At 65.5% G+C, this 110785-nt stretch carries 105 protein-coding genes and 2 pseudogenes (1 of these 107 cut by a window edge); 46 read left to right on the top strand and 61 right to left on the bottom strand.

Features of this window, described 5'->3' with window-relative positions; translation table 11 throughout:
- A pseudogene (locus Y88_RS13495) lies at positions 1-1869 on the top strand (chromosome segregation protein); the annotation flags it as partial.
- Between the two features lie 12 nt (positions 1870-1881).
- On the opposite strand, the gene ubiA reads toward Y88_RS13495, so the two are convergent.
- Positions 1882-2811 carry a 4-hydroxybenzoate octaprenyltransferase gene (gene ubiA / locus Y88_RS13490; RefSeq protein WP_026166848.1) on the bottom strand — a complete coding sequence of 310 codons (930 nt, stop codon included), beginning with the start codon at positions 2809-2811 and terminating at the stop codon, positions 1882-1884.
- 77 nt (positions 2812-2888) lie between these two features.
- Here ubiA and Y88_RS13485 point away from each other — a divergent pair, with 77 nt between their 5' ends.
- From Y88_RS13485 to Y88_RS13475, 3 genes are read left to right on the top strand one after another with little or no spacing between them, the layout of a single operon-like run.
- Positions 2889-3656 carry a 16S rRNA (uracil(1498)-N(3))-methyltransferase gene (locus tag Y88_RS13485; protein ID WP_008070185.1) on the top strand — a complete coding sequence of 256 codons (768 nt, stop codon included), beginning with the start codon at positions 2889-2891 and terminating at the stop codon, positions 3654-3656.
- Positions 3657-3712: 56 nt separating this feature from the next.
- Positions 3713-5086: a glutamate--cysteine ligase gene (locus tag Y88_RS13480; protein WP_008070184.1), complete on the top strand. Its 1374-nt coding sequence runs from the start codon at positions 3713-3715 to the stop codon at positions 5084-5086.
- Positions 5087-5116: 30 nt separating this feature from the next.
- Entirely contained in the window at positions 5117-5416 is a 300-nt protein-coding gene (locus tag Y88_RS13475) for a putative quinol monooxygenase (RefSeq protein WP_008070183.1), read from the top strand.
- Positions 5417-5419: 3 nt separating this feature from the next.
- On the opposite strand, the gene Y88_RS13470 is transcribed toward Y88_RS13475, so the two are convergent.
- From Y88_RS13470 to Y88_RS13450, 5 genes are all read right to left on the bottom strand, one after another.
- On the bottom strand, positions 5420-6787 hold the full coding sequence (locus tag Y88_RS13470; RefSeq protein ID WP_018075462.1) for a methyltransferase family protein: 1368 nt from the start codon (positions 6785-6787) through the stop codon (positions 5420-5422).
- Between the two features lie 107 nt (positions 6788-6894).
- Positions 6895-8343, bottom strand: coding sequence for an outer membrane protein assembly factor BamB family protein (locus Y88_RS13465; protein WP_008070170.1), 1449 nt, complete (start codon positions 8341-8343; stop codon positions 6895-6897).
- Positions 8340-9089, bottom strand: a complete 750-nt coding sequence (locus tag Y88_RS13460; protein WP_036500150.1) for a tetratricopeptide repeat protein — start codon at positions 9087-9089, stop codon at positions 8340-8342. The genes Y88_RS13465 and Y88_RS13460 overlap by 4 nt, the downstream gene beginning before the upstream one ends.
- A gap of 137 nt (positions 9090-9226) precedes the next feature.
- Positions 9227-10435 (bottom strand): glycosyltransferase, encoded by a 1209-nt coding sequence (locus Y88_RS13455; RefSeq protein WP_008070168.1) that lies wholly within the window; start codon positions 10433-10435, stop codon positions 9227-9229.
- Positions 10432-11292 (bottom strand): alpha/beta fold hydrolase, encoded by an 861-nt coding sequence (locus Y88_RS13450; protein WP_018075465.1) that lies wholly within the window; start codon positions 11290-11292, stop codon positions 10432-10434. The genes Y88_RS13455 and Y88_RS13450 overlap by 4 nt, the downstream gene beginning before the upstream one ends.
- A 93-nt stretch (positions 11293-11385) precedes the next feature.
- Here Y88_RS13450 and Y88_RS13445 point away from each other — a divergent pair, with 93 nt between their 5' ends.
- Positions 11386-12849, top strand: a complete 1464-nt coding sequence (locus tag Y88_RS13445) for a protein adenylyltransferase SelO (protein WP_008070166.1) — start codon at positions 11386-11388, stop codon at positions 12847-12849.
- A 50-nt stretch (positions 12850-12899) separates the two neighbouring features.
- Positions 12900-14330 (top strand): succinylglutamate-semialdehyde dehydrogenase, encoded by a 1431-nt coding sequence (locus tag Y88_RS13440; RefSeq protein ID WP_008070165.1) that lies wholly within the window; start codon positions 12900-12902, stop codon positions 14328-14330.
- On the opposite strand, the gene Y88_RS13435 is transcribed toward Y88_RS13440, so the two are convergent.
- On the bottom strand, positions 14317-14622 hold the full coding sequence (locus tag Y88_RS13435; RefSeq protein WP_008070164.1) for a hypothetical protein: 306 nt from the start codon (positions 14620-14622) through the stop codon (positions 14317-14319). The two genes, Y88_RS13440 and Y88_RS13435, sit on opposite strands and share 14 nt — an antisense overlap.
- 97 nt (positions 14623-14719) lie before the next feature.
- A complete protein-coding gene (locus Y88_RS13430; RefSeq protein ID WP_008070163.1) occupies positions 14720-15277 on the bottom strand; it encodes a glycine zipper 2TM domain-containing protein in 558 nt (185 codons plus the stop codon).
- Positions 15278-15433: 156 nt separating this feature from the next.
- On the opposite strand from Y88_RS13430, the gene rarD reads away from it, so the two are divergent.
- Entirely contained in the window at positions 15434-16354 is a 921-nt protein-coding gene (gene rarD, locus Y88_RS13425) for an EamA family transporter RarD (protein WP_008070162.1), read from the top strand.
- 30 nt (positions 16355-16384) lie between these two features.
- On the opposite strand, the gene pyrC is transcribed toward rarD, so the two are convergent.
- Positions 16385-17431 (bottom strand): dihydroorotase, encoded by a 1047-nt coding sequence (gene pyrC / locus Y88_RS13420; RefSeq protein WP_008070161.1) that lies wholly within the window; start codon positions 17429-17431, stop codon positions 16385-16387.
- 39 nt (positions 17432-17470) lie between these two features.
- Here pyrC and ygfZ point away from each other — a divergent pair, with 39 nt between their 5' ends.
- Entirely contained in the window at positions 17471-18220 is a 750-nt protein-coding gene (gene ygfZ / locus Y88_RS13415) for a CAF17-like 4Fe-4S cluster assembly/insertion protein YgfZ (RefSeq protein ID WP_008070160.1), read from the top strand.
- A gap of 9 nt (positions 18221-18229) precedes the next feature.
- Here ygfZ and Y88_RS13410 read toward each other — a convergent pair whose 3' ends face one another.
- The 4 genes from Y88_RS13410 to rplU form a co-directional block, all read right to left on the bottom strand.
- Positions 18230-18802 (bottom strand): TetR family transcriptional regulator, encoded by a 573-nt coding sequence (locus Y88_RS13410; RefSeq protein ID WP_008070159.1) that lies wholly within the window; start codon positions 18800-18802, stop codon positions 18230-18232.
- Between the two features lie 140 nt (positions 18803-18942).
- Positions 18943-19509: a GNAT family N-acetyltransferase gene (locus tag Y88_RS13405; protein ID WP_008070157.1), complete on the bottom strand. Its 567-nt coding sequence runs from the start codon at positions 19507-19509 to the stop codon at positions 18943-18945.
- A gap of 332 nt (positions 19510-19841) precedes the next feature.
- Entirely contained in the window at positions 19842-20111 is a 270-nt protein-coding gene (gene rpmA, locus Y88_RS13400; RefSeq protein WP_008070156.1) for a 50S ribosomal protein L27, read from the bottom strand.
- A 27-nt stretch (positions 20112-20138) separates the two neighbouring features.
- Complete coding sequence (gene rplU, locus Y88_RS13395) at positions 20139-20435, bottom strand: 50S ribosomal protein L21 (RefSeq protein ID WP_008070155.1); 297 nt, start codon at positions 20433-20435, stop codon at positions 20139-20141.
- Positions 20436-20694: 259 nt separating this feature from the next.
- Between rplU and Y88_RS13390 the strand changes: the two genes are divergently transcribed.
- A complete protein-coding gene (locus Y88_RS13390) occupies positions 20695-21276 on the top strand; it encodes a hypothetical protein (protein ID WP_018075468.1) in 582 nt (193 codons plus the stop codon).
- A 49-nt stretch (positions 21277-21325) separates the two neighbouring features.
- On the opposite strand, the gene Y88_RS13385 is transcribed toward Y88_RS13390, so the two are convergent.
- The 10 genes from Y88_RS13385 to Y88_RS13340 form a co-directional block, all read right to left on the bottom strand.
- Positions 21326-22093 carry an SDR family oxidoreductase gene (locus tag Y88_RS13385; RefSeq protein WP_008070153.1) on the bottom strand — a complete coding sequence of 256 codons (768 nt, stop codon included), beginning with the start codon at positions 22091-22093 and terminating at the stop codon, positions 21326-21328.
- Entirely contained in the window at positions 22090-22464 is a 375-nt protein-coding gene (locus Y88_RS13380; RefSeq protein ID WP_008070152.1) for a dihydroneopterin aldolase, read from the bottom strand. The genes Y88_RS13385 and Y88_RS13380 overlap by 4 nt, the downstream gene beginning before the upstream one ends.
- A 64-nt stretch (positions 22465-22528) precedes the next feature.
- Positions 22529-23434, bottom strand: a complete 906-nt coding sequence (locus Y88_RS13375; protein WP_008070151.1) for a class I SAM-dependent methyltransferase — start codon at positions 23432-23434, stop codon at positions 22529-22531.
- Between the two features lie 14 nt (positions 23435-23448).
- A complete protein-coding gene (gene thrC, locus Y88_RS13370) occupies positions 23449-24855 on the bottom strand; it encodes a threonine synthase (RefSeq protein ID WP_008070150.1) in 1407 nt (468 codons plus the stop codon).
- A 58-nt stretch (positions 24856-24913) separates the two neighbouring features.
- Positions 24914-25522 (bottom strand): SURF1 family protein, encoded by a 609-nt coding sequence (locus tag Y88_RS13365; protein ID WP_018075472.1) that lies wholly within the window; start codon positions 25520-25522, stop codon positions 24914-24916.
- Entirely contained in the window at positions 25522-25893 is a 372-nt protein-coding gene (locus Y88_RS13360; protein ID WP_232281071.1) for a DUF983 domain-containing protein, read from the bottom strand. The genes Y88_RS13365 and Y88_RS13360 overlap by 1 nt, the downstream gene beginning before the upstream one ends.
- 13 nt (positions 25894-25906) lie before the next feature.
- A complete protein-coding gene (locus Y88_RS13355; RefSeq protein ID WP_008070147.1) occupies positions 25907-26731 on the bottom strand; it encodes a cytochrome c oxidase subunit 3 in 825 nt (274 codons plus the stop codon).
- A gap of 128 nt (positions 26732-26859) precedes the next feature.
- Positions 26860-27423 (bottom strand): cytochrome c oxidase assembly protein, encoded by a 564-nt coding sequence (locus tag Y88_RS13350; protein WP_008070146.1) that lies wholly within the window; start codon positions 27421-27423, stop codon positions 26860-26862.
- A gap of 3 nt (positions 27424-27426) precedes the next feature.
- Positions 27427-27615 (bottom strand): hypothetical protein, encoded by a 189-nt coding sequence (locus Y88_RS13345; RefSeq protein ID WP_008070144.1) that lies wholly within the window; start codon positions 27613-27615, stop codon positions 27427-27429.
- Positions 27616-27619: 4 nt separating this feature from the next.
- Complete coding sequence (locus Y88_RS13340) at positions 27620-28558, bottom strand: heme o synthase (RefSeq protein ID WP_018075473.1); 939 nt, start codon at positions 28556-28558, stop codon at positions 27620-27622.
- A gap of 123 nt (positions 28559-28681) precedes the next feature.
- Here Y88_RS13340 and Y88_RS13335 point away from each other — a divergent pair, with 123 nt between their 5' ends.
- Positions 28682-29209 (top strand): thioredoxin family protein, encoded by a 528-nt coding sequence (locus Y88_RS13335; RefSeq protein WP_018075474.1) that lies wholly within the window; start codon positions 28682-28684, stop codon positions 29207-29209.
- A 3-nt stretch (positions 29210-29212) separates the two neighbouring features.
- Here the strand turns inward: Y88_RS13335 and Y88_RS13330 are convergent, their stop codons facing one another.
- From Y88_RS13330 to coxB, 3 genes are all read right to left on the bottom strand, one after another.
- Positions 29213-30178, bottom strand: a complete 966-nt coding sequence (locus Y88_RS13330; RefSeq protein WP_018075475.1) for an alpha/beta fold hydrolase — start codon at positions 30176-30178, stop codon at positions 29213-29215.
- A 146-nt stretch (positions 30179-30324) separates the two neighbouring features.
- Positions 30325-32007: a cytochrome c oxidase subunit I gene (ctaD, locus tag Y88_RS13325; RefSeq protein WP_008070136.1), complete on the bottom strand. Its 1683-nt coding sequence runs from the start codon at positions 32005-32007 to the stop codon at positions 30325-30327.
- Positions 32008-32034: 27 nt separating this feature from the next.
- Positions 32035-33045: a cytochrome c oxidase subunit II gene (coxB, locus tag Y88_RS13320; RefSeq protein ID WP_008070134.1), complete on the bottom strand. Its 1011-nt coding sequence runs from the start codon at positions 33043-33045 to the stop codon at positions 32035-32037.
- Between the two features lie 206 nt (positions 33046-33251).
- Between coxB and pyrE the strand changes: the two genes are divergently transcribed.
- The 9 genes from pyrE to Y88_RS13275 are packed head-to-tail and all read left to right on the top strand — an operon-like array spanning position 33252 to position 39590.
- Positions 33252-33848 (top strand): orotate phosphoribosyltransferase, encoded by a 597-nt coding sequence (gene pyrE, locus Y88_RS13315; RefSeq protein WP_008070132.1) that lies wholly within the window; start codon positions 33252-33254, stop codon positions 33846-33848.
- 7 nt (positions 33849-33855) lie between these two features.
- Positions 33856-34599, top strand: a complete 744-nt coding sequence (locus tag Y88_RS13310) for a pyridoxine 5'-phosphate synthase (protein ID WP_008070130.1) — start codon at positions 33856-33858, stop codon at positions 34597-34599.
- Complete coding sequence (gene acpS / locus Y88_RS13305; protein ID WP_008070129.1) at positions 34596-35009, top strand: holo-ACP synthase; 414 nt, start codon at positions 34596-34598, stop codon at positions 35007-35009. Before Y88_RS13310 ends, acpS begins: the two co-directional genes overlap by 4 nt.
- A gap of 38 nt (positions 35010-35047) precedes the next feature.
- Positions 35048-35902, top strand: coding sequence for a signal peptidase I (lepB, locus tag Y88_RS13300; RefSeq protein ID WP_232281087.1), 855 nt, complete (start codon positions 35048-35050; stop codon positions 35900-35902).
- Between the two features lie 27 nt (positions 35903-35929).
- Positions 35930-37060: an AI-2E family transporter gene (locus tag Y88_RS13295; protein WP_232281070.1), complete on the top strand. Its 1131-nt coding sequence runs from the start codon at positions 35930-35932 to the stop codon at positions 37058-37060.
- 2 nt (positions 37061-37062) lie between these two features.
- Positions 37063-38193: a DUF3089 domain-containing protein gene (locus Y88_RS13290; RefSeq protein WP_008070125.1), complete on the top strand. Its 1131-nt coding sequence runs from the start codon at positions 37063-37065 to the stop codon at positions 38191-38193.
- Complete coding sequence (gene ruvX, locus Y88_RS13285) at positions 38190-38657, top strand: Holliday junction resolvase RuvX (RefSeq protein WP_008070124.1); 468 nt, start codon at positions 38190-38192, stop codon at positions 38655-38657. Before Y88_RS13290 ends, ruvX begins: the two co-directional genes overlap by 4 nt.
- A 40-nt stretch (positions 38658-38697) precedes the next feature.
- The gene (locus Y88_RS13280) at positions 38698-39183 is read left to right on the top strand and encodes a PaaI family thioesterase (protein ID WP_008070123.1); all 486 of its coding nucleotides are present in this window, start codon (positions 38698-38700) and stop codon (positions 39181-39183) included.
- The gene (locus tag Y88_RS13275; protein WP_232281069.1) at positions 39180-39590 is read left to right on the top strand and encodes a PaaI family thioesterase; all 411 of its coding nucleotides are present in this window, start codon (positions 39180-39182) and stop codon (positions 39588-39590) included. Before Y88_RS13280 ends, Y88_RS13275 begins: the two co-directional genes overlap by 4 nt.
- On the opposite strand, the gene Y88_RS13270 is transcribed toward Y88_RS13275, so the two are convergent.
- From Y88_RS13270 to argH, 4 genes are read right to left on the bottom strand one after another with little or no spacing between them, the layout of a single operon-like run.
- A complete protein-coding gene (locus tag Y88_RS13270; RefSeq protein ID WP_008070121.1) occupies positions 39580-40362 on the bottom strand; it encodes a precorrin-2 dehydrogenase/sirohydrochlorin ferrochelatase family protein in 783 nt (260 codons plus the stop codon). The two genes, Y88_RS13275 and Y88_RS13270, sit on opposite strands and share 11 nt — an antisense overlap.
- On the bottom strand, positions 40359-41618 hold the full coding sequence (lysA, locus tag Y88_RS13265) for a diaminopimelate decarboxylase (RefSeq protein ID WP_008070120.1): 1260 nt from the start codon (positions 41616-41618) through the stop codon (positions 40359-40361). Before lysA ends, Y88_RS13270 begins: the two co-directional genes overlap by 4 nt.
- 24 nt (positions 41619-41642) lie before the next feature.
- Positions 41643-41912: a hypothetical protein gene (locus Y88_RS13260; RefSeq protein WP_008070119.1), complete on the bottom strand. Its 270-nt coding sequence runs from the start codon at positions 41910-41912 to the stop codon at positions 41643-41645.
- A gap of 4 nt (positions 41913-41916) precedes the next feature.
- The gene (gene argH, locus Y88_RS13255; RefSeq protein ID WP_008070118.1) at positions 41917-43320 is read right to left on the bottom strand and encodes an argininosuccinate lyase; all 1404 of its coding nucleotides are present in this window, start codon (positions 43318-43320) and stop codon (positions 41917-41919) included.
- On the opposite strand from argH, the gene Y88_RS13250 reads away from it, so the two are divergent.
- The 6 genes and pseudogenes from Y88_RS13250 (at position 43310) to Y88_RS13225 (ending at position 50316) form a co-directional block, all read left to right on the top strand.
- Positions 43310-43909: a TlpA family protein disulfide reductase gene (locus Y88_RS13250; RefSeq protein WP_232281068.1), complete on the top strand. Its 600-nt coding sequence runs from the start codon at positions 43310-43312 to the stop codon at positions 43907-43909. The genes argH and Y88_RS13250 overlap by 11 nt on opposite strands.
- 192 nt (positions 43910-44101) lie before the next feature.
- On the top strand, positions 44102-44917 hold the full coding sequence (locus Y88_RS13245; RefSeq protein ID WP_018075478.1) for a thioesterase family protein: 816 nt from the start codon (positions 44102-44104) through the stop codon (positions 44915-44917).
- Positions 44918-44969: 52 nt separating this feature from the next.
- The gene (locus tag Y88_RS13240) at positions 44970-46217 is read left to right on the top strand and encodes a serine hydrolase domain-containing protein (protein WP_008070113.1); all 1248 of its coding nucleotides are present in this window, start codon (positions 44970-44972) and stop codon (positions 46215-46217) included.
- Between the two features lie 47 nt (positions 46218-46264).
- A pseudogene (locus tag Y88_RS13235) lies at positions 46265-47500 on the top strand (3-hydroxyacyl-CoA dehydrogenase NAD-binding domain-containing protein); the annotation flags it as partial.
- Positions 47501-47513: 13 nt separating this feature from the next.
- Positions 47514-49094 carry a class I adenylate-forming enzyme family protein gene (locus Y88_RS13230; RefSeq protein WP_008070109.1) on the top strand — a complete coding sequence of 527 codons (1581 nt, stop codon included), beginning with the start codon at positions 47514-47516 and terminating at the stop codon, positions 49092-49094.
- A 46-nt stretch (positions 49095-49140) separates the two neighbouring features.
- Positions 49141-50316, top strand: coding sequence for an acetyl-CoA C-acyltransferase (locus Y88_RS13225; RefSeq protein ID WP_008070107.1), 1176 nt, complete (start codon positions 49141-49143; stop codon positions 50314-50316).
- A 51-nt stretch (positions 50317-50367) separates the two neighbouring features.
- Here Y88_RS13225 and Y88_RS13220 read toward each other — a convergent pair whose 3' ends face one another.
- From Y88_RS13220 to Y88_RS13200, 5 genes are all read right to left on the bottom strand, one after another.
- Positions 50368-51588: an NAD(P)/FAD-dependent oxidoreductase gene (locus Y88_RS13220; protein ID WP_008070105.1), complete on the bottom strand. Its 1221-nt coding sequence runs from the start codon at positions 51586-51588 to the stop codon at positions 50368-50370.
- A gap of 185 nt (positions 51589-51773) precedes the next feature.
- Entirely contained in the window at positions 51774-56513 is a 4740-nt protein-coding gene (locus tag Y88_RS13215; protein ID WP_008070102.1) for an NAD-glutamate dehydrogenase, read from the bottom strand.
- 225 nt (positions 56514-56738) lie between these two features.
- Positions 56739-57728 carry an LLM class flavin-dependent oxidoreductase gene (locus tag Y88_RS13210; RefSeq protein WP_008070100.1) on the bottom strand — a complete coding sequence of 330 codons (990 nt, stop codon included), beginning with the start codon at positions 57726-57728 and terminating at the stop codon, positions 56739-56741.
- A 6-nt stretch (positions 57729-57734) separates the two neighbouring features.
- Positions 57735-58661 (bottom strand): tetratricopeptide repeat protein, encoded by a 927-nt coding sequence (locus Y88_RS13205; protein WP_008070098.1) that lies wholly within the window; start codon positions 58659-58661, stop codon positions 57735-57737.
- A complete protein-coding gene (locus tag Y88_RS13200; protein ID WP_008070088.1) occupies positions 58658-59428 on the bottom strand; it encodes an alpha/beta fold hydrolase in 771 nt (256 codons plus the stop codon). Before Y88_RS13200 ends, Y88_RS13205 begins: the two co-directional genes overlap by 4 nt.
- Positions 59429-59530: 102 nt before the next feature.
- On the opposite strand from Y88_RS13200, the gene Y88_RS13195 reads away from it, so the two are divergent.
- The 4 genes from Y88_RS13195 (at position 59531) to Y88_RS13180 (ending at position 64462) form a co-directional block, all read left to right on the top strand.
- Positions 59531-60826 (top strand): ArnT family glycosyltransferase, encoded by a 1296-nt coding sequence (locus Y88_RS13195; protein ID WP_232281067.1) that lies wholly within the window; start codon positions 59531-59533, stop codon positions 60824-60826.
- A 136-nt stretch (positions 60827-60962) separates the two neighbouring features.
- Entirely contained in the window at positions 60963-62954 is a 1992-nt protein-coding gene (gene thrS, locus Y88_RS13190; protein ID WP_008070085.1) for a threonine--tRNA ligase, read from the top strand.
- 105 nt (positions 62955-63059) lie between these two features.
- Entirely contained in the window at positions 63060-64046 is a 987-nt protein-coding gene (locus Y88_RS13185; RefSeq protein WP_008070083.1) for a hypothetical protein, read from the top strand.
- Between the two features lie 14 nt (positions 64047-64060).
- On the top strand, positions 64061-64462 hold the full coding sequence (locus Y88_RS13180) for a PilZ domain-containing protein (protein ID WP_232281066.1): 402 nt from the start codon (positions 64061-64063) through the stop codon (positions 64460-64462).
- A gap of 56 nt (positions 64463-64518) precedes the next feature.
- On the opposite strand, the gene Y88_RS13175 is transcribed toward Y88_RS13180, so the two are convergent.
- The 9 genes from Y88_RS13175 to Y88_RS13135 form a co-directional block, all read right to left on the bottom strand.
- On the bottom strand, positions 64519-64887 hold the full coding sequence (locus Y88_RS13175) for a HesB/IscA family protein (RefSeq protein WP_008070079.1): 369 nt from the start codon (positions 64885-64887) through the stop codon (positions 64519-64521).
- A gap of 28 nt (positions 64888-64915) precedes the next feature.
- Positions 64916-65404, bottom strand: a complete 489-nt coding sequence (locus tag Y88_RS13170) for an SUF system Fe-S cluster assembly protein (protein WP_008070077.1) — start codon at positions 65402-65404, stop codon at positions 64916-64918.
- A complete protein-coding gene (locus Y88_RS13165) occupies positions 65401-66618 on the bottom strand; it encodes a cysteine desulfurase (RefSeq protein WP_008070076.1) in 1218 nt (405 codons plus the stop codon). The genes Y88_RS13170 and Y88_RS13165 overlap by 4 nt, the downstream gene beginning before the upstream one ends.
- Complete coding sequence (locus Y88_RS13160; protein ID WP_008070074.1) at positions 66615-67352, bottom strand: SufD family Fe-S cluster assembly protein; 738 nt, start codon at positions 67350-67352, stop codon at positions 66615-66617. Before Y88_RS13160 ends, Y88_RS13165 begins: the two co-directional genes overlap by 4 nt.
- Positions 67349-68098 carry a Fe-S cluster assembly ATPase SufC gene (gene sufC, locus Y88_RS13155; protein ID WP_008070072.1) on the bottom strand — a complete coding sequence of 250 codons (750 nt, stop codon included), beginning with the start codon at positions 68096-68098 and terminating at the stop codon, positions 67349-67351. The genes Y88_RS13160 and sufC overlap by 4 nt, the downstream gene beginning before the upstream one ends.
- Before the next feature lie 54 nt (positions 68099-68152).
- Positions 68153-68530, bottom strand: coding sequence for a hypothetical protein (locus Y88_RS13150; RefSeq protein WP_008070070.1), 378 nt, complete (start codon positions 68528-68530; stop codon positions 68153-68155).
- Complete coding sequence (sufB, locus tag Y88_RS13145; protein WP_008070069.1) at positions 68527-70065, bottom strand: Fe-S cluster assembly protein SufB; 1539 nt, start codon at positions 70063-70065, stop codon at positions 68527-68529. The genes Y88_RS13150 and sufB overlap by 4 nt, the downstream gene beginning before the upstream one ends.
- Positions 70062-70556, bottom strand: coding sequence for an SUF system Fe-S cluster assembly regulator (locus Y88_RS13140; protein ID WP_008070066.1), 495 nt, complete (start codon positions 70554-70556; stop codon positions 70062-70064). Before Y88_RS13140 ends, sufB begins: the two co-directional genes overlap by 4 nt.
- Positions 70557-70699: 143 nt before the next feature.
- Positions 70700-71656 (bottom strand): helix-turn-helix domain-containing protein, encoded by a 957-nt coding sequence (locus tag Y88_RS13135; protein ID WP_008070064.1) that lies wholly within the window; start codon positions 71654-71656, stop codon positions 70700-70702.
- A 566-nt stretch (positions 71657-72222) separates the two neighbouring features.
- On the opposite strand from Y88_RS13135, the gene Y88_RS13130 reads away from it, so the two are divergent.
- The 3 genes from Y88_RS13130 (at position 72223) to Y88_RS13120 (ending at position 76905) form a co-directional block, all read left to right on the top strand.
- The gene (locus Y88_RS13130; RefSeq protein WP_008070062.1) at positions 72223-73254 is read left to right on the top strand and encodes a quinone-dependent dihydroorotate dehydrogenase; all 1032 of its coding nucleotides are present in this window, start codon (positions 72223-72225) and stop codon (positions 73252-73254) included.
- Positions 73255-73264: 10 nt separating this feature from the next.
- The gene (gene ggt / locus Y88_RS13125; protein WP_008070060.1) at positions 73265-74992 is read left to right on the top strand and encodes a gamma-glutamyltransferase; all 1728 of its coding nucleotides are present in this window, start codon (positions 73265-73267) and stop codon (positions 74990-74992) included.
- A gap of 110 nt (positions 74993-75102) precedes the next feature.
- Positions 75103-76905, top strand: coding sequence for an AMP-dependent synthetase/ligase (locus Y88_RS13120; protein WP_008070058.1), 1803 nt, complete (start codon positions 75103-75105; stop codon positions 76903-76905).
- Between the two features lie 12 nt (positions 76906-76917).
- Here the strand turns inward: Y88_RS13120 and Y88_RS13115 are convergent, their stop codons facing one another.
- The 3 genes from Y88_RS13115 to Y88_RS13105 all read right to left on the bottom strand — a co-directional run bounded on the left by Y88_RS13115 (position 76918) and on the right by Y88_RS13105 (position 78963).
- Complete coding sequence (locus Y88_RS13115; protein WP_018075480.1) at positions 76918-77445, bottom strand: hypothetical protein; 528 nt, start codon at positions 77443-77445, stop codon at positions 76918-76920.
- 109 nt (positions 77446-77554) lie between these two features.
- Positions 77555-78274 (bottom strand): tRNA (guanine(46)-N(7))-methyltransferase TrmB, encoded by a 720-nt coding sequence (gene trmB, locus Y88_RS13110; protein WP_008070056.1) that lies wholly within the window; start codon positions 78272-78274, stop codon positions 77555-77557.
- A gap of 59 nt (positions 78275-78333) precedes the next feature.
- Complete coding sequence (locus Y88_RS13105; protein WP_008070055.1) at positions 78334-78963, bottom strand: TetR/AcrR family transcriptional regulator; 630 nt, start codon at positions 78961-78963, stop codon at positions 78334-78336.
- Between the two features lie 178 nt (positions 78964-79141).
- Here Y88_RS13105 and Y88_RS13100 point away from each other — a divergent pair, with 178 nt between their 5' ends.
- From Y88_RS13100 to Y88_RS13090, 3 genes are all read left to right on the top strand, one after another.
- On the top strand, positions 79142-80554 hold the full coding sequence (locus Y88_RS13100; RefSeq protein WP_232281065.1) for an efflux transporter outer membrane subunit: 1413 nt from the start codon (positions 79142-79144) through the stop codon (positions 80552-80554).
- Positions 80555-80626: 72 nt separating this feature from the next.
- Positions 80627-81745: an HlyD family secretion protein gene (locus Y88_RS13095; protein ID WP_008070053.1), complete on the top strand. Its 1119-nt coding sequence runs from the start codon at positions 80627-80629 to the stop codon at positions 81743-81745.
- 13 nt (positions 81746-81758) lie between these two features.
- Complete coding sequence (locus Y88_RS13090; RefSeq protein ID WP_008070051.1) at positions 81759-83321, top strand: DHA2 family efflux MFS transporter permease subunit; 1563 nt, start codon at positions 81759-81761, stop codon at positions 83319-83321.
- Between the two features lie 160 nt (positions 83322-83481).
- On the opposite strand, the gene Y88_RS13085 is transcribed toward Y88_RS13090, so the two are convergent.
- The 5 genes from Y88_RS13085 to lptB form a co-directional block, all read right to left on the bottom strand.
- Positions 83482-85080, bottom strand: a complete 1599-nt coding sequence (locus tag Y88_RS13085; RefSeq protein ID WP_018075481.1) for an FAD-binding oxidoreductase — start codon at positions 85078-85080, stop codon at positions 83482-83484.
- A 217-nt stretch (positions 85081-85297) separates the two neighbouring features.
- Positions 85298-85999: a response regulator transcription factor CtrA gene (gene ctrA / locus Y88_RS13080; RefSeq protein ID WP_008070048.1), complete on the bottom strand. Its 702-nt coding sequence runs from the start codon at positions 85997-85999 to the stop codon at positions 85298-85300.
- 287 nt (positions 86000-86286) lie between these two features.
- The gene (locus Y88_RS13075) at positions 86287-87159 is read right to left on the bottom strand and encodes a tetratricopeptide repeat protein (RefSeq protein WP_008070046.1); all 873 of its coding nucleotides are present in this window, start codon (positions 87157-87159) and stop codon (positions 86287-86289) included.
- A gap of 146 nt (positions 87160-87305) precedes the next feature.
- Positions 87306-88859, bottom strand: a complete 1554-nt coding sequence (rpoN, locus tag Y88_RS13070; protein WP_008070043.1) for an RNA polymerase factor sigma-54 — start codon at positions 88857-88859, stop codon at positions 87306-87308.
- Between the two features lie 64 nt (positions 88860-88923).
- Positions 88924-89715, bottom strand: a complete 792-nt coding sequence (gene lptB / locus Y88_RS13065) for an LPS export ABC transporter ATP-binding protein (protein ID WP_008070041.1) — start codon at positions 89713-89715, stop codon at positions 88924-88926.
- A 248-nt stretch (positions 89716-89963) separates the two neighbouring features.
- Here lptB and Y88_RS13060 point away from each other — a divergent pair, with 248 nt between their 5' ends.
- Entirely contained in the window at positions 89964-90362 is a 399-nt protein-coding gene (locus tag Y88_RS13060) for a hypothetical protein (RefSeq protein WP_018075482.1), read from the top strand.
- Between the two features lie 101 nt (positions 90363-90463).
- A complete protein-coding gene (locus tag Y88_RS13055) occupies positions 90464-91810 on the top strand; it encodes a TldD/PmbA family protein (protein ID WP_008070037.1) in 1347 nt (448 codons plus the stop codon).
- Positions 91811-91913: 103 nt separating this feature from the next.
- On the opposite strand, the gene ppa is transcribed toward Y88_RS13055, so the two are convergent.
- The 3 genes from ppa to Y88_RS13040 form a co-directional block, all read right to left on the bottom strand.
- On the bottom strand, positions 91914-92453 hold the full coding sequence (gene ppa, locus Y88_RS13050; protein ID WP_008070035.1) for an inorganic diphosphatase: 540 nt from the start codon (positions 92451-92453) through the stop codon (positions 91914-91916).
- Positions 92454-92619: 166 nt separating this feature from the next.
- Positions 92620-93297: a DUF1345 domain-containing protein gene (locus tag Y88_RS13045; RefSeq protein ID WP_008070033.1), complete on the bottom strand. Its 678-nt coding sequence runs from the start codon at positions 93295-93297 to the stop codon at positions 92620-92622.
- An 11-nt stretch (positions 93298-93308) separates the two neighbouring features.
- Entirely contained in the window at positions 93309-95285 is a 1977-nt protein-coding gene (locus tag Y88_RS13040; RefSeq protein WP_332306353.1) for a M61 family metallopeptidase, read from the bottom strand.
- 111 nt (positions 95286-95396) lie between these two features.
- Here Y88_RS13040 and hisS point away from each other — a divergent pair, with 111 nt between their 5' ends.
- The 7 genes from hisS to Y88_RS13005 all read left to right on the top strand — a co-directional run bounded on the left by hisS (position 95397) and on the right by Y88_RS13005 (position 103975).
- Positions 95397-96656: a histidine--tRNA ligase gene (gene hisS / locus Y88_RS13035; protein ID WP_008070029.1), complete on the top strand. Its 1260-nt coding sequence runs from the start codon at positions 95397-95399 to the stop codon at positions 96654-96656.
- Positions 96657-96663: 7 nt separating this feature from the next.
- The gene (prfA, locus tag Y88_RS13030) at positions 96664-97734 is read left to right on the top strand and encodes a peptide chain release factor 1 (protein WP_008070027.1); all 1071 of its coding nucleotides are present in this window, start codon (positions 96664-96666) and stop codon (positions 97732-97734) included.
- A gap of 8 nt (positions 97735-97742) precedes the next feature.
- Entirely contained in the window at positions 97743-98591 is an 849-nt protein-coding gene (gene prmC / locus Y88_RS13025) for a peptide chain release factor N(5)-glutamine methyltransferase (protein WP_008070026.1), read from the top strand.
- 284 nt (positions 98592-98875) lie between these two features.
- Positions 98876-99805, top strand: a complete 930-nt coding sequence (locus Y88_RS13020; protein WP_008070025.1) for a DUF4167 domain-containing protein — start codon at positions 98876-98878, stop codon at positions 99803-99805.
- Positions 99806-99868: 63 nt separating this feature from the next.
- Positions 99869-101422 carry an apolipoprotein N-acyltransferase gene (gene lnt / locus Y88_RS13015; RefSeq protein WP_008070024.1) on the top strand — a complete coding sequence of 518 codons (1554 nt, stop codon included), beginning with the start codon at positions 99869-99871 and terminating at the stop codon, positions 101420-101422.
- A 39-nt stretch (positions 101423-101461) separates the two neighbouring features.
- Positions 101462-102682, top strand: coding sequence for a methionine adenosyltransferase (metK, locus tag Y88_RS13010; protein WP_008070022.1), 1221 nt, complete (start codon positions 101462-101464; stop codon positions 102680-102682).
- A gap of 315 nt (positions 102683-102997) precedes the next feature.
- Positions 102998-103975 carry a serine hydrolase gene (locus tag Y88_RS13005; protein WP_008070020.1) on the top strand — a complete coding sequence of 326 codons (978 nt, stop codon included), beginning with the start codon at positions 102998-103000 and terminating at the stop codon, positions 103973-103975.
- 207 nt (positions 103976-104182) lie between these two features.
- Here the strand turns inward: Y88_RS13005 and Y88_RS13000 are convergent, their stop codons facing one another.
- Positions 104183-104368, bottom strand: coding sequence for a hypothetical protein (locus tag Y88_RS13000; protein WP_008070018.1), 186 nt, complete (start codon positions 104366-104368; stop codon positions 104183-104185).
- 293 nt (positions 104369-104661) lie between these two features.
- Here Y88_RS13000 and polA point away from each other — a divergent pair, with 293 nt between their 5' ends.
- On the top strand, positions 104662-107505 hold the full coding sequence (polA, locus tag Y88_RS12995; RefSeq protein WP_026166853.1) for a DNA polymerase I: 2844 nt from the start codon (positions 104662-104664) through the stop codon (positions 107503-107505).
- 29 nt (positions 107506-107534) lie between these two features.
- On the opposite strand, the gene Y88_RS12990 is transcribed toward polA, so the two are convergent.
- Entirely contained in the window at positions 107535-107882 is a 348-nt protein-coding gene (locus Y88_RS12990; protein ID WP_008070014.1) for a DMT family protein, read from the bottom strand.
- Positions 107883-107981: 99 nt separating this feature from the next.
- Between Y88_RS12990 and Y88_RS12985 the strand changes: the two genes are divergently transcribed.
- Positions 107982-108308: a YnfA family protein gene (locus tag Y88_RS12985; RefSeq protein WP_008070011.1), complete on the top strand. Its 327-nt coding sequence runs from the start codon at positions 107982-107984 to the stop codon at positions 108306-108308.
- Positions 108309-108468: 160 nt separating this feature from the next.
- Here Y88_RS12985 and Y88_RS12980 read toward each other — a convergent pair whose 3' ends face one another.
- The 4 genes from Y88_RS12980 to gluQRS form a co-directional block, all read right to left on the bottom strand.
- Positions 108469-109338: a 3-hydroxybutyryl-CoA dehydrogenase gene (locus tag Y88_RS12980; RefSeq protein ID WP_018075483.1), complete on the bottom strand. Its 870-nt coding sequence runs from the start codon at positions 109336-109338 to the stop codon at positions 108469-108471.
- 116 nt (positions 109339-109454) lie between these two features.
- A complete protein-coding gene (locus Y88_RS12975) occupies positions 109455-110033 on the bottom strand; it encodes a cob(I)yrinic acid a,c-diamide adenosyltransferase (RefSeq protein ID WP_008070007.1) in 579 nt (192 codons plus the stop codon).
- A 90-nt stretch (positions 110034-110123) separates the two neighbouring features.
- Positions 110124-110357: an HIG1 domain-containing protein gene (locus Y88_RS12970; protein WP_008070005.1), complete on the bottom strand. Its 234-nt coding sequence runs from the start codon at positions 110355-110357 to the stop codon at positions 110124-110126.
- Positions 110354-110785, bottom strand: partial view of a tRNA glutamyl-Q(34) synthetase GluQRS gene (gene gluQRS / locus Y88_RS12965; RefSeq protein WP_018075484.1) — the 3' portion only. It continues 417 nt past the right edge of the window; the window shows 432 of its 849 coding nt (coding positions 418-849); the start codon falls outside the window, past its right edge; it ends in the stop codon at positions 110354-110356. The genes Y88_RS12970 and gluQRS overlap by 4 nt, the downstream gene beginning before the upstream one ends.

The following is a 110785-nucleotide window of genomic DNA, read 5'->3' as shown; positions in this document are numbered from 1 at the left end:
CGGGCCCTCGCCGCCGTTCTGGGCCGCGATGCCACGGCCCCGCTCGGCCCGGCCCCGGACAAAGGCGAAGGCCGGTTCTGGACCGGCGCCACGGCCCCTGCCCCGGTCCCCGGCGCGCTCGCGCATCACGTCACCGCAGCGCCGCCCGAGCTCGCCGCGCGTCTGGCGCTGGTCCATGTCGTCGAAAACGACGATGGCCGCGAACTGGCTCCCGGCGAATGGCTGGTGACCCGGGATGGACGCCTGCGTCGCTGGGACGGCTTCGTCGCGCGGGGCGAAGGTGCTGCAGAAGCGGCCCTGCTCGAAGCGGAAAACCGCCTCACCCATTTGCAGTCCCTGCTCCCGCCCCGTCGCGAGGCGTTGGCCGCCGCAGAAACTGCCGATGCCGCCGCCCGCAGCGAATTGGCTGTGGTTCAGGGCGAGCTCGCCGGGACCGAGCGCACACTCGCTCAGGCTGCCGATGCCGAACGCGCGGCCCTGCGCGCCCTCGACGCCGCCGAAGCTGCCCGCCAGGTGCGCGCAGCCAAGGCCGCCGAGCTGACCCGCGTGCGCGAGGATCTCGCCGCCCAGCGGACCGCCGCAGCGCAAGACCTTTCAGGCGCCGAGGAACGCCGCGACGCTCTTCCCGATCCCGCCGCCGGACGTGCCGCTCTCGAAGCGGCCCGCGCGCACAACGCCGCCTCCCGCACGGCCCTCCAAAGCGCAGCCGCCGCGCTTGCCGCTGCCGATCAGGCCATTGCGGTGGGACGCGAGCGCATGGCGGCGTTGAAGAACGACATCCGCAACTGGCAGGGCCGCGCGAGCGATGCGGCCCGGCGCCTTGCCGATATGGCAACGCGTGCCGAGGAACTGGCCGCCGAACGCACGGTCCATGCCGCCAAACCGGCCGGACTTGTCGTCGAGATCGAAGCGGGAGAGGCCCTGCGCGAACGTCTGGCCGCCGACCTCACCGCTGCCGAAGGCGCGCAGGCGGCCTGCGAAACGGCCGCGCGCGAGGCGGACAAGGCCTTGGCCCGGGCCGGAGAAACGCTTGCCGCCGCGCGCGAAAGCCGGGCCGGTCTTGCCGCCCGTGCCGAAAACGAGACCCAGCGGCGACAGGAAATGGCCGCGTTGTCGGGCGAACGGTTCCAGTGCCCGCCACCGCTGCTGCCCTCGCGTCTGGGCTTCGTCGCCGACGAGGTCGGCAGCGCCGCCGATGTCAGTGCCGAACACGACCGTTTCGTCGGCGAACGCGAACGGATCGGACCGGTCAACCTGATCGCGGCGGACGAACTGGCCGCAGCCGAAGGAGAGCACGGCACCACCATTACCGAGCGCGCCGAACTGATCGAGGCGGTCGGGCGCCTGCGCGGTTCGATCGGCAATCTCAACCGCGAAGGTCGCGAACGCCTGCGCGCCGCGTTCGAGGCAGTCGACGCGCATTTCCGCCGCCTGTTCACGCGCCTGTTCGGCGGCGGCGAAGCCCATCTGGCGTTCGTCGACAGCGAAGATCCTCTCGAAGCGGGCCTTGAAATCTTTGCCCAGCCTCCGGGTAAACGGCTGCAATCGCTGACGCTGCTTTCAGGCGGGGAACAGGCGCTGACCGCCGTTGCCCTGATCTTTGCGCTGTTCCTGACCAATCCGGCGCCGATCTGCGTCCTCGACGAAGTCGATGCGCCGCTCGACGATGCCAATGTCGACCGTTTCTGCGACATGCTCGACGCCATGGTCGCCGATACCCGCACCCGCTATCTCATCGTGACGCACAATGCCGTGACGATGAGCCGCATGCACCGGCTGTTCGGTGTCACCATGGTCGAACGCGGGGTTTCAAGACTGGTCAGCGTCGATCTGGGCGGCGCCGAGGACTTGCTCGCCTCGGCGGGATAATACCAAGGACGCTCAGGCGTTCACGCCGACCACGAGGCAGGCCGCCGCCATCAGCAAACCGGCAAAGCGATTGGCGCGAAAACGGGCCAGCGAACCCGCGCCGTCGTCGGGATCGAAAGTAACAACCTGCCAGCCAAGGTGCAACGCGACCGGAAGCAGGGCGACAAGCGCGAGCGGATCGGGGCGAACGAGCCAGAACGCCCCCGCCCAGCACACCACCGCCATGCCGTAAAGCGCAGCGACCCCAACCCGGACGTGACGGCCGAACGACAGGGCCGAGGACCCGATCCCGACCAGCACGTCGTCCTCGCGATCCTGACAGGCGTAAATGGTGTCATAGGCCATGCACCAGCCCCAACAGCCCGCATAGAGCAAGCCGAGCGGAGCAAGGCGCGAAAACCCTGCAACTTCGACCCAGCCGACCGGCGCGCCCCAGGTAAAGACGAGCCCCAGCCATGCCTGAGGCCAGCCGGTAATGCGCTTCATGAACGGATAGGCGGCCACCAGCGCAAGGCTCGCGAGCGCCGTGAGCTGCGCTTCCCAGCGCAGGCGCAAGAGGACCACCAGTCCGATTACGCAAAGCACGCCGATCCACGCAAAGGCCGCCTTTTTCGACACGGCCCCGCTGGCGACCGGACGGACTGCCGTGCGCGCCACCCGGACGTCGATATCCGCGTCGACGATGTCGTTGAAAACGCACCCCGCGCCCCGCATCACGATCGAACCGAGCAAAAGCCACAAGAGGATATCCCAGCGCGCCGTACCGCCCGCCAGGAACAGGCCCCATGCACAAGGCCAGAACAGCAGCCACCAGCCGATCGGACGGTCGAACCGGGCAAGCAGGGCGTAATGGCGCCAGGGCAGCGGCAGAGCGGCGACAAGGCCCTTGTGCTCGCTGTCGGGTACGATCGCGCCGGAGACATTGAGGGGGGTCTGAACCATGCCGCTCTCCTGCTCTTGCCCGATACGAAGCGCAAGCGCGTTTGCCCATGTCGCCATGCGCGGCTAGAGAAACGCGCATGACCGATCCGCTGCCCGCAACGCCCGCCTGGCCTCCGAAATCCGCTCCGCGCCTGTTCGTGACCGGACCGCTCGGCGACGGGGTTTCCGTCACGATCGAGGGGGGACAGGCGCACTATCTGGTGCGCGTCATGCGGATCGCGCCGGGCGATGTCGTCGTCCTGTGCGACGACGCGACCGGGGAATGGGCCACGCAGGCAGGCCCTGTCGGCAAGCGCGATCTGGTGCTGACCTGCACGACCCGCCTGCGCGAGCGCGAGGACGTTCCCGATTTCTGGCTCTGCCCCGCCTTGCTCAAGAAGGACCGCTTCGACCTCGTTCTCGAAAAGGCGAGCGAACTGGGCGTCGCACGGCTTCGCCCGATGCTGGCCCGCCGGTGCGTCGCGGACAAGCTCAATCCCGAACGCGCCCGCGCGACGCTGATCGAGGCGGCTGAACAGTGCGCGCGCACGGCCTTGCCGCAATGCGATGCCCCGGTCCGGATCGAGGCCCTGCTGGCCGACTGGCCACAGGATCGCACGCTCTTTTTCGCCGATGAAAACGGCGGCGCTCCGGCAGCGGCGAGCTTTGCCGCCCACCCCGGCCCTGCCGGATTGCTGGTCGGCCCCGAAGGCGGTTTCGACGAAGCTGAACGCGCGGCGATCCGCGCCCATCCTGCCGCCGTTCCGATCACGCTTGGCCCCCGCATCCTGCGCGGGGAAACCGCCGCGATTGCCGCAACTTCGCTGTGGATGGGCCTTTGTGGCGACTGGAGCGATCCGGCATAGGCCCATCACCGTTTTCTGCTGGCGCGAAGGCCTTCCGGTCATTAACGCATGCGCGCATGAGTACGCGGCAGGAAACCGACTTCGACGAACCCGTAATCGAGAGCCGCGAGGCCCTCGTGACGCCCATGCAAAAGGGCGAAAAGCCCGCTTCGGCCTGGCGCATCGGCACCGAGCACGAGAAATTCGTCTATCGCAAGGAAGACCACCGCGCGCCGTCCTATGAGGAGCCGGGCGGCATTCGCGACCTGCTCATGGGCCTTACCGAATTCGGGTGGGAACCGGTCATGGAAGGCGGTCATGTCATCGCCATGAGCGGCGCGGACGGCACGGTCAGCCTCGAGCCCGCCGGACAGCTCGAACTTTCGGGTGCTCCGCTCGAAACCCTCCATGAAACCTGTGTCGAGACCGGACGCCATCTGGCGCAAGTCAAGGCAGTCGGCGACCGGCTCGGCCTTGGCTATCTCGGCCTCGGCCTCTGGCCCGACAAGCGCCGCGAAGACCTGCCGATCATGCCCAAGGGACGCTATGGCATCATGCTGCGCCACATGCCTCGCGTGGGCACGATGGGCCTCGACATGATGCTGCGCACCTGCACCATCCAGGTGAACCTCGACTATGCGAGCGAGGCCGACATGGTGCAGAAGTTCCGCGTCAGCCTTGCCCTGCAACCGCTCGCGACCGCGCTTTTCGCCAATTCGCCTTTCCTCGAAGGCAAGCCCAACGGCTTCCGGTCCTATCGCAGCCACATCTGGTCGGACACCGATCCGGCGCGCACGGGCATGCTGCCTTTCGTGTTCGAGGACGGCTTCGGCTACGAACGCTATGTCGATTACATGCTCGACGTGCCGATGTATTTCGTCTTCCGCGACGGCAAGTACATTGATGCCGCCGGACAGTCGTTCCGCGACTTCCTCGACGGCAATCTGCCCGCGCTGCCCGGTGAAAAGCCGCGCCTGTCCGACTGGAACGATCACCTTTCGACCGCCTTCCCCGAAGTGCGGCTGAAATCCTTCCTCGAAATGCGCGGTGCCGACGGCGGTCCGTGGAACCGCATCTGCGCCCTGCCCGCGTTCTGGGTCGGCCTGCTCTATGATCAGGGTGCGCTCGATGCGGCGTGGGATCTGGTCAAGGACTGGGACATGGACGGGCGCGAACGCCTGCGCGCCGAAGTGCCACGGCTCGGGCTCGACGCTCCGCTGCCCGGCGGCGGCACCTTGCGCGACATCGCGGGCGAAGTTCTGGCGATCTCGCGGCGCGGTCTTGCCGCGCGCGGTCGCCTCAATGGGGCGGGTGACAATGAAACCGGCTATCTCCAGCCGCTCGACGACATCCTCGCGCGCGGCAAGACTGCGGCCGACGATCTGCTCGAACGCTATAACGGCGTCTGGGGGCATGATCTCGCCCACGTCTACGACGAATACAGCTTCTGAACGGAGCTGCTGACCCAAGGAGCAACGGCGATGATCCTGGTGATCGGAACATTCCGCATCCCGCCTGCCAACCTTCAGATGGCCTTGCCGGTGATGGAAAGCGTGATCGTCGCCACCCGGGCCGAGGACGGCTGCATCGCTTACAGCTATGCGCAGGACGTGCTCGATCCGGGGCTGATCCATGTCAGCGAAAAATGGCGCGACCGGGCCGCGCTCGACGCGCATTTCCGGACCGCGCACATGCTGGCATGGATTGCCGAGCGCACTCTGCTCGGGCTTGGCGATCGCGACATCCGCGTGTTCGAAAGCGACGAGGGCGTCGCCGTCTGATCGCTATTCCGCCGGGTGGGGGCCCGCAGGCGTCCCGACCGGTCGCCGCCGCGCCAGCCAGCGCCCGACCCGGACGAACCGCGCGGTGATCGCGCCGTGCTCTGCCATCCATGCATGATACGCGCGATACTTGGCGTCCGCGGCCAGCAGGTGCGCCTCCTCGGTACGGGCGCGCCAGTAATAGACGCCACTGACAAGACCGAGCGTCACCGTATTGCGCACCGCATCGACCGGCGAATGCGTCGTCGCCAGAAACGGCAAAGTCTGCAACCACCAGAACAGGTTCTTCGCAAGATAGGCCGGATGGCGGGTGAAGGCGTAAGGGCCGTTGGTCAGCACCCCACGATACGTCAGGTTCGAAAAGCGCAGACCGAACGCCACCGTCGCCCAGGCATAGATCGCGGTCAGGAACACCAGAACCCCGGCCCAGAGCCACAGCAGCTTGGTATGGCCCGCCATCCAGAACGCCCAGTCGGCGGTGTTCTGGTGATAGTCGAGCACATTGCCCCCACCCATGAGGATAAAGGGCGGATAGCACATCAGGGCCGAGACCCAGCCCGCCAGCAACGGATTGGCCGTGCGGATATGCGCGTCGAGCGGCTTCATCGTGAGGAGGTAGCCGACCATCGCGATCTGCACGTCGACCATGAACATGAATTCGATCGCGACATTGCCCAGCGTAACCGGGTCGGTCGCGAGATGCCCATAGTCGGCTTTCACTTCGCCCATGAAGCCGAGCGGATCGATCGAGAGCATGAAGGCGCAGAAGAAGCCCTTGACCGCCCAGCCTCGCAAATGGTGGCGCACCTGTTCGGCGTCCCATGCTTCACGCCCGATCAGCATCGCGCCGAAATGCCAGGCGCCGTCGCGCGGTTGCACCAGCACGCGGTCGAGCCAGAGGACATAGGGTACCGCCCCAAGGAACAGCACAGGCGCGGCATAGCCCAGCAACTGCATCGCGAAATAGTAATTGCCGCGCCAGTACCAGCGCCCGAGGCAATAGATGGCCGCGATCAGCGCCCAGGTCGCCCAGAGACCCGCGATCTTGGTGATCGAGACCGGCAGCATCTCGTGCAAGGGGCGCGGCGAGGACCAGTCGATCCCGGTCGAAGCGCGCAGATGCACCCGATCGACCAGCAGCGACCATGCCACCATCGGAATGCCGGATGCCAGTATCGCGGCAAGCGCGGCATAGGGCCCCGCGAGCGGCGTATAAGGTCCGGGCAGGCCGATCATCTCGGCAAGGCTGCCCCAGTTGCGACAGACGAACAGCCAGACCAGAAGCCCCGCAAGCCCGACCAGACCGACTCCGGCCGAAACGTCGCTTTCGGGACGGGCGAGGGGAACGGACGGGCGGAAAGACTGGTTCATCGCCGCCTCCACCTAACGCGGATCCCCCAAGAAATGATGAAGCCGACGCCCATCGAGGCGTCGGCCCATCATTTCACACCCGCACAGCGCGGGAAAGCCGAAAAGGATTACCGGAAAGCGGTCAGGCGCCCGGTGTTGTCGAGAACGTAGAGGGTCTGGTTTGCAACCACCGGTGCCAGGCTGAAGCCCCCGTCGAAACTGGCAAAGCGCGTCAGCTTGCCGTCATCGACCGATACGGTCGCGAGTTCACCGTTCGAATTGGCGACCCACAGCCGGTTGCCCGCCAGAACCGGGCCGGTCCAGAAGATCGCGCCCTTCTTCTTCGATTCCACCTGATAGCGGCGGAGCTGGGTCAGCCAGCGCACCTTGCCGCTCGACTTGGCGATGCACAGCAGCTTGCCTTCGTCGGTGAGGGTAAAAATCCACTCGCCCGCGACCGAAGGCGTTGAAATACCCGCCAGATTGAGTTCCCAGATCCGCTGTCCGGTGACCAGCTCATAGGCGGCCATGCGCCCGCCCTGACCCAGCGCATAAACGCGGCCATGGTCGATGATCGGGTCGGCGTCGATGTCGGTCAGGGTCGAGACCGAAGTCGCGATCGACGTGCGCGCCAGAGCATCGCTCCAGAGCTGACGCCCGTTTTCATAGCGATAGGCGACCAGTTCGCCCGAGCTGTACCCGGCAACGATCGTCCCCTGCCCGACGGCCGGAGCCGCCACGCCGAACACGCCGGTCTGGGACAGCGAGCCCGACTGCATCCACTGCGTCGCGCCATCGGCGACGTTGAGCGCCGCGATCTGGTTGTCCTGCGTCATGACGACGACCGAGCCATAGCCGATCGCGGGCGATCCGCGCAGCGGCCCGAGAGGCTTCACCCGCCACTTGATCGTGCCCTTTTCAGCGTCGAGCGCAGCCACTTCGCCAAGGCCGGTGGTCACATAGACGACGCCGTCGTCATACGAAGCGCCACCGCCGAACACCGACGAACCGCTGTCGGGCAACACGAAATCCTGATGCCACAGCTCGCGACCGGTGTTCGCGTCGAGCGCGCGCAGCACGCCAAGCGTATCCATGACGAAGAGCTTGCCGTTGCCGATGACCGGCGCAGCAGCGAGACGGCGAAGCGGGGACGAACCAGCAATCAGCGTGGACCACAGCTTGTGCGGGTGATCGGCGAGCGCGAGGTGGCCATAGGCCTTGGACGCGCTGCCCCCACCCTGGGTCCAGTCGCTGTTCACTTCGGGCGGCGGCAGGACCACCGAAATGCCCGCCATCGCGTCGTCGACTTTCGTCCCGGCCTCGATCCGCGACAGGATCGGGACGCGCGTGCCCACGGTCGGCGTCGTCTTGACCTTGTGCTTGCCCGCGCCGCCACTGCAGGCGCCCAGCGCCAGCGCGATGCCCATGATCGCGACCGTCGCCAATGCGCGGCGCGGCGCGGCGAACGCGGGAAGGAAGCGGGTCTTCATTTCATGCGACACAGTTTGATGTGACACGGGCATTCGGGCCATCAATGCTTCCTCGTTCGAAAGGCCGGTCTGGACCGGCCCCGTCATTGCCCGGCGGCCTGCGCGGCCGGATCTTCACCCATGTCGACACCCAGATGGACCGCCAGCTGGCGAATCCGTCCGCGCAGCGAATCGGGAACGCTCTTGTCCTTGGCGATCGCCGCGAAAAGCGAAGCGGCCTGATCGTTCTTGCCCATTTTCATATAGGCAACGCCCAGCATTTCCCCGGCACTGCCGAACCACGGGTTGCCCGGCACGGCAAGCGGCTTCAACCGGTCGACCACTTGCTGGGGCTGCATCGTGTCGAACTGTGCCGCCACTTCGCGCACGGTCGCCAGATCGCGATAGACCTGCGGCGCGGAACCGTCGGCAGCGACGGCGCCAAAAGCCTTGGCCGCATCGGCGCTCTTGTGCTGGTCGAGCGCAATGCCCCCGGTCACAAGCTGCGAAGCGGCGCGGAAACCTGCCCCTCCGGTCGCGGCGATCTGGGCAAGGCTGGTCCTGGCAGCGTCGTAGCGTCCCGCTTCGACCTGATCGAGCGCGATCGCCATCTGCTCACCGCGCTGCCCGGTCAGGGTCGCGACGTGATTGGTCCATGCCAGCCAGCCGCCGACGCCCGCAAGCACCAGGACAATCGCCATGCCGGCAGGACCGCCATACCGCTTGAACAGGGCCAGCGTGCTGTCCTCGCGCAGAGCATCGTCGACTTCACGAAGGAAGACCTGCTCCTGCGCGGCGCGGCGTTCGGCCTGACGGTTGGCGGGAGGGGTCGAATTCTTGGAAAAGAGAGCCAAGGTCGCGCTTTCGGATCGGATCGAGGGTGGCACTTCCACCAGGGTTTCGAACGGGCGGTTTAGCGGATGAAACCGCCAATTCAACTACAATGAAAAGCCACTCCCCCCACGCTCGTCAATGAGGCGTGAACGCGGGCTTAAGGAAAGCTCTCTCGGCCAAGGGCGGCCCCATAAAGGGCGGCATAGCGGGCGGCCATTCCGGCTTCGTCAAACTCGGCGCGCGCGCGGGTCTGGTTGGCCTTGCCGATCGCGGTCCGCAGGGCTTCGTCCGCGCCCAGAGTCGCCAGCGCCTGTCCCAAGGTCGCCTCGTCGCCCGGCGGGGTGATGAACGGCGCGTTTTCAGGGGTCACGATGTCCGCAACGTCACCGACTGCCGGACTCGCAACGGCAAGGCCCGCCGCCATCGCCTCGACCACCGAAAGCGGGAACTGCTCGCTGTCCGACGACAGCGCGAACATGTCGAAAAGACCGACCGCTTCGGCCGGATCGGCAATGTGGCCGGGCAAATGGACCCGGCCGGAAAGCCCGAGGCGTTGCACCTCCGCCTCAATCGCCGCGCGCTCGGGGCCATCGCCGACGATCACGAGGCTCCATTCCGGCCCCATCGCGGCAAATGCGCGCACCAGCCGGGGCAGGTTCTTGACCGCGCGCAGGCCTGCCAGCGTCCCGAGCCATCTGTCGCCCGCCCGCTTGGCAAGCCCCGGCAGAACATCGGCCTGGGGCCGCTTGCGCCCATATCGCGCGGTATCGATCCCATTGGCGATCCGGTGCACCTTGTCCGCCGGCTGCGCCCATGGGCCGAGTGCCACTTCCTCCAGCCGACGCGATGGCACCACCAGCGCGTGGGCCCGTGCCAGTGCAATGCGGCGATACCAGTTGCGCTGCCACTTGAGCCGCTCGGCCTCGTCCGCGTTGAAGCCGTCCTCGTGATGGATGAGCGGCGCCAGACCATACATCGGCGCGAACAGGGAATGGGCCATGACTGCATCCATCGCCCCCCAGTTATACGTGAGGATGAGGTCGAACCCGCGCATGGCCCGCGCCAGCATCTGCAGGCGACGCACGCCGACGGGCCCGGCAAGAGCAGGAAAGCCGAACGGGAAATGCGCCGAAATCCCCGGCGCGATCAATCCGCGCGCGCCCATCGCGCCGGGCACCGCCGACACGATCGAATGCGCCACGCCCTTGCCGAAGCGGTTCATCAGGGCCACGGCCCGCCGCTCTTTCCCCCCGGCATCGAACGTCGAATGGAGATGCAGCAGATGGGGGCGTGCCGCTGCCGCCTTTTTCGCCCCGTTATCCTTCCTCGTCCCGCTGCTCTTTTGTCGTGAATCCAAAGCCGTCACGGCAAACGCCCCAGCAGCCTCAGGATCGCGGCTCGGCATGGTGCTTCGTCGAGCGTTGGGGCATGGCCGACGCCGGGCACGGTGACGAGATCGAGCGCGGGATGGCGCTCCTTCATCCGTTCGGCGGTATCGGCCGAGAGAATGTCGGAAACACCCCCGCGGAAGAGGACCACCGGTCGTTCGGACAAGGCGTCGAACAAGGGCCAGAGATCGGGTGCGGGCGTCGCGCCGTCGTCGCTTTCGAAAGGCTCGGCGATCTTCATGTCATAATCGAACACGATGCGCCCGCCGCTCCCCACCACCATCAGGCGCTTGGCCAGTCGCAGCCAGTCGGACGTCTCGAACTCGGGATAGATGTCGCCTTGCGCCTCGCTCAATGCGCGGGCGGCATGCATCCACGTCTCAAAACTGCGCCCCTGCCCCACATATTCGCGGATCCGGGCAAGTCCCGACGGTTCGATCACCGGACCGATGTCGTTGAGAACCGCGCCCATCACCCGGTCGGGTGCACGCGCTGCCAGCATCATCGTCAAAAGCCCGCCGAGCGACGTCCCGACGGCAATGAAACGTTCGACGCCCTGCTCGACCAGCAGCCGTTCGATGTCCTCGACATAATGGGCGGGCGTATAGGTCGCCGGATCGCGGGCATAATCGCTTTCCCCCCGTCCGCGCAGGTCGAGGCAGATCACCTGCCGCTCGGGCGCGATGGCGGCGGCCAGATCCTCGAAGTCGCGGGCATTGCGGGTGAGGCCGGGCAGGCACAGCACCGTCGTGCGAGCGGAATCGCCGGGATAGAGGCGGGCGCGCAGAGTGAGTCCGTCGCCGCTCTGCCAACTTAGTGTTTCGAACGAGGCCATGTTCCCAGCGGTGCGGTCAAAGCGTCCGATTCGCAAGCGGTCTTCGGTCGGACGCTTGCGCCTTTGCGCCCATGCGCTCACAAAGGAGGAGCAATGGATCCCTCCGACAATCCCCGTCCCTCGGCGTTCGCACCCGGATATATCCCCGACCCGCGCATCCTGTCGCTGGCCCGCTGGCTCGGCGATCCAGTTCGTGCGGCGCCCTTTCCCGAAACCCGGCTGCGCTGGCGCAACGACCGGGCTGCTGCGACGGTCGGGCTCGACGGACTCGACGACGCGCAATGGATTGCCCACTTCGGCCGGTTCGAACCGCTGCCCGGTAATCTGCCCGAGCCGCTCGCACTGCGCTATCACGGGCATCAGTTCCGGGTCTACAATCCCGATCTGGGCGATGGACGCGGTTTCCTGTTCGCCCAGATGCGCGATGACGGCGGCCGCCTGCTCGACCTTGGGACCAAGGGGTCGGGCCAGACGCCGTGGAGCCGCCGGGGCGACGGGCGCCTGACGCTGAAAGGCGCGGTTCGCGAAGTGCTCGCGACCGAAATGCTCGAAGCTCTCGGCGTTCCCACCAGCCGCACGTTCAGCGTGATCGAAACCGGCGAGGCACTCTGGCGCGGCGACGAACCTTCGCCCACCCGTTCGGCGGTGCTCGTCCGCCTGAGCCACGGCCACATCCGCATCGGCACGTTTCAGCGCCTGCTCGCGCTCGAAAGCGCGGACGAGATGCGCGAACTGGTCGATTATTGCCTGGCCACCTTTCCCGGTCCCGCAGGCCCCGAAGGCGTGAGCCCCGCCGCGTGCCTGCTGCATCAGGTGGTCGAACGTCTGGCCGACCTTGCCGCGGCATGGATGGTCGCCGGGTTCGTCCACGGCGTGCTCAATACCGACAACATGAACGTCAGCGGTGAAAGTTTCGATTACGGCCCGTGGCGCTGGCTGCCGCGATGGGACCCGAATTTCACCGCCGCCTATTTCGATCATCAGGGGCTCTATGCCTATGGCCGCCAGCCCCAGACCCTGCACTGGAACTGCGGACAACTGGCCGTCGCGCTGCGCCTGATCGAGGACACAGCGCCGCTTGTTGCCGCACTCGACCGCTTTCCCGCGCTCTATGCCGAGGCGATGGCCCGGCGCTGGTGCTGGCGACTGGGCGTCGAACCGCGCGGGCAGGAGGCCGACGCGGCGCTGATCGCCGCCTGCGAGACGGCCATGGGCGAAAGCGGTCAGGGGCCGGATGCCTTTTTCTTTGCCCGTCGCGCAGGACGCGGGGCAACCGGCGCGTTGGCACAGGCACTGCGGGAATATCAGCCGTCCCCAAGCGTTCATGCTTATTGGAACGAGAACGCTCCGCTAACCATGCTGATCGAGGATATGGAGGCGATCTGGGCCCCGATCGCCGACCATGATGACTGGGACTTGTTTACGAACACGATCGCCGCGATCCGTCGCATGGGCGAAGCCCATGGCGCTCCTCCTGCCCCTGCCGGAACGCTTGCGTCCGGCGGAGAAGCCCCGCTTGCACCTGTCCGGAGCGGGAGCAACGGGTCCGGCGCATGAGCACCCGGAACGAAGCGGTTCCAGCCGCGCCATCTCAGCCCCCCGCCCGAATGAACAAGTCCGGCGCGGGTCCGGGCGAAGTGCTTTCGATCGAACCGGCCACCGGCGCGATCCTGTGGCAGGGACGCATCGGCGATGTCGATGAAGCCGTCGACCGCGCCCGCCGCGCCTGGTCGACATGGGCCGCGCAACCCCATTCCAACCGGATCGAACTCGTCCGGCGTTTCGGCAACGAAGTGCGCAAGGAGAACGAACGCCTTGCCACTCTGATCGCGCGCGAGACCGGAAAGCCGCTGTGGGAAGCCCGCGACGAAGTCGAGGACGTGCTGTCCCGGATCGAAAGCTCTGTCAGGGGCTATGCCGAGCGGACGTCACAACGGCGTCTCGACGGCGCGCTTCAAGGCAGCAGCGCGTTGCGGCACAAACCGCACGGGGTCATGGCAGTGATCACCCCCTGCAATGCCCCCGCCGCCGTTCCGGCCGGCCATATCATCCCCGCGCTGATTGCGGGCAATGCCGTGGTGTTCAAGCCGTCCGAACGCGCGCCTGCGACCGGCGAGCTGCTCGCGCGCTGTTTCCACCGGGCGGGAATCTCGGCCGCCGTGGTCCAGGTCCTGATCGGCGGCGGCGAACAGGGGCAGGCGCTGGCATTGCATGAAGGGATCGACGGGGTTCTTTTCACCGGGTCGGCCCATGTCGGCATCGCGCTCAATCGCCGCCTCGCGGGCAATCCGGGAAAACTGGTCGCGCTCGAACTGGGCGGCAACAATCCGATCGTCGTCTGGGACACGCCCAAGATCGCCGATGCCGCCGTGCTGGTGGTGCAATCCGCCTTTGCCGGAGCAGGTCAGCGATGCACCACCGCGCGCAGGCTGATCGTCAAGGCCAGCCTGGCCGAAGCCCTCCTCGATGAAGTCAAGAAACTGGCCGACCGGCTGATCGTGGGCGCGCCCTTCGACGAACCGGCTCCGTTCATGGGGCCGGTCAGCGACAATCGCACCGCCGACGGCCTGACCGAGAGTTTCGTCTACCTGCTATCCAACGGCGGGCGCCCGATCAAGCATCTGGTCCGCCTCGATGACCGCCTGCCGTTCCTGTCCCCGGCAATCATCGACGTGACGCGGATGAAGGAACGTCCCGACGTCGAACTGTTCGGCCCCTTGTTGCAAGTCATCACGGTCGAGGATTTCGACGCTGCCATTGCCGAGGCCAATGCCACCCGGTTCGGCCTGACCGCCGCGTTGATCGGGGGAGCACCGGAAGACTACAACCGCTTCTGGGCCCATGTTCGCGCCGGGGTCATCAACTGGAACCGGCCGACTCATGCGGTTGCCCCCAGCGCCCCCTTCGGCGGGGTCGGTCTGTCGGGCAATCATCGCCCGACGTCCTATTACGCGGCCGATTCGTGCGCCTATCCGGTCGCCTCGGCCGAAATGGAACAGCCGCGTGCCGGGATCGGCGTGGGGCTCAGGGACGCCTGAGCGACGAAGCCTCGCCCGGAAGCGGGTGAGGCGGCGTATCCGGTCCGGGCGGCTGGATCGCGAGATTGCGGGCATTGAACTGCGACAGGTCGGGATCGACCAGCAACGGACTTTCCAGCGCACGCGCCATGGCCGGATCGCTGGATGCAGGCGTGGGCGGCAAAGCCTTGTCCTCACACCCGCCCAGCATCAGGACTGCGCCCGACAGCATGACGGCCAAAAGCCGAACGGAAACAGGCGTCGCTGCTGCGGGCGCTGTCGCCTCTCCTGCCGTTCCTGCGCGCTCGATCATGCGACCTCATGCCCCCGGTGTGGTTAAGAGGGCGTTTGCAGCAAAAGGGCGCCCGTCCGGCAAGACCGGAAAGGCGCCCTTCATACCGTTGTCTGCATTACCGGCAGGAAACGTTGTTGCGGTCGATGGCATGACCGATCAGAGCGCCACCCGCCGCACCCAGCACGGTGCCGAGCGTGCGGTCGCCATAAGGCCCGGCAACACCGCGACCGATCAGCGCCCCGGCGACACCGCCGATCAGAAGGCCGGTGGTTCCATCCGAGCGGCGGCAATAATAGCGACCGTCGCGACCGCGCCACGAGGGGCCGTCATAATAGTAGTTCGAGCGATGCCAGTCGCCCCGATAGCCGTCGTGATAGTCCCGGCCGAAACCGCGATCCTCCCAGCCGCGACCGCGATCCCAGCCACGGTCCCAACCGCGCCCGCCGCGATCCCAGTCGCCGTCATGGCCCCAACCGCCGCGATCGCCACCCCAGCCATGCCCACGGTCCCAGTCATGATCGGGGCCGTGATGCCAGCCGGCTTCCTGCAAGACGGCCGGAGCGCCATAGCCGCCAAGCGGGACGGCCTGCGCCGGTACGGCAGAGACGACCCCCGCCAGTGCAGCGAGGCCCAGCGCGGCGCGGACAACGAGCGAGTTCGACTTGAGGGTCATGGAATGGTCCTTCCTGTTCCTTTGGCCGACTCTCGGGGAGCGGCTTCGCGTTCAGGTTTACGCACCCCAAGCTGAACCGATCGCAACACAGATGTCAGCTTTGCCCTTTTGCGACGAAGCGTTGCACCCTGCCCGACGACCTGCCACATCCACGGGGTGAACCGTTTTCGTCGCCCTTCCGAACCTGGTGCCGGGCCCGGCCGCCATCACGGACTGGCGGCCGGGCTGTCGGCCTATGTCCTGTGGGGGTTCCTGCCCCTGCTTTTCCATGCCCTGCGCGCGGTGCCGCCGTTCGAGCTGGTGTCGTGGCGCGTGGTCTTCACGGTGCCGGTCTGCCTTGCCTTCATCGCCGCCACCCGCAGCGGCGGCGATCTCCTTTCGGTCCTCAAAAACCGCCGCGTTCTCCTGCGCCTGATGCTCAGCGCCGTGCTGATCGGAAGCAACTGGACCCTGTTCGTGGCGGCGGTCGCTTCGGGCCATGTGCTCGCGACGAGCCTTGGCTATTACATCAATCCGCTGATCAATGTCCTGATCGGCACGCTCTTCCTTGGTGAAAAGCTGGGCTGGCGGCAATGGGCGGCGGTCGCCATCGCCGCAACCGGCATCGCGCTCCTGCTCGGCGGGGCGATCGAAACGCTGAGCGTCGCGCTGACCCTGGCGGTGACTTTCGCGCTCTATGGCCTCGTGCGCAAGCTGACCCCGGTCAAGGCGATCGTGGGCCTCACGGTCGAAACGCTCGCGCTCTTGCCGCTGGCCATGGGCTATGCGTTTGCGTGCACCATGCACCCGGGCGGATCGAGCCTTGCCCGGGGCGGACTGACGGCGACCTTGCTTGCCTCATCGGGGCTGGCAACGGCGGTGCCGCTGCTGCTCTTTGCCATGGCCGCGCGCAAACTGGCCTTCTCGACGCTCGGCTTCCTGCAATATGCCGCGCCGACGATCTCGTTCCTGCTCGGTATTCTGGTGCTGGGCGAGCACCTCGATCCGTTGAAGCTCGCCTGTTTCGTTCTGATCTGGACGGCGATCGGCCTGTTCAGCTGGGACGCGTGGCGCCGCCAGCGCGCGATCGCCGCCTGATTATCGAATCAGAAGGCGCGCGGCCTCACATCAGCCGACGAAGCGCCAGCCCAGGGTTTCCCCGGCATGGAACGGCACGATCAGCGTGCTCGCACAGTCGTATTCACTCGGAACCTCGACCGGCTCGCGCACGAGGGTGATCGTGTCCTCATTGACCGGCATCCCGTAAAAGGCCGGACCGTTGAGCGAGGCGAAAGCTTCGAACCGGTCGAGCGCGCCTTCCTCGTCAAAGACGGTGACATAGCTTTCCAGCGCGAACGGCGCGTTGAACAGCCCCGCACAGCCGCAGGCCGCCTCTTTCAGGTGGCGCGCATGGGGGGCCGTGTCGGTGCCGAGGAACACTCGCGAGAATCCCGAGGTCGCCAGCTTGCGCAGGGCAAGGCGATGGTGCTCGCGCTTGGCCACCGGCAGGCAATAGGCATGGGGACGAATGCCGCCGACCAGCATGGCATTGCGATTGATCTGCAAATGCTGGGGCGTGATCGTCGCTGCGACATTGGGGCCCGCGCTTTCGACGAAAGCGGCAGCCTCGGCCGTGGTGATATGTTCGAAAACGATCTTGAGACCGGGCAGATCCTCGACCAGACGCGTCATCGTGCGGTCGATGAACACCGCCTCGCGATCGAAGATGTCGACATGGGCATCGGTCACTTCGCCATGGACAAGCAGCGGCATGCCGATCTTTGCCATGCGTTCGAGCACGGGATAGATTTTGGCGATGTCGGTGACGCCATGGGCAGACCCCGTCGTGGCATGGGCGGGATAGAGCTTCGCCGCGACGAAGACCCCTTCGGCAAAACCGCGTGCGACTTCGTCGGGATCGGTCCCGTCGGTCAGGTACAGCGTCATCAGCGGCGTGAACTTCGCATCCGGCGCGCTCTGCGCCAACGCAGCAAGAATGCGGTCGCGATAGGCGGCGACCCCGGCGACGTCGACCATCGGCGGATTGAGATTGGGCATGACGATGGCCCGCGCGAATTGCCGCGCGGTATGCGGCACCACGCCCTTGAGCAGGGCGCCATCGCGCAAGTGAACATGCCAGTCGTCAGGGCGGCGGATGGTCAGAGTCGTCGTCATGCCCTTCCCCTTAGGCGGCCTCACCCCTATCTGTCACGCATGAGCGCTCCTTCCCGTCTGTTCGACCGCGCCCTTGTGCGCCTTTCTCCGCTTGAACCGGGCGAAGACGTCGCCGCCTTTCTGCAAGGGCTCGTGACCAACGACGTCACCGGGCCGCTGCCGGTCTGGACGGGCCTGCTGACCCCGCAGGGCAAGGCGCTGTTCGATTTTCTGGTCTGGCGCGAAGGGGACGATCTCCTGCTCGATTGCGAGGCGGGCTCGGCCGACGCCCTCGCCAAGCGGCTTTCGCTCTATCGCCTGCGCCGCCGCATCGCGATTGCCCGCGACGAAAGCCTTGCCGTCCACTGGCTGCCGCAGGGGGAGGACGCGCCGGAAACCGCAAGTCCCGATCCGCGCCTTGCCGATCTCGGCCTGCGCTGGATCGCTCCTGCCTCATCCCGGGATGAAGCCGCCGATGCGGCATGGCAGGCGCACCGCCTTGCCCTGGGCGTGCCCGAAGGACAGGCCGAAATCGGCAGCGACGCGACGCTCTGGCTCGAAACCAATGCCACCGACCTTGCCGGGGTCAGCTTCACCAAGGGCTGCTACGTCGGCCAGGAAAACACCGCGCGGATGAACTGGCGGCAAAAGGTCAACCGGCGGCTGGTGGTCGTCCCGCTCGACCAGTCGCGCCCGGAACGTCAGCGCGCGGCCTACCCCGCCCTTGGCCTTGCCGTCGATCACTTGCGCGTGGAGGACATTCCCGAAACCCTCGTCCCGGCATGGATGCACCTCGACAGCGAGGAATGACCGCCCCGTTCAGCAGGATCCGTTCATGCCTTCGCGCAGCATCTTCTCGGCGTGGTCACGGGCAGCCGTGCGCGGCAATTCGAGCGCGCGGCTGAGCGTTCCGCCCATCAAGGCGTCGCCCAGCGCCATCAGGGTCAGCGCGAGCGTGGTGTCGCGGCGCTTTTCAACTCCGAATTCGTCAAGTTCGACGACCAGATCGTGAATGGTCTCGACAATCGGATCGAGTGCGTCGTTGTTGCCGGTCAGCAGCATCCACGACGTCAGTGCCCCGGCGCCTTCCCGGTCGAAGGCATCGAACGTCAGATCGACCACTTCGCGCGGGGATCCCGCTCCCGACCGATTCGCCAGCACCGCGTCGCGGATCTTGGCGCAGATCTGCGCGGTCAGATGCCGGGCCAAGGCGCTTTGCAGGCCCGCCGCCGATCCGAAATGGTGGAGAAGATTGGCGTGGGTCCGGTTCACCCGACCAGCGACCGCTTTCAGCGTGACCGCCTGTGGTCCTGCCTCGATCAACAAGGCGCGCGCGGCCTCGAGCGCGGCTTCGCGGCTTTCCTCTGGACTGAGGCGTTTTCTCGCTGTCATTAGCCCCTGTTCGACCGACCCAGAACCGCGCGTTGGTCGCACGGCAATTGCCCTGCCGTAAGCGCGGGTTGCAGATAATGCAAGAAAGCCGACGCAAGGCCTCAGGCCCGCGTCGGCTTTCGCCAGATCGGATCGCTCATTCAGGCCGCGCGTCGAAACATGTTCGGGTCCGCAGGATCACTCGCCGGCGACACCAGTTCGAGAGCATAGTGATAGGCCGGGTCAGCCCGTCCGCGCGACAGGCTGTGGCACGGCTTTGCCTCACCGGTCCGCGTGAAGCCAAGCTTGCGCAGAACGCGTCCGCTGGCCGGGTTGTCGACGAAATGCCGGGCAAAGACCCGCTGGTGACCCAGCGTACGCGCAACCGACAAGGCCGCACGGGCCGCTTCCGTCGCATAGCCGCGCCGCCAGTGCTTGCGCGCGATCCAATAGCCGAGTTCAGCTTCACCCTTGCGATCGGGGTCTTCGGCAAAGCCGACGGCACCGATCACCTGCGTGCCGTTGGCACCGGGAAGCGTGACTATGAAATGGGGATGACGCGCCGACTGCGGCATGTCGGCAAAAGCCTGGGCATGCTCGGCACGATAGGGCCACGGCACCCGCGCGAGATCGCGGACGACCGCTTCGTCATCCATCAAGGTGTGGAGTTCCTGCCAGTCCTCGGGCCAACCGGGCCGCAAGAACAGCCTTTCACTGCGAATGAACATGCTCTTTCTCCTTCATCCGCCCCGCCTTTTGATCAGGTGACCGTCTGCCAGATCAGGAAAATCATCGCCTTGGCGCGATTTCCGGACCGGGCCCTAGCCACAAGTCATGACAAGGCTATGTCGATCGACAACAGTTGCATCCGAATTGCGGCCAATAGTTCCGCAAAGAAGATGCCCGGCATCGACCGGTCGGTGGCCAATTCCACCTGGATGAGGGAGACACAAAAAGAGGGAGATGGGGCTGGCCCTTCTCCCTCGTTCACCGGTTTATCGCGCTTTGCGACTCCGGAGGGGCCATCCCATCAGGACGGCCCTTGTCGTGACCATCCGAATTATTCGGCGGCTTCCGCCTGGGCGTCGACCGACACGTACTGACGGCCGAGTTTGCCCGAATGGAAACGCACGCGGCCACCGGCCAGCGCGAAAAGGGTATGGTCCTTGCCAATGCCCACGTTCGCGCCCGGGTACACGCGGGTTCCGCGCTGGCGAATAATAATGTTTCCGCCAATGACTTCCTGGCCGCCGAACTTCTTCACGCCCAGACGCTTGGACTGCGAATCGCGACCGTTGCGCGACGAGCCGCCTGCTTTCTTGTGTGCCATGTCAAAACTCCTTCAAGACCGGCCGAATCAGGCGACGGAAAGAATGCGAAGAAGCGTCATCTGCTGGCGATGACCGTTCTTGCGGCGATAGTTGTGGCGGCGGCGCTTCTTGAACACCACGACCTTTTCCGACTTGGCCTGGGCGATGATCTCTGCCGAGACCGTCACACCGGCCGGATCGGCCAGTTCGCCGTCCTTGCCAGCCAGAAGGATGTCGCCGAGGGTGATCGTTTCACCGGCTTCACCAGCCAGCTTTTCGACCGCGATCTTGTCTCCGGCGGCGACCCGATACTGCTTGCCGCCCGTGCGCACGATTGCGAACATGGTTCCTGCTATCCGTTTCAAATGCCTGGCCCACCAAGCACCCCGACCAACGCGACGCCTTCTTGCGAAGAACCCCAACGCGAATCGTGGACAGCGGGCATACGACGAAACAGCGCGAAATTGCGAAGTTTCGGAAAGAGCGGCGCCGATAATCGAACCTGCGCCGCCTGTCAACGCTTCCCACCGAGATTGCGCGCCAAACCGGGATGTTCGGCCGCTCTCCTCTGGCGGTCGCGGTGTGTCATGCTATGGCACTTTCATGCGTGATTTGCCAGCCTCCGCCGAAACGCTCTTTTCCGCCCTTGCGCGCGCTCGCGTGGGGCTTTTCCTGCCGATCGGCGCCGCCCTGCTCGTGGGCGGATGCGGGCGTCTCGGCCGTTATCCCCCACTTGGCCTGCGTCCGGCCGAGCTTGCCTATATGAATGCCGCATCGACTCCGGCGCAGACAGAGGAAGCCCCCGGCGAGGCGACGGCCGACACCTTGGCGCGAATCGATTCGCTGCGCACGCAGGCCCGGCAGGCGGCCGACACGTTCGCGATCCGGGCCAAGGAGGCCGAGCGCCTGACGGCTGCTGCACGCGGAAAGGGAACCGGGGGCGACGCCTGGGCCGCCGCGACCGTTGCCATGGCTTCGCTCGATTCGGCCCGCAGCGACACCGCGATGCCGCTCGCCGATCTCGATTCGCTGCTGGTGACCAAATCGCTCGCCGCTGCCGAGACCGAGGACGCCGCGCACAAGGCCGAACGCGATGCCGTTGCCCGCGCCGATGACGACGTGGCAAAGCTGCTGGGCGAGGAAGACGCGCGGCTTGCAAAGCTCCGCGCGGTCATGCCCGGCTGATACCAACCTGCGATGAGTTCATCTCATTGCAGGTCCGTATGCGAGGAATTTACCGCGCGAGGTGGACGAAGTCGCGGGGATAGGCCTCGAGATTGGCTCCCGCGTCGACGAACAGGGTTTCGCCGGTGATCGCCCGCGCCGTGGTGAGCAACAGGACCGCCTCGGCAATGTCCTCGGGGCTCGACAACCGCTGCAAGGGCATGAGCTCGGTCAGCCGCTGCCATTGGTCGGCATCGTAATCATCGGTCGGCAGCGTCAATCCCGGCGCCACCGCATTGACCCGCACTCGCGGCGCCAGCGCGCGGGCAAGCGTGCGCACCGAGGCGTGGAGCGCCTGCTTCGAGAGGGTATAGCTCAATTGATCGGGGACGGGATTGCGCACGCGCTGGTCGATGATCTGCACCACCGCGCCGTCCGCCTCGCCCAAGGCGGCGGCAAAGGCCCGCGTCAGGATCAGCGGCGCGAAGCAATTGACGCGAAAGTGCAGGTCGAGCGCTTGCGCATCCATCGTCGGCAACGTGTCGTCGTGAAAGGCCGAGGCGCAATTGACCAGGACCGAAGGCGCCCGTCCCGCAGCCGCCACGGCCGCCGGGATCATCGCCTCGACGGCGGCCATGTCGGCAAGGTCGGCCTCCACCGCATGGACCGTTGCCCCCAGCCCGCGCAGATCGTCGGCAAAGGCCGGTTCGAAACTTTGTGCATGATGGGCATGAAGCACGAGATCGTGCCCTGCCTCTGCCAGTCGCCGCGCAATCGCCGCGCCGATCCGGCGCCACCCGCCGGTCACCAGCGCGATCGGACGCGGCGCGCCCGTCATCCGCGACGATACCGCGTCAAGGTCATGCCGATTTCCTCACCGGCTTCGGCAATTGCCAGCTTGACGATCTTGACGGTCACGCGCTCGATCCGGTCATCCTGAAGGAACAGGGTTTCGGCGATGTGATCGCCCACCGATTCGATCAGGGTGAAATGGACGTCGGTCGGCAGACCGCTGGTCGCCGCGAACTTGATGTCCATATAGTTCTTGCTCGCCGACAGCGGGGTGTCGGGCGTGAAGAACGCCTCGGGTTTGAGCGCGACGCTGATCGAAATGCGCAAGGGTTGCGGCCGCCCGGTCTCTTCCGAGTAGATCCCGGTGAGAACGTCGGTTTCGATGTTGGCGACTTCGAGGATGAGGCTGTCTGACACGGCGCGCGCCTCTGGCACCGGTTGGGTGGTTTGTCCAGACTCGCGGGGGCGCAGGAGGGAGACTTCAGCCATTCTTTTCGTCTCCATCACGAGACCAGCGGGCAAAGATCGCGGTGGGCAGCACGCGCCCGCCTTCTCCGGCCTCGGCAATCGCCAGATCGCCATGCTCGATCGCGCCGGGAAGATGGCCCAGCACTTCATGCAAGAGCCCCGCCAGTGCGAGCGAGGACATGCGCACGGCATAGACCGTCAGGAACAGGAACCGGCTGTCACCATCGAGCAGACGCGCGCAATCGGCGATCAGCCCGGGCAGACCTTCTTCCAGGCGCCAGACTTCGCCTTCCGGGCCACGGCCGAACTTGGGCGGATCGAGAATGATGCCGTCATAGCGGCGACCGCGACGGACTTCGCGCGCTGCGAACTTGGCCGCATCGTCGACGATCCAGCGGACCGGCCGGTCCTCCATGCCCGACAGCGCGGCATTGGCACGGGCCTGCGTCACCGATTTCTTGGATGCATCGACATGCGTGACCGGGCCGAAGCGCGACAGCGACAGCGTGCCGACGCCGGTATAGCCGAAGAGGTTGAGCGTCGCGGCATTGTCCTGCCCCGCCAGACGCGCGCCCATCCAGTCCCAGACCGGCGCCATGTCGGGAAAGAAGCCGAGATGGCGGAACGGCGTGCAGCTGGCGGTAAAGCGCACGTCCCCGCGCGCAAGCGGCCAACCTTCGCGCGGGACCGGCCGCGCGAATTGCCAGCGGCCGCCCCCGTCCTCGTCCGAGCCGGGCACGAATTCACCGTCGGCGGACCAGTCGGCCTGACGCGGCGTCCACATCGCCTGCGGTTCGGGGCGGATGAAGCGATGGGGGCCATAGGCCTCCAGCTTGCGCCCATGCCCCGAATCGAGCAGCGCGAAATCGTCCCAGCCTTCCCCGATCATGAGGGCGGGTTGCAGCACGAGACGGGCCACGGATCCGCTCCCGATCAGCCGTGACGCGGCGTTGCGCGCGCGGTGACGTAAGCCTTCACCGCATCGTACTCGCCGGGCAGGCGCTCGAACCGTTCTTCGCGTTCGAACAGGTCACCCACGCGTGCGGGCAGTTCCGGACGCAGGCCGATGGCGCTTTCCACCGCGTCGCCGAACTTGGCCGGATGCGCCGTCGCCAGCGTCACCACCGGCACGTCGGCAGGCAGGCCTTGCGCGGCACGCGCCGCGTGAAGCGCGATGGCGGTGTGGGGATCGATCACTTCGCCGGTCGCCTCGAACGCCCAGCGCTGCGCCGCGACCATCTGGTCGGCATCGGCACGGGCACTGGTGAACAGGCCCGCCGCCGCTTCGCGCTGCGCATTGGTCAGTTGCAGGACCTTGGTCGCGTCGAACGTCTTCATCTGCTGCGCGATCAGCGCGGCATCGCGTCCGGCTGCATCGAACAGCAGACGTTCGAAATTCGACGACACCTGAATGTCCATCGACGGCGCGGCAGTCGGGGTGACGGTTCCGGCCGAATAGTCCCCGGTCGACAGCGCGCGGTGGAGAATATCGTTGATATTGGTCGCAACGATCAGCCGCTCGATCGGCAGGCCCATCTGCGCCGCGACATAACCGGCAAAGACGTCGCCGAAATTGCCCGTCGGGACGCTGAAGGCGACCTTGCGGTGCGGTGCGCCCAGTTGCAGCGCGGCGGCGAAGTAATAGACCACCTGCGCCATCAGACGGGCCCAGTTGATCGAATTGACCGCCGCGATGCCGAACTGCCCGGTGACCGAGGCATCGTTGAACATGCGCTTCACCATCGCCTGCGCGTCGTCGAAGCTGCCGTCGATGGCGATGTTGTAGACGTTGTCGGACAGCACGGTGGTCATCTGCCGACGCTGCACGTCGCTCACCCGGCCATCGGGATGGAGCATGAAGATGTCGACCTTGGCCCGACCCGCGACCGCATCGATCGCCGCCGAACCGGTGTCGCCCGACGTCGCCCCGACGATGGTCAGGTGATCGTCGCGACGCGACAGGAATTCCTCGAACAGCAGGCCCAGCAATTGCAGCGCCACGTCCTTGAACGCCAGCGTCGGGCCGTGGAACAGCTCGAGCAGCCACTGACGCTCGTCGAACTGCTTGAGCGGCGTGACGGCGGCATGGGCAAAGCGCCCATAGGCCTTGGTCGTCAGTTCAAGCAGGCGTTCGGGCGTCAGGCTGTCGCCCACGAAGGGCTGCATGATCTTCTGCGCAAGTTGCGCATAGGGAAGCCCGGCAAGCGCGGCGATCTCTTCGGTCGAAAAGCGCGGCCATGCTTCGGGAACATAAAGCCCGCCATCGCTGGCAAGCCCGGCGAGAGTGACGCCTTCGAAATCGAGCGCGGGCGCGGTGCCGCGCGTGCTGACATACTTCATCGCATTCCCCGTGTGGTCGCCGCGCGCGTAGCGGCCCCCGTCCCCCAAGGCAAGGCGATCAACGGCGCCGCAGTGCAAGAAGATAGATAATCAGCGCCGTTGCCGCGAACGCGAACCACTGGATCGCATAGGACCAGTGGTTGTTGGCAATCTCGCGCGGATTGGGCCGCGCATTGGCTTCAAGACCGCCAAGCGGCGGTTCGGCAACGATATGCCAGTCGAGCGCGCGCCCGTCGCGGCCGGGCACGAACACCCCCGCCTTGGGCCCCGGCACGGCAATGCCCGCAATCCCGCCGCCCGGCCAGATCACCGGCACGACGGCAAAGGACCAGCCAATCACCACGGGAACATGCGTCGCCTCTGCCCCGGTGCCGTGGCTGCAGACGACGACATGGGCCCAGCCCGAACGCCCTTGCGCATTGCGTCCGGCAACGACCTGGTCCGCGCCCGGTTCGGGACAATCCCACAGGACCCGGCGATAGGCGGCAAAGTCGGGGATGTCCGTCCCCGTCAACGCGACCACCCCGGTCTGCGCACTGGCCGCGACATAGCGCGCGATCAGAGCCTCTTTCCATGCGCGGCGATGCAATTGCCACATTCCCAGCCCGATCATCGCCGCGACCGCGACCAGAACGAACACGGTGGCCCCAAGCGGAGGACGGCGCATCAAAGCTCCTCTCGTGCAAGATGGCGCATCAGGCCAAGGACTTTGCCCAGGCGCACCGCGCCGATCATCGTGACCGAAACCACCGGCGGCCAGATCAGCAGATGAACCCAGAGCGGTGGGTGGAATGCATCGTCAAAGCGCAGAGCACCAAGGACAAGTCCGATCACCAGCGGCAGGACCAGCGGATAGAGCGTCCGCCCGGATGCCTCATGCGCGGCAAAGTCCAGCCCGCAACCCCGGCACGTCTCCGCAAACTGCCCAGCCCCCTCGAACAGCCCCGGCGCCCCGCACCGCGGACACAATGCGAAAAGGGCAGCCCGCACGAGGCCGGGCTGCCCTTTGGCGACGGACGGTCCGTCCGAATTCGTCATGCGCTCCATTCCCTCATTCGATCGGCGCGCCCCAATTGCCCCAGACGTAGATCGACACGAACAGGAACAGCCACACCACGTCGACGAAATGCCAGTACCACGCCGCCGCTTCAAACCCGAAATGCTGGCGCGGGGTGAAATCGTTGCGATAGGCCCGCACGAGGCAGACGATCAGGAAAATCGTGCCGACAATGACGTGGAACCCGTGGAACCCGGTCGCCATGTAAAAGACCGAACCATAGGTGTTCTGGCCAAAGGCGAACGGGGCATGGACATATTCATAGGCCTGGATCGAGCTGAACATCATCCCGAGCAGGATCGTCGCCCACAGCCCGCGCTTCAGATCCTTGCGATTGTCGTGAATCAGCGCGTGATGCGCCCAGGTCAGCGTCGTGCCCGAACACAGCAGGATCAGCGTGTTGAGCAAGGGCAGGTCGAAAGTGTTCATGACCGCCTCGATCGCCTTGGGCGGCCATTGCCCGCCGATCACGTCGGTCGCGATTTTCGACGGGAACAGCGAGAAATCGAAGAAGGCCCAGAACCAGCCGACGAAGAACATCACTTCCGACGCGATGAACAGGATCATCCCGTAACGTTGGTGAAGCTGGACCACCGGGGTGTGATGGCCCTCGTGGGCTTCCTGAATGACTTTGCCCCACCACGAGAACAGGGTGAGCGCAACGCCCAGAACCCCTGCCAGAAGAATGCCCGGACCGCCGGGCATCTTGTGCATGGAAAGGACCAGCCCGCTGGTCATCGTCAGCGCCGAAAGCGCCCCCATCAACGGCCAGATATCCGGTGGCAGGATATGATAGTCGTGGTTCTTGGTGCCGGCCATGGTCGTCCGATACTCCCAAACATGTTTTTCCCGATTCATCGGGCTTGACGCCCCCGATCGGGTTTCATCGCTTGTTTAGCCTGTCTCGGGAATGCGGTCCAGTGGCCAGAAGTACGGGAAGTGCCCCCTCATTTCCGCGAACCGGCAGCCTCCATGAAAGTATAGGACAAGGTGATCACCGGTGTGCTCCGCGCATCGGCATCCTGAAGCATGGCCGGATCGACGTAATAGATTACCGGCATCCGTACTTCCTGCCCGGCTTCGAGTCGCTGCTCGCTGAAACAGAAGCACTGGATCTTGTGGAAATAGGCGCCGGTCTGCTCGGGCGTCACATTGAACACCGCCCGCCCGGTGATCGCATGGTCGGTCAGGTTGCGGGCATAGAAATAGGCGATCTTGCGTTCACCGATGCGACCGTCCTGCGACACCTGCTCGGGCCGGAAGATCCATTTGAGCCCCGGCGCGACATTGGCATCGAACCGGATGGTGATCGGCTGGGCAACGGCATGAACCCGGTCGGCCTGCGCAGCCGTCGCACGCTGGGTCGTACCGTTGAAACCGGTCGCCTGACAGAACAGGCGATAGAGCGGGACCGAGGCATAGCCCAGCCCCAGCATGGCAAGCCCGCCAAGCGCGGCCAGCGTGGCGACCCGGCGATTGCGCGCTGCATGGGATGGCGGCGCGCTGGCCATGGATCAGGACTCCTGCGTCGCGACGGAGGTGGGCGGAGAAGTCCGGTTCTCGGCCTGCTTGGCGATCTTCACCACCGTGATCGCAAAGAACAGGACGACCAGTGCACCCAGCACCGCCGCCAGCGCGCGGCTGCGCGACTTCTGCCGGGCCCGGAACAGGGCGAGTTGTTCAGGCGTCAACGGGCTGTCCATGGTGTCAACTCCCCAGGGCGGAAAAGCCCTGCATGGCGAAACGATCGACCACCAGCATGGCAAAAAGAATGAAGAGATAAAGGATGGAATAGCCGAACAGCTGCTTTTCCGGCTTCATCCGGTCGCCTTCGGGCAAACTGGTGCGCAAGCCGACAACCGCCGAAAGGCCAAGGAAAATGAGGCCCAGCACCAGTGCCGACAGGCCATAGACCGGGCCGGTCTTTCCCAGCCACCACGGCACCAGAGTCAAGGGCAGGAGCAGCGCCGCGTAAATCAGGATCTGGCGACGCGTCGACCGCTCACCGGCAACGACCGGCATCATCGGAATGCCGACTTTGGCGTAGTCGGTCTGCACGAACAGCGCCAGGGCCCAGAAATGCGGCGGCGTCCACATGAAGATGATGAGGAACAAGAGCACCGGCATCAAGGTGATGTGCCCGGTCACCGCGATCCAGCCGATCATCGGGGGAAAGGCCCCTGCCCCGCCGCCGATCACGATGTTCTGCGGCGTGCGCGGCTTGAGCCAGATGGTATAGACCCACGAATAATAGACGATCGAGATCGCCAGGATCGCCGCATCGAGCCAGCCGATGGCAAGCCCCATGGTGATCACCGCCCCGGCCGAAAGCGCAATGCCGAAATCGCGTGCCGACGTGCGGTCCATGCGCCCATCGGGCAAGGGACGCTTGCGCGTGCGCTTCATCCCCGCGTCGATGTCGGCTTCCCACCATTGGTTGAGCGCGGCCGATCCCCCGGCCCCGACCGCGATACACAGGATCGCGGTAAAGGCCAGAACCGGGTGAATATGCCCAGGCGCTGCCAGGAGACCGCACAGGCCGGTAAAGATCACCAGCGTGATGACGCGAGGCTTGGTCAGCGCGAAGAAATCGCGCCAGTCGGCAGCGAGCGGAAAGGCGGGAGTCGTGGCAGGAGCGGCGGACATCTTTCGGGCTATAAAGGCGCTTGACCCATAGGCAAAGTGAAAGCGCATTTTACAATGCTGCTGGAAATGTCCGCCAATCAGGCTATCACCCCCATAATATCTACCGATTCGATGGAGTTTTCCATGAAGTTTCCCAAGCGCGCGCTTTCCGGCCTGATGCTTGCCGCTCTCGCGCTCTCCCCCGCGCTGGTTGAAGCCGCGATCCCGGCTCCGCGCGTGGGTATCGCCAGTTTCAACGACCTGCCCAAGCCGTTGCCCCTGCCTTATGACGAAAGGGCCGATGCGAACCGCGCCGTGACCGAAGCCCGCCAGCGCGCGCGGCTCCAGCACAAGCTGCTGCTGATCGATCTGGGCGGCAACTGGTGCCTCGATTGCCGCCTGCTCGCCGGAACGATCGAAACGCCCGCGCTCAAGGCGTTCGTCGCCAAGCACTATGAAGTCTTGACCGTTGACGTTGGCCGGTTCGACCGCAACGGGCAGATCCCGGCCCGCTACGGCATCAAAGGCCGTCTGGAAGGCGTTCCCGCCGTCCTGATCGTCGATCCGGCGACCGACCGCCTCGTCAACCCGGGCCATGTCACCGCCCTTTCCGACGCCCGCAGCCTGTCGCCGCAGGCGCTGGCCGACTGGCTTGCCAGCTGGCTCGGGTAAAGCTCAGGGCAGCCCGGCGAGCCAGTCGAGCAGAAGCCGATTGACCTCTTCGGGCCGTTCCTGCTGCGTCCAGTGGCCACAGCCTTCAAGCATGTGGCCCACGACATGAGGCGCAAAGCGGCGCATCATCGCGACCGGATCGGCGACTTGCCCGAACAGGGTGCTCGCCGGGTCGCGCGTGCCGCCGATGTAAAGCGCAGGCTGATCGAGCGTGCGCCCGGCAAACTGCGACAGCCAGGCATAGTCGGCTTCGTGATTGCGATAGCGGTTGAGCGGCCCGCGAAAGCCCGAGGCGGTAAATTCGGCAGTATAGAAATCGAGATCGGCCTCGCTCAGCCAGTCTGGCAGGCGTTCGGGTTCAGGCAGGCTGTCGAGCAGGTTAGAATCGGCCGGCTTGGGCGCCCACGCGGACGCAGGCGCATCGCCCGAAGCCGAGGTGAGGAACAGGCGCAGCGAACGGCGGACATCGGCCTCCAACTCGGCCTCGGCCCGGCCCGGCTCCTGAAAATACTCCTGATAGAAGAACAGGCCCTTGGCCGTGAACAGTTCGCGGAAGACTTGCGTGAACGGCCGCTGGGGCACGCCGGTGAAGGGCACCGAAAGCCCCGCCACCGCGCGGAACAGGTCGGGCCGGGTAAAGGCGGAATTCCACACGATCGGCGCGCCCCAGTCGTGCCCGACCAGAATCGCGGGCGCGTCGGGTTGCAGCACCTGTTTCAAGCCGACAACATCGCCGACAATCGCCTCCATGGCATAGGCGGCAATGTCCTGCGGCTTGTCCGACCCGCCATAGCCGCGCACGTCGATGGCCGCGACCTTGTATCCGGCAGCAGCCACCGGGCCGATCTGGTGCCGCCAGGAATACCAGCTTTCAGGAAAGCCGTGGACCATGACGACCAGCGGCCCTTCCCCTTCGAGCGCCACTTTGAGCGACAGGGCGCCAACGTCGATCTGGCGAAATTCAGGCACCGGCTTCTCCCACACTGATTTTTAATTGATCGACTAAACCTAGCAGTGCGGAGCCCAAAAACAAGACACCCCGGCGTTGCGGCCGGGGTGCTTTGATCGACGGTGGTCGAAGCAAGTTGGTCGAGGGGAATCAGCGCCCCGGAAATTCAGTGTACAGCGGCGGTATCGATCACCGGCAGGGTTTCGAACTGGTGGAACGGCGGCGGCGAGGACAGCGTCCATTCGAGCGTGGTGGCGCCTTCGCCCCAATAGTTGCCTTCCGCACGGCGCCCGAACATCAGGGCATAGGCGATGTTGACGAAGAAGATCACGACGCTGACCGACATGATCATGTAGCCGACGGTCGCAACCGAGTTCCAGTGTTCGAAGGCCGGAGCATAGTCGGGGTAACGGCGCGGCATCCCCTGCATCCCCAGGAAATGCATGGGGAAGAAGATCATGTTCACGCCCACGAAGAAGACCCAGAACTGAACATGGGCAAGGAACTCGCTGTGCCAGCGGCCGCTCATCTTGGGGAACCAGTAAAAGAACCCGGCGAAGAGCGCGGTCACCGCCCCGAGCGAGAGCACGTAGTGGAAGTGGGCGACGACGTAATAAGTGTCCTGGAGATTGTCGTCGATGCCGCCATTCGACAGCACCACCCCGGTCACGCCGCCCAGCGTGAACAGGAAAATGAAGCCCATCGCCCAGACCATCGGCGATTTGAATTCGATCGACCCGCCCCACATCGTCGCGATCCACGAAAAGATCTTGATGCCGGTCGGGACCGCGATGACCATGGTCGCGGCGGTGAAATACATCTTGGTGTCGACGTCGAGCCCGGTCGTGTACATGTGGTGGGCCCACACGATGAAGCCCACGACGCCGATCGCGACCATCGCATAGGCCATGCCGAGATAGCCGAAGACCGGCTTTTTCGAGAAGGTCGAGATGATCTGGCTGATGATGCCGAAGCCGGGCAGGATCATGATGTAGACTTCGGGGTGGCCGAAGAACCAGAACAGGTGCTGATAGAGCACCGGATCGCCGCCGCCTGCCGGATCGAAGAACGTCGTGCCGAAATTGCGATCGGTCAGCAGCATGGTGATCGCCGCGGCCAGAACCGGCAGCGACAGCAGCAGCAGGAATGCCGTGACCAGCACCGACCACACGAACAGCGGCATCTTGTGCAGCGTCATGCCCGGCGCGCGCATGTTGAAAATGGTGGTGATGAAATTGATCGCCCCCAGGATCGAGCCCGCGCCGGAAAGATGCAGCGCGAAAATCGCGAAATCGACCGCAGGGCCCGGCGATCCCGTCGTCGACAGCGGCGCATAGACCGTCCAGCCGGTGCCCGCGCCGTTGCCCATCCCGCCCGGAACGAAGGCCGACATCATCAGCGAGCAGAACCCGGTGAACGTCAGCCAGAACGAGACGTTGTTCATGCGCGGGAACGCCATGTCCGGGGCCCCGATCATGATCGGCACGAACCAGTTGCCGAACCCGCCGATGATCGCGGGCATGACCATGAAGAACACCATGATCAGGCCGTGCGCGGTGATGAGGACGTTCCAGAGGTGAAGCTGCTGGTCGAAACTCGCGTCCTTTTCCCCGAGGATGCGGGCCACCACGCCAAGGTACTGGATGCCCGGATGCATCAGTTCGGCGCGCATCAGCCCTGAAACCGCGCCGCCGACCACACCGGCGAAAATCGCGAAGATCAGGTAGAGCGTCCCGATATCCTTGTGATTGGTGGACATGAACCAGCGGGCGAAAAAGCCCGGCTTGTGTTCGTGCGCCCCTTCATCGTGGACGCCAAAGGTTTCATGATCGGCGGGAATGGTGGCCATGAGGTCGCCCCTTGATCCTTCGATATGTCAGACGCGAGGCTGCGCGGGGGCGCCTGCGGTGGAAGCGGAAGCCGTTGCAGGCGCACCGATGGTGCCGCCCTGAGCCTTGATCCAGGCGTTGAATTTCGCCCGGGGCACGGCTTCGACCACGATCGGCATATAGCCGTGGCGCACGCCGCACAGTTCGGAACACTGGCCGTAATAGACGCCCGGTGTGTTGATATGCAGGACCTTTTCATTGATCCGGCCGGGGATCGCGTCCAGTTTGAACCACAGCGAGGGAACCGAGAACGAGTGGATCACGTCCGCACCCGTGGTCTGGATGCGAATGTCCTCGCCCGCCGGGACGACCATGCGGTTGTCGGCCCCAAGCTGCGGCTGCTCGCCGCGCTTGAGCGCCTCGTCGGAACTCAGGATGTTGGAGATCACTTCGAACCCGCCGTTGTCGGGATAAGTATAGCCCCAATACCACTGGTATCCGGTGATCTTGACGGTCAGCGCATCCTTGGGCGCGGGCTTGTACTGATGGGCGAGCAGGCGGATCGAGGGAACCGCAATTACCACCAGCACCAGCACCGGAATCAGCGTCCACGCCACTTCGAGCGCGGTATTGTGGCTGGTCTTCGACGGCACCGGATTGGCCCGGCGATTGAAGCGCGCCATCACCACCAGCAACAGGAACAGCACAAACAGGGTGATCACGGTGATGATCGGCAGGAGCAGCGCATTGTGCATGCGCAAGGCTTCCTCGCCTGTCGGGGAATACTGGTTCTGGAATGTCCAGCCTCCCGGCGTGGGTTGTCCCTTGCCAGCGACGGGCCGTGCCGGGACATAAACGGCCGAGTCGGCCGCCTGTGCCGCGATGGCCAGCGTCCGTGCCTGCAACGGACGCGCAGAGGCGACCGTCGGCGTGAAAACCACGGCGAGCATGACGCCCAGCCACACGAATGCCTTGCCCAAGGCACGGAATTTCCCGTGAATATTCATCGTCGGAACGTCCGATCCCTCTTTGCGCCAGATCAATGACATCAGGCGCATCCCAAAACATGTTTTATTGTTATCGTCTGCTATACGCCCGCTTCCCCAGCGGCTCAAGCAGGCACTTTCCGATTTTTCGCCACGGATTTAAGGACACATGCGCCCGCGCGCGAAAATGCTTGCCGTTCGGGCCACGGCGCGCCATTTGCCGGGAAAAGCCGTCCGGGCCTTTGGCACCGGGTATCTGCACAGCCTTCGGATCACACATGCAAGACAGCGAAATCCTTTCCGAATTCCGCGCCAGCGCGGCCCTTCTCGAAGGGCACTTCCTGCTCTCGTCGGGCCGTCACAGCGCCCATTACCTGCAGTGCGCGCGCGTTTTGATGGACCCCATGCGGGCCCAGCGGCTGGCAACCGCGCTTGCCGCCAAGCTGCCGCGCGACCTGCGCCAGCAGATCCAGAAAGTGGTTTCGCCCGCCATGGGCGGCGTCATCATCGGCCATGAGATGGGCCGGGCTCTCGGCGTCGAGGCGATGTTCGTCGAACGCCCGACCGGCACGTTCGAGCTACGCCGCGGTTTCTCGCTACAGCCGGGCGAACGCGTGCTGATGGTCGAGGACGTCGTCACCACCGGCCTTTCCAGCCGCGAAGCGATTCGCGCGATCGAGGAAGCGGGCGGCAAGGTCATCGCGGGCGCCGCGCTGGTCGATCGCTCCGCCGGAGCCGCCGATCTCGGTGTGCCGTTCCACCCGCTCATCACCCTGAGCTTCCCCACGTACGCCGAAGACGAACTGCCGCCCGAACTGGCCGCGACTCCCGCGATCAAGCCCGGCAGCAGAGCGCAGGCACAAACGGGCGAGTAAACGCGCGATGACGCAGGCCGGCACGCTCCGCCCGTTGCGGCTGGGGGTCAACATCGACCACGTCGCAACGATCCGCAATGCCCGCGGCGGGGAACACCCCGACCCGGTGCGTGCGGCCGAAATCGTCGCCAGCGTCGGCGCCGACGGCATCACCGCCCACTTGCGCGAGGATCGCCGCCATATCCGGGACGAGGACATCGCCCGGATCCAGGCGGCGACCAGCCTACCGCTCAATTTCGAGATGGCCGCGACCGAAGAAATGGTCGCGATCGCGCTGCGCCACAAACCCCATGCGGCCTGCATCGTGCCCGAACGGCGCGAGGAACGCACGACCGAGGGCGGGCTCGATGCTGCCGGACAGCACAACCGCCTCGCCCCGATCGTCGCCCGCCTTTCCGACGCGGGCATCCGCGTCAGCCTGTTCATCGCCCCCGAACCGCGCCAGATCGAGGCCGCGATCAAGCTGGGCGCGCCGGTCGTCGAGCTGCACACCGGCGAATATGCCCATGCGATCGGCGAAGCGCAGGCAGTCGAATTGAAGCGGATTGCCGACATGGCCGCCCTTGCCGCCGTCAACGGCATCGAGCCCCATGCCGGGCACGGGCTGACATTCGAGAATGTCCAGCCGATCGCCGCGATCCCGCAGCTGGCCGAACTCAACATCGGCCACTACCTTATCGGCGAAGCGATCTTCACCGGCCTTGGTGCTGCCGTACGCCACATGCGCGCCTTGATGGACGAAGCCCGTTGATCATCGGCCTCGGCTCGGATCTGTGCAATATCGAGCGCATTCAGGCTTCGCTCGACCGCTTCGGCGAACGGTTCGAGGACCGGGTGTTCACCGATGCCGAACGGGCCAAGGCCGCGCGGCGCCCGTTCACCCGCGCCGGAACGCTGGCCAAGCGGTTCGCCGCCAAGGAAGCCTTTTCCAAGGCGGTCGGAACCGGTTTCAAGGCGGGCGTGTTCATGAAAGACATCGGCGTCGTCAACGCCCCGTCGGGGGCGCCCACGCTCGCCCTGACCGGAGGCGCGGCGGAACGCCTTGCCGCGATGACCCCGCCCGGACACGAGGCGATCGTCCACCTCACGCTGACTGACGACCACCCTTGGGCCCAGGCCTTCGTCGTGATCGAGGCGCGCCCGATCGGAACTTCTGCGTGAAGGACGAACCCGAAACGCTCGACCTTGGAACCGCGCCGATGACCGAACCTGCAAAGAGCGATGGTCAGCATCACGAGCGCGCGAACTGGCTGGTCGAATTGCGCGGCCTCGTCATGATGCTGGTCGCGGTGGTCGTGTTCCACAGCCTCGTCGCCAAGCCGTTCTACATCCCGTCGATCTCGATGATGCCCAACCTGCTGGTCGGCGACCGGCTGGTGGTGTCGAAATATCCCTATGGCTGGTCGTGGGTCTCGGCCTCGTTCCACGTGCTGCCACGTTCGGCGACGCGGATCTTCCCGCACACGCCCGAATACGGGGACATCGTCATCGTCGTGCCTCCCGCCAGCGACGAGGATTACATCAAGCGCGTCGTCGCCTTGCCGGGCGATCGCATCGCGGTCGTCGGTGGGCAGATCATTCTCAACGGCAAGCCGATCCCCCAAGCGGTCGAAGCGCCGCTCGAACTGCCGGTCGATGCGAACCAGCCCTGCGAACCGGACGAATTCCCCGGCCTGCGCTATCGCGGCGCGGACGGGCGGCTTTATTGCGACTTGCCGATCTTCCGCGAAACCCTGCCCAACGGGGCGACCTATCGCATCATCGATCATCGCGACCAACCGCTCGACAACTATCCCGAAACCCGCGTTCCCGAAGGCTATGTGTTCCTGATGGGGGACAATCGCGACCATTCGGCCGACAGCCGCGCACCGATCGAGGAAAAGGGCCTGGGCGGCCCGGTTCCCTTGTCGAGCGTGGGCGGACGGGCGGAATTCACCACCTTTTCCTTTGACGGCAGCGAAAGTTTCAACCCGCTGTCCTGGTGGAAAGCCTTGCGACCGGGGCGGTCCTGGACCAGACTGCGCCCGATGATCGTCCATGACGGTCACAAATGACGGAAACCGATGGCGGGCGGGGGCCACATGGCGAATGAACCGGGCAGCGACGGCATGCCTGTGACCGGTCCGCAAAATCCCCTGCCCGGCTCACACGCTTCCACGACGGGCCCCACCGATATCAACGACGGCGCGATCCGCACCGAGATCAAGCGGGCTGTCGTCTGGATCGGCGTTGCCACGCTGACCGGCCTTGCCATCTATCTTGCCCAGCCCTTGCTGGTCATTTTTGGCGGGATCGTGTTCGGCGCGATGATCGACGGCGGGCAACGCCTGCTCCGGCGCGTGCTGCCGGTGCCGCGCATCCTGCGCATCGCCATCGTTCTCCTCGGCGCGGTCGCGTTCCTCGTATGGCTGGCAGTCTTTGCGGGCAGCCAATTGGCGGCACAGGCGGCCGCCATGCCCCGCCTGATCGCGACGCAGGCGCAAAAGCTGGGCGACATTGCCCATGCGCACGGGCTCTTCGTCGAAAAACTCGACGCCTCGCGCATCGCCGAACAGATCGCGGGCGGGGTCGGCCCCGTCACCCAGGCGCTCGGCGGCCTGTTCGGCGGGTTTACCACCGCGTTCCTGATCATGATCCTGGGCATCTATTTCGTGCTCGAACCCGACCTTTACCGTCGGGGGCTTGCCTGGCTCATGCCTGCCGAAAGCCGGGACCGCTGGCACGATACCGCGCACCTCATGGGCCGCGCGCTGCGCCGCCTGCTGTTCGGGCGGCTGATCGGGATGACATCCGAAGGCATCGCGACATGGCTGCTGCTGTGGCTGTGGAACGTACCCATGGCCGCTCTGCTCGGGCTGCTTACGGGACTGCTCGCGTTCCTGCCCAATATCGGCGCGCCGATTTCCGGGGCGCTGATGATCCTCGTCGGGTTTTCCGAAGGCACCCATACCGGCCTTTATTGCGTGGCGGTCTATCTGATCGTGCAGACGGTAGACGGGAATATCGTCGTGCCGATGGTCGCCAAGAAGACCGCCGACCTTGCCCCCGCGCTGGTCCTGGGCGCGCAGCTCATTTTCGGGGTCCTGTTCGGGCTGCTCGGCCTGATCCTTGCCGATCCGCTGGTCGCCATGCTCAAGATCGCGCTGGAGCGGCAAGCCGCCCGCAACCACACCATTCGGGAAGACGACCTTGCCCGGGAGCGCGAGGGATAATCGTGAAACGCCCGCTGCTCGCCTTTGCCGGGCTGCTCGTGGTGATGGTTCTGGCGGCGATCGCGTTCCTCCACACGGCCGGATTTGCCATCGAGAGCTTTCGCATGGCGCCGCGCGTCGCCTTTGCACCGCAAGCTCCGCTGCCGCCCCGCGCCTATGACAACCCGGCCCTGTGGATCGCCCGTCCCGACATGCCCGGGAACCCCGCCGACTATCTGCCCGCCGGCATGGTCCCGGAGCGAGCAGGACCGGCCTATGTCTTCTTCGTCCATGCGACCTCGTTCTTTGGCCGCAACCACTGGAACGCGCCTCTCACCCACGCCGATTCGCAGATCCGCGCCGCCCATTCGGTTCAGGCGATGGCCAGCGCCTTCAACGGGGAAAGCGGCGTCTTTGCTCCCCATTACCGGCAGGCGACGCTGGGCAGCTTCTTCATCGACGATCCCGCATCAGAGCGCGCCGAAGCCGTGGCCGAAGGCGACGTCCGGCTTGCCTTTGCACAGTTCCTGCGGACCGTTCCGGCAGATGCGCCGATCGTCCTTGCCGGGCACGATCAGGGTTCGCTGATCCTGCTCCACCTCATGCGTGACATCGCCCATGACGGCCCACTCGCATCGCGGATCGTCGCGGTCTATCTGGCGGGATGGCCGGTCTATCCCGGACACGACCTTGCAGTTGCAGGCCTGCATCCCTGTCGCGCGCCCGATCAGGTCGACTGCGTGATGAGCTGGATCACATTTGCCCAGCCGGCCGATCCCACAATGATACACGACCTCTTCGCCCATTACCCCGCACTCGACGGAACCCATCCCCACGGCGAACCGATCCTCTGCGTCAATCCCTTGACCGGAGGCGCGGCGCCCGACGCGCCCGACAGCGCCAATCGCGGCAGCCTTGCTCTGGCCGACGAATATCACCGCGCCGGACTGATCCTGCCCGCGACCGGCGCGCACTGCGACCCGGCATCGGGCATCCTGCTCGTGAGCCATGCGCCCCGGATCGGCGAACTGGTGCTGCCGGGGAACAATTACACCGCCTATGACTACGCCATTTTCTGGCGCAACCTGCGCGATGACGTCCAACGCCGAACCATGGCCTGGGTCGACGCGCACAGCCGGGGACACACGACATGATCACCACTGCAATCGGCGAATTCCGCGCCGCCCTTTCCGAAGGCGGCGTCCTCATGGGCCTTGATCCCGGCACCAAGACCATCGGCATTGCCCTGTGCGACGCGGGCTGGCGCTTTGCCTCACCCTCGCACACGCTCAACCGGCGCAAGTTCGCGCAGGACAAGGCCGAAATCGTCGGGATCATTGCCCAGCGTTCGGTCCGGGGCATCGTCATCGGCCTTCCGCTCAACATGGACGGCAGCGAAAGCCCGCGCAGCCAGGCCGCCCGTGCCATGGCCCGCAATCTTGCCGACCTTGCCCTGCCCACCCTGCTCTGGGACGAACGCTGGACCACACAGGCGGCCGAGCGGGCGATGATCGCGCAGGACATGAGCCGGGCCAAGCGGGCCGAGCGGATCGACGCCCATGCGGCGGCTCTCATCCTTCAGGGCGCGATCGATGCCCTGGCGGGCGCCGCATTCTGAGTTGGTTGCAAAACGAAACCGTATCAGGCAGGACGCGACGATGAGCCGACCGGATGAGACGAGCGCCTTCGAACAATTCCTTCGCGCCAGCGGGTTCGACCCCAAGCGCTGGAAACACGGCGCGATCCCGCCCGGACACAGCGGTTTCGTCGGGATGCGCTATCGCGATCACGGCGACAAATGGGTCGAGCTGGAATTCGACTGGCGCGAGGATCTGGTCGGCGATCCCGAAACCGGGGTCATCGCGTCCGGGCCGATCATCAGCCTGCTCGACAATGCCACCTCGATGTCGGTCTGGGCCACCCACAAGCAGTTCCTGCCACAAGTGACACTCGACTTGCGCATCGACTATACCCGCGCCGCCGTCCCGCACCGGCCGATCATCGCCCGGGCCGAATGCTATCAGTTGCGGCGGTCGATGGCCTTCGTCCGGGGCATTGCCCACGACGGCGATCCCGACGATCCGGTTGCCCACGCGGCGGGCGTCTTCATCCTTGTCGAACCGCAGGAATGGGCCAAGGCATGACCTATATCGACCTTCCCCCCTATGCGCAGGCGATGGGCATGGAAATCGACGGGCACGAAGACGGCATCCCGATCATTGCCATGGATTTTGCCGACCGCGTCACCGGGCGTCCCGGCTATCTCCATGGCGGGGCCATCGGTGGTCTTCTCGAAATGGCGGGCTTTGCCGCGCTCCATGCCGAACTCGACCGGCAGGGGCTCGACGTGCGGATCAAGCCGGTCAACATCAACATCGAATTCCTGCGCGGCGGGATCGAACAGCGCACCTTCGCCAAAGGCACGGTGGTACGCTCGGGGCGGCGGATCGCCAATGTGCGGATCGAAGCGTGGCAAGGCGACGCATCGCGCCCGCTGGCGGCATGCTGGATGAATTTTCAGCTTTCGCCCAAAGAGACGCCTAAGCTCTAAGCTGCAATTCGACGACGATCCCGTCCGCCGGTTCGGGATCGCCGGGCGCGAGCCGCATCGCGTCGGCACGCGCCCGGGCAAGGATCGCGGGCGGCACGGACCGGTCGGCAATGATCGCGTCCGCTTGCCCCAGCAGACGGGCCTGCCGCAAGGTAAGGTCGTCGGGGTCGAGGCTGTTCAGCACGACACGATAGCGCCCCGAAGCCCCATGCACGGCCCCGGCCAGCCAGTCGGCAACCGCATCGGGACCATGGGCGATGAAGGGATCGAGCGCGCCTCCGGCTTCCAGCGCATGATCGAGCGCGCGGCGACGGTCCGCTGCGCCGGGAAAACGCGCCCGCACCGCCTCGCGCGCGGCGGAAAGGGCGAGCGCCAGTCCCCCGATCCCCTGAGGCAGCAGGCGTTCGAGCCGCAGGCGCAGAGCTTTCGCCAATCCCGCACTGGCCCCTGCCGTCCCGATCGCGACAATGACCGGCGCCCGGTCGATCAGCGAGGGCGTGGTGAAATCGCAAAGTTCGGGCCGGTCCACCACATTGACCAGGAGCCCCGCACAGCGCGCGCGCAAGGCATCGGCCTGCAAGGCGGTTTCGTCGTCGTGGGCGATGAAAGCCAGCCGGGCGCCGGTGTCGATCCCTTCGCCAAGGTCATCGACCACCAGCCCCCCGGCCCTTTCGACCAGCCGCCGTTTGGCCGCTGCCGCTTCGCCCACGCCCAGAACCACGACCGGTCGGCCGTGCAGGCGATGGAACAGCGGCAGCGCGGGCAGGCTCACACGAGGAAGTCCGGCACCCGTTCGGCCGACAGGATCGTTGCGGGAACGATGCGATCGGCAACCACGGCCCAACGCTCGCCGTCGACCATGACTTCGGGCACCATCGGGCGCGAGTTATAGGTATTGGCCATCGTCGCGCCATAGGCCCCGGCAGTGCGGAACACGGCAAGATCGCCCCGCGCGACTTCGTCGATGTCGCGCGCCATGGCGAACGTATCGCTCGATTCGCAGATCGGACCGACGATATTGGCCGTGATCGTCTGCCCGTTCGGCGTGACGGCGGCAAAGTCGTGCCACGCGTCATAGAGCGCGGGGCGGGCAAGATCGTTCATCGCCGCATCGACCACGACCCAGGGATGACCGACGCCTTCCTTCACGCGCACGACGCGGGTGACGAGAACCCCGGTGTTGCCGGTGATGACGCGGCCCGGTTCGAACATCAGCGTCACGCCCCAGTCGGCCGTGACCCGCGCGATCATCGCGGCATACTCTTCCGGCTGGGGGAAGACATCGCCCGCCTTGTAAGGCACGCCGACGCCGCCGCCCAGGTCCATGTGGGTAATCGCATGTCCGGCCGCGCGGATTTCGCGCATGAGCCCACCGATCTTGGTGAACGCGGCTTCGAGCGGAGCAAGGCTCGAAAGCTGGCTGCCGATGTGGAGCGCAAGGCCACGCATGGCAAGGCCGGGTTCGGCCGACAGGCGGGCAAAAATGTCCGCGGCACGGTCGAAGGGAACCCCGAACTTGTTCTCGGCCTTCCCGGTCGAGATCTTGCCGTGGGTTCCGGCGTCCACGTCGGGATTGACGCGCAGGGCGCACGTCGCTGTCTTGCCGAGGCGCTGCGCCAGTTCGGCAAGCTCGAGCCCTTCCTCCGCGCTTTCGAGATTGAATTGCCCGATCCCGGCCTCAAGCGCGCGGATCATTTCCGCCTCGGTCTTGCCGACGCCCGAGAACACGATTCCCTCGGCCGGCATCCCGGCTGCCAGCGCGCGTTCCATCTCGCCGCCCGAAACCACGTCGGCGCCATAGCCTTCCGCGGCCAGCACCTTGAGCACGGCAAGATTGGGGTTCGACTTGACCGCAAACGCGATCTTCGTCGCGGGCAGGATCGAGAGCGCATCGCGGAACACCCGTGCATGGCGGGTCAGCGTCGCGCGCGAATAGACATAGACCGGCGTTCCGACAGCGTCGGCAATGCGCGGCAGCGGCACGTCTTCGGCGTGAAGGACGCCGTTGCGGTATTCGAAATGGTCCATGGGATAAAAGCTTTCAGCGCAAGATCAGTTTTCGGGCGGCAGGTCGAACGGATCGTCGGCCCGTTCTTCCGAACGGGTACGGACGTCGATGCTGCGTTCCGGTTTCGCTTCGACCGGGGCGTGAAGCAGATTGTCCGCCGACGGCCGGTCCCCACGTCCATAGGGCGCGATCGGCAGATCCTTGCCCGGTTCAGGTTTGAGCGAGCGGCGATTGCCGCAACCGGCCAAAACGAGCGAACCGAGAAGGACGAGCGCAACCGCGCGCAGGGCGGGACGGGTCGTCAGATGGGACATCGTGTCAGGACTCCAGACCAAGCGCGACCTTTGCCTCGGCCACGCGCTTTTCTACTTCGGCCGGGGCGGTTCCGCCATGGCTGGCGCGCGCCGCGACCGAGGCTTCAACGGAGAGCGCTGCATAGACCCTTTCGTCGATGCGGCTGTCGATCTCGCGGAGATCCTTGAGCGGCAACTGGTCGAGCGCGATACCCCGGCTTTCGGCGAGTTTCACGGCCGCGCCGGTGATGTGATGAGCCTGGCGGAAGGGAATGTCGGCCTGACGCACCAGCCAGTCGGCAAGGTCGGTCGCGGTGGCATAGCCGAGTTCGGCCGCGCCGCGCATGCGTTCGGTCCGGAACCGGGCCTCGGCCACCATGCCGGTCATCGCCGCAACCGACAGGGCAAGCAGGCTCGCCGCTTCGAAAACCGGCGGCTTGTCGTCCTGCATGTCCTTCGAATAGGCGAGCGGAAGCCCCTTCATCGTGATCATCAGCGACGTGAGGCTGCCGACGATCCGCCCGGCATGGCCACGCACGAGCTCGGCCGCATCCGGGTTCTTCTTTTGCGGCATGATCGAGCTGCCGGTCGAAAGGCTGTCGGGCAGGACGACAAAGCCGAACGGCTGGCTCGCCCAGATGATGAATTCCTCGGCCAGACGCGAGAGGTGCAGCGAGATCTGCGCCGCCGTCATCAGGAAATCGAGCGCGAAGTCGCGATCGGAGACCGAATCAAGGCTGTTGGCAGTCGGGCGATCGAAGCCCAGCGTCGCGGCCGTCGCAAAACGATCGATCGGGAACCCGGTTCCGGCCAGCGCGGCAGCACCGAGCGGGCATTCGTTGAGCCGCGCCCGTGCATCGGCCAGACGCGAACGATCGCGACGGATCATCTCGTAATAGGCCATCAGGTGATGGCCGAGCGTCACCGGCTGCGCGGTCTGGAGATGAGTGAAGCCCGGCATGATCGAGGCGGCATGTTCGCCCGCGCGCGTCACCAGCGCGACCTGCAGCGCCTTCAGACCGGCGTCGGCCTCGTCCATGGCATCGCGCACCCACAGGCGGAAATCGGTCGCCACCTGGTCATTGCGGCTGCGCGCGGTGTGCAGACGCCCCGCTGCCGTCCCGATCAGTTCGGCCAGACGGCTTTCGGTGGTCATGTGGATGTCTTCGAGATCCCAGTTTTCCGGCACCCCGTTGGCTTCGTATTCGGCCGCGACCTGATCCAGGCCGCCCGAAATCGCGGCGGCATCGACCATCGAGACGATCCCCTGCTTTTCCAGCATCGCGACATGGGCCTTGGACGCGGCGATGTCCTGCCGCCAGAGTGCCTTGTCGAAGGGGATCGAGGCATTTATCTCACGCATGATCGAAGACGGACCGGCGGCAAAGCGCCCGCCCCACATCTGGTTGGAGCCCGAATTGCCGCTCATCTCGCTTCGCCTGCCTCTTGTCCTGACATTCACCGTGGGCCTGCTGGCCCTTGCGGGGTGCGATAAAGAGCCACGCGCGCCTGCGCAACAGGAGAGCGCGGCGACCCCATCCCCATCCGCGCAGGGACCAGCCGCCCCCGACGACGGCAGCGAGGGCAAGATCGACCGCAGCCACAAGGGCAGCAAGATGCCCGACATCACCGTCCACGACGCGAAAGGGGCCAAGTTGCGCCTGCTCTCGCTCGTGGGGAAACCGGTGCTGATCAATCTCTGGGCGACATGGTGCGGCCCGTGCGTCCGCGAATTGCCGACGCTCGACGCACTCGCGGTGCGCGAACAAGGGCGGCTCGCGGTGCTGACGGTGTCGCAGGATTCCGGACAACCGGACAAAGTCGCAGCCAAGCTCTCGGCCCAGCCGCACTTGCCGGTCTGGCTCGATCCCGAAAACGATCTCGGCTTTTTCTACAACACCGGCGTCCTGCCCACGAGCGTCCTCTATGACGCACAAGGTCGCGAAGTCTGGCGCATGGTCGGCGGCCACGACTGGAGCGGCGCTGACACGCAGGCCCTGCTCGCCGAGGCAAAGTAGGACTCGAAACGAGCGGGCGTCCTCAGGACAATCAGACGTTTACGTCAAAATATGACCCCAGCGACGGCAGTTGCCGTAACGGAAACCTGAAAGCCAAGGCATTTCCGTCACTTTGCATGTGCGAAAGCCCCTTTTCGCGGGCCGATCATTCTCCTAATCATTCGATTAAACAGATTCGGGAGAGTGGCGGGCATGCCTGCGCAAGACGTGACGGAAGGAGTGCAGGCGGTGCCCCTGGCGCTTTTGGCCGAAAGGCTGGAACGGCTGCCCAACGGGCATTTCCAGCTCCACGGCGCGGCCGGGTGGATGCAGGGACGCACCATGTACGGCGGCACTTCGTCCTACATCGCCTATGTCGCCGCGCGCGAGGCCTTCCCCAACTTGCCGCCCCTGCGCGCTGGGCAGATCGGCTTCATCGCCCCGGTGGGAGAGGATGTGGAAGCCCGCGTCACCCTGTTGCGCGCGGGGAAAAGCGTGAGCCACGTCGAAACCTCGCTGTGGTGTGATGACGCTCTCGTCCATCGCGCGACATGGCTCTTCGGCAGCGGACGTCCTGCCAACGGCGGCAATCCCGCCCCCCGGATCGCGGACCTTACCCCGCCCGAACAGGCCGAACCGGTCGCCCCGATGCCCGGCGTTCCCGCCTTCGTTCATGCCATGGAGGTGCGTCGCGGCCCCCGCTCGGATGACGAAGGGCGCGTGGCGATCCGCCGCTGGGTCCGGTTGAAGGACCGCGAGGGCCTTGCCCCCCATGCCGAACTCGTCGCGCTGGGCGACGCCCTGCCGCCCGGATCGATCCGGGCGATGGAACGCCGGGGGCCGATCAGCTCGATCAACTGGTCGCTCACCCTGCTCGGAGAGACGCCCACGACCCGTGATGGATGGTGGCTGCTCGAAACCGCATCGAACCACATGGAAAACGGCTTTTCGAGCGAGACTCTGCGGATGTGGAATGCCGACGGGGTGGAAGTCATGCGCGGCCTGCAATCGGTGGCGATTTTCGGATGAAGGACCGCCCGACACGGACAATCCGGCGGGCCTGAACGGGAGAGGACGAAGGATGGAACTGGCAGACCCGGCAGCCCACGGCTTCGACCCCGTGCGGCTTTCGAAAATCGCGACGTTCCTCGAACGCGACTATGTCGGGCCGGGCCGTTTTCCCGGTGCCGACGTGCTGGTTGCGCGCGACGGGGTGCCGGTCTGGCGCGCGACGCTGGGGCAGATGCGCGCCGACGGCACGCCCTGGCGCGAGGATGCGATCTGCCGCATCGCGTCGATGACCAAGCCGATCGTCTCGCTCGCCTTCATGATGCTGGTCGAGGAAGGTCTCGTCGCGCTCGACGATCCGGTCGCCAGAGTCATTCCCGAATTCGCCGATTTGCGCCTCTTCGTCGGTGGCGGAGGCGACATGCCCTTTACCCCCGGCCCTCTCGCGGCGCCCATGCGCATGGTCGACCTCATCACCCATCGCTCCGGCCTCACCTACGGCATTCAGAACCGGGGCAATCTCGACGCGGCCTATCGCAAGGCGCGGCTCGACGGGCATCCCAGCCTTCCCGGCAACGACCATTTCATTGCCGAACTGGTCAAGCTGCCGTTGGAATTCAGCCCCGGCGAAGCATGGCAATATTCGGTCGCGGTCGACGTCCTGGGCGTCGTCATCGCCCGGCTGACCGGACAGAGCCTCGGGGCCTTTCTGAAAGAACGGATTTTCGATCCGCTCGGGATGGTCGATACCGATTTTCACTGCCCCGTCGACAAGGCGGATCGCCTTGCCGATGCATGGGCGCACGTTCCGGGCGGGAAACCCGCACTGTTCGATGCGGGCGCGACCTCGGGCATGTTGCGCCAGCCGCGTTTCGAAAGCGGGGGCGGCGGGCTCTTGTCGACGGTTGCCGACTATCACCGGTTCTGCCGCATGTTGGCAGGCGGCGGCGCGGTCGACGGCGTGCGCCTGATCGCTCCGGCGACCTTGCGCCTGATGACCGCCAACCACTTGCGCCATCCGATGACCGGCCTTCCCTGCGACTTGCCCCAGGTCGCCCGCGCGTTGTTCAGCGATGCGCGACAGGCCGGGACCGGTTTCGGCCTGGGCTTTGCCGTCACCATCGATCCCCCGCGCACGCTGGTGCCCGGCAATGCCGGCGAATTCTTCTGGAGCGGGATCTATTCGACCAAGTTCTTCGTCGACCCCGTCGAAGGCCTCCACATGGTCTTCATGACGCAAGTCTACCCCTCGGTCGTCTTCCCCATCCGCGAACACCTGAAAACCCTGATCTACGCCGCGCTCAGCCAGAGCCGCGCGTAAAAAACCAAAATAAGGAGAGGCCCTTCATGTCAGAACCCGTCCCCGGCGCCCGCGAACACATTGACGCCGCGCGCAAGGCCGCAGCCCAGATCGACGACATCCCTGCCGACACCCCGTTGCTGCCCATCGAAAGAGTAGGCGTGATCGGCGCAGGCACGATGGGCGGTGGGATCACCATGAATTTCCTGACCGCGGGCATTCCGGTGACGATCGTCGAAACCTCGGTCGAAGCGCTCGAACGCGGGGTCGCGACGATCCGCCGCAATTACGAAGCGACCGTCAAGAAGGGCAAGCTCGACGCCGCGCTCGCCGAACGGGCGATCGGCCTGCTCGAACCCACGCTCGATTTCACTGCGCTTGCCGCGTGCGACCTCGTGATCGAGGCGGTCTATGAAAACATGGACGTCAAGAAGGACGTATTCCGTCGGCTCGATGCCATTGCCGGCCCCGGCGCGATCCTTGCCAGCAATACGAGCTATCTCGACATCGATGAAATCGCGAGCGTGACCAGCCGCCCTGCCTCGGTGCTGGGCATGCATTTCTTCTCGCCCGCCAATGTCATGAAACTGCTCGAAGTCGTGCGCGGAAAGGCCAGCGGAAAGGCTGAACTCGCGACCGTCATGGCGCTGTCGGTAAAGATCGGAAAGATCCCGGTCGTCTCGGGCGTCTGCGACGGCTTCATCGGCAACCGCATGCTCTCACCCCGGCAAAAGGCCGCGCACGACCTCATCATGGAAGGCGCACATTACTGGGAAGTCGATGAAGCCCTGCTCGAATTCGGCTTTCCCATGGGGCCGTGGCAGATGGCCGACCTCGCCGGGGTGGACATCGGCTGGCACCGCGATCCCAACCGGATCGAAAGCCTGCGTGACGCGCTCTGCGCTGTCGGTCGCTGGGGGCAGAAGACCAAGAAGGGCTTCTACGACTATGACGAGAACCGTCAGCGTACCCCTTCGGACGAAGTGAAGGCGATCATTGCCGATTTCGCGGCCAAGGAAGGCAAGCCCCAGCGCACCATCGGCAAGGACGAGATCCGCGAGCGCCTGCTCTATCCGATGATCAGTGAAGGCGCGCTGATCCTCGCTGAAGGGATCGCCCAGCGGGCGGGCGACATCGATACCGTCTGGCTCAACGGCTATGGCTGGCCCGCCTGGACCGGGGGACCGATGTTCTGGGCCGACCATATCGGGCTCGGCACCGTAGTCGACGGGCTCACCCGCCATGGCCAGCCGGTCGCCCCCCTGCTCGCGGCCAAGGCGGCTGCGGGCGAAACGTTCGCCTGAACGGAGGCGCGCGATGCGGATCGAGGACATCGTCGAGGCCGACTTCCTGCCTCTGCCCGACATTCTGGCCGCCCATGCGGCCCGACGGGGGGACGCCACGGCCCTGGTCGACGAGTGCCGCCGGGTAAGCTGGCGCGAACTCGACGATATCACCGCCCGCATCGCCGCCGAACTGCATGTCGCCGGGATCGCCCCGCGCGAACCGGTCGCCCTTGCCGCGACCAATTCGGTCGAGGCGGCGCTGGTCTTCCTCGGCATCCTGCGGGCCGGGGCAGCCGCCGCCTTGCTGACGTCGAGCGCCTCGGGCGAAACCGTGCTCGCCATGCTGGAGGACAGCACCGCGCGGCTGCTCTTTCTCGACCGCGCCATGGCCGAAAAGCTCGACGGCCTGCCCTTGCCTGCCGGAATCGGGCGGATCGCGGTCGATGACAGTACGGGCGGCGTTCCCCTCTCGGCCTGGCTACCCCCCGCTGGGGTTCGCCCGGAAGCCCGCGCGATCGCACCCGAAGACCCGTTCAACATCATCTATTCCTCGGGCACGACCGGCACCCCCAAGGGGATCGTGCAAAGCCACCGGATGCGCCACGAATATGCCCGGCGCACCGTCGCCAGCGGCTATGGCGACGAAACCAGCGTCATCTGTTCGACCCCGCTCTATTCCAACACCACTCTGGTCAGCTTTTTCCCCGCGCTGATGGGCGGCGGCAAAGTCGTGCTGATGGGCAAATTCGACGTCCTGCGCTTCCTCGAACTGTCGCAGGCCGAACGCGTCACCCATGCCATGCTGGTGCCGGTGCAATACCGGCGGATCATGGAGCATCCCGAATTCGACCGGTTCGACCTGTCGTCCTATCAGCTCAAGTCCTCGACATCCGCGCCGTTCCCCGCCTGGCTCAAGGCCGATGTCCTGCAACGCTGGCCGGGCGGCCTGCTCGAAGCCTACGGCATGACCGAAGGAGGCGCTTCGGCCCTGCTGCTCGCGCATGAATTCCCCGACAAGCTGCACACCGTGGGCCGCGTCGCGCCGGGGCACATCATGAAGATCATCGACGAGCAGGGCCGCGAATTGCCCCAGGGCGAAACGGGCGAGATCGTCGGCCATTCGCCGATCATGATGGACGGCTATCACCGCAAGCAGGACAAGACCCGCGAGGCGGAATGGTTCGACGACGAAGGACGGCGCTATATCCGCCACGGCGACATCGGCCGCTTCGACGAGGACGGTTTCCTCATCCTGATGGACCGGGCCAAGGACCTCATCATTTCAGGCGGCTTCAACATCTACCCCACTGATCTCGAAGCCGAACTGCTCCGCCTGCCTTCCGTGCGCGAAGCGGCGGTCGTCGGCATCCCCTCGGACAAGTGGGGAGAAACACCCTTTGCCGTGGTCGTTCCCAACGATCGGGCGGTCGATGCCCAGGCCATCCTTGCCGAAGCGAACAGCCGCCTTGGCAAGACGCAGCGGATCAGCGGGATCGCGCTCGTCGACGAATTGCCCCGCAGTCCGATCGGCAAAGTGCTCAAGCGCGAATTGCGCGACCGCTTCGGCGGAAATCCGATCAGCGGGGCGCTGTCCCGCCCCGGACAACCATGACCCCACAAACCCATAACCATGACATACAGTGAGAGGATCATCGACTATGCGTGATGCAGTTATCGTTTCGGTCGCGCGCACCCCGATCGGGCGCGCCTACAAGGGCGCCTTCAACGCCACCCACGGCGCGACGCTCGGCGCCCTGTCCCTGCGCGCGGCGGTCGAACGGGCCGGGCTCGAAGGCGGCGAAATCGACGACGTGGTCTGGGGCGCAGCTCTCCAGCAAGGCAGCCAGGCGCCCAACATCGCCCGCAAGGTCGCCCTGCGCGCCGGACTTCCGGTCACGGTTCCCGGTCAGAGCATGGACCGCCAGTGCTCATCGGGTTTGATGACCATTGCCACCGCGTCAAAGCAGGTGATTTTCGACCGCATGGACGTGGTCGCCGCCGGTGGGCAGGAAGCCATCAGCATGGTCCAGACCAAGGACATGCGCGTGACGCCCGATCCCGACCTCATCGCGATGCATCAGGCAACGTACATGCCGATGCTTCAGACTGCCGAAATCGTCGGTCGCCGCTATGGTATCAGCCGCGAGGCCTGCGACGCCTATGCGCTCCGGTCGCAGCAACGCACCGGCGTTGCACAAGCGGCGGGCGCCTTCGACGATGAAATCGTGCCCGTCCATGCCGTGATGGCCGTGGTCGACAAGGAAACCGGCGCGGTCAGCCAGCGCGAGGTCACTCTGACCAAGGATGAAGGCAACCGCCCCGAGACCACGGCCGAAGGGCTGGCTTCGCTCAAGCCCGTCCTCCCCGACGGGATCGTCACGGCAGGCAATGCCAGCCAGCTTTCCGACGGATCGGCGGCTGTCATCATCATGGAAGGCGCCCTTGCCGCGCAACGCGGCCTGACCCCGCTCGGCCGTTATGTCGGCATGGCGGTCGCGGGCACCGAGCCCGATGAAATGGGGATTGGCCCGGTCTTTGCCATTCCCAAGCTGCTCAAGCGGTTCGGCCTTTCCATGGGCGACATCGGCCTGTGGGAACTCAACGAGGCTTTCGCGGTGCAGGTGCTCTATTGCCGCGACCGGCTCGGCATTCCCGACGAATTGCTCAATGTCAGCGGCGGCGCGATCTCGATCGGCCACCCTTATGGCATGACCGGCGCACGCTGCACCATGCACGCCCTGATTGAAGGCAAGCGGCGCGGCGCCAAATATGTCGTCGTCACCATGTGCGTGGGCGGCGGCATGGGCGCGGCCGGCCTGTTCGAAGTGTTCTGAGAATCCGGGCTCGTCCGGGGCAGGCGCAACGAACGCCTGCCCCGGATGGGATCAGAGCATTTCCTTGAGCGGAACCGAAGTGTCGGCAAGCCGTTCGGGGGCAACCACACTGCCCGCTTCGACGAGCTTCTTCCCCTGGACATAGTCCTTGACCATGTTGACGCAGTCGAGCGCGATGACCTTGCCCTGCTTGAGGTAGATCACCGAAAACGCGCGGGTTGCCGGATCGCCGCGCAGGACGGTGGCGTCGTGGCCGATCGACAGGCCGACCGTCTGGAGACGCAAGTCATACTGGTTCGACCAGAACCACGGGCAAGCCTTGTACGCGACCGGCGCACCGCAGATCGCCTTGGCCGCGACAGTTGCCTGGTCGTTGGCGTTCTGCACCGATTCCAGACGGATCACCGCGCCTTCGGCATAGCTGTTGGCATGGGCTGCGCAGTCGCCGATGGCATAGACGTCGGGGAGACTGGTACGGCAGAATTCGTCGACGTCGACGCCGTTCCCGCCCTTGGCTCCGGCCGCCAGCAGCGGTTCGACCGCCGGAATGATGCCGATGCCGACAATGACGATATCAGCGGGCAGGACTTCGCCGTCAGCCAGCCTGACGCCGGTCACCTTGCCGTCCGCGCCTTCAAGTCCGGCGACCGCGACATTGGTGCGCAGATCGACGCCGTGGCTGCGATGTTCGGCTTCGTAGAAGGCCGAAAGGGCTTCACCCGCCACACGCGCCAGCACGCGCGGCGCGGCTTCGAGCAATGTGACGCCGACGCCGAACTTGGTAAGGACGGCTGCCGCCTCGAGCCCGATATAACCGCCGCCGATCACCACCGCACAGCGGGCCCCGGCGTCGAGTTCGCTCATCAGGCGGTCGGCATCGGCACGCGTGCGCACGCCGTGAACCCCGGCCAGATCGCCCCCTTCGCACGACAGGCGACGGGGATCGCCCCCGGTTGCCCAGATCAGCGAACCATAGGCGGTAACCGCGCCGTCATCGGTGGTCAGCGTCTTGGCCACCGGATCAACCGCCGTCACTTCGCGACCGAGTTCGTAGGCGATGTCCTTGTCCGCCCAGAACGAGGCGGGGCGGATCATGATCCGCTCGAACGTCTTCTCCCGGGCGAGATATTCCTTCGACAACGGCGGGCGTTCATAGGGGTATTCGGGTTCGCGTCCGATCACCAGGATCGAACCGGCAAAGCCGTTCTGCCGCAAGGCGATAGCCGCCTGCGCACCGCCATGCCCTGCCCCAACGATCACCACATCCGCCATTGTTCCGCCTCTCTCCAAGGGTCTACCCGAGCTGCCGCGCCGGATTTGGGCAAAACGCCGGACACGTCAACCGATCCCGGCCCGCTCCGTGCAGAATCGGCAAACTTAATCGGGACCATCAGCCGAGTAGCCTTCCCCTTCCCCCGGCACCAAGTCCGGAAAGAAGGGGAAAAAGCGGCAATTTCTCAACGGGCGAGAAGCGTCCGGGCCTGACTGGCCAATTGTGCCAGCATCGCCGGGCCGACCACACCGCTCGCCTGGGCCCGCGCGATCAACGCATGGAACTGGCGCACCGGCGCGGCATGGAGCGCGAGCCATTCGGTGGTATGGGCCGAAGGATCGCCGCTGCCCGAACGTGCGAGGAATTCGAGCCGCATCTGCTGAAAATCGCGGGCCAGTCCTGCAACCAGCAGACGTTCCCAAGGGTCGGAAGGAACCATGCGGCTCGCCGCCTGTTGTGCCCAGTCGAGCCCGAGCGCGGCACCGAGATCAGCAAAGGCCCCGGTCAGTGCAGTCGCGTCGACTTTGCGCTCGGCGGCGAGATGCGCAAGCCCGATCGCCCCGTCCATGGCATAGAGATGGACGACCCGCGCGGCGATTTCCGCCGGAATGCCCTCTGCCGCCAGTTCGGCCGCCAGCCGCCGCCCTTCGGCCTGCGCCTCTCCGCGCAGCAATTGCGCGGCGGTATGCGACAAGAGGCCGACCCCGCCCGCCAGATCCTCGATCAGGTCATCGACTTTCTGCGTGCCCCGGCCCGAGCGCAGGACGTCGGCAACATGCCCGCGCAAGGCCCGCGAGGTCCGCTCGTACATGGCGAGCCGCGCCTCTTCGGCCATGTCCGCGCCATCGAGCAAGGCCCAGGTCGCATCGAGATCGAGCAAGCGTTCGGCCGCGACGAAAGCGGCTGCCACTTGAGCAAGGCTGCACCCTTCCTCTTCGACCAGTTCGAAGGGATGGACCGGCCCCATGCGGTTGATGATGCGATTGGCAAGCTTGGTCGCGATGATTTCTCGCCGCAGCCGGTGATGGGCGATATTGGCGGCAAAATCCTCGTGCATCGCTTCGGGGAAAGCGGCGAAGAGTTCGGCTTCGAGCACGGGGTCGTCGACCACGTCGCTTTCTTCGAGCGCCCGCTGGAGCAGCAGCTTGGCCGTCGAGAGCAGGACCGCGATTTCAGGACGGGTGAACCCGTGCCCGGCCGTCGCGCGCCGCGCATAGTCTTCCGACGTTGCCAGCCCTTCGGTCTCGCGATCGAGTTCACCGGCATCCTCGAGCACGTCGACCAGACGCGAAAGCGCGGGAACCGCCGCCGGTCCGCCCCGCTCGGCAATCGAGAGCGCGAGCGCCTGCAACCGGTTGTCGGCAAGCACCAGCGCGCTGACCGCATCGGTCATCTCGACCAGAAGGCGCACGCGCCCGTCCTCGTCGAGACGTCCCGCCCGCTTGGCCGAAGCCAGCGCAATCTTGATGTTGACCTCGTTGTCCGAGCAGTCGACCCCGGCGGAATTGTCGATGAAGTCGGTGTTGACGCGTCCCCCGAGCCCTCCGGCTCCGGCGATCGAAAATTCGATGCGCGCCGCCTGCGTCATGCCCAGATTGGCGCCTTCACCGATCACGCGAGCCCGCACTTCGTTGGCGCTCACCCGCACCGCGTCATTGGCCGGATCGCCCACGGTCACGTTGTTTTCGTGCGAGGCGCGGACATAAGTACCGATGCCGCCGAACCACAGAAGATCGACCGGAGCCGTCAGGATCAGCGAGATCAGCGTGTCGGGATCAATCGCCTCGATCTCGAGGCCGAGCAGGGCGCGGACCTGCGGCGACAACGGGATCGATTTCTGGCTGCGCGGGAAAATCCCGCCGCCTTCGGACAACACCGCGCGGTCATAATCGTCCCAGCTCGACCGCGGCAGGGCGAACATGCGCGCGCGTTCCTGCCATGCGCGGGTCGGGTCCGGGTCGGGATCGAGGAAGATATGGCGATGGTCGAACGCGGCCACGAGGCGGATCGCCTGGCTCAGCAACATGCCGTTGCCGAAGACGTCGCCGGACATGTCGCCGACGCCGACCACGCTGACCGGATGCTCCTGCACATCGAGACCCAGTTCGCGGAAATGGCGCTGGACCGAAATCCATGCCCCGCGCGCGGTGATCCCCATCGCCTTGTGGTCATAGCCTTTCGACCCACCGCTGGCGAAAGCATCGTCGAGCCAGAAATCGTGCTCGGTCGCAATGGCATTGGCCGTGTCGGAAAAGGTCGCGGTGCCCTTGTCGGCGGCCACGACGAAGTAGGGATCGTCGCCATCGCGCAGAACGACCCCGGCGGGATGGGCGACAGAGCCCGTGACGATATTGTCGGTGACCGACAGCAGCGCACGGATAAACACCTGATAGCTCGCGCGCCCTTCGGCCAGCCAGCCGTCACGGTCGCGCGCCGGGTCGGGTAATTGCTTGGGATAGAACCCGCCTTTCGCGCCGGTCGGCACGATCACCGCGTTCTTCACCCGCTGCGCTTTCATCAGCCCGAGGATTTCGGTGCGGAAGTCGTCGCGGCGATCCGACCAGCGCAGGCCGCCACGCGCCACCGGCCCTGCACGCAAGTGGATGCCTTCGACACGCGGAGAATAAACGAAGATCTCGCGCCACGGCACCGGACGCGGCAGGCCCGGAACCGCCCCGGATTCGATCTTGAACGCCAGCGCTTCTTCCCCGGCCGGGGCAAAGGCATTGGTGCGCAAAATCGCGCGGACCAGAGCATGGAAAGCCCGCAGAAGGCGATCGTCGCTGATCGCGGCAACCTGGGCAAGGCCGAGGCGGATCGCTTCCTCGGCCTCGATCTCGGCACTGTCGCGGTCCCCCGCGAACAGCGGATCGTGACGGGCAAGGAACAAGTCGATCAACCCGCCCGTCACAGTGCCTGCGCGGCGCAAAGCCGAAACCGCCGTCACCAGATCGACGCCCAGCCCGGTCTGGCGCAGATAGCGGTACCACGCGCGCAACCAGTTCGCCTCGCGCGGGGAAAGCCCCGCCGCACCGATCAGGCGGTTGAACCCGTCGTTCTCTGCCTGTCCGTTGAGCACGGCGGCAAGCGAGTCCTCGATCTCGGCACGGCGGGCGAGCAGCGCGTCCACGCCGATCTCGGTCGGCACGCCAACGAGGAAATCGTGGACAAAACCGAGCCGCCCATTGGCAAGCGCGGTCGGCATTTCCTGCATCACGCGAAAGCCGAAGTTCTCCAGAACCGGCACCGCATCGGAGAGGACAATCGCCCCTTCGCGCTGATAAAGCTTGAGCCGCAGGTCTTCCTCGGCCCCGAGCCGATGCAGGCGCGTCGCCCGACGCGGCGCCCCGGCCCCATGCAACACGCGCATGACGCGAATGTCCTCGGCCGCTTCGGCAGGTCCGTACGTGTGGCGATAGGTAATGGGAAAAGCATCGGCATAGCGCGCCGCGATTGCCGCCGCGCGCGAAGGATCCTCGGTCCGCGCCAGTTCGGTTTCGACCGCCGAATCCCACCCGCGCACCATCGCCTGCAACGCCTGATCGAGCGCATGGGCATCCGGTTCGCCGGTTCCGTCGCGGAAATCGAGAACGAAGCGCAAAAGCGCCAGCGCATTGCCGTCGACCTGAAGGCTCCAGTCGATCACCTGCACCCCGACCGCGCTTTCCAGCATGGCCTGCACCCGTTGGCGCACTTGTGTCGATTGGACGTCGCGCGGCAACCAGACGAACGCGAACAAGTGCCGTTCGAGCGGCGCCCGCACGAGTTCGAGACGCGGGCGCGGTCGGTCGAGCAAGCTCATCATCGTCGTTGCGATGCGTTCGAGATCCGCGTCGGCAAAGCTGATGAGCAAGTCGTGCGGCAGCGCGGTCAGCGCGTGAACGAGCGCCTTTCCGGCATGGCCCTGCGGCGAGATGCCGAGCTTGACGGTCAGCGCCTCGAGCTGGCTGCGCATGAGCGGCACGCGGTCGGGCGGCGCCGACAGGGCCGCGCTGGTCCAGACCCCGGCATGGACCGAAAGGGCAACGACCTGCCCTTTTTCGCGGACAGGCACGAGAAAGAGGTCGAGCGGAACGAAACGGTGGACCCGCGAAACCCGGTTGGCCTTGACCACCAGCGGCACCCGCACTGTCGTTCCCTGTTCGTCGGCAGCGTCGAACAGGGCAAAGGCGCGGGCATAGGAACTGTCGGACAGGAGCGGGGCATGGCTCGCCCGGCAAATGCCGAGACGGCGGTCGGCGCTGCCGTCGCGATAGCAGACGAGATGCCCGAGCTGGGTCAGCATGCCGTCGCCCAGCCAGCGCATCAGCGCCGCCGCTTCGGGATCGGGCAGTTTGCGGGCGTCCTCGATCATGGTCGCCTGCATCGTCGACCAGTCGGCAACCGCCGCACGGACATCGGCCAGCGTGCGGTGCAGCCCCTCGACCAGTTCACGGCGGCCGCGGGCATCGACGCGCTCGGTTTCGAGATAGATGATCGATTCGCGCAATTCGCCGATCGCCTCGCCTTCGGGCAGGCTGACCAGCCGCCCGTCGGGATCGCGGCGCACGGCCAGAACCGGGTGAACCATGCGATCGATGGCGAGCCCGTGGTGCGACACCGTGGCGCAGACCGAATCGACCAGGAACGGCATGTCGTCGTTGACGACCGCGATGCGCAAATAGCGCGGCGTGGTGTCGGTCCCGGCAACGCTCTCGATCGCGAGCGCAGGTTCGGCCCCCTTGCGCCGCAAGGCCGTGCGCAAGGCGAAACGCGCCGCCTCTGCCAGCCGTGCCGCGTCGAAATCAGCTGCTTCGGCAGGAAGCAGGGAATCGGCAAAGCGTTGGGTGAGCGTTGCTTCGAGCGAGAGCCCCTCGATCGAGGAAGATGAAGAATTCAGCGGATTCGACGCAGCCGCCGATGCGGCATCAGCAAGAGTAGCCATGAATGTCCTTCCCGCGCGGCCGGATATCATCGCCCGGCCTTGTAATTATATTTTAGGCCTGCGTATTTTTCATACAAGTCCCAAGTCCACACCACGAGCATGGCAAGGACCCGTTTGAGGAACGCTAGCCTATCGACGTTAACCCGCGATTGCCACCGGCCTCCGTGTCCGATTGGGAATGGCGTCGGCGGAATTTCACCATGCCCGACACCGTCCCATTCCCGTTCAGCCGACGATGCCGCTCACGGCTTCCATGGTGAGTTCCAGACTGCGGCGACGCATGGCCGGATCGAACGTCGCGCCCGCGACGATGATCTCGTCGGCACCGGTGCGTTCGGCAAAGGCGGCAAGCCCCGCCGCCACGGTCGCCGGGCTGCCGATCGCCGAAACCTGCCGCATGTGTTCCAGCATGGCGCGATGCGGTCCGGGCAGGCTGTCGCGATAGCCGGGAACCGGCGGCGGCAGGCGCCCGGGATTGCCGGTCCGCAAACGGACGAAAGACTGGTCCATCGAACTGGCAAGCAGCACGGCTTCCTCGTCGGTCGGCGCGGCCAGCACATTGATCGCGGCCATGACGTGCGGCTTTTCCAGCGTTGCGGAAGGCTCGAACCGCTCGCGGTAAAGCCGGATCGCACCGTCGAGATGGTCCGGCGCGAAATGCGAGGCGAACGCGTAAGGCAGGCCGAGCATGGCCGCCAACTGCGCACCGAACAGGCTCGATCCCAAGATCCACATCTGCGGATGCGCGCCCTGCCCCGGCGTCGCCAGCAACGGCAGGCGCGTGTCGGCGGCAAAGTGGGCCTGCAATTCGACGACGTCGGCGGGAAAGTCCTCGGCCGTGCGGTTCACATCCTTGTGCAACGCGCGGGCGATGCGCTGGTCGGCCCCCGGCGCACGCCCGAGCCCAAGATCGATCCGGCCGGGAAAAAGCGCGTCGAGCGTGCCGAACTGTTCGGCGATCACCAGCGGATTGTGATTGGGCAACATGATCCCGCCCGCCCCGATCCGGATCGTCGAGGTGGCATGACCGACATGAGACAGGACGACCGCCGTCGCCGCGCCGCCGATCCCTTCCATCCCGTGGTGCTCGGCGATCCAGTAACGGTGATAGCCTGCCGCCTCGGCACAGCGCGCCAAGTCGGCAGCATCGGAAAGCGCCCGGGCGATGGTGCCGCCCTCGATCACGGGGACAAGGTCCAGCACCGACAGTTTCATGGGATCTCAATGCTCCGGCGGGGATACTGCTCCCGATGTGGGGCTTGTTGCCGTGCGATCAAGGGGTTGCCCGCCTCCACCCGGTCCGCTGCCCCCCGGAACCGGGCCGAGTTGCGAGAGGTAGCCGCGCGCAGTTTCCGCCTCGGGGCTGTCGGGGGAGGTCGAGACGACCGAGGACCACGACTTGCGCGCAGCTTCGTCATGGCCTGCAAGGACCGCGATCACCCCCGCCTCGAGGCCGATCGCGGGATCGTGGGGATTGATCCGCGACGCGCTCTCGATGAATTCCTGCGCGCTCACCAGATCCTTCTGCCGCCGGGCGAGTGTTGCGGAAAGCAGGAACGCGCCGGCATATTCGGGAGCCAGCCGCCGCGCCTGCGTCAGCGAGGCCCCGGCCTCGTCAAGCCGCCCGAGCGCGACGAGCGCCCGCGCCCGGTCGGCATAGATCGCGCCGCGCTGGGCATAGTCGTCATAAGCCTTGACCGCGAGCGCGCGGTCGAACCACGCCAGCGCCCGCGCACTGCCGCCTGCGGCGAGCGCGGCATTGCCCGCCATCGCCATCAACGGCACGGCGGATGCTTCCTGCATCACCGGAATGGCCGAGACGCCGTCGGCAAAGGCCCCTTCGGCCGCATTGAAATCGCCTTGATCGGAAAGGACCATGCCGAGGCACTGGTCGGGCCGCACGCGCGCCGACGGTACGCGCGCTTCGCTCAGCCACTTGCGCGCATAGGCAAGCCCGGACGCAGAATCCATCCGCGCCTTGCCCAGACATTCGGCCAGCGGATCGACGACAGGCGGCGTCTTCTGCGGCTTTTCCGCCAATTGCGCTTCGTGATGCTCGTGCCCGGGGATGGGCAGCGGCGAAGGATCGAAATTGTGCGGGCTCGGCCCGATCTGGAGCAGAGCGAAAAGCGGCAGGATCGCGATCATGAACCTTGTCCTTGCGCCCCATCCGGCAAGAGCCCCGCCAATGTCGTCAGCAAAAGGGCGATGTCCCCCGGACGGGACAGGCGATGATCGCCGTCCTTGACGAGGTAGATCTGCACATCGGCTGAACCGATTGCTTCGGCAAGGCGCAGGGCAATCGCCCAGGGCACGTCCGGATCGGCCTGTCCGTGCAGCAAACGCACCGGTCCGGCAAAGGGGATCGGCGCGTCGAGCTGGCGCAGCCCCTCTCCATCGGCCCAGAACCCGGGATAAGTCGGGGTCGGCGCGGGGCCATAGGGATTGTCCTCGAATACGACGTCCCCGGCTGCCAATGCGGCCTTTTGCGCGGTGTCATAGCCCCAGTCGGTGAAATCGGGCGCGGCGGCAATGCCGACCAGTCCGGCCACCCGATCGCCCAGCGCGCGGGCAATCAGCAGCATGAGCCAGCCACCCATGCTCGATCCGGCCAGAACCACGCGATCGAGCCCGCAATGATCGATCAGCGCCACGACTTCGTCGCGCCAGCGTGAAAGCGTCCCTTGCGCGAACGTCCCCTCGCTCTTGCCGCATCCCGAATAGTCGAGCAGCAGGCATCCCAGCCCCCGCGCGGCGGCCCATTCCAGCACAGCGACGGCCTTGCTGCCCGCCATGTCCGACATATAGCCGGGCAGGAACACGATAGTCGGGCCGGTTCCGGGCAGGAGACGATAGGCAAGGCTCGGGCCTTCGTCGGGGACAAGGCGGGCAAGCGGGGCAAGGTCCGATGTCATGACCGCCTGTTAGGTCGCCCGGGGCCCTTGCGAAAGGGGCTTTTGCCCGGGCGCGACAGCATTACGCGGCTTTTAACCCAGGGTCGTGTAGAGATGCCCGCGATGTTCGACCGTCTTTTCGCCAGACTTACCGCGTTCCTGATGGAGCCCCGCGCGCTTCCCGCCTTGTTCGTGCTGTTCATGGTGCCGCGCGCAGCCATGCTGCTTTGCGCGGTCACGCCGACGTCCGACGCGCAATGGTATTTCAGCCGCGCGGCGCTGATGGCGACAGGCGCGGGTTATATCGACAATCACGGGGCGGCGACGGCGTTCTGGCCGGTGGGCTGGCCGATGATCCTGTCGCTCGCCTTTCGCCTGCTCGGTGCCTCGATCTGGACCGTGGGCATCGTCAACCTGATTGCGGCGGCCCTGTCGGCCTGGCTCGTGCTCGACCTCGGGCGGCGCCTGAGCGGCTCCGAACTGGCAGCACGGATCGGGCTGCTCGCGTTCGCCATCTATCCCAACGCCATCCTCTATGTTCCGCTCGCCTTGACCGAAGTCGTCTATACGGCCCTGTTCCTGAGCGGCATCTGGTTGCTCGTCGCCCGTCACGGCTGGCGCGCGAATGTGGCGGCGGGGCTCGTGTTCGGGCTCGCGGCACTGGTCAAGGCGCAGACGCTGGTGATCGTTCCGGCGATCATGGCTGTCGCGCTGTGGCGCACCGGCGATATGCGGCGCCAGTTCCTGCCCGTTGCATGGCGCACGGCGCTGGTGCTGGGCGTGGCCGGACTTGCCATCGCGCCCTGGACCTTGCGCAATCATCGCGAACTGGGGGCATGGGTCGTGGTCTCGACCAACGGGGGCTATACCTTGCTCACCGGCAACAACGACAGCGCGCGCGGCGGCTATACGCCCGAAGATCCGGTGGTGCGGGCACTCGAAGCGCGCACCGATCTCGACGAACTTGGCCGCGACCGGGAAGCGCGACGACTGGGCACAGCGTGGATCGCCGCACATCCGGCCCGCTTTGCCATGCTTGCCCCCATGAAACTCTGGCGCCTGTGGGGGCCGGACGGCGAAGGCGAATGGGCCTATGAAACCGGCTCAGCCGCATGGCAGGCGGCCCCCCGTGCCTTTCTCGCCCTGCGCGCGGTCAATCAGGCGTTCTACTGGCTGCTGCTCGGCGCCTTCGTGCTGGCGCCCTTCGCGATTCTCGCCCGACGGCGCGCAACGGGATTGCCCGCGATCGACTGGTGGATCATCGCCCATGTCGCAGCCCTCTATCCCAGCGCGATCGCGGTCGTCTTTTCCGGGCAATCGCGCTTTCATTACCCGGTCATGCCGTTCGTCTGCATGATCGCGGCATGGGTTGTCGCACAATGGCTCGAAATGCGCGCCGCGAAACGCACCCGGATCTGATCCGCCCTATCGATCCACCCTACCGATCTACCGGGCCGATCCGGTGCTGTCCCCCCTTTCGGAATTGGCCGCTTTCTGCCAAAGCGGCCGCCTCCCGCCCTTTGGTTCCCGCGGGTCCAATCAGAGAGTTGCAACAATGTCGGAAGTGCTCAAGATCACCCTGCCTGATGGTTCCGTGCGCGAAGTGGCGCCCGGCACTACTCCGGCGGAGATTGCTGCCGCGATCGGCCCGGGCCTTGCCAAGGCGGCCATCGGTGCGCGCGTCGATGGAGAGCTTTACGACATCACTCGCCCGCTCACCCGGGATGCCGCGCTCGCGCTGGTGACAGCCCGCGACGAAGCCGACGCGCTCGAACTCGTCCGCCACGACTTTGCCCACGTTCTGGCCGAAGCGGTGCAGGCGCTGTTCCCCGGCACGCAGATCACTTTCGGCCCGGCAACGGACGACGGGTTCTATTACGACTTCGCCCCCGCCGAGCGCCCCTTCACCGAAGAGGACCTGCCGGTGATCGAGGCGAAGATGCGCGAGATCATCGCCGCCGACAAGCCGCTGCGCCGCGAAGCGTGGACGCGCGCCGATCTCATCGCCCGCTGGGAAGCGGCAGGCGAGACGTTCAAGGCGCAGTGGGCCGCCGAACTGCCCGAAGGCGAGGAACTGACCGTCTACTGGTCGGGCAGCGACTGGTTCGACATGTGCCGCGGGCCGCACCTTGCCTCGACCGGCAAGCTCGATCCTGCGGCCTTCAAGCTGACGCGCGTGTCGGGCGCCTATTGGCGCGGCGACCAGAACAACGCGATGCTCAGCCGCATCTATGGCACCGGCTGGCTCAACAAGAAGCAGCTCGACGCGCATCTGACCCGGCTCGAAGAAGCCGCCAAGCGCGACCACCGCAAGCTCGGCCAGGAAATGGACCTGTTCCATCTTCAGGCCGAAGCGCATGGCTCGGTGTTCTGGCACCCCAAGGGCTATCGCATCTGGCGCGAACTCGAAGCCTATATGCGCCGCGCCATCGACGGGGCGGGCTATCGCGAAGTGAAGACCCCGCAGGTCATGGACGCCCGCCAGTGGGAAGCCTCGGGTCACTGGGGCAAGTACCGCGAGAACATGTTCGTGATCCCCGACGAAGTGCCCAATGTCGAGGACGAAGGCCCGCTCGTGTCGGACGATGCGGCCTGGATGGCGCTCAAGCCGATGAACTGCCCCGCGCACGTCCTGATCTTCCGCCAGGGGATCAAGTCGTACCGCGAACTGCCGCTGCGCTTCTATGAAAACGGCTGCTGCCACCGCAACGAGCCGCACGGCGCGCTGCACGGCCTGATGCGCGTGCGCCAGTTCACGCAGGACGATGCCCACATCTTCTGCCGCGAAGACCAGATCGTCGAGGAAGTACGCGCGTTCTGCGAACTGGCCGACCGCATCTACAAGGACTTCGGCTTCACGTACGCGATCAAGCTGGCGCTGCGCCCCGAAAAGCGTTTCGGCAGCGATGAAATGTGGGATCAGGCCGAAGCCGAACTGCGCAATGCGGTCGCGGCAGCGGGCCTTGCCACGCCCGAATACGGCTGGGAAGAACTGCCGGGCGAAGGCGCGTTCTATGCGCCCAAGCTGGAATGGCACCTCACCGATGCAATCGGCCGTACCTGGCAGGTCGGCACGATCCAGTCGGACCGCGTCCTGCCCGAACGTCTCGATGCCAGCTACATCGGCGAAGACGGCGAACGCCATCGCCCGGTCATGCTGCACCGCGCGATCTTCGGCTCGTACGAACGCTTCATCGGCATCCTGATCGAACACTTCGCGGGCAAGCTGCCGGTGTGGCTGGCCCCGGTTCAGGCCGTGGTCGCAACGATCGTGTCCGACGCCGACGGCTATGCGCAGGAAACCGTGCAGACCCTGGCTGCGGCAGGCATCCGCGTCGAAGCCGACACCCGCAACGAGAAGATCAATTACAAGGTGCGCGAACACTCGCTGCAGAAGGTTCCCTTCCTACTGGTGGTGGGCAAGCGCGAAGCCGAGGAAGGCACTGTCGCGGTTCGCCGCCTTGGCGAACAGCAGCAGAAAGTGCTGCCGCTCGCCGAAGCGATTGCCCTGATCAAGGGTGAAGCGACTGCGCCCGACTTGCGCTGATCCCGAACGGGATGACGACCCGCGCGCCGCCGTCGCGCGGGTCGTCATCGTAAACATGCCTTAAGCAAACCCGTGCGATATGGGATTCCACGTAAGGGGGATCCAATGACTTCGCGCACGACGACAGCTTTGGCCGACATCGCCCGGCACGGCATGACCGGGGACGCGATTGCCGACGACACCGTCGCAGTTCTGCGTCGTGCGGTCTGGAGCCAGGGCAACGTCACGGCGGAGCGGGCCGACGAGATTCTCGCACTCAACGATCGTATCCGGCGTCCGAGCGCAGAATGGACCCGCTTCTTCGTCGAGGCCCTCACCGAATTCCTGATGACGACGAGCCATCCGCGCGGCCACTTGTCCGACGCGCAGGCCGACTGGCTGCTCCTGCGGATCGAGCATGACGGGCGCATCGAGTCGACTGCCGATCTCGAACTTCTGGTCTACCTCATCGAACGGATGGATTCCGCGCCGCTTCGCCTCAAGGATTTCATCCTCGCGCAAGTCGAACGCGCGGTGGTTGCCGGGCTCGGCCCGACCCGCGAAGACGGCGAGCCGGAGGACGACCGCTTTGCCGCCGGGCGGATCACCACCACGGAATGCGCGATCATTCGGCGCGTGATCTTTGCCCCGGCAAGCAACGGCCCGGCGCGGGTCAGCGCCGAGGAAGCCGACCTGCTGTTCCGCCTGAAAGACGCGACGCTCGGCGCCGCGAATGCGCCGGAGTGGGAAGCCCTCTTCGTCCAGGGCGTCGCCAACTATCTCCAGGGGTGGCAGGGTCAATCGATGCCCACACCCGAAGAGGAACTGGCCCACACCGAATTTCTGGCCCAGCGCGGCGGCGGCGTGCGCGGGTTTCTCGGGAAAATGGTGCGATCCAGCCCGCAAGGCCTGATCTCCACCGCTCGTGGCAGCGGTTTCGGGCGCAAAGGGCTGCCCAAGCGCGACCGGGTTGCCGAAGAACGCGCCGATTTCGTCGTCACCGGCGCCGAGCAGCAATGGCTCAATGATCGCACCGGACAGGATGGACGGATCGATGCGCTTGAACAGGCGCTGATCGCGTTCCTGCACGAGCAGCCCGCGCCCCGGATCTGACACGGGATCTGATCATGCCCACAATCGCGCCGAGCCCCCTGGTCCCCCACCCTGTGTTCGGACGCGGGCATCGTGTCTCCACCGGCGAGGACGACCGTCGCCGCGATCGCCGCTTCACGCCTCAAGCAGAGGCATCGCCCTCCCCGGACATCCGTCTGGTGGACATCTCGATGCTCGGGTGTTGCCTTGCCTTTGCCGCTCCGTCCGGGTTGCGTCCCGGTCAGTTCGTCACGTTGAGGCTGGCCTGCCTCGATTTGGCCAACCTCGATAGGGAAACCGCCTGCGAAATCCGCGCGATCGTACGTTGGAACGAAAATCGGCGGGTCGGTCTCGAATTCACCCGCAGCCTGCCCGCCCCGCTGATCGACGCAGTGCTTGATGGCGGGGGCAGCGGGATTGCCGTCGCGATGGCGTGATCCCGGCTCTCAGAGCACGGCCTGCGGCGAAACACGCTCGCCGCAGGCCTAGGAGATCAGACGGTAAAGCTCTCACCGCATCCGCAAGTGCCCTTGGCATTGGGATTGGTGAATACGAACCCGGCCTGAAAGTCGTCCTCGCGCCAATCCATCGTGCTGCCGACGAGATAGAGCACCGAACCGCCGTCGATGAACAGCACGCCCCCGGGCGTGTCGATCTTTTCATCGAGAGGGCTGGCCGACGTCACATAGTCGACCGAATAGGCAAGACCCGAACATCCACGGCGCGGGGTCGACAGCTTGACGCCGATCGAGCCTTCCGGCGCGCTGGCCATCAGGGTCGCAATGCGCGCCTTGGCGCTATCGGTCAGGATGACGGCGGCGGGACGTTCGCGGGCGGGACGCTGGCGAGTGATGGTGACCATGGGCGGTTCCGTTCGGATCAGGGGATTGTCAGAGCATGCCGAGTTCGAGCTTGGCCTCGTCGCTCATCTTCTGGGGGTCCCACGGCGGATCCCAGACGAGATTGACTTCAGCATCGCGCACGCCAGGCACGGCACCGACGCGCAATTCGACTTCACCCGGCATCGATTCGGCAACCGGACAATGCGGCGTGGTCAGCGTCATCGTTACCACGGCATGGCCCTCGCCGTCGATCTCGACACCATAGATCAGCCCGAGGTCATAGATGTTGACCGGGATTTCGGGGTCGAAAATCTCGCGCAGGGCGTCGATCACACCTTCATAGATGTCGCCGCCCGGTTCACCGGGGGCAACGCCTTCGGGCTTCACGGACAGGAAACCCTCAAGGTAGTCGCGCTTGCGTTCCAGCTTTTCGGCTGCCGTCTCGACGGGGGTTTCGACCGCGTCTTCGACCACCGCGCGGCGGGGAGCAGCGACGCTGTCCACTTCCTCGACAGTGAACTTGGGTTCTTCGTTCATGCGAAAATCCTCAGGGTTCGCTCGATCCCGCGCACCAGCGCGGCAATATCGCTTTCATCACTGTAAATGCCGAAACTGGCGCGGGCAGTGGCGGGCACGCCGAGATGATCCATCAAAGGCTGCGCGCAATGATGCCCGGCGCGGATCGCCACGTTTTCCTCGTCGAGAATGGTGCCCAGATCGTGGGGGTGGACCCCTTCGAGCGCAAAGCTGACGATCCCGGCACTTTCTTCCGGCCCGAACAGGCGCACGGCATTGATCCGCCCGAGTTCGGCGCGCGCCTTGACCACCAGAGCGGCTTCATGCGCGTGAATGGCGGCAAGCCCCGCCTTGCGGACATAATCGGCAGCCGCGGCAAAACCGATCGCCTCGACGATGGCCGGCGTTCCGGCCTCGAACCGCTGCGGCGCCGGGGCCCAGGTGGTGCGTTCGAACGTCACCCGGTCGATCATCGACCCGCCGCCCTGCCACGGCGGCATGGCATCGAGCAGTTCGCTCCGCGCCCAGAGCGCGCCGATCCCGGTCGGCCCATAGAGCTTGTGTGCGGACAAGGCGTAGAAGTCGCAGCCCATCGCCGCGACATCGACCGGCAGGCGGGCAACCGCCTGGCATCCGTCGATCAGGATCTTTGCGCCGACGCCATGCGCGAGCGCCACCGCGCGGTTCACGTCGAGCACGCTGCCCAGCACGTTCGACACGTGGGCAAAGGCGACCAGCTTGTGCGCGGGGGTCAGCATCCGTTCCGCCGCGTCGAGGTCGATCCGGCCATCCGCCGTCAGCGGGCAGACGTCGATGACAAGACCGGTCCGCTCGCGGATCAGCTGCCAGGGCACGATGTTCGAATGGTGCTCGAGCTGCGAAAGCAGGATGCGGTCGCCCGGTTCCAGATTCGCAAGGCCCCAGCTCTGCGCGACGAGGTTGATCGCCTCGGTCGCGCCGCGCGTGAAGACCAGTTCGTTTTCCTGTCCGCCGATCAGCGCCGCGACATTGCGCCGGGCCGCTTCGAACGCGAGCGTCATGTCCGCCGAACGGCTGTAGACCCCGCGATGGACCGTCGCATAGTCGGCGCCCATGGCGCGGACCGTCGCATCGATCACATCCTGCGGCTTCTGTGCCGTCGCGGCACTGTCGAGATAGTGCCAGCGGCTGCCGTCGCGCGTGCGCAGGCCGGGAAAGGCCTCCGCACTGCGCGAAAGGGTTGCGGTATCGGTCACAGCACGTCCTCCAGCGCGGCCAGGGCCGCTGCGGTCAGCGTTTCCTCGTCCGGCGCCCCGGCAAAGGCTTCGGACAGGAACGCCTGAAGCATCAGGGCCTTGGCAGCAGCAGGCGGAAGCCCGCGGCTGGCAAGATAGAACAGCCCTTCCCTGTCGAGTTCGCCGATGGCGCAGCCGTGCGCGCACTTGACGTCGTCGGCATAGATCTCAAGCTCGGGCCGGGCATTGGCGGTCGCCGTGCGATCGAGCAGCATGGCGCGCACCGACTGCGAACCATCGGTGCCGATGGCTCCGCGTTCGACCAGCACGCGGCCGAGGTAATTGCCGGTCGCCCGTCCGCCCAGGACCTGTCGCACGATCTGGTTCGAGACCGCGTCGGGCTCGGCATGGACGACTTCGGTCACGATCTCGACCGTCTGTTCGCCGCCTGCGACTTGCGCCGCGCCAAAGCGGAACTGCGCGCCTTTCGCCAGCACGACCCGCACCGACAGGCGGCCATAGGCCTTGCCCGCATTAAGCACGCGCAAGTCGAATTCCGCCCCTGCGCCCAGCGTCACCGCCAGATCGCGCACGACGGCACTGTCCCCGTCGAGAACCAGCGTCCGCGTCGCCTGCTCGCCCGGAGCAAGCGTCAGCGTCTCGGTCGCGACCGGCCAGACGGTTTCGAGCGCGGCGAGGTCGGCATAGCGCCAGTCCTCTTCATGCCGGGTGGGAAGAGTTGCCAGCTCGCTCATGCGACGACCGCCTCGTACCCCTGTTCTTCCAGTTCGAGCGCCAGTTCCGGACCGCCCGAGCGAACGATGCGCCCGGCAGCGAGGACATGGACGAAGTCCGGCTTCACATAGTCGAGCAGGCGCTGGTAGTGCGTGATCAGCAGCACCGCCTTGTCCGGCTTGCGCATGATCGCGTTGATCCCTTCGCCCACGATCCGCAGCGCGTCGATGTCGAGGCCGGAATCGGTTTCGTCGAGAATGGCGAACTTGGGATCGAGCACGCCCATCTGCACCATTTCCGCGCGCTTCTTCTCGCCGCCGGAAAAGCCGACGTTGACCGGACGCTTGAGCATTTCGGGATCGAGTTTCAGCAAGGCGGCCTTTTCGCGCGCCAGTTTCAGGAAAGCGCCGCCCGACAGGGGCTCTTCGCCGCGCGTCTTGCGCTGTGCGTTGAGTGCCTCGCGCAGGAACTGCACCGTGGACACGCCGGGGATCTCGACCGGGTACTGGAACCCGAGGAACAGGCCCGCCGCCGCGCGTTCGTGCGGTTCCATCGCCAGCAGGTCCTCGCCCGCGAAAGTGACGCTGCCGCCGGTCACTTCATAGCCGGGACGGCCGCCGAGCGTATAGGCAAGCGTCGACTTGCCCGCGCCGTTGGGCCCCATGATGGCGTGGATTTCGCCCGCTCCGATCGAAAGCGACAGGCCCTTGAGAATGGGCTTACCCGCGACTTCGTTGGCAAGGTCGGTGATGGAAAGAAGCGACATGGGCAGTGGGTTTTCCGTGATCGAGGGAAAGGGGTAAGGCGGGTTCGGGCTGGCTCAGTGCTCCAGCCTGTTGCCGTTGCAATTGGCGAGAAAGTCGGCACGCATTTCATCGAAAAGGTCGCGCCACAGCTTTTCGGTCGCCTTGGCATCGTCGAGCTGGCGCTGGCGGGCATCGACCGAAGCCATGGCCGTGGCGGCAGTCGCCTGCCCCGAAGGGCTGCTCGACGTCGGCCCGGACAGCAAGGCGGTGCGCTCGGTCGCGATCGCCCGCTGCTCGGCATAGGCGGCGGCGGCAAATTCGGTACGCCGGTGCGGTTCGGCACTGATCATCTTGCGGATTTCCGTACGGTCGCAGGTCTTGACCGCCTGCAACGCGGGCGTCGAGTCCGGCGGGATGATTCCCGAAAGCAGAACCGCAAGGACGAGGCTCATCCGACCGATCCTTCAAGGCTGATCCCGAGCAGCTTCTGCGCTTCGACCGCGAATTCCATCGGCAGCTGCTGCAACACTTCGCGGGCAAAGCCGTTGACGATGAGCGCCACGGCGTCTTCCTGCGAAAGCCCGCGCTGCATCGCGTAGAACATCTGGTCATCGGAAATCTTGGACGTAGTCGCTTCGTGTTCGACCGTCGCGGTGGGATTGCGCACTTCGATATAGGGCACGGTATGCGCGCCACAGTCCGCGCCGAGCAGCAGGCTGTCGCACTGGGTGAAATTGCGCACGCCTTCGGCCTGCGGCGCCACGCGCACCAGCCCGCGATAGGTGTTGTTGGAATGGCCCGCGCTGATCCCCTTGGACACGATGGTCGAACGGCTGCGCTTGCCGTTGTGGATCATCTTGGTGCCGGTATCGGCCTGCTGGTAATTGTTCGTCACCGCGACCGAATAGAATTCGCCGACGCTGTCCTCGCCGTTGAGCACGCACGAGGGGTATTTCCAGGTGATCGCCGAACCGGTTTCGACCTGGGTCCACGAAACCTTGCTCCGCGCGCCCTGGCACAAGGCGCGCTTGGTCACGAAATTGTAGATCCCGCCGCGACCCTGCGCATCACCGGGATACCAGTTCTGCACCGTCGAATACTTGATCTCCGCATCATCGAGCGCGACCAGTTCGACAACGGCGGCATGGAGCTGGTTCTCGTCCCGCTGGGGTGCGGTGCACCCTTCGAGATAGGAGACATAGGCCCCCTTGTCCGCGACGATCAGCGTGCGTTCGAACTGCCCGGTGTTTTCCGCATTGATGCGGAAATAGGTGGACAGCTCCATCGGGCAGCGCACGCCTTCGGGAATGTAGACGAACGTCCCGTCGGAAAAGACCGCGCAGTTCAGCGCCGAGAAGTAATTGTCGTGCATCGGCACGACTTTGCCCAGCCAGCGGCGGACCAGATCGGGAAATTCGCGGATCGCCTCGCTGATCGAGCGGAAAATGACGCCTGCCGCTTCCAGTTCCTTGCGGAACGTGGTCGCCACCGAGACGCTGTCGAACACCGCATCGACCGCGACCTTGCGCGCACCTTCGACACCGGCCAGAACCTTTTGTTCTTCCAGCGGAATGCCGAGCTTTTCATAGACGCGCAGGATTTCGGGATCGACTTCGTCGAGGCTCTTGGGCCCATCCTTGCTCTTGGGCGCGGCCCAGTAATAGGCCGCCTGATAGTCGATCGGCGGGATCTTGAGCTTGGCCCAGTCGGGCATCGGCATGGTCAGCCAGTGGCGATAGGCCTTGAGCCGCCATTCCAGCATCCATTCCGGCTCGTTCTTGCGCGAGGAAATGAAGCGGACGGTGTCTTCGCTCAACCCCTTGGGGCCGAATTCCTGCTCGATGTCGGAAACCCAGCCATATTCATAGTCGGCCGCGCGGGCCGCAGCCTCGCGCGCGGCAGCGTCCGTCTCGACTTCAAGAGTTTGCGAGGGAAGGTTTGCCGTTTCGGCCCCGGCCGTATCCGGGGTTTTCAGGTCATTGCTCATACTTCAACCTCAACGGCAGGGGGAATATCGGAAGACAGATCGGCAACAGCGTGCCCGGGAACCGTCAATGCGGGTGCAGCCTGCGTGCCGGGGGCCGCAAGCTGGCTGAGGGAAACGCCTGCGAGGGCATGACGCAAGGCAGCATCGACCGCGGGCCAGTGAGGGCGCACCTGGCACCCCTGCCCGATCGTGCAATCATGACGGCTGTTGTCGCTGCACTGGGCCATCGCGATCGGCCCTTCGACCGCCTCGACAATGTCGGCAAGCGAAATGGCCGCCGCCGGGCGCGCCAGCGTCAGGCCGCCACCGGCACCGCGCACCGACCGCAACAATCCGGCCGCCGACAGCTTGCTGACCAGCTTCTGCACGGTCGGAACCGGCAGGCCGGTATCCTCGGCAAGCTGCTGGGCAGAGACACGCGCATGACCACAACGCCGAGCAGCGGCGCTCATTGCCACGACAGCATAATCAGCCATGCTCGAAAGGCGCATCGCGTCCGGGTGCCCTTGCAAAACCGGGGACGGCCCGGACCGACGGATCAGGTCCGGCAAATCGGACTGATTCGTTCCGGTTATCTAGGAGTCCCGATCCTCATGTGCAAGGCATCGCCGCGCAACACCATGATCCCAACCTCTTATCCCTTGTCGGGAGCACCCAGACCGGCAGGCATCGCCGCCACCTTGGGCCGGACTTCCCGAAAATTCCTGAGGTCGAGCAAGGCCGACATCATCGGCTGATCGGTCTGGGTCAGTCGCGCGGGCGTGCGTCCGGCGAACAGGCGGATTTCGCGGATCATGTGCGACTGGTCATAGAACTGGTCGGCGACATGATCGACCTGCTCCGCCGGGGTTGCCGGATCGCCGAGCAAGGTCGCCGCGCGCAAGGCACGATACTTGCGCGCCAACTGCTTGGGCGTGAGGCCGTAATAGCGATCAACCAGCCGCTGCAACTGGCGCGGGGAATAAGGCGAGCGCGCGAAGAGATCCTCGACATCGGGCGACAGCGACGAGCCGAGCCAGTCGGCGACCAGTTTCACCACCTCGGCATGGCGCTGCGGGACGTGACGGACGATCCCGGCAAAAGCCTGGCTGGTCATGTCGATCATGTCCTGCGCGCCGATCTGGCCATTGTTGTACCGGGTCGAGATCGTTTCCCCCAGCGCTGCGATCTGCGGGCCGAGCAAGGTTCCGGCATCGACCATCCGGTTGCCCCATTCCGCCGCGGATTCACCGCCGGTCAACGCGGCCCAGCCGAGCGGCGAGATCGCCGCCCCGAACGCGTGCCAGGGCCCGTCGATCTGCACGCGCGTCGCAGCCGCGAGCGGCGTGATCATCGTTGCGCGATGGCTTTCGTGCACGGTCCCGTCGCAGACATGCATCTGCGCCCGTCCGCGCATAAAAACGATGAAGATCCCGACACTCGCGGGCTGCACGTCGGTGATGAACCGCTCTTCGCAGCGGATCGTGAAAAAGGTGGTGACGTAAGGGTCGAGGTGCTCAGGCGGAGTGAAATAGTCGAGTTTGATCAGAGCCGGACTGGTGAATTCCGTCCGCTCACCCCATACCGACGCGTCGATCTGCTCCACGCTCATCTCCTGGCGCTCGAATGGCGCTGGGATGACTTGCGACCCACCCCTCTTTGCATGAGTCATGGCGTGCCGATTTTCGCAAAAGTGTCAAGCCGCAGCCATTGACAGCAAAGCTTTGCCGTCGGCATAAAACGGGTGACGAGCCGTCTGCCGGGTCTTTGCGCTGGCCGGACGGATGCCGGGACCGCCGGAAAAACCATGGCGAAACGCATCGGGATCAACGGTGTTGCGGAACGTCGGACAAGGAAACCCGGCTGTACGAAAAAGGGTGAAGGACAGAAAAAAGGGCGGCCAGGCCTTTAGCTCCGACCGCCCCTAAGTCGAGAACCCGATACATCGCTGCACCGAGCCCTTCGGGTCGCACCGCAGTGGCTATGCGATAAGCTGATTCGCGGATTGTACAGATTCGACAAAATGGGTGTCCCGTTTGCAACACATGGCCAGTCACCAGCGGACCGGATGATATTTCATTTAAAATCCGGGCCATTTCCTGCTTTGGGAAAAATGCGAACCTGACCGGTCACGCCCCCCTCCCTGCTCCTGAAAAGCGACAGACCAGCCTTTCCCAGATGTCCTATCGCCTCCTCCGCCCTTTCCTGTTCCAACTTCCCGCAGAAACGACGCATCGCATGACGATCGCGGCGCTGCGGATGTTGCCGCAGCGGTCCCGCCCAGAGCTTGCCCCGACGCTGACGCAGCGCGTGGCGGGCATCCCCTTTCCCAATCCGGTTGGCCTGGCCCCCGGTTTCGACAAGAACGGCGAAGTTCCCGACGCGATGCTCGCGATGGGCTTCGGCTTTGTCGAAATCGGTACGGTGACGCCCCGCCCGCAAGAGGGCAATCCGCGTCCCCGCCTGTTCCGGCTGACCGAAGACCGTGCGGTCATCAACCGCATGGGCTTTAACAACGACGGCTCCGAGGCGGTCGCCCAACGCCTGCTCCAACGCCCGGCATCGCCCGGCATCGTCGGGGTCAACATCGGCGCGAACAAGGATTCGCCCGACCGGATCGCCGACTATGCGCAAATGACGCGCATGATGGCGCCGCTGGCGAACTATCTCACCGTCAACATCTCGTCCCCCAACACGCCCGGCCTGCGCGCGCTTCAGGACGAAGGTGCGCTGGCGGCGCTGCTCGATGCGGTTATGGCCGCGCGTGGCGTGAGCCAGACGCCGATCTTCCTCAAGCTCGCGCCCGATCTCGAAACCAGCGACATCGATGCCATCTGCCGCATCGCGCTCGACAAGCGACTCGACGCGCTGATCGTGTCCAACACGACCATTTCGCGCCCACCGCTGCGATCGCGTCATGCGGGGGAAAGCGGCGGCCTGTCGGGTGAACCGCTGCGCGATCTCGCGCTGCAACGCCTGCGTGATTTCCGCAAGGCCAGCGGCGGGGCGATCCCGCTGATCGGCGTCGGCGGCATCGCCACGGTCGAGGACGCCTGGCAACGCATCCGCGCCGGGGCCAGCCTGATCCAGCTATACAGCGCCCTTGTTTACGAAGGCCCCGGCCTTGTCCGGCGGATCGTCCACGGCCTTGCCGAACGCGCACGCGCCGAAGGCATGGGAAGCATTGCCGAGGCCGTCGGGACGGAATAGCCTGTCGTTCGTGACAGATAGCTCCCTGCGCGCGCCGCGCTTCGCCCTTCTTGCCGCCCTTGCCGCCGCCGCGAGCCTTGCTCCGGCGGCAACGACGCAGGCTTCGACCGTGCCGATCCGCCCGAAGCCCGGTGCCGTTTCGGCCGCCGACCCTCGTGCGGCGGCGGCAGGCGCGGAAATCCTGCGCGCAGGCGGCTCGGCCACCGATGCCGCGATTGCCACCATGCTCGCGCTCGGCATCGTCGAACCGCAAAGTTCGGGGATCGGCGGCGGCGGATTTCTGGTGACGGGGGATGAGACCGGCCACGTCGATACGTTCGACGGTCGCGAAGCGGCTCCGGCCAAGGCAGGGCCACAATGGTTCTGGCGCGATGGCCGCCCGCTCGATCACAATGCCGCCGTCCCCGGCGGGCTCAGCGTCGGGGTGCCCGGCAACCTGTCGCTCGCCGCCCTTGCCCACGAACGGCACGGTCGCCTGCCCTGGGCCACTCTGTTCGGCCCCGCGATCCGCCTGGCGCGCGATGGCTTTGCGATCCCCCCGCGCCTGCGCTCTTCGCTCGAACTGTTCCACGATGTCGCAGCCCTCGATCCGGCGGCCCGCGCGCTGTTCTTCGATGCTGCGGGAACGCCGCTCCCGGTGGGGACGGTCGTGCGCAACCCGGCCCTTGCAACGGCGCTCGAACGCATTGCCCACGATGGGCCCAAGGCGTTCTATTCCGGCGCCAATGCCGTCGCGATCGCGCGCCATGTCTCGACCAGCCCGGTCAACCCGGCGCCGATGACGACCGCCGACATCGCGTCCTATCACGCCCGCGCCCTGCCGCCGGTCTGCGCCCCCTATCGCGAGTGGAAGATCTGCTCGATGGGCCCGCCCTCGGCCGGGGGCATCATCGTGTTGCAGGTTCTGGGCATGCTCGAACGCTTCGACATGAAGACGCTCGGTCCCGCGTCACCCGAAGCCTGGCACCTGATCGCCGATGCCGAGCGCCTGGCCTTTGCGGACCGCGACCGTTTTGTCGGCGATCCCGGTTTCGTGCCGGTGCCGACGCCCGGTCTCCTCGACCACGATTACATTGCCGCCCGCTCCGCGCTGATCAGCCGGGACAAGGCGCTGCCCGAGGCGCCCGCCGGAAATCCGGTGGGCATGACCAGCGTGCTCGGCATGGGAACCCCGGTCGAGGAACATGGCACCACGCATTTCGTCACTGTCGATGCGCGCGGCAATGTGGCGAGCTATACCTCGACAGTCGAAAGCGGCTTCGGCTCGGGACTGATGGTCGACGGCTACTTCCTCAACAACGAGTTGACCGATTTCAACATCGTCCCCGATCGCGACGGCAAGCCGACGGCAAACCGCGTCGAGGCGGGCAAGCGTCCGCGCAGTTCGATGAGCCCGGTCATCGTCTACGACCGGGCGGGCCATGTCCGCCTTGCCGGGGGCGCGGCGGGCGGGGCAACGATCCCGACGCAAGTGATCCGCATGCTCGTCGGCACGCTCGACTGGGGCATGGATGCCCGCTCGGCGATCACCATGGGCGTCATCATGCCCATGCCCGACGGCATCGCCGTCGAGGCGGGCAGCAATCTCGAACCGATGATCCCCGCGCTTGCCGCAATGGGATACGGACGCGTGGTTGCCCTGCCGCTGCGGCTCAAGGCCAATGCGGTCGAGCGGACCGCGTCCGGATGGCGGGGCGCCGCCGATCCGCGCAGCGAAGGGGCAACCGTTTCGCCCTGAACCTGTCCGAACCGGAGACACGGCTTGCCGTAACGGCATCCTTGCGCCTAGGGATTGGCGAGAGACCATGATAAATGGCCGCCGCCTTTGGCAGAGGATGACTCCCGACCGTGCAGTTGACCGATTTCGCCCGCTACCCGAATCTTGTCGCGATGTTCCTCGACCGCGCGCGGCTGCGCGGCGACGCGCCGATGCTGTGGGCCAAGAAACAGGGCCAGTGGCAATCGCTGAACTGGAACGAAGTCGCCGATCAGGTCTGCCTGCTCGCCCGCTCGCTGCGCGACATCGGGCTCAAGGAAGGCGACCGCGTCGTGCTGGTGTCGGAAAACCGGCCCGAATGGTGCATCGCGGACCTCGCGATCATGGCCGCAGGGCTGGTGACGGTGCCGACCTACACCACCAACACCGAACGCGATCACCTCCATATCCTTGAAAACTCGGGCGCGCGGGCGGTGATCGTCTCGACCCCCAAGCTGGCCCAGCCGCTGCTGGCCGCCGCGCTTCATGCCCCCAATGTCGAACATGTCATCGCCATCGAACCGCTCAAGCGGATGCAGTCGGGCATGCTCGCCTTCCACGAATGGCCGCATCTGGTGTCGGGCGATGCCGCTGCAGCCCGGTTCGAAGTGGAAGCCCGCGCAGTCGGCATCGGTCGCGACGATCTGGCCTGCATCATCTATACCAGCGGCACCGGCGGCGCCCCGCGCGGCGTGCGCCAGCATCACGGCGCGATCCTGTGCAATGTCGATGGCGCGGCGCATGTCCTGGCCGAGGATTTCGGCTGGAAGGACGAAGTGTTCCTCTCGTTCCTGCCGCTGAGCCATGCCTATGAGCATAGCGCGGGCCAGTTCCTGCCGATCGGCATGGGCGGCGAGATCCATTACGCCGAAGGCCTCGAAAAGCTCGGCTCGAACATCGAGGAAGTGCGCCCGACGATCATGGTCGTGGTGCCCCGCCTGTTCGAAGTTCTCCGCACGCGAATCATGAAGCAGGTCGAAAAGCAGGGCGGCCTCGGCGCCAACCTGATGCATCGCGCGCTCGACCTTGCCGCACGCCGCGCTGCCGGACACCGCAAGCTGACCGATCCCCTGCTCAACCTCGTGCTCGAGGCGACTTTGCGCCCCAAGATCCGCAAGCGGTTCGGCGGACGCATGAAAGCGCTCGTTTCCGGGGGCGCGCCGCTCAATCCCGATGTCGGCCTGTTCTTTCAGGCGATGGGCCTCACCATGCTGCAAGGCTATGGACAGACCGAAGCCGGGCCGGTGATCTCGGTCAACCGCCCGCGCGCCGGCATCCGCATGGACACCGTCGGCCCCCCGCTCAAGGACGTGGAAGTCGCCTTTGCCGAGGACGGCGAAATCCTCGTGCGCGGCGAACTGGTCATGCACGGCTATTGGCGCAACGAAGTGGAAAGCGCCCGGACGCTCAAGGACGGCTGGTTGCACACCGGCGACATCGGCCATCTCGACGATGCGGGCCGGATCATGATCACCGATCGCAAGAAGGACATGATCGTCAACGACAAGGGCGACAACATCTCGCCCCAGAAAATCGAGGGCATGCTGACGCTCCAGCCCGAAATCGCGCAGGCGATGGTGAGCGGCGACAAGCGGCCCTATGTCGTCGGCCTGATTGTTCCGGATGCCGAATGGGCGCTCGACTGGGCACGCGAGGCCGACGAGCATTTCGACCTGGACGCCTTGCAGGACTTGCCCGCGTTCCGCAGCGCCGTGCGCGCGGCCGTCGACCGGGTGAACACCGACCTCTCGGTAATCGAGAAAGTGCGGCAGTTCGCCTTTGCCGACGAACCGTTCAGCATCGAGAACGAGGAAATGACGCCCTCGATGAAAATCCGGCGCCACAAGATTCGCGAACGCTACGGCGCGCGCCTCGATGCACTCTACCGCAATTGAGAAACCGTCTCGTCAGGCCGCTTCGAGTTCAACGAATTCAGGGAAGAACATCGGCTCGCGACGTGACCAGCCCGGCGCCGTCGCGGCCGCTTCGCTGATCGACTGCAACAGGTTGCGACGCTTGTCCGGGCGGATCTGCGGCAGCGCAGCCGCTCCGCAGAACGCCGACGGCAACCAGGGCCGCACCGACGCCCCCAGCAGGCGTTCATAAAGGAAACGGTAGGCGCCGAAGCTGTCGATCCGTTCCTGCGCGAGATCGAACGTGGTCACCCGCATCAGCGGCCCCATGATCGTCTCGATCCCGTCGAACCCTTCGCTTTCGCAGACAAGGCCGCGCAGGACCTTGAGATCCTGATAGACGACGTATTGCGCACGGATCGAGGCGGTTTCCTCACCGCTGCGCGACCAGGTGCGAAACGCGTCGCCCCGTCCGAGCCCGACATCGAGACTGCGGCGGATATACCGCTGCTCGCACGGAGAAAACGCGGCGAATTCCCGCATTTCCGCAAGGATCACCTGTGCACTGGGGCTCTGCGACATGGTCGGCTCCCTCGATTTGGACGCCGCCTGCATCGATTCGCAATCGATACCCGGCGCCTCTTCACGAAGGAAAATCTAGGCCCACGCTGGTTAGCGGAATGTTAAGCGGTCAATCGGGGCGGCGCCGGAAGCGGAAGTACCAGACTTCGTGCCCCTGCGCCCGCGCCTTGGCTTCATAGCGGGTTTCCGGCCAGCCGCCGGGACGCTTCTGGAAATCGCGCGGGGTCTGGGCCAGCCATTCGAACTTGTCGGCATGGCGCCGCATGACCATCAAGGCGTGGCGCAGGTAGATCGGGTGATCGTGGCCGAAACGGAACTCCCCGCCCGGACGCAGCTTGGCCGCAAACAGCTCGATCGGGCCGTCGTTCATCATGCGACGCTTGGCATGGCGCGCCTTGGGCCAGGGGTCGGGATGAAGCAGATAGAGGAACGAGAGCGAACCGTCGGGAATCCGGCGCAGCACTTCAAGCGCGTCGCCGTGGTGGATGCGCACGTTCGATAGCGGCGGATGCGCGCCCCCGTCGCCGTCGATGTGCGTCAGCGCCTGTGCCACGCCGTTGAGGAACGGTTCGGCACCGATGAAACCGTGATCGGGCAGGAGATCGGCGCGAAAGGCCATATGCTCGCCGCCGCCGAAGCCGATTTCGAAATGGAGCGGGCAATCGTGTCCGAACAGCGCCTGCGCGGTGACTTCGCCTTCTTCGGGAACGGCAATGCGGGGCAGCAGTGTATCGACCAGAGCCTGCTGGCCCACGCGCAAGGGCTTGCCCTTGGCACGGCCATAGAGACGGTTGAGCGTGGTCGGATCGCCGGACTTGTGCGCTGTCATGGCGCGGCGCGATGGCAAACCCGCACGCGCGGGTCAATCAAAACCGCCGCCCCGGCATTCTAACGCTTCAACAACCCCCGCACGAAGATGCGGGCGGCCATCCGGGCCTGCCGTTCGATTTCCTCGGCAGGCGGCGCTGCCTCGACGCCCATGGTGAAGCGCAAGTGGGAATCGCCCCGCAACATGCCCAGGAACTGCCCCGCTGCCAGAGACAGATCCTCGCATTCGATCACGCCGGACTCGCGGAACCGGCCGAGCATGTCGGCGAGTTCAACCATGACCACATCCGGCCCCGAGCGAAAGAACACCGCCGCCAGTTCCGGGAAGCGCGATCCGTCGCTGTAGATCATCCGCTGCACATCAAGCGCGCCCTGCTCGTAGATCTTGGTCAGGAAGCGAACCCCGAAATCGGCCATGAGCTCTTCGAGATTGTCGCTGTCACTGCCTCGCAAGTCGCGCAAGGGTGCCAGCACGCGAGCGCAGCGTTCCTCCATGACAGCCCCGAACAAGGCCTCTTTCGATGGGAAATATTTGTAAAGCGTGGCTTTCGAGCCGCCGACCCGCGCCGCGATGGTGGACATCGATGTCGCGCCATAGCCCTCCTGCGTAAAGGCTTCGGCAGCGACGGCGATAATGTGCTCGCGCCGTTCGTCGGGGCTGCTGCGGGCGAGTCTGCACTTAGTGACCATTCCGTACAGATAGCACTTGACAGGAATCGATCAAGCGTGACATTCGTCTAGTGACCGTTCGGTACAGTCACTTTCCGGAGTCGAGATGCTTCCCTTTCCCTCGCACCGCTTTTCCCTGCGGGGGCAATCCGACGCCCGTCCCTCACGGCGTCGGTTGCCCCCGGAACGAGGGCTGGCCGTGCTTTCCCTCCTTCTGGCACTCCCCCTTGCCGGTTGCGGCGTCCCTCCGCCGATGGGCAAGGCGCCTGTCCTGCGCAGTCCCGAAACGGTCGCGGCCCACAGCCTCGACGGCCCTGCCGAAAACGCTGCGGGCAAGAGCGCATGGCCCGACGAAGCCTGGTGGCGCGACTATGGCGATGCACAGCTGACCTCGCTGATCGAGGAAGGCCTCAAAGGCTCGCCCACGCTTGCCGAGGCCGAAGCCCGCGTCCGCCAGGCCGAAGGCTATGCCCGCAGCGCCCGGGCCGCCCTGCTTCCGACCGCGTCGGCAACGGGCACCATCGGCGGCGTGAAGCAGAGCTACAACAACGGCTATCCGCGCGAATTCGTACCGCACGGGTGGAACGACAGCGCCTCGGGCGCGCTCAATGTCGGCTATGACTTCGACTTCTTCGGCCGCAATCGCGCCACCTTGCGCGCGGCTGTGGGAGAACGGACCGCCGCCGAGATCGAGGCCCATGCCGCACGGCTGACTCTCGCCACTTCGGTCGCTGCGGCCTACGCCGACCTTGGCCGCTATGCCGCCTTGCGCGATGTCAGCGCCGCCTCGCTGCGCGTTCGCGAGGAAACTGCCAAACTGGTGACACAGCGCGTGATCAACGGCCTCGACACCCGGGCCGAACAGCGTCAGGCCGAGGCCGCCGTACCGGTTGCGAAAGCCGACCTCGCCGCTGCCGAACAGTCGCTGATGCTGACCCGCAACCGCCTCGCCGCCCTGCTCGGCGCGGGACCGGATCGCGGGCTGGCCATCACGCCCCCCGCGCCCGGACGCTTCGAGATGCAGCCGCTGCCCCCGCGTCTCGCGCTCGATCTGGTCGGACGTCGCGCCGACATCGCCGCCGCGCGGGCACGGGCCGAAGCCGCCGCCGCACGGGTCCAGGCCGCTCGCGCCGCCTATTTCCCCAACGTCAACATCATGGCCTATATCGGCGCGCAATCGCTGGGCATCGCCAATCTGACGGCGGGCGGCTCGGACAACGGGCAGGCTCAGGCCGCGATCACTCTGCCGCTCTTTGCCGGAGGCCGCCTTGCCGGGGATTATCGCTCCGCGCGCGGCGGCTATGACGAGGCCGTCGCACTCTATGACGACACGCTGGTTCAGGCCGTGCGCGAAGTCGCGGACGCGGCCGCCGGACAAAAGGCGCTGGACGTCGAACTCCGCTCTGCCCGCGAGGCCGTGGTGCGCTCGGAGGAAGCCTGGGATCTCGCGAAACGGCGCTATACCGGCGGCCTGTCGCCCTATCTCTCGGTCCTCTCCGCCGAAGATGCGCTGATCCGCAATCGCCAGCTGCTCGCCGATCTCGAAGGCCGCGTCCTTGGCGTGCGCGTCGAACTCGTGCGCGCCCTGGGCGGCGGCTTCCACGCCGGGTGAGCCCGCTCGTTTCCTTTCCGGCGCCGCCCATGGCCGGCGCAGACACCCTATTCGCTTGAGGACCATCACCCCATGGCCGACACCGATCCCTCCCGTTCTTCCTCCACGACGCGCAAGCGTGCCTTCACGATCTTCGGCGGCGTCCTTGCCGTCGCGGCCATCGGCTATCTCGGCTATGAATGGATCGAAGGCGGGCGCTATGTCGAAACCGACAACGCCTATGTGAATGCCGACATCGCCCAGGTCACGCCGCAGACGAGCGGCCAGGTCGCGCAAGTGCTGGTCGACAACACCCGCATCGTCCGCAAGGGCGACGTGCTGGTAGTGATAGACCCGGTCGATGCCCGCATCGCCCTTGCCGCGGCCGAAGCCGAATATGCCCGAGCCGTGCGCCGGGTGAAGCAAACCATCGCCACCGGCACTGCGCTGGGCGCGCAAGTGGGCGAGCGCGAAGCCGACATTCGCCGCATGACGGCGCAAGTCTCGATCGCGCAAGCCGATCTTGCCCGCGCCCGCATCGACCTTACCCGGCGCGAGGCACTGGCCGCTGACGGCGGCGTCTCGGGCGAGGAACTGACGTCGGCCCGCAATGCCTTTGCCTCTGCGCAAGGCAATCTTGCCGCCGCCCGGGCCGCACTGGCGCAGTCGCAGGCCGCACGCGGCAATGCCAGCGGACAGGAAGCGGCCAACGACGCGCTTGTCGCTGGAACCACGGTCGAAACCAATCCCGACGTGCTGGCGGCCAAGGCCAAGCTCGACCAGGCCCGCATCGATCTCGAACGCACGGTCGTGCGCGCGCCCATCGACGGCGTCGTGACCCAGCGCACGGTTCAGGTGGGGCAGCGCGTCAATGCCGGGGCCGTGCTGCTCGCCGTTGTTCCCATCAACGACGCCTATGTCGATGCGAACTACAAGGAAGGGCAGCTGCGCAATGTCCATCCGGGACAGCCGGTGGAGCTGACGTCCGACCTTTACGGCGACAAGGTCGTCTATCACGGACATGTCGTCGGCTTTTCAGGCGGCACGGGATCGGCTCTGGCGGTCATTCCGGCCCAGAACGCGACCGGCAACTGGATCAAGGTGGTTCAGCGCCTGCCGACCCGGATCGCGCTCGACCGCGCCGAACTGACCGCGCATCCGCTGCGCATCGGGCTGTCGATGACCGCCACGATCGACACGCGCGGCAAGTAAGGAGGCCTTTCCCGTGGCCGGTCCCGCCCCCGTCTTCGCGCCGCCATCGGCTCCCCCGCTGCAGGGGGCGATGATGGCGTTCGGCGCCTTTGCGCTGGCGCTCTCGAATTTCGTGGTGGTGCTCGACATCACCATCGCCAACGTGTCGGTCCCGCATATCTCGGGCAGCCTCGGCGTCTCTCCGACGCAGGGCACCTGGGCGATCACGTCCTATTCGGTGGCCGAGGCGATCTGCGTGCCGCTGACCGGATGGCTGGCCGGGCGGTTCGGCGCGGTGCGGGTGTTCCTGACCGCGCTGATCGGGTTCGGCCTGTTCTCGCTGCTGTGCGGTCTCTCGCGCAGTCTCGAGGCGCTGATCGCTTTCCGCGTGATGCAGGGGCTTTGCGGCGGTCCGATCATGCCGATGTCGCAAACGCTGATCCTGCGCATATTCCCTCCGCACAAGGCCAATACCGGGCTCGGGCTATGGAGCATGACCACGGTCACGGCGCCGATTTTCGGTCCCATTCTCGGCGGCTGGATTTCCGACAACTGGAACTGGCACTGGATCTTCTTCATCAACCTGCCGATCGTGGCGATCTGCGGCGTACTCTCGGCGCGGCTCATCACCCGCTATGAAACCCCCACGCTGAAAAAGCCGATCGACTATATCGGCCTCGCCCTCATGGTCATCTGGGTTGCGGCCTTGCAGATCATGCTCGACAAGGGGCGCGAGGAAGACTGGTTTTCCAGCGAACTGATCATCGTTCTCGCCCTTGTCGCGGCGGTCTTCTTCGTCGCTTTCCTGATCTGGGAGCTGACCGAGCGCGATCCGGTGGTCGATCTGACGGTGTTCCGTTACCGTGGCTTCTCGATCGGGGTGCTGACGCAGAGCACCTCGTTCGCGGCCTTTTTCGCGGCAGTCGTGCTGATCCCGCTCTTCCTGCAGACCAATCTCGACTACACCGCGACCGTCGCCGGGCAAGCCATGGGCTTCATGGGCGTCTTGGCGGTGATCATGTCCCCGATCGCCGCCGCGCTGGTGCCCAAGTTCGACGTGCGCACCCTGATCTCGTTCGGCATCACCTGGCTCGGATTGATGGCGTTCCTGCGCACCGGGTGGGTGACGGGCATGGACTTCTTCACCATCTCGCTGCCGCAATTCCTGCAAGGGCTGGGCATGCCGTTCTTCTTCATCGGCACGACTGCACTGGCGCTGGGGTCGGTCCGTCCCGAACAGACCGCATCGGCCGCAGGTATCCAGAACTTCATGCGGACCCTGTCCGGCGCGATCGCCACCTCGATGTCGACGACGATGTGGGACCGCGAGACGAAGTACAACCATGCCGAACTGGTCGCCCTGATCCATCCCCCCGCAGACCTCGTTCAGCAGGGCCTGTTCGGACGGAGCATGATCGAACGACTGGTCTCAATCGAGGCGGTGACGCTCGCCACCAATTCTGTCTTCATGGGATGTTCGGCCATTTTCCTGGTCGGGGCGATAATCATCTGGCTCGCCCCGCGTCCCCAACCACGCCCTGCTCCGGGAGGTTCGCCTCCCCCACAAGCCCCCGCAGGCGAAGCAACAGCGCACTAAGAACGCACCGCTTCGCCTCACCCCGCTGGTGCCGGCCATCCCCCACCCCACCCGGCCGGCACCAGCACCCTCGCGGACAAGATGGTTCGCGAACGGCCCGGCACCTTTACGGCCAGTCAGTATGATCGCTCCGGGTGAGCGGCCTGACGCCCTTGAACGTTCAGGCCAGGCCCCATTCGCGCAAGCCATCGCTGGCAAAAGCCGCCCGCATCGCCGGGTCGAGCAAAGTCTCCCGTGCCTCGCGCCAGCGACGGGCCCGGCTCGGCCGGGGATCGCCCGGATCACCGTATTCCCGGCGCAACCGCCCTTGCGTGAATTCCCCCATCTTGCCCCAGTGCTGACTGAACGGGATCGCCGGATCGCGCTCCAGGGCGGCCAGTATGCGCCGGACCGCCGCCTGGCTCCGCGTCGTGCGGACACCGTCGCAATTGACCACCACCGTTTCAGGGAAACGAGTGAACGCCATCGCCCCGGCCGCCTGCGACACGAACCGCAGCGTCATCACCAGATGCCCCCCGCCCCGCGCCCGGAAGGCGCCGGTCATCCGCCGCAGCGCCGTTTCGAGATCGGAGCGGGCAAAGGCGAAGCTGTCGTTGTGCAACGGGACTTCGATGCCGCCGAACGTGCGCGGAACATAGGGGCCGGTCGCCCTGCCCCAACTCAACCGCATCTGCCCGAGGTAGCGCCGGAAATCGGTCGAAAGGATCGGATAAAGCGTCTGCGGCGGGATGAGATTGAAGAGATCCCCGGCGAAGCGACGCCCGACGCGAATGATCATTCGCCCCAGGGGGCCGTCATAGATCCGATCGAATTCGCGCCTTTGCGATGCCGGTACGATCATGCCCCGAACCGGCATGTCCCAGTCGGGAACCCGGAAATGGAACGTGATCATCGCCTCGTGCCGGCCGCCCCGGCGCGGCTCGGGCCCCTCTCCCTCGAACGGAGCATATGGGTCCAGCACGATTTCGAGGTGATAGGGCATCTCGTCTCGCCCGCATGACGCTGCAAAGCCCCGAAAATCACCCTTCGCCAACATGGCGATGTCCGCGGCGGTCAACCGCTTCATGGTCTTGACCACGTCGATCAGGAAAAACGGCGCCGCTTCGAGCAAGGCTGCCGAAACGATGCCCATGCCGCCCAGATGCACCAGCGCCCCGTCGAACAGGGCCGCATCGCGGATCGGCGGTTCGGTACTGATCGCGGCGATGATCGCGGGATCGAGAATTGGATATGGCTCAAGCCAGACCGAACGCCCCGGTCCGGTGACGAGGTGAAGCCCCTTGATCTGGTTCTGGAACGCCCCGAAGCCCAGCGTGGAGCCGTGCGAGCCGGTGCCGATCATCCCCGCCACGCTTTGCCCATCGTGCGAGCCCGAAGTGCGCAGGGACAAGTCGCCCGGACGATGATCCCCTTCGAGAAAGGCATTGAGCGCACCGAGCCGGGCTCCCCCACCGACAAGGACCATCGCCCCGTCCGGGTTTTCCGGTGAAGGCAAAGCAAGGTCATGCGGCAGGCGCCAGATCGGGTCCATGCCATCGGTCGCGATCGTCGTGGCATCACCCGAAAGCAGACGGCTGAACGACCAGGCACTGCCGAGCGTCAGGACCCCGGGCGCGCGTCTCGATCCGAGTATCTCACCATAGATCCGTCCCATCGCGGCAAAACGGGCAACGGGATCTCCTTCGCTCGCAACGCGGGGGGCGCGCCAGTCCGCAATGTCCCGCGTGATGGTTCGCTGCTTGTTCTGCCACCTGGGCATGACACGGTTCCCCACCCTGCTGCTTATCCTGCAAATGTGCCTTGTCCTCGCACGCCCGACAAGTCGCATCCAGAGGCTTGACGCATGGCCTCTATCGCAAGGCGTGCGGGCAAAGGGTTGCGGGGAGAGACGAGCAAAGAAAAATGGCCCGCCGATGAGGCGGGCCATCCAGGGATTGCGGCGTCGCCACCCGGACGACGCGAAGGGGCAAGGAGAATCAGGCCGCTTCGATTTCAGTCAGATCGTCGGGATCGCGCAGGACATAGCCGCGGCCCCAGACGGTTTCGATATAGTTTTCCCCACCACAGGCATGCGCCAGTTTCTTGCGCAGCTTGCAGATGAAGACGTCGATGATCTTCAGTTCAGGTTCGTCCATCCCGCCATAGAGATGGTTGAGGAACATTTCCTTGGTCAGGGTGGTTCCCTTGCGGAGCGAGAGCAGCTCCAGCATGGCGTATTCCTTGCCGGTCAGATGGACGCGGGCGCCATCGACCTCGACCGTCTTGGCGTCGAGATTGACCGAAAGCTTGCCGGTACGGATGACCGACTGCGAATGCCCCTTGGAACGACGCACGACCGCATGGATGCGGGCGATCAGTTCCTCGCGGTGGAACGGCTTGGTCACATAGTCGTCGGCACCGAAACCGAACGAGCGAACCTTGCTGTCCATTTCCGAAATGCCCGACAGGATCAGCACCGGCGTCTGCACCTTGGCGACGCGCAGCTTCTTGAGCACGTCGTACCCGTGCATGTCGGGCAGATTGAGGTCGAGCAGAATGATGTCGTAATCGTAGAGCTTGCCGAGATCGAGGCCTTCTTCCCCGAGATCGGTCGAATAGACGTTGAACCCTTCTGCCGAAAGCATGAGTTCAATCGCCTTGGCAGTGGTCGGCTCGTCCTCGATCAGCAGAACTCGCATCGATCAATCCCTTCCTAGCCTTTGCCCCCGCGGCTTGGTTCCCCGGTGAAGGGGATGCGCGCTTCATTAACCATAGGAGCAATGAACATGAAAGGTTAATTTATCGTCAATGGCTGAACGAGACGGTAAACGTTAACACAGCCACAACAGAAACAAAAACCAATGCCATTCAAATGCTTCTTCAGTTCCAGCAGCAGATTACAACCGGAACGAACAAAAAAACAAGCCGTCCGCGCGCTATTTCCTACCGCCCCGTTATCGAAATGCGGTGAGGAGAATCGGTCCGGTCATTTCGCCGCCGGGACCGCGCGATCGCCGCTCTTGCTTTCCGAACCGGGAGCCCCCTTGCCCTGGGGAAGTCCTTCGGCCGCGCGCATGTGCTCGCCGCTCGGCGCCGGGATCAATGCCGCAGCCCCTTTCGCCCCCGGCCCCGCGTTCTTGTCCGCGTCGGTCGCAGGCGTGCTGCCGGGCGCGGCGAACTGGACTTCGGCCAGCCGCTTTTCGACATTGATGTGGTGGCGGGCCGCAACCGTGCGGATCACCGCCCGGATGTCCCCGGCATAAGGCGCATCGGCGGGCGTGTCCTTGAGCAGCGAGAACCAGGCATGGATCGCGCGGCGATGCTGTCCGGCCAGATCCCAGGATACCGCCCGGAAATAACGGGCCCGCGCATCCTTGGGATCGAGTTTCAGCGCCTTGTCGAACGCTGCGCGTGCCTCGCGCGGCATGCGCCCTTCCTTCTTGCTGGCAAGCACCAGCGCTTCGCCCAGGAACGAGAAGGTGCGGGCATTGGTGGGATCGAGCTTTGTCGCATGACGCAGCGCATCGGCGCTTTCGGCATAGCGTTCATGCTGGAAGTAGGACCAGCCGAGCATGCGCCAACCATCGGCGTCCTGAGGCTCGGTCTTGAGCCGGGTTTCAAGCCCGGTGATCACATCGTCAACCGACGGCGCCACCGTTTGGTGCGGAGCCGGAGCGATCGCAGCAGGAAGGCCTGCCTGATCCCGCTGGTTGCGATAGATCGCGACGCCGCTGACGACGATCGCCGCGACAATCCCGATCCCGACAACCCCGCGCAGCAGGATGCCTTTCAAGCTGAGGACCGTTTCCCCGCCATGCGCGGCAGCCGCCGTGTCTGCAGCGGGTTCGGCCTTGGTCATGTCTTGCTCCCTTGGATGGCGCCGAAAGCACCACCCCCTCGTTCAAGCGGCATATCCCCGAGCGCCCCACCCTTGCAAGCTGGACCGCACGCATCGCATTGGTCGTATCCACCGCCGGGAACGAACCGAGACCGCCCCCATGGCCGTCATCGCGCTCCTGCCAGAGCCTTTTGCCGCCGTCGCTGCACCGAACTGCCCAGACCGATCGCCTCGCGATACTTGGCGACCGTGCGGCGGGCGAGATCGAACCCGCGCCCCTTGAGCAGATCGACCAGCGCGTCGTCGGACAAGATCGCCTTGGCATCCTCCGCATCGATGAGCTGGCGAAGCGCGGCCTTCACCGCCTCGGCCGAAACCGCGCCTTCGCCGTCAGCCGAAGCCACGCCCGAGGTGAAGAAATACTTGAGTTCGAACGTCCCGCGCGAACAGTTGAGATACTTGTTCGAAGTCACCCGGCTGACGGTCGATTCGTGCAGGGAAATTGCCTCAGCCACCGTGCGCAACGTCAATGGGCGCAACTGCGAGACGCCGTGACGGAAAAAGCCGTCCTGCTGCTTCACGATTTCGGCCGCGACCTTGAGAATGGTTTTCTGCCGCTGGTCGAGCGCCTTTACCAGCCAGTTGGCATCGGCCAGCCGCTCGCCGAGCCAGGCGCGGGCTTCCTTGCCGACGCAGGCCCCGCGCATTTCGACATAATAGCTGCGATTGACGATCAGGCGGGGCAAAGTCGCCTGATTGATGGCGATGTCCCAGCCGGTGGTCCCGTCTTCGGCGGTCACTTCGCGCACGAGAATGTCGGGAACGACCGCTTCGCCCGGACCGCCGCCGAAACGCAGGCCCGGCTTGGGATCATAGCCGCGCAATTCAGCCAGCATTCCGGCAAAGTCCTCGTCATCGACGCCGCACATGCGCTTCAAGCGGGCCAGTTCCCCGCGCCCGAGCAAATCGAGATTGTCGAGCAGGCGCGCCATGCAGGGGTCGTAGCGATCCGCTTCCCTCGCCTGCAACGCAAGGCATTCGCCAAGGCTGCGGGCACCCACTCCGGTGGGATCGAGCGTCTGGACCACGGCGAGCGCGGCTTGCGCGTCCTTTTCCGTCACGCCCAGCGCCTGCACCGCCTCGCCCAGCGGCAAAGGCAGGTAGCCCGCCTCGTCGAGTTGATCGATCAGCCATCGCGCCACGAACAGCAGGTGCGGATCACGGCAGACCGCGCCGATCTGACCATGAAGATGTTCCGAAAGGCTCGTCTCGCCACGCCCGCGCGCCTCGATATCGAAGCCTTCGCCCTCGCCCCCGGCACCCGCCGCACCCCAGTCGCCCGAATCCACCAACCGCGGCGGGTCATCGCCGACAGCGCCGTCGCCGGTATCGCGATCGCGGTCGAGCGTTGCCGGATCGATGTCGAGCGGACGATCTTCTGCCGCGCGCCCTTCGCCGACGAGCTGATCGACCGGCGAGGATTCCAGATGCGTGCGGCGAAGCTCCTCGCCCGACGGCGCATCGGGGGCTTCCCCCGGACGCGCGGCCTCACTCCCGCCGCTCTCGGCCAGATCGAGCAGGGGATTGGCTTCCAGCGCCTCGCCGATGAACGCTTCGACTTCGAGATTGGACAGCGTCAGCAGCTTGATCGCCTGCTGAAGCTGGGGCGTCATCACCAGCGACTGGGTCTGCCGGATATCGAGCCTTGGGCCGAGTGCCATTATCCCTGAACCCCGATGTCAGCGGGGACCAACCCATGCCGTATCGTCCCCCGGGTTCCCGTCATCAGAGCGTGAAGCCCTCGCCCAGATAGAGCCGTCGGACGTTGGGATCGGCGACCAGCGCCTCGGGGCTGCCCGCGAACAGCACCTGCCCACCATAGATGATGCAGGCCCGGTCGACGATATCGAGCGTTTCGCGCACGTTATGGTCGGTGATGAGCACGCCGATGCCGCGCCGCTTCAGATCCTTGACCAGATGGCGGATGTCGCTGATCGACAGGGGATCGATCCCCGCGAACGGTTCGTCGAGCAGGATGATCGAGGGGCGTGCGGCCAGAGCGCGGGCGATTTCGCACCGACGCCGTTCACCGCCCGACAACGCCATGGCCGGGCTCGCGCGCAGCCGCGCCAGACCGAATTCGTCGAGCAGGCGTTCGAGTTCCGCCTCGCGCGTCGGCCGGTCAGGCTCGATCAGTTCGAGAACGGTCGCAATGTTCTGTTCGACGGTCAGCCCGCGAAAGATCGAGGTTTCCTGCGGCAGGTAGCCAAGACCCAGAATCGCGCGCCGGTACATCGGCAGGCGCGTGATATCGACGCCATCGAGCAGGATGCGGCCCGAATCCGGCTTCACCAGCCCCATGATGGAATAAAAGCAGGTGGTCTTGCCCGCGCCGTTGGGGCCGAGCAGGCCAACGACCTCGCCCTTGCCCACCGACAGGGAAATATCGGTCAGGATCGCCCGCTTGTCATAGGATTTGGCAATCGAAACCACTTCCAGCCCACCCTGCGGGATCGGCGGCGCGGCTCCGGTTTCCGCACGGGCGGAAGGGCTTGCTGGTTCGGCAATGGCTGTCATCGTCTCGTGTTACCGGTTCCTGGCGTTCATTGCTCCCCACCGCAATCGCCATAACTCCTGATCGCGCGACGGCAAAGCCCACCAAAGGCTCGACTGGCAGGATTTATGCATGGTGTGGCCATTGCGCACGATATTTTCCTGTTGTTTCGACAACCCACCCCGAATCTTCATCACCCGGACCAAACATCGCTTGCCAGCTACGGCAGGTCGTGATCTTCTGTTTCCCTTGGGAGAGAAGGAACGAAACGATGGCTTACAATGCAGCCACGCCCGTTTCCACCGCCGTACCAACGACCATCGGGGCGGCCACGGGCGTCGCAATCTCGTCGGGGCAGGAGCCCCATGACTGGCACCGCAGGATGAGTGATACGGTCGCCCATGCCCTGCTCGTCTGCACCGCCTTGCAAATCTGCGTGACGATGCAATTCATCGACAATGCCGCGACGTCGGCCCTGCCGCTTGTCGTGCTCTTGGTGCTGGTCGTCGGCGTCATGCCGCTGTTCCGGCATTACGACCGCACTTGGGAATGCCCGCCGCCCGGCACCGACCATGCCGCGCATTTCCGTCGGGACCGGATCATGGTGTGGATCGCGGCAATCGGATTGCCCTTTGCGACGACCGGCATTTTCATTCTTCTGGGCTGGTAAGGGGAAAGGGACGCACGAACCCCACGCTCGCCTCTCGACGAGGTTGGAAACAGACTCTAAGCGCAAGGCTCCCGTTTGCCGAATTGTCAGAGGCGCCTGCGATGCTTTCCCCCGATCAAGCCAAGGACCGTTGCGAGGCCCTCATTCGCCGTGCACTTTCTGCCGGGGCGGAAGCGGCCGATGCCGTCTATGTCGCCAATTCTTCGGAAAGCGTGACGGTCCGCCTCGGCTCGCTCGAAGATGTCGAGCGGTCCGAATCCGAACACGTCGGCCTGCGCGTCTTTGCCGGTGGCGGTTCGGCCTCGATCGGTTCGACCGACCTTGGTGACGGCGCGCTCGACGAACTGGCCAGCCGCGCGGTTGCCATGGCGCGCCTTGCCCCGCCCGACCCCTTTGCCGGGCTCGCCGACGAAGCCCTGCTGATGCGCAGCGCGCCGGTCGATCTCGACCTCGACGACGGCGCCGCGACCGAACCGGCGCAATTGCGCCGCACGGCGCAAGAGGTCGAAGAGGCCGCTCTTGCCGTCGCGGGCGTGACCAACAGCAACGGCGGCAGTGCCGGGGCGTCCCGCTCGGTCTTTGCCCTTTCGACCAGCCACGGCTTTTCCGGCGGCTATGCGGCCAGCGGTCACAGCCTCTCGGCCAGCGTCGTTGCCGGTGAAGGCGGAGCGATGCAGCGCGATTACGCCTGGCGCAGCACGCGCCATGCCGACGACCTTCCCACCGCCGCCGAAATCGGACGCGAAGCGGGCGAACGCAGTGTGCGGCGCCTGTCCCCCGGCCGCCTGCGCAGCGGATCGATGCCGGTCGTTTTCGATCCGCGCATCGGCGGCTCGCTGGTCGGACACCTGATCGCGGCCATGACCGGAAGCTCGATCGCCCGCCGCGCCAGCTTCCTGCTCGACCGCGACGGCGCCAAGCTGTTCGACAGCGCGGTCACCATTCTCGACGATCCCCACCGCTTGCGGGGACTGCGCTCGCGCCCCTTCGATGGCGAAGGCCTGCTGACCGCCCCGCGCGCGCTGGTGGACAAGGGGCATCTGACCGGATGGCTGATGGATGCAGCCGCCGCCCGCCAGCTCGGACAGACGCCGACCGGCCATGCCGCGCGCGGCGGTTCGGGCGCGCCTCATGTGACGACCGGCAATGTGACGCTCGCCCCCGGCACTCTGACGCCCGCCGAACTGATCGCCGACATCGCCGATGGCGTCTATGTCACCGAACTCATCGGCAGCGGCGTCAACGGCGTGACCGGCGACTATAGCCGCGGCGCCTCGGGCTATCGCATCGTCAATGGCGAGATCGCGGGACCGGTGGCCGAATTCACGATCGCAAGCAACCTGATCGACATGTTCGCCGCGCTGGTTCCGGCCAACGACCTTGAAATCCAGCACGGCATCGACGTGCCCACGCTGCGCATCGACGGCATGAGCATCGCCGGGGACTGATACGGGGGCCGCCCCGGCTCGGTCCCGGGGCAACCTGACGGCCATGAAAAAACGGCGGGGAATCGCTTCCCCGCCGTTTTTCGTGACACTCGATGAAGAGCGATCAGCCTGCCTTGGCGGCCTTTTCGCGCTCGATCGCCTCGACGACGATGCGACGGGCGTCTTCAGCGCCGCCCCAGGTGCCGACGCGAACCCACTTTTCCTTTTCCAGGTCCTTGTAGTGGGTGAAGAAGTGCTCGATCTGCTTGAGCACGATTTCGGGCAGGTCGTCCTTTTCAACGACGCCCGAGTAATAGGGGAAAGTCGAATCGTCAGGCACGCAGACGAGCTTTTCGTCGCCGCCGTGTTCGTCTTCGAGATTGAGCACCGCGATCGGACGTGCACGCACGACAGCCCCGGGCACGAACGGCGAGCGGGCAATCACCAGCGCGTCGAGCGGGTCGCCGTCGGGCGACAGGGTGTGGGGCACGAAGCCGTAGTTCGCCGGATAGCGCATCGGGGTGTGAAGGATACGATCGACGAACAAGGCCCCCGATTCCTTGTCGAACTCGTACTTCACCGGTTCGCCGCCGACGGGAACTTCGATGATGACGTTGAGGCTTTCAGGCGGATTTTCCCCGGTCGGAATCTTGTCGATGCGCATACTCTGCCCTTGAATCTGGACCATGCGGTCCGGTTGTCTTGATCCCTCGGTCCCGCCTTTCGACAGGGACGGACAGCCTCCTAGCTTGGCAGCTTTTGCGCCGCAACAAGACTTCTTGGCGAGAATGCCCGCCATTTGCCGCTACGGCGCGCGAATCGCAGCCCCTTCAATGCCCTCCAGCCCCGCCGAGGGCATTGATCGTGAAGGCGATGACCCCGATGTTGAAAATGAACGCGGCAAAGCCATGGAGAATGGCAATCCGCCGAATCGGGCGTCCGGTCATGCACACGTCCGCCGTCTGGAACGTCATGCCCAGCGTGAACGCGAAATAGACGAAGTCGAGATAGTCGGGATACTCGGTTCCCGGAAAGTCGAGCCCGCCCGCATCCTGCCCCGGCTTCTTGCCCGGCAGGTAATAGAGATGCGCATAATGCAGCGCATAGACCGCATTGGCAAAGAGCCAGGTCAGGATCAGCGTCGCGATCAGCTTGACCATCGCGTGGGGCTCACCCTGCCCCACTTTGGGCAATTCCCCCGCGATCGCGGCCATGACCACCAGGGTCAGGCTCGACGTGATCGCCAGCACGGCCAGCCTGTTCGCGTCGTTCGCACTGGCATAGCGGCGGATCGAGGCCGCATCCTGTTCCCGCAGGATCAGCGGCAGCAGCGAGACGAGGAACATCAGCGCCGCTGCGTCGAACCCCATGTCGATCGAATCGGCAAGGCCGTGCCCGCCCCAGTGCCAGCCAAGCGCCGAGGCGGGAAACAGCACGAGGAACCCGAGAAAGCGCGCAGGCGCGAGCCAGCCGCCCAGTGCCGAAGGCTTTCCCGGTCGCCGTGCCATTGCGGTCTTGCTCAGCGCGCGGCGTGACGGGGCGCGAGCAGGCGGTCGAGCCCCGCCGTCACCTTTCCGCCCTGAGGGCCGCCCCGCGCCACCGGTTCAAGCCAGGGCCAGCGCAACCCGTCGTGATAGGGAAGCGCGATCGTGTCATAGCGGTTGTCGCGCTTGACCAGCAGGGCAATCGACTTGTCACTGCCCTTGGCGGCAGTGATCGCCGTTTTCAGCGTTTCGGCATCATAAGCCTCGCCATTGACGGCAACGATCTGTGCGCCGGTCACGATCCCCGCGCGGAATGCCGGGCTATCCCAGCGCGTCGCGGTCACTTTGCCCTCGCGGTCGAGCACGAGACCGATCGAATGGTTGAGCGACAAGAGCTTGCTGTCGGCCATGCGCCCCTTGTCATAGGGGTTGGGTTCGTCCTTCCACACCAGGCGATAGCCGCCGCGCTCGATCCCCGCGAGCGGCGCAGGCTGACCGGCGTTGTCGATCCGGGTCTTGAGGAACCCTTCCCAATCATAGGGATAGACCGACTGGAGCGCGGCAATCACATCGCTCCGCCCATAGGGCAGGACACCCCAGTCCCCGTTGCGGGTGCCAAAGAACGTCCGCGCGAAATCGTCGAGCCCCTTGTGCCCGCCGGTTCCGGCACGAATGATCTGATCAGCTTCGAGCCAGACCAGCGCGCCTTCGGTGTAATAGTCCTCGCCACGCGACAGCGAGGGGAACGGCTTGGGACGACGCGCGGCAAAGACCGGGTCATAAGTCGTGTCCTCGACCGAGCGCCACTCGCGCCCCGGCGCCTGGGTAAATGCGCCTGCGAAAGTCGCGAATTCGGCGAGCACCATGTCCTTGGACTGCACCCCCGAGCGCGCGGCCAGAACCAGCCCCCAGAACTGCGTCTGGCCTTCATAGACCCACAGGAGATCGTCGACCATCGGCTGGCGGTAATCGGGCGTCCACAGCCGCGCCCCGCGCCGGAACTTGCCGTCCCAGGAATGCACGTATTCGTGCGAGACGACATTGCGGTCCCAGTCATAGGCCGCCCAGTCGCTCCACGTCTTGGGGCCATAAGTGCTTTCGTTCGAACGGTGATGTTCGAGACCGACATGGCCGAGCCGCTCGGTCAGCGCGAGCAGGAAGTCATAATGGTCGAAATGGCGCGCGCCGAACGTGGCGTCGGCTTCCTTGACCAGATTGCGATAAGTCTCGAGGTTCTCCGGCTTGATCGCCAGCCCTTCCTCGCGGTCGGCCACCGCGTCGAGGAAGACATTGTCCCCGACCGGGATGCGACGGGCATATTTGCCCGCGAAAATCGGCGAATCGACCAGTGTTTCGTAATCAGTGACGTCCCAGCTGAAGCGATTGCCGCTGCTGGTCTTGCCGTCGAGCGCGGTGAAGACCGAGAAGCCCTGCGGGAACGTCACGGTCGGCTTGACGCGGATCTGGCGGACATAATGCCCGGCCGGATAGAGCGTCATCTTGTCCCATTCGAGATTGACGATCTCGCGCGTCACCGTGACGCGATCGCCGGTATCTTCCTTGAGCGGCGAGGTGTGGATCATCTTCGCCACGACTTCATGCGTTCCGGCGGGCAGGTCGAGGACATAGGCATAGACATCGACCGGATCGCGGCGCCAGTTCACTTCCTTGCCATCGGCGTAGAAATGGATGCCCGCCAGTTCGGCCGGAAGCCCGGTATGCCCGTGGTGCCCCGGAATCCATTCGGGCAGGAGCAGCGCAAGCTTCGTCGTGCCCGGTGCGACGGGAATCGTTTCGGTCACCCGATAGGCCCCGGTGACAAGATCGGTCGCATCGATGTCGAGCGAGATCGTGCCGGGATAGGGCACGTCCTGCGGATCGGGAACCGCCCGCACGATCGGCACGGCCGTGGGCAGCGTGTTGGTCGCGGGCTGAACCTGTGCAAAGGCGGGGTTGGCAAGAAAAAGGGTGGTCGCGGCTCCGGCAAGGAGCAGACGGATCTTGGTTTGCATGGGGAGCACCATGCCGAGGCCGGGCGCGAGGTGCAACCGGGCCGCTCGAACCGCCTTCCCCTTTTCACACCGCCTTTTCTTGATCGGCATCCCGCGCTAAGCGCGCAACCCATGAGCAAGCAAGCCGCCAGCGACACCACCCGCCCTGAAATCCCGCAGGCCATCCGCGGAACCCAGGACATTTTCGGAGCAGAAGCCGAGGCATTCGGCTTTGTCGTCGAAACGTTCGAGCGCGTGCGTCGCCATTACCGTTTCCGCCGGGTCGAAATGCCGGTCTTCGAAAAGACGCAGGTCTTTTCGCGCAGCCTCGGCGAAACGACCGATGTCGTGTCGAAGGAAATGTATTCGTTCGACGATCGCGGCGGCGAATCGCTGACGCTGCGTCCCGAATTCACCGCCGGCCTTGCCCGCGCCTATCTCACCGACGGCTGGCAGCAGTTCGCGCCGGTGCGCCTTGCCACCCACGGCCCGATCTTCCGCTATGAACGCCCGCAAAAGGGCCGCTATCGCCAGTTCCACCAGATCGACGCCGAAATCGTCGGCGCGGCCGATCCGCTGGCCGACATCGAACTGCTGACCATGGCCGACCAGCTCCTCAACGAACTGGGCATTGCCGATGGCGTCACGCTGCACCTCAATACGCTGGGCGATGCGGCCAGCCGCGAGGCATGGCGCGCCGCGCTCATCGCCTATTTCCGCGACCACCGCGCAGAGCTGAGCGAAGATTCGCAGGATCGCCTCGAACGCAATCCGCTGCGCATTCTCGATTCCAAGGACCCGCGCGACAAGCCGTTCACGGCCGACGCACCCCGGATCGACGACTTCCTGACCGCCGAAGCGCAGGATTTCTTCGGCCGCGTCACCTCCGGCCTCGATGCGGCGGGCGTTGCCTGGACCCGTTCGCCCTCGCTCGTGCGCGGTCTCGACTATTACCGCCACACCGCGTTCGAATTCATCACCGACCGTCTCGGCGCGCAGGGCACCGTGCTGGGCGGTGGCCGTTATGACGGCCTGATCGAGGCGCTGGGCGGCCCGGCCACTCCGGCGGTCGGCTGGGCGGCGGGGATCGAACGCCTTGCCATGCTGGTCGGCACCAAGGACGAGCCCACCGCCGATGTCGTCATCGCGGTCGAAGACGATGCCGCGATCGAAACCGGCATTCGCGCGCTTGCGGCCCTGCGCCGTGCAGGGTTCAGCGCCGAAGTCGTTGCCACCGGCAGCCCGCGCAAGCGGTACGACAAGGCGGCAAAGATCCCGGCCAAAGTTCTGGCCGGCCTTTCGCTGGCCGACGGCGCCCCGCGCTGGCGCCTGCGCGGGGACGATGCCGCGCAGGCCCAGGTACGGGTCGTGCTCGACCCGTCCGGCGCCTAACGCGGGCATGACTATCGCTGATTCCCGGCTGGACCAGATCGCCGCGCGTTTTGCCGAACTGGAAGCACGCCTTGCTTCCGGGACGCTGGACGCCGAGGCCTTCATCGCCGCCAGCCGGGACTATGCCGAACTCGAACCCGTCGCGCACACGGCCCGCGACGTGCGCCTGCTGCGCGACGAACTCGCCAGCCTTGCCGCCCTCGACGAACCGGACGCGGACATGCGCGCGCTCGCCGAAGAGGAAATGGCGCGCATCCGGGCCGAACTGCCCGAGGCGGAACGTCGCCTGGCGCTCGCCATGCTGCCGCGCGACAATGCCGATTCGCATCCCGCCATGCTGGAAATCCGGGCCGGGACCGGCGGCGACGAAGCGGCCCTGTTCGCGGCCGACCTCTTCCGCATGTACGAGCGCTATGCCGCAGAGCAGGGGTGGAAAGTCGAAGTCATTTCCGCCAACGCCAGCGACATCGGCGGCTTCAAGGAAGTGATCGCCCATGTCGCGGGACAGGGGGTCTTTGCAAAGCTGAAGTACGAGAGCGGCGTCCACCGGGTGCAGCGCGTCCCCGTGACCGAAAGCGGCGGCCGCATCCACACCTCCGCCGCGACCGTCGCGGTCCTGCCCGAGCCTGACGAAGTCGACGTCTCGATCGACGACAAGGATCTCAAGATCGACATCTACCGTGCCTCGGGCGCGGGGGGGCAGCATGTGAACACCACCGATTCGGCGGTGCGCATCACCCACCTTCCGACCGGCATCGTCGTCACCCAGCAGGACGAGCGCAGCCAGCACAAGAACAAGGCCAAGGCGATGCAGGTCCTGCGCACGCGGCTTTACGACTTGCGCCGCGAACAGGCGCAGGGTGCCGAAGCCGAAGCGCGACGCGCCATGGTCGGGTCGGGCGACCGTTCCGAACGCATCCGCACCTACAATTTCCCGCAAGGGCGCGTGACCGACCACCGCATCAACCTGACACTCCACCGCCTGCCCGAAATCCTGGCCGGGACAGGCCTGGGCGAGTTGATCGACGCACTGACGGCCGAGGATCAGGCCAAGCGCCTCGCCGCGATGGACAGTTGAGACCGGGGGTGTCCCAGAACCCTCCCCCGACGATCGCGCAGGCGCTGGTCGAAGCCGCGCAGACCCTTGCCGCGACCAGCGACACCGCCCGGCTCGATGCCGAAGTGCTGATGGCCCATGCGCTGGGCGTGTCGCGCTCGGACCTCGTGTTGCGCCACATGCGCGATTCGGTGCCCGCGACGTTTGCCCCGCTGGTTGCCCGGCGAATGACGCACGAGCCGGTCGCCTATATCACCGGGCATCAGGAATTCTGGGGCCTCGACTTTCTGGTAGGGCCCGAGGTGCTGATCCCGCGCGGCGACACTGAGACTTTGGTCGAAGCTGCCGAGACCGCGTTCACCGCACGTCCGCCGCAAAGGATCATCGATCTCGGCACCGGTTCGGGCGCGCTGCTCTGTGCGGCGCTGTCGATCTGGCCGGGAGCACAAGGGATCGGCATCGACCGTTCGCAAGGCGCCCTTGCCATGGCGAGGGCCAATGCGAACCGCCTCGGCCTTGGCCAAAGAGCGCGAATCATCGCGGCAGACTGGCACACTCCGGGCTGGGCCAGGGATTTGGGACGCTTCGATCTCGTCCTTGCCAATCCGCCCTATGTGGAAACGAGCGCAGACCTCGACCGCAGCGTCGTCGATCATGAACCGCACTCCGCCTTGTTCGCAGGGGCAGAGGGTCTTGACGATTATCGCGTTCTTGTCCCGCAGCTTGGCGACCTTTTGGCGCCCGACGGGATCGCCATGATCGAGATCGGCTGGACTCAGGGCGAAGCGGTCTGCGCGTTGGCGCGACAGGGCGGTTTTGCCGCACAGGTCCACACCGACCTTGGTGGACGCCCAAGAGCTGTGGAAATAACCGCCTGAACCGCAAGAAACCGGGGATTTGACCGAATATTTCACTTGGCAAGGCCGCGACGCGCCACTAATTAGCCCCGCAGACAGGGGAACGGATGATGGCTTCCCGTCCCGGTCTGCTCCACCATTTGCGCAATAGTCGGTCTTCGTACCGGCGCCAGGCAGATGCTGGGATCGACCTCCCGCCTCGTCGCGTGGGGAGCGTAGACTAAGGTTGCGCTGCATAAGGGTACCCGCGAAACTTACCGGACCAGCCCTTTCGACAAGCCGGCCCAAATAAGGACGTGCCTGAGTTGAACAACAATCGTGGTAACAACCGTCGGCGCGGTCGTGGGAACAACCGCGCGCAGAACGGCGGTCAGCAGCTTAACCGCATCGATAGTCGCGCCCGGGGCAATGCGCCCCAGTTGCTGGAAAAGTATCGCAAGCTTGCGCAGGATGCTCATCTCAACGGCGACCGCGTCCAGGCCGAGTATTACCTCCAGTTTGCCGATCACTACTTCCGCGTGATCGCCGACACCCGTCTGCGTCAGGAAGAACAGCGTCAGCGCCAGAGCGGCGGCAACGGCTATAACCAGGGTTATGGCAGCGGCCACGGCAGTGTCAGCGGCGACCGCTGGCAGGACCAGGACGCCGAGGACGAAGCGCTCGAATTCGGCGGCGACAGCGATTTCCCGACCTTCGACCGTCCAGTCGTCGATCGCGGCAACAGCGACCGCAACGATCGCAACGATCGCCAGCCCCGTCGCGACGATCGAGACCGCGAACGCCGTGACGACCGTCGCGAAGATCGCGGCCCGCGCCAGCGCAACCACGAACGTGCGCCCGAACAGGCCGCCCCCGAATCCTTCACCGCGGACGCCGCGCCGATGGAAGGCGTGCGCGCTGCCGAAGGCGAACCGATCGCGGCAACCCCGGACAACCCCTTCATCCGCGAAAGCCGCCCGGCTCGCGGCCCGCGCGGTCGCAGCGAACGTCGTCCGCGTCGTGGCGAAACCGAAGCGGCTCCCCGCGACGAAGCCGGTGAAGCGGCCGAAGCTGCTCCGATCTTCGATCCGAGCAGCCTGCCGCCCGCCATCGGCCCGCGCCCCGACAGCGCGAGCGAAGCTGCGGTCGAAACGGCTCCCGAACCGGTTGCCGAAACGCCCGCACCCGCGCCCAAGAAGCGCGGTCGCCCTCGCAAGAACCCCCTGCCAGAAGCCCAACCGGCCGTCGAAGGCTGATCGGGTTCCGCCGCGAGCGGGCGCTGTATGGCGAGAGCTTTCCTTACGCTGGCCAGACTGCTGATGCTGCTGGCAGCCGGTGCCCTTGCGGCGACCGGCTTCCAGCCGCTGATGCTCTGGCCACTCACGCTCGCGGCCTTTGCCCTCCTCCTTGCCCTGCTCGACGGAGCGCCGCGCGCCCGTGACGCGGCCTGGGCCTCGTGGCTGTTCGGCGTCGGGCACTTCACGCTCGGCAACAACTGGATCGCCACCGCCTTTACCTATCAGGCCCAGATGCCCGCATGGCTGGGCTGGGTCGCGGTAGTCCTGCTTTCATTCTATCTCGCGATCTTCCCCATGCTGGCAGCACTCGGCGGCTGGTGGCTGCATCGCCGCGCGGGCCTTGCCCTCATTCCCTCGTTTGCCGCCTGCTGGACCATCTCGGAACTCATGCGCGGCCGGGCTTTCACCGGATTTCCGTGGAACCCGCTCGCCGCCGTGGCCCTCGGACCGTTCGACCGCCCCGGCCTTGCCGGACTTGCCGCATGGTGCGGCACTTATGCGCTCTCTGGCGGGATCGTCCTGCTCGCCGGGCTCTGGCTGATCGCGTGGCGCGAATGGCATTCGGGCCGACGCATCATCGCCTCGGCACTCGCCCTGGTTCCGGCGGCCTTGTTCATGGTCCCCCACGGCGGCGCGCCGGGGGACAGCCCCATCGCCTATACGTTGGTCCAGCCCAACATCGGGCAGGACCAGATCAACGACGCCTCGCGGTATGAAAGCCAGTTCCAGACACTGGCCAGCCTCTCGCGCCGCCTCCCCGTCGACGGATCGGGCGCGCGGGTCGTGCTCTGGCCCGAAGGCGCCGTCCCCGACTACCTGCGCCCGGGCTATGACGCATGGTGGTATCAGCAGACGACTTATGGCGGCGATCCCGCGATCGCGCGCGAACGCATGGGGCGCGTCATCGGCCCCAACAGCCTGCTGATGACCGGCGCGACCGATCTTTCTGTGGAAAAACGACAGGTTAACGGCGCCTGGAATGTCATCACCCTGCTCGACAGCAGCGGCGCGATCCGGGGCAATTATGCCAAGGCCCATCTGGTTCCTTACGGCGAATACCTGCCCATGCGGGACTTCCTGACGCCGATCGGACTGTCGCGACTCGTCTCGGGCGATCTCGATTTCCAATCCGGCCCCGGCCCCCAGACTCTCGACCTGGGCGATGCCGGAGAGGGCGGCTGGGGCCATCCCGGTTTCCAGATCTGCTATGAAATCGTCTTTTCAGGCGAAGTCACCGACCCGACCCGCCGCCCGGACTATATCTTCAATCCCTCCAACGACGGCTGGTTCGGCGCCTGGGGCCCTCCCCAGCATCTGGCGCAAGCCCGCCTGCGCGCGATCGAGGAAGGTATTCCTGTCCTGCGCTCCACCACCACGGGGATCAGCGCGGTGATCGACGCGGGCGGCGCGGTTCGCGCCTTCATTCCCCGCCATGCCGCCGACCGGCGCGACGGACGCATTCCGGCTGCCTTGCCGCCCACGCTCTTTGCCCGCCTTGGCAACATCCTTGCCCTTGGCTGGGCCATAGTCGTTCTTTTGCTCACCACGGTTGCCACACGGCGACGGGCCCGCTAGAGCGCATCAGACATAAAGCTTCCTTTATATGGTGCGGCAATGCGCAGCGATTATCTCTTCACTTCCGAAAGCGTTTCCGAAGGCCATCCGGACAAGGTCGCTGACCAGATCAGCGATGCGGTGGTCGACCTGTTCCTCGGCAAGGACCCCGAGGCGCGCATTGCCTGTGAAACCCTGACGACGACACAGCTCGTCGTGCTCGCCGGTGAAATCCGCGGCAAGGGCATCATGGACACCGACGGCAACTGGGCTCCGGGCGTTCCCGAAGAAGTCGAGCGGGTCGTTCGCGAAACCGTGCGCCGCATCGGCTACGAACAGGCCGGCTTCCACTGGCAGACCTTCCGCTTTGAAAACAACCTGCACCCGCAGTCGGCGCATATCGCGCAGGGCGTGGACGCGGGCGACAACAAGGACGAAGGCGCGGGCGACCAGGGCATCATGTTCGGTTTCGCCTGTGACGAGACGCCCGACCTGATGCCGGCAACGCTCGATTACAGCCACAAGATCCTTCAGCAGCTGGCCGCCGACCGTCATTCGGGCGCGGCGCCCTTCCTCGAACCTGACGCCAAGAGCCAGGTGACCCTGCGCTTTGCCGGGGGCAAGCCGGTCGAAGCCACCGCCATCGTCGTCTCGACCCAGCACAAGCCGGGCTATGACGAAGGCGCCAAGGACGCCGAGCTCAAGGCATGGGTCAAGGGCGCGATCGCCAAGGTGATCCCGGCCGAGATGCTGACGGACAACACCGTCTATCACATCAACCCGACCGGCAGCTTCGAAATCGGCGGCCCCGACGGCGACGCCGGGCTGACTGGGCGCAAGATCATCGTCGACACTTACGGCGGCGCCAGCCCGCACGGCGGCGGCGCGTTCTCGGGCAAGGACCCGACCAAGGTCGACCGCTCGGCGGCCTATGTCACCCGCTACCTTGCCAAGAACATCGTTGCGGCGGGCCTTGCCCATCGCTGCACGATCCAGGTCGCCTATGCGATCGGCGTGTCCGAGCCGCTGTCGCTCTATGTCGACACCCACGGCACCGGCGCAATCGACGACGCGGCACTCGAAGCTGCGGTTGCCAAGGTGGCACGCGAACGCCTGGGCGGGCTGACCCCGCGCGGCATCCGCGTCAATCTTGCACTCAACAAGCCGATCTATTCGCCGACCGCAGCTTACGGTCATTTCGGCCGCAAGCCCGAAGGCGATCTGTTCCCGTGGGAACGCACCGATCTGGTTGCCGATCTCAAGGCCGCAGCAGGCCTCTGACGATCTGGGGACACTGACGATCAGGGGATAGGGCGCGAGGGCAAAACCTTCGCGCCACCCCGCCCTTTTTTCGAACCCGCAGCGCACCCCGCAAGTCGCCTGCCGCACGGAGAAACCGCTCCGTCGCTCGCCCCGATTCCCCCGTCGGCCATTGCGATCACACCTTGCCGCATTCATTCCGGAAGGGGCAGACTGCCCCAAGCCAGCGCCCGGATGAATACCGAGGTTCTTTCCCCGCGAATTGCAATCGGTTAAGATCCCAGTCCTCCTAGGTCATAGAGGCGATCAGGGAAGCCTCAGGGGTACTGGCCGGCCATGCAAGGTCTCAAAGTTAACGCTCGCAAGATTTCGACCGTTCTCGCCGCGCTCGTCGCGGTGCCTGCACTGCTGGCGACGACGCCTGCGGTACAGAGCCGGTCGCCCGCCCCGGTTCAGGATCAGCACGATCTGGCTATCCAGCGCACGGTCGAAGCGATCGTGGCCCGCGCACGCGGTCGCGTCGGCGTGGCGGCGGTCGATCTCGACGGCGGCGGACAGGTTCTCGTCAACGGCGACATGCCCTTCCCGATGGCGAGCACCGCCAAGGTGGCCGTTGCCGCCACGTTCCTGGCCGGCGTCGAACAGGGCCGCCACCGACTCGACCAGCAACTGCCGATGATGATGCCTGTGGCCGAACGCTCACACAGCGCGGTCGCAGCCGTGCGCCCCGGCCCGGTCATGACTGCGCAGCAGTTGATGGAACTGATGATCACGCGCAGCAACAATCACGCCACCGACGGCCTGATTGCGGCAGTCGGCGGGATCGGCGCGGTCAATTCCTGGCTGTCGAAGAACGGCATCGTCGGGCAGCATCTCGACAGCACGATGGCAACGCTCGTCCGCGACGACGGTCACATCAATCCGGCCAAGACGATCGACACCCATACCAGCAGCACGCCGCGCGCTATGGCCGCGCTGCTCGCCGCGATCGACCGCGGCGGCGCCCTGAGCCCGCAGAGTCGCGCCGTCCTGCTCGACACGATGACGCGGACCAGCACCGGCAAGAACCGGATGCGCGCAGGCCTTCCCGAAGGCACCATCTTTGCCCACAAGACCGGAACGCTGTCAGGCGTTACCGACGACGTCGGCATTATCCGCCTGCCCGACGGGCGCCATCTTGCACTGGCCGTATTCGTCGCCGGTCCGGAAGGGCACCTCATCCATGCCAACATGATCGCGCAGATCACCCGCGCGCTTTACGACGGCTATAGCCAGATCCTGCCGCGCAGCGACATTCAGCAAAGTCGCCGCTGATCTGCGGCCTTATTGCGGTCACGAGAAAGGCGCCCAATGGGCGCCTTTTTTCATGCCCGATGAAAGGGCCAGAGCGATTCCCGCAGCCGGTCGCAGGATATGGAAACGCCGGACATGGAAAAAGGGAGCCCGGCCCGTCGACCCGACTCCCTCTTCCTATTCCCCGTCATAAAGACGGTGCCGGTAATCTACCCTTGCGGGCGAAGATTACTTAGCGGCAGCGCTCGCGTCGGCGGCAGCTTCCGAGCTGGCATCAGCAGCGACGTCCGAAGCGTCAGCCGAACCGGTGTCGGTGGCTTCAACAGCGGCTTCGGTGGCTTCCGGAGCCTTCTCCGAGCAGCCCGCGAGAGCAAAAGCGGTGCCGGCGACAGCGGCGAGGATGAGCTTGCGCATGCGTTACAATCCCTGGATTGAAGTGAACCGCGCCGGGCAAGCAGCCCGCCGCAAAGCCTACTCTGGCGATAGACTTCCAGCCCCAATTAATCGGCAATTCATCGCGTTGCAAGCGTTCTGCGCACTTGCAGCGTCACCCTTGTCATATCGCCGTGGAAGCGAAGGCTTTTTATGCCCCGGAAAACCGCACGTTCAAGCGCCTTTCAGGTGCGATGGAACGTTGCATCCACAAGACTGATCGTTGCCACGCGCAAGGCTGGCGGTTTGCCGCTTCGCTCGCTAACAGGGCCAGCATGGACGTTCCCGCCAAGCCTCGCAACCACCTCTATCTCGTCGATGGTTCGGCCTATATTTTCAGGGCCTATCACCGCCTGCCCCCGCTCACCAACCCGCAGGGTGTGCCGGTCGGCGCGGTCTATGGCTATACGACCATGCTGTGGAAGCTGGCCGAGGACCTTCACGCGGCGGACGGCCCGACTCACCTCGCGGTGATTCTCGACAAGGGCTCGGTGACGTTCCGAAACGAACTTTATGACGCCTACAAGGCAAACCGGCCGCCTCCGCCTGAGGATCTGGTTCCCCAGTTCCCCCTGATTCGCGACGCCACCCGCGCGTTCAGCCTCGCTTGCATCGAGGAAGCGGGTCTCGAGGCCGACGATCTCATCGCCTCCTATACGCGTGCCGCAGCGGCACAGGGCTGGGACGTCACCATCGTCTCGTCGGACAAGGACCTCATGCAGCTGGTGGGGGAATACCCCGGCGGCGGACGCGTCGACATGCTCGACACCATGAAGAACCAGCGCGTCTTCATTCCCGAAGTGGTCGACAAGTTCGGCGTCCCCCCTGAAAAGGTCGGCGACGTTCTCGCGCTGATGGGTGACGCGGTCGACAACGTGCCCGGCATTCGCGGCATCGGCCCCAAGACCGCGACCAAGCTCATTCAGGAAAACGGCGACCTCGAAACCGCATTGGCCAATGCCCCCGCGATGAAGGCGGGCAAATTGCGCGAAAGCCTGATCGAGCAGGCCGACATGGCACGCCTGTCGCGCAAGCTCATCGCGCTCAAAGACGATTGCGCACTGCCGATCCCGCTCGACGATTTCACGCTCGGCCCGATTCCGCCCGATCCGCTCGCGGCCTTCCTGGGCGAGCACGGCTTTACCAGCCTTCTGCGCAAGCTCGGCACGCGCGAAACGGCAGCCCCTGCGGCACGCACCACCGGCGCCCCTGCTCCGGCCGCACCGACGGCCCCGGAAACCGGGAATCGCCAGCCCCTGCCCGAATGGCCCGCCATCGACACGGCCGCCTATCCCTGCGTACAGGACGAAGCCGATCTCGAAGAGTGGATCGCCCGGGCACAGGCGGCCGGTCTCGTCGCGGTCGATACCGAAACGAGCGCGCTCGATGCGGTGGGCGCCGATCTCGTCGGGATCAGCCTTGCGACCGGCCCCGGCGCTGCCTGCTACATCCCGCTCGGCCACGGCAACACCACCGACATGTTTGCCGAACGCCCGCGCCAGATCGACAAGGCCCGCGCGCTCGCCCTGCTCAAGCCGCTGCTCGAAGACGATTCGGTCCTGAAAGTCGGACAGAACATCAAGTACGACCTGACCGTGCTCGCCCGTCACGGCATTGCGGTCGCCCCGATCGACGACACCATGGTGATGAGCTTCTGCCTCGACGCCGGGCGCGGCGAACCGATGCCGTTCGGTCACGGCATGGACGAACTGGCCGAACGCCACCTTGGCCACACGACGATCAAGTTCAAGGACGTGGCCGGGACCGGCAAGAAAGCCATTTCCTTTGCCGAAGTCCCCCTGCCCGACGCCACGCGCTATGCGGCCGAAGATGCCGAAGTGACATGGCGCCTTCATGCCGTCCTCGCCCCGCGTCTTGCCGAGGAAGGCGGCACCCGCATCTACCAGCGGGTCGACCGTCCGCTGGTGCAGGTCATTGCCACGATGGAAGGCCACGGCATCAAGGTCGATCGCGAACGCCTGGCCACGCTGTCGGGCGAATTCGCCACCCGCATCGCCGCGCTGGAAAGCGTGATCCACGAAAAGGCGGGCACGACGTTCACCATCGGCAGCCCCAAACAGCTTGGTGAAGTCCTGTTCGACAAGCTGGGCTACAAGGGCGGCAAAAAGGGCAAGAGCGGCCAGTATTCGACCGACCAGTCGGTTCTGGAAACGCTCGCCTCACAAGGCGCCGAAGTCGCGACGCTCGTGCTCGAATGGCGCCAGCTGTCCAAGCTCAAGTCGACGTACACCGATGCGCTTCAGGCCGCGATCAACCCCGCCACCGGACGCGTCCACACCAGCTATTCGCTGGTCGGCGCACAGACCGGGCGCCTGTCGTCGAACGACCCCAATCTGCAGAACATTCCGGTCCGCACCGAAATCGGGCGCCAGATTCGCGACGCCTTCGTCGCCGAACCGGGCCATGTCCTGCTCTCGGCCGACTACAGCCAGATCGAACTGCGCCTTGCCGCCCACATCGCCGACGTTCCCGCACTTCGCGAAGCCTTTGCCCATGGCGAGGACATTCACGCGCGCACGGCCATGGAGCTGTTCGGCGAAGTGAACCGCGACACCCGCGGTCGCGCCAAGACGATCAACTTCGCGATTCTCTACGGCATCAGCCGCTGGGGCCTTGCCACGCGTCTGGGCACCAGTGCGGATGAAGCGCAGGCGATGATCGATCGCTATTTCGAACGTTTCCCCGGCATTCAGCGCTACATCCACGAAACGCTCGAACACGTGCGCGATCGCGGCTATTCCGAGACGCTGTTCGGGCGCAAGACCTGGTTCCCGCGCATCGCCTCGAAAACGCAGGCCGAACGCGCAGGGAGCGAACGCGCGGCCATCAACGCCCCGATCCAGGGGACATGCGCCGACATCATCAAGCGCGCGATGGCCCGCATGACCCCCGCCCTTGTCGAAGCCGGGCTCGGCCATGTCCGCATGCTGCTGCAAGTCCACGACGAACTCGTCTTCGAACTTCCCGAAAGCGATGTCGCGGCGGCAAGTGCAGTGATCGAGCGCGTCATGGCCACGGCCGCAGAACCCGCAGTCAAGCTGTCGGTTCCGCTCGGCGTCGAGATCGGCACCGGACCGTCATGGGGCGCCGCGCACTAGTCGGTTTCGCTCAAGCGGCGGTTGGGGCCCTATCGGCCGAGGAACATGAACCCCACCGCGCCGATCAGGCAGGCGAGCGCGCCCAGATGCCGCAAAGTGACCGGTTCGCCGAGCACCACGACCATGAAGACGCCGAAAATGACGAGCGCAATCGTTTCCTGAATCACTTTCAGCTGCCCCGGCGACCACCCGTGGGCATATCCGATCCGGTTGGCAGGGACGGCGAGGCAATATTCGAACAGGGCGAGCCCCCAGCTGATCCCGATGACCAGCGGCAGGGGGCGTGCCTCGGCCACGGCGGCGCCACCGCGCAAGTGCCAGTACCAGGCCGTCGTCATGAAGGCATTGGACAGAATCAGAAGCAGGATCGTCTGCACGAGGGATCTTTCACAGCGGAGCGGAAGGCTCTCCCCTGATATGCGCAACCAAGACGGGGATGGAAAGACAAACGGTGCCGGGTCTGCCAAGGTCGGGCAATGCAGGCTGCGATCATCTATCTCGCGGCAGCCCTTGCGGAAATCGGGGGCTGCTTTTCGTTCTGGGCATGGCTGCGCATGGGCAAATCGCCGCTCTGGCTCGTGCCCGGCGGCGCATCGCTCGCTCTTTTCGCGTGGCTTTTGACTCGCGTGGACAGCGCCGAGGCTGGGCGCGCCTATGCGGCCTATGGCGGGATCTATATCACGACGTCATTGGTATGGCTGTGGGCCGTCGAAGGAGTGCGCCCGGATCGCTGGGATATCGGCGGCACGGCGCTGTGCCTGATCGGAGCCTGCGTGATCTATTTCGGCCCGCACCGCGCCTGAAGCGAGGCAGGGAACTCCGCGCGCCTGAGGCGACGGGCAATTGGGGTGCGCGGTGGGACGCGCGGAGCAAGGGAAAGGTTCCATGCCTTGCCCCGCGCGACAACTCAGGAAAAATGCCTACACCGATCTGCAACGAGCGGATCCTCGTTGCAGAACCGCATCAACGCGTCGGGACGGGCGTCTCGCCGCTATAGTCATAGAAGCCGCGCCCGGCCTTGCGCCCGAGCCAGCCGGCTTCGACATACTTCATCAACAGCGGCGCCGGACGGTACTTGCTGTCGCCGGTCGTGTTGTAAAGCACGCGCACGATTTCAAGGCAGGTATCAAGACCGATGAAGTCGGCCAGTTCGAGCGGCCCCATCGGGTGATTGAGCCCGAGCTTCACACCCTTGTCGATGTCGGCAATGCTGGCCGTGCCGTTGCCGAGCACGAAGCAGGCTTCGTTGAGCATGGGCACGAGGATGCGGTTGACGATGAAGCCGGGTTCATCCTGCGAGACCACGACTTCCTTGCCCAATCCTTCGGCAAAAGTGCGCACGGCCGAAACCGTCGCCGCACTGGTGGCAAGGCCGGGGATGATCTCAACGAGCTTCATCACCGGAACGGGATTGAAGAAGTGGACGCCGACGAAGCGGGCCGGATCGGGCGTGCCCGCGGCCATGCGGGTGATCGGGATCGAGCTGGTGTTCGAGGCCAGGATCGCCTGGGGCGCAAGCACTTTGCCTGCCGCCTCGAAAATGCGTGCCTTGATCTCTTCGCGCTCGGTCGCGGCCTCGACGATCAGGTCCGCATCGGTCATGGCGGCATAATCGGTGATCGGGGTGATCCGCGACAGCGCTGCTTCCGCGTCGGCAGCGACGATCTTTTCCTTTTCGACCAGACGACCCAGGCTCTTGGCGATCTTCGCCTTCGCCTTTTCGGCCAGCGCGATGTCGACGTCGGCGAGCAGGACGTCCGTTCCCGACTGGGCCACGACCTGGGCGATGCCCGATCCCATCTGCCCGGCTCCGATCACTGCAACCTTGCGCATTTCCAAGTCTCCAATTGCTGCGGCGCATTCGTGCCCTGCCACAGGAACAGGGCCATGTCCTTGATCGCGGTCCTTTTTGACAGGCTCGCGACCGGTTTACGGTTTCGCCTTTCCGATCAGGCGCGCGAGGCGCCCGGCACCCACAACGGGTCAGCGCCGGCATTGATCGCCCGCGCCAGCACGAAAAGGTAGTCGGACAAACGGTTTACATAGGTCAGCGCGGCGGGATTGACCGGCTCGGCGGCTGCCAGTGCGGCAATCGCGCGTTCGGCGCGACGGGCAATGGCTCGGGCCAGATGCACGCGCGCAGCCGCTTCGCTGCCGCCGGGAAGGATGAAGCTGGTGAGCGGGGGCAGCGTGTCGTTGTGCCGGTCGATCACCGTTTCGAGCCATTCGACCTGCCCCGGAACGATGCGCAGGACCATGTCGGTCGGCGCGAAATCAGGCGTGTCGAACGCGCCGAGCGGCGTCGCGAGATCGGCCCCCAGATCGAAGAGGTCGTTCTGGATACGGCCGAGTTCTGCCGCGACATCGGCGGCAACGACCAGAGTCGCAAGGCCGACCGCGCTGTTCAACTCATCGACTTCGCCGATGGCGACCATGCGCTCGTCGTACTTGGCACGACGCGAGCCATCGACAAGGCCGGTAGTGCCGTCGTCACCCGTGCGGGTATAGATCTTGTTGAGCTTGACCAAGGCGGATTACTCTCCGGAAAAACAGGGATATTTCGGCATGTCGTGACACGCCGTGGCGGATTTTGCGGCGTCTGGCAATCTCCGCTGCTTTTACTTGTGCCCGGCCATCGCCAGAAGGATCGCGACGACGACAACCGCCAGTCCCTGGAACTTGATGCGGTTCATCATCATGCGGTTCTGCAGCAGCTGCATCTCGCGCAGTGCGCCGTCGCCCTTTTCGATCCCTTCACGGGTCGTCCGCATGAACGCCGCGATTCCCCGCGCCAGTGACCAGACGGTCAGGCCCATCAGCACAAGCAGGACGGGGGCGAGGACATAGATCATGGCACCATGTTTACGTATTCGGAGAAGGAAAGACCAGAGTCCAAAAGCCCCGCCCGCAATCGTTCGGCAAGGGCACGCCCGTCCTCCCCGGCCCGACGGCGATCGCCGAGCGAAGGCGCGCCACGCCGCTTGGCCAGCTTGCGCCCGTCGCTTTCGACGATCACCCGGTGATGGTGCCAGACCGGCACCGGCAGTCCGAGCAAGGCCTGAAGCAGGCGATGGACATGAGTCGCGGCAAAGAGATCGGCCCCGCGCGTCACCACGCTCACGCCGTCAAAAGCATCGTCGGCCGTAGCGGCAAGGTGATAGCTGGCAGGCGCATCCTTGCGCCAGAGAACGACATCGCCGAGCAGATCGGGGCGGGCCTCCTGCTCGCCCCGCCGCTCGTCACGCCAGGTCAGCGGGCCGGTGGCGGCAAGCGCACGGGC

The sequence above is a fragment of the Novosphingobium nitrogenifigens DSM 19370 genome, from assembly GCF_000192575.1.
Lineage (GTDB): Bacteria > Pseudomonadota > Alphaproteobacteria > Sphingomonadales > Sphingomonadaceae > Novosphingobium > Novosphingobium nitrogenifigens.
The sequence above is the reverse complement of the archived record's forward strand: the minus strand, read 5'-3'. Positions and strand labels throughout refer to the sequence as shown.

What these genes read in the sequence shown, in the direction of transcription:
- ubiA (WP_026166848.1), bottom strand. Translation starts at nt 2,811, where the DNA reads ATGGTTCAGACCCCCCTCAATGTCTCCGGCGCGATCGTACCCGACAGC.
- Y88_RS13485 (WP_008070185.1), top strand. Translation starts at nt 2,889, where the DNA reads ATGACCGATCCGCTGCCCGCAACGCCCGCCTGGCCTCCGAAATCCGCT.
- Y88_RS13480 (WP_008070184.1), top strand. Translation starts at nt 3,713, where the DNA reads ATGAGTACGCGGCAGGAAACCGACTTCGACGAACCCGTAATCGAGAGC.
- Y88_RS13475 (WP_008070183.1), top strand. Translation starts at nt 5,117, where the DNA reads ATGATCCTGGTGATCGGAACATTCCGCATCCCGCCTGCCAACCTTCAG.
- Y88_RS13470 (WP_018075462.1), bottom strand. Translation starts at nt 6,787, where the DNA reads ATGAACCAGTCTTTCCGCCCGTCCGTTCCCCTCGCCCGTCCCGAAAGC.
- Y88_RS13465 (WP_008070170.1), bottom strand. Translation starts at nt 8,343, where the DNA reads ATGACGGGGCCGGTCCAGACCGGCCTTTCGAACGAGGAAGCATTGATG.
- Y88_RS13450 (WP_018075465.1), bottom strand. Translation starts at nt 11,292, where the DNA reads ATGGCCTCGTTCGAAACACTAAGTTGGCAGAGCGGCGACGGACTCACT.
- Y88_RS13445 (WP_008070166.1), top strand. Translation starts at nt 11,386, where the DNA reads ATGGATCCCTCCGACAATCCCCGTCCCTCGGCGTTCGCACCCGGATAT.
- Y88_RS13440 (WP_008070165.1), top strand. Translation starts at nt 12,900, where the DNA reads ATGAACAAGTCCGGCGCGGGTCCGGGCGAAGTGCTTTCGATCGAACCG.
- Y88_RS13435 (WP_008070164.1), bottom strand. Translation starts at nt 14,622, where the DNA reads ATGATCGAGCGCGCAGGAACGGCAGGAGAGGCGACAGCGCCCGCAGCA.
- Y88_RS13430 (WP_008070163.1), bottom strand. Translation starts at nt 15,277, where the DNA reads ATGACCCTCAAGTCGAACTCGCTCGTTGTCCGCGCCGCGCTGGGCCTC.
- pyrC (WP_008070161.1), bottom strand. Translation starts at nt 17,431, where the DNA reads ATGACGACGACTCTGACCATCCGCCGCCCTGACGACTGGCATGTTCAC.
- ygfZ (WP_008070160.1), top strand. Translation starts at nt 17,471, where the DNA reads ATGAGCGCTCCTTCCCGTCTGTTCGACCGCGCCCTTGTGCGCCTTTCT.
- Y88_RS13410 (WP_008070159.1), bottom strand. Translation starts at nt 18,802, where the DNA reads ATGACAGCGAGAAAACGCCTCAGTCCAGAGGAAAGCCGCGAAGCCGCG.
- Y88_RS13405 (WP_008070157.1), bottom strand. Translation starts at nt 19,509, where the DNA reads ATGTTCATTCGCAGTGAAAGGCTGTTCTTGCGGCCCGGTTGGCCCGAG.
- rpmA (WP_008070156.1), bottom strand. Translation starts at nt 20,111, where the DNA reads ATGGCACACAAGAAAGCAGGCGGCTCGTCGCGCAACGGTCGCGATTCG.
- rplU (WP_008070155.1), bottom strand. Translation starts at nt 20,435, where the DNA reads ATGTTCGCAATCGTGCGCACGGGCGGCAAGCAGTATCGGGTCGCCGCC.
- Y88_RS13390 (WP_018075468.1), top strand. Translation starts at nt 20,695, where the DNA reads ATGCGTGATTTGCCAGCCTCCGCCGAAACGCTCTTTTCCGCCCTTGCG.
- Y88_RS13385 (WP_008070153.1), bottom strand. Translation starts at nt 22,093, where the DNA reads ATGACGGGCGCGCCGCGTCCGATCGCGCTGGTGACCGGCGGGTGGCGC.
- thrC (WP_008070150.1), bottom strand. Translation starts at nt 24,855, where the DNA reads ATGAAGTATGTCAGCACGCGCGGCACCGCGCCCGCGCTCGATTTCGAA.
- Y88_RS13365 (WP_018075472.1), bottom strand. Translation starts at nt 25,522, where the DNA reads ATGCGCCGTCCTCCGCTTGGGGCCACCGTGTTCGTTCTGGTCGCGGTC.
- Y88_RS13360 (WP_232281071.1), bottom strand. Translation starts at nt 25,893, where the DNA reads ATGACGAATTCGGACGGACCGTCCGTCGCCAAAGGGCAGCCCGGCCTC.
- Y88_RS13355 (WP_008070147.1), bottom strand. Translation starts at nt 26,731, where the DNA reads ATGGCCGGCACCAAGAACCACGACTATCATATCCTGCCACCGGATATC.
- Y88_RS13350 (WP_008070146.1), bottom strand. Translation starts at nt 27,423, where the DNA reads ATGGCCAGCGCGCCGCCATCCCATGCAGCGCGCAATCGCCGGGTCGCC.
- Y88_RS13345 (WP_008070144.1), bottom strand. Translation starts at nt 27,615, where the DNA reads ATGGACAGCCCGTTGACGCCTGAACAACTCGCCCTGTTCCGGGCCCGG.
- Y88_RS13340 (WP_018075473.1), bottom strand. Translation starts at nt 28,558, where the DNA reads ATGTCCGCCGCTCCTGCCACGACTCCCGCCTTTCCGCTCGCTGCCGAC.
- Y88_RS13335 (WP_018075474.1), top strand. Translation starts at nt 28,682, where the DNA reads ATGAAGTTTCCCAAGCGCGCGCTTTCCGGCCTGATGCTTGCCGCTCTC.
- ctaD (WP_008070136.1), bottom strand. Translation starts at nt 32,007, where the DNA reads ATGGCCACCATTCCCGCCGATCATGAAACCTTTGGCGTCCACGATGAA.
- coxB (WP_008070134.1), bottom strand. Translation starts at nt 33,045, where the DNA reads ATGCGCCTGATGTCATTGATCTGGCGCAAAGAGGGATCGGACGTTCCG.
- pyrE (WP_008070132.1), top strand. Translation starts at nt 33,252, where the DNA reads ATGCAAGACAGCGAAATCCTTTCCGAATTCCGCGCCAGCGCGGCCCTT.
- Y88_RS13310 (WP_008070130.1), top strand. Translation starts at nt 33,856, where the DNA reads ATGACGCAGGCCGGCACGCTCCGCCCGTTGCGGCTGGGGGTCAACATC.
- lepB (WP_232281087.1), top strand. Translation starts at nt 35,048, where the DNA reads ATGACCGAACCTGCAAAGAGCGATGGTCAGCATCACGAGCGCGCGAAC.
- Y88_RS13295 (WP_232281070.1), top strand. Translation starts at nt 35,930, where the DNA reads ATGGCGAATGAACCGGGCAGCGACGGCATGCCTGTGACCGGTCCGCAA.
- ruvX (WP_008070124.1), top strand. Translation starts at nt 38,190, where the DNA reads ATGATCACCACTGCAATCGGCGAATTCCGCGCCGCCCTTTCCGAAGGC.
- Y88_RS13280 (WP_008070123.1), top strand. Translation starts at nt 38,698, where the DNA reads ATGAGCCGACCGGATGAGACGAGCGCCTTCGAACAATTCCTTCGCGCC.
- Y88_RS13275 (WP_232281069.1), top strand. Translation starts at nt 39,180, where the DNA reads ATGACCTATATCGACCTTCCCCCCTATGCGCAGGCGATGGGCATGGAA.
- lysA (WP_008070120.1), bottom strand. Translation starts at nt 41,618, where the DNA reads ATGGACCATTTCGAATACCGCAACGGCGTCCTTCACGCCGAAGACGTG.
- Y88_RS13260 (WP_008070119.1), bottom strand. Translation starts at nt 41,912, where the DNA reads ATGTCCCATCTGACGACCCGTCCCGCCCTGCGCGCGGTTGCGCTCGTC.
- argH (WP_008070118.1), bottom strand. Translation starts at nt 43,320, where the DNA reads ATGAGCGGCAATTCGGGCTCCAACCAGATGTGGGGCGGGCGCTTTGCC.
- Y88_RS13245 (WP_018075478.1), top strand. Translation starts at nt 44,102, where the DNA reads ATGCCTGCGCAAGACGTGACGGAAGGAGTGCAGGCGGTGCCCCTGGCG.
- Y88_RS13240 (WP_008070113.1), top strand. Translation starts at nt 44,970, where the DNA reads ATGGAACTGGCAGACCCGGCAGCCCACGGCTTCGACCCCGTGCGGCTT.
- Y88_RS13230 (WP_008070109.1), top strand. Translation starts at nt 47,514, where the DNA reads ATGCGGATCGAGGACATCGTCGAGGCCGACTTCCTGCCTCTGCCCGAC.
- Y88_RS13225 (WP_008070107.1), top strand. Translation starts at nt 49,141, where the DNA reads ATGCGTGATGCAGTTATCGTTTCGGTCGCGCGCACCCCGATCGGGCGC.
- Y88_RS13220 (WP_008070105.1), bottom strand. Translation starts at nt 51,588, where the DNA reads ATGGCGGATGTGGTGATCGTTGGGGCAGGGCATGGCGGTGCGCAGGCG.
- Y88_RS13215 (WP_008070102.1), bottom strand. Translation starts at nt 56,513, where the DNA reads ATGGCTACTCTTGCTGATGCCGCATCGGCGGCTGCGTCGAATCCGCTG.
- Y88_RS13210 (WP_008070100.1), bottom strand. Translation starts at nt 57,728, where the DNA reads ATGAAACTGTCGGTGCTGGACCTTGTCCCCGTGATCGAGGGCGGCACC.
- Y88_RS13205 (WP_008070098.1), bottom strand. Translation starts at nt 58,661, where the DNA reads ATGATCGCGATCCTGCCGCTTTTCGCTCTGCTCCAGATCGGGCCGAGC.
- Y88_RS13200 (WP_008070088.1), bottom strand. Translation starts at nt 59,428, where the DNA reads ATGACATCGGACCTTGCCCCGCTTGCCCGCCTTGTCCCCGACGAAGGC.
- Y88_RS13195 (WP_232281067.1), top strand. Translation starts at nt 59,531, where the DNA reads ATGTTCGACCGTCTTTTCGCCAGACTTACCGCGTTCCTGATGGAGCCC.
- thrS (WP_008070085.1), top strand. Translation starts at nt 60,963, where the DNA reads ATGTCGGAAGTGCTCAAGATCACCCTGCCTGATGGTTCCGTGCGCGAA.
- Y88_RS13185 (WP_008070083.1), top strand. Translation starts at nt 63,060, where the DNA reads ATGACTTCGCGCACGACGACAGCTTTGGCCGACATCGCCCGGCACGGC.
- Y88_RS13180 (WP_232281066.1), top strand. Translation starts at nt 64,061, where the DNA reads ATGCCCACAATCGCGCCGAGCCCCCTGGTCCCCCACCCTGTGTTCGGA.
- Y88_RS13175 (WP_008070079.1), bottom strand. Translation starts at nt 64,887, where the DNA reads ATGGTCACCATCACTCGCCAGCGTCCCGCCCGCGAACGTCCCGCCGCC.
- Y88_RS13170 (WP_008070077.1), bottom strand. Translation starts at nt 65,404, where the DNA reads ATGAACGAAGAACCCAAGTTCACTGTCGAGGAAGTGGACAGCGTCGCT.
- Y88_RS13160 (WP_008070074.1), bottom strand. Translation starts at nt 67,352, where the DNA reads ATGAGCGAGCTGGCAACTCTTCCCACCCGGCATGAAGAGGACTGGCGC.
- sufC (WP_008070072.1), bottom strand. Translation starts at nt 68,098, where the DNA reads ATGTCGCTTCTTTCCATCACCGACCTTGCCAACGAAGTCGCGGGTAAG.
- Y88_RS13150 (WP_008070070.1), bottom strand. Translation starts at nt 68,530, where the DNA reads ATGAGCCTCGTCCTTGCGGTTCTGCTTTCGGGAATCATCCCGCCGGAC.
- sufB (WP_008070069.1), bottom strand. Translation starts at nt 70,065, where the DNA reads ATGAGCAATGACCTGAAAACCCCGGATACGGCCGGGGCCGAAACGGCA.
- Y88_RS13140 (WP_008070066.1), bottom strand. Translation starts at nt 70,556, where the DNA reads ATGCGCCTTTCGAGCATGGCTGATTATGCTGTCGTGGCAATGAGCGCC.
- Y88_RS13135 (WP_008070064.1), bottom strand. Translation starts at nt 71,656, where the DNA reads ATGAGCGTGGAGCAGATCGACGCGTCGGTATGGGGTGAGCGGACGGAA.
- Y88_RS13130 (WP_008070062.1), top strand. Translation starts at nt 72,223, where the DNA reads ATGTCCTATCGCCTCCTCCGCCCTTTCCTGTTCCAACTTCCCGCAGAA.
- Y88_RS13115 (WP_018075480.1), bottom strand. Translation starts at nt 77,445, where the DNA reads ATGTCGCAGAGCCCCAGTGCACAGGTGATCCTTGCGGAAATGCGGGAA.
- trmB (WP_008070056.1), bottom strand. Translation starts at nt 78,274, where the DNA reads ATGACAGCGCACAAGTCCGGCGATCCGACCACGCTCAACCGTCTCTAT.
- Y88_RS13105 (WP_008070055.1), bottom strand. Translation starts at nt 78,963, where the DNA reads ATGGTCACTAAGTGCAGACTCGCCCGCAGCAGCCCCGACGAACGGCGC.
- Y88_RS13095 (WP_008070053.1), top strand. Translation starts at nt 80,627, where the DNA reads ATGGCCGACACCGATCCCTCCCGTTCTTCCTCCACGACGCGCAAGCGT.
- Y88_RS13085 (WP_018075481.1), bottom strand. Translation starts at nt 85,080, where the DNA reads ATGCCCAGGTGGCAGAACAAGCAGCGAACCATCACGCGGGACATTGCG.
- ctrA (WP_008070048.1), bottom strand. Translation starts at nt 85,999, where the DNA reads ATGCGAGTTCTGCTGATCGAGGACGAGCCGACCACTGCCAAGGCGATT.
- Y88_RS13075 (WP_008070046.1), bottom strand. Translation starts at nt 87,159, where the DNA reads ATGACCAAGGCCGAACCCGCTGCAGACACGGCGGCTGCCGCGCATGGC.
- rpoN (WP_008070043.1), bottom strand. Translation starts at nt 88,859, where the DNA reads ATGGCACTCGGCCCAAGGCTCGATATCCGGCAGACCCAGTCGCTGGTG.
- lptB (WP_008070041.1), bottom strand. Translation starts at nt 89,715, where the DNA reads ATGACAGCCATTGCCGAACCAGCAAGCCCTTCCGCCCGTGCGGAAACC.
- Y88_RS13060 (WP_018075482.1), top strand. Translation starts at nt 89,964, where the DNA reads ATGGCTTACAATGCAGCCACGCCCGTTTCCACCGCCGTACCAACGACC.
- Y88_RS13055 (WP_008070037.1), top strand. Translation starts at nt 90,464, where the DNA reads ATGCTTTCCCCCGATCAAGCCAAGGACCGTTGCGAGGCCCTCATTCGC.
- ppa (WP_008070035.1), bottom strand. Translation starts at nt 92,453, where the DNA reads ATGCGCATCGACAAGATTCCGACCGGGGAAAATCCGCCTGAAAGCCTC.
- Y88_RS13045 (WP_008070033.1), bottom strand. Translation starts at nt 93,297, where the DNA reads ATGGCACGGCGACCGGGAAAGCCTTCGGCACTGGGCGGCTGGCTCGCG.
- Y88_RS13040 (WP_332306353.1), bottom strand. Translation starts at nt 95,285, where the DNA reads ATGCAAACCAAGATCCGTCTGCTCCTTGCCGGAGCCGCGACCACCCTT.
- hisS (WP_008070029.1), top strand. Translation starts at nt 95,397, where the DNA reads ATGAGCAAGCAAGCCGCCAGCGACACCACCCGCCCTGAAATCCCGCAG.
- prfA (WP_008070027.1), top strand. Translation starts at nt 96,664, where the DNA reads ATGACTATCGCTGATTCCCGGCTGGACCAGATCGCCGCGCGTTTTGCC.
- lnt (WP_008070024.1), top strand. Translation starts at nt 99,869, where the DNA reads ATGCTGCTGGCAGCCGGTGCCCTTGCGGCGACCGGCTTCCAGCCGCTG.
- metK (WP_008070022.1), top strand. Translation starts at nt 101,462, where the DNA reads ATGCGCAGCGATTATCTCTTCACTTCCGAAAGCGTTTCCGAAGGCCAT.
- Y88_RS13005 (WP_008070020.1), top strand. Translation starts at nt 102,998, where the DNA reads ATGCAAGGTCTCAAAGTTAACGCTCGCAAGATTTCGACCGTTCTCGCC.
- Y88_RS13000 (WP_008070018.1), bottom strand. Translation starts at nt 104,368, where the DNA reads ATGCGCAAGCTCATCCTCGCCGCTGTCGCCGGCACCGCTTTTGCTCTC.
- polA (WP_026166853.1), top strand. Translation starts at nt 104,662, where the DNA reads ATGGACGTTCCCGCCAAGCCTCGCAACCACCTCTATCTCGTCGATGGT.
- Y88_RS12985 (WP_008070011.1), top strand. Translation starts at nt 107,982, where the DNA reads ATGCAGGCTGCGATCATCTATCTCGCGGCAGCCCTTGCGGAAATCGGG.
- Y88_RS12980 (WP_018075483.1), bottom strand. Translation starts at nt 109,338, where the DNA reads ATGCGCAAGGTTGCAGTGATCGGAGCCGGGCAGATGGGATCGGGCATC.
- Y88_RS12970 (WP_008070005.1), bottom strand. Translation starts at nt 110,357, where the DNA reads ATGATCTATGTCCTCGCCCCCGTCCTGCTTGTGCTGATGGGCCTGACC.